Genomic DNA, 113618 nt, shown 5'->3' with positions numbered 1-113618 from the left:
GCCAGCGCGGTGTCCTGCGCGTCGAAGGCGTATCCGCCCGCACCGAAGTCGTGCCGCGTCTCGGTGGGCAGCGTCCGGTTGAGCACGTAGTTGGTCAGCCCGAGGCCCCGATCGGGCAGGCCGTCGAACCGCCGCGCGAGGAAGCGGTACGCCGCGAGCCCGACCCCGCGCGGGATCGAGGTGCAGGACGCCGCGATGAACGCCGCGACCGGCGGGGGATCCTCGCGCCCGACGTAGTCGATGCACAGCAGCCCGCCCATCGAGTGCCCGACGAGGAGGACGGGACCCCGGGTCGCGGCATCCTGAACCGCTCTGTCGATCGTCGCGAACGCCTCGTCGAGCGTGAAGACCTCGCCGCGGCGGGTTCCGTGCCCCGGCAGATCCACCGCGGTGACCGGGTTGCCGCGTTCCCGCAGGTGCTCGACCTGGGCCCGCCACATGGTCGCGGACGTCCGGATGCCGTGCACGAGCACGACCTGGACCGTCATGGCATCCAGCCTACGAACATCGCCTTTGCAGCGGCTCGGGACGGGGATGTCGCCGGTCGCCCGTAGAATCGACGGAACATGTCACCGCGCGCCCTGAAGCCCCTCGAGCCGTCCGCCACCCCGCCGGCGCAGATCCGCAACTTCTGCATCATCGCCCACATCGACCACGGCAAGTCGACGTTGGCCGACCGCATGCTGCAGATCACCGGCGTCGTCAGCGACCGCGACATGCGCGCGCAGTACCTCGACCGCATGGACATCGAGCGCGAGCGCGGCATCACGATCAAGTCGCAGGCGGTGCGGATGCCGTGGGCGATCGACGGCGAGACGTTCGCCCTGAACATGATCGACACGCCCGGCCACGTCGACTTCACGTACGAGGTCAGCCGCTCGCTCGCCGCGTGCGAGGGCGCGATCCTCCTCGTCGACGCCGCGCAGGGCATCGAGGCGCAGACGCTCGCGAACCTCTACCTCGCGCTCGAGAACGATCTGACGATCATCCCGGTGCTCAACAAGATCGACCTCCCGGCGGCCGATCCCGAGAAGTACGCGGCCGAACTCGCGGGTCTCATCGGCGGCAAACCGGAAGACGTGCTGCGGGTGAGCGGCAAGACGGGCATGGGAGTCGAAGAGCTGCTCGACCTCATCGTCGAGAAGATCCCGGCCCCGGTCGGCAAGGCCGACGCCCCGGCCCGCGCGATGATCTTCGACTCCGTGTACGACGCGTACCGCGGTGTGGTGACGTACGTCCGCATGGTCGACGGCGCGCTGTCGCCGCGCGAACGCATCCAGATGATGTCGACGACAGCGACGCACGAACTGCTGGAGATCGGTGTCTCGAGCCCCGAGCCGGTGCCCACCAAGGGTCTCGGCGTCGGTGAGGTCGGCTACCTGATCACCGGTGTGAAGGACGTGCGGCAGTCCAAGGTCGGCGACACGATCACCAACCACCGCAAGCCCGCCACCGAGGCCCTCGCCGGATACACCGACCCGAAGCCCATGGTCTTCTCGGGCATCTACCCGATCGACGGCAGCGACTACGCGGAGCTGCGCGAAGCCCTCGACAAGCTCAAGCTCTCCGACGCCTCGCTGCAATACGAGCCCGAGACCTCGGTCGCGCTCGGCTTCGGCTTCCGCGCCGGCTTCCTGGGGCTCCTGCACCTCGAGATCATCACCGAGCGCCTCTCGCGCGAGTTCGGCCTCGACCTCATCACCACCGCCCCGTCGGTGACGTACGAGGTCACCACCGACACGGGCGAGACGGTCTCGGTCACCAACCCCAGCGAGTACCCCGACGGTCGCGTCGCCTCGGTGTCCGAGCCGATCGTGAAGGTCGGCATCCTGCTGCCGAAGGACTACGTCGGAACGGTCATGGAGCTGTGCCAGTCGCGCCGCGGCACGCTGCTCGGCATGGACTACCTCAGCGAAGACCGCGTCGAGCTGCGGTACAACATGCCGCTCGGCGAGATCGTCTTCGACTTCTTCGACCATCTGAAGAGCCGCACGCAGGGCTACGCGAGCCTCGACTACGAACCGGCCGGTCAGCAGACCGCCGACCTGGTCAAGGTCGACATCCTGCTGCAGGGCGAGAAGGTGGATGCCTTCAGCTCGATCGTCCACCGCGAGAAGGCCTACGCGTACGGCACGCTGATGGCCGAGCGCCTGCGCAAGCTCATTCCCCGGCAGCAGTTCGAGGTGCCCATCCAGGCCGCGATCGGTGCGCGCATCATCGCGCGCGAGACCATCCGCGCGATCCGCAAGGACGTGCTCGCCAAGTGCTACGGCGGTGACATCACCCGTAAGCGCAAGCTGCTCGAGAAGCAGAAGGAAGGCAAGAAGCGCATGAAGATGGTGGGCCGCGTCGAGGTGCCGCAGGAGGCGTTCATCGCCGCCCTGTCCGGCGACGTCGAGACCAAGAAGTAGCGCTTACAACCGAGAGGGGTGGATCATGCGCCGGCAGAACTTCACCGACGACACGGTCGACTACGCGGCGGTCGGCGCCACCCAGGCGCACGACCTGATGCAGTATCCGCCGGAGCACTCGGTGCCCGCCGAGGACGCGTGGCGGATCGGCAGCGGCGAGGAGCGGTTCGTCGCGGCGGGCGAGCTCCTGCTGTCGTGGGCACCACTGCGGTCCGAGGAGCTGAGCATCAGCGACGTGCGCCCGGCGGCCGACGGCGGCTACTCGGGCGTCGGTTTCGATGCGGAGGGCGCCCCGATCGCTCCCAGCCGTCTCGAGTCCGAGCAGCGGTTCGCCGCCGACGGGACGCCCTTCGTCCGCCCCGGCACGAGCGTCCGCGTGCACGGCAAGGTCGACGGCCACCGCGCCGACGCCCACCTGCGCGTGATCTCGGTGTTCGAAGAGCCGCGGCGCGTGGGCTACATCCTCGGCACCGTCGGACACTCGATCGTCAGCGGCGAGGAACTGTTCTCGGTCGAGTGGCGCAACAACGACGAGGTGTGGTTCGTCGTGCGGGCCTTCGACCGCCCCACGGCGCCGTCGTACCGGGTCTTCCTCGGTCTCGTGCGCCGTCGCCGGCGGGCGCTGTTCCAGCGGTACCTGCGGGCGATCTCGCCGCTGTACACCTCCTGATGGGCGGACCGCTCCCACTCGGCGATCCGGCCCCCGTCGACGGGCGACTGCCCGACGACCTGCCGCTCGATCCCGCCGCCGACTTCGGCGTGTACCTGCACGTCCCGTTCTGCCGGGTGCGCTGCGGCTACTGCGACTTCAACACCTACACGTCGAGCGAGCTCCGCGGTGCGCGCCAGGAGGACTTCGCCGACACGCTGGCCGCCGAGGTGCGCCTGGCGGGCGGGGTGATGGATGCCGCGGGCGGGCGGCGTGCGGCATCCACCGTGTTCTTCGGGGGCGGCACCCCCACGCTGCTGCCGCCGGGGGATCTGGCACGGATGCTGGGGACCGTGCGCGACGAGTTCGGCATCGCCGACGGTGCCGAGGTGACGGTGGAGGCGAACCCCGACACCGTCGACGACCGCGTCGCCGAGACGCTGGCGGCGGCGGGCGTGACCCGGCTGTCGATCGGGATGCAGTCCGCGCAGCCGCACGTCCTGGCGGTGCTCGACCGCACCCACGACCCGCGCAACGTCGCGACGGCGGTCGCGTCGGCTCGCCGCGCGGGCCTCGACGTGTCGCTCGATCTCATCTACGGCGCGCCGGGGGAGTCGCTCGACGACTGGCGCGCGTCGCTCGAGACGGCGACGGCGCTGCGGCCCGATCACGTCTCGGCGTACGCGCTGATCGTCGAGGACGGCACGAAGCTCGCCCGGCAGATCCGCTCCGGCGTCGTGGCGATGCCGGATGACGACCTGCAGGCCGACATGTACGAGCTCGCCGACGACCTCCTCGGCGGTGCCGGCTACGACTGGTACGAGGTGTCGAACTGGGCGACCGACACGGCCCGCCGCTCGCGGCACAACCTCGCATACTGGCGCGGCACCGACTGGTGGGGCTTTGGCCCGGGCGCGCACAGCCACGTCGCCGGACTCCGGTGGTGGAACGTGAAGCATCCCGCGGCGTACGCGCAGCGCCTGGCCGCGGGGGAGTCGCCGGCCGCGGCACGCGAGCGGCCGGACGAGACCGCACGGCGCCTCGAGTCCGTGCTCCTGCGCAGCCGGATCCGCGAGGGGTTGCCGGTGTCCGAACTCCTCGGCGCGGGCCGGAAGGCCGTGGCATCCCTCATCGCCGACGGCCTCGTCGAAGGGCAGGATGCCGTGCGCGGGCGCATCGTGCTCACGCGTCGGGGCCGGCTGCTCGCCGACGCCGTCGTCCGCGCCCTCACCGCCTGAGCGCGCTTCCGGCTCCACGGCGGGCGGGTGCTCTAGAATTGGCACTCAGGTGACCGGAGTGCCAGGAGGAGGGAGCCGGCCATGGTGTCCGAACGCGGCTTGCAAGTGCTCCGCGCGATCGTCCAGGACTACGTCGACACGCGCGAACCCGTCGGCAGCAAGGCGATCGTCGAGCGGCACGCCTTCGGGGTGTCGGCGGCGACGATCCGCAACGACATGGCGCTGCTGGAGGACGAAGACCTCATCGTCGCTCCCCACACGTCGTCGGGGCGCGTGCCGACCGACAAGGGCTACCGCGTCTTCGTCGACCACCTCGCCGAGCTCCGCCCGCTGTCTTCGGCGCAGCGGAGCGCCATCACGTCCTTCCTCGACGAGGCCGGCGACCTCGACGACCTTCTCGCGCGGACGGTGCGCGCGCTGACGCAGCTGACCGGCCAGGTCGCGATCGTGCAGTATCCCTCGTTCGCCCGCGCGAACCTCTCGCACGTGGAGCTGGTCGCCCTCGGCGGCCCCCGTGTGCTCGTCATCCTCGTCACCGACACCGGCCGCGTCTCCCAGCGGATCGCCCTGGTCCCGTTCGAGCCGTCCGAGGGCGACATCGTCCAGCTGCGGGCGCGGGTGGGCGCGCTGCTCGTGGGCCGCAGCGTCGCCGACTGCGCGCAGACGGTCGCGACGACCGACGCGCCGCGACCCGGCAATGCGCTCGACGCGATCGCAGACGCGGTGCTCCGCGTCGTCGGCGAAGAGCTCGAGGAGTTCCGTCAGGACCGCCTGGTCATGGCGGGCGCGGCGACCCTCGCCAAGCGCGAATCCGACTTCCGCGGCAGCATCTACCCGCTTCTCGAGGCCATCGAGGAACAGGTCACGCTGCTGCGGCTCATGACCGAGATGGTGGCCGACGAGCAGGGTCTTTCGGCCAGCATCGGCCGCGAGAACGAACCGTTCGGTCTGGTGGAGGCATCCGTCCTCGCGAGCCGGTACGACGGTTCCGCGGGCGGCGCGCGCGTGGGCCTGCTGGGCCCCATGCGCATGGACTACTCCTCCAACCTCGCGGCGGTCCGCGCCGTCGCGCACTACCTCACCCGGATGCTCGAAGACGACGACACCGCTCGTTGACGAGAACCGCACGGAAACGGAACGACCCCGCGTGAGCGGGCAGGAAGGCGATTGTGGCTGACCACTACGAGGTCCTCGGCGTCGCGCGCGACGCCGGCCCCGACGACATCAAGCGTGCGTACCGGCGTCTCGCGCGCGAGCTCCACCCGGACGTGAACCCCGGCGAGGACGCGTCCGAGCGGTTCAAGCTCGTCACCCACGCCTACGACGTGCTGAGCGATCCCGAGCAGCGTCGCCGCTACGACATGGGCGGCGACCAGAACCCGTTCGGCGGCGGCGGAGCGGCCGGCTTCGGCGGCTTCAGCGACATCTTCGAGACGTTCTTCGGCGGCGCGCAGGGCGGGGGCGGGCGCGGCCCGCGTCCCCGGTCCCGCCGCGAACGCGGGCAGGACGCTCTGGTCCGCGTCACGCTCGAGCTCGGCGACGTCGTCTTCGGCGTGCACCGCGACCTCGAGGTCGACACCGCGGTCCTGTGCGAGACCTGCCAGGGCGCGTGCACGCAGCCCGGGACGAGCGAGGTGACCTGCGACATCTGCCACGGGTCGGGGCACGTGCAGCGCACGGTCCGCAGCCTCCTCGGCAACGTCGTGACGAGCCAGCCCTGCAGCGTCTGCCAGGGCCACGGCACGACGATCCCGTACCCCTGCGGAACCTGCCAGGGTCAGGGGCGCGTCCGCGCCCGCCGCACGGTGTCGGTCGACATCCCCGCCGGCGTCGAGACGGGCCTGCGCCTGCAGCTCCCCGGCTCGGGCGAGGTCGGTCCCGCGGGCGGCCCGAACGGCGACCTCTACCTCGAGATCACCGTCGAGTCGCACGACGCCTTCAGCCGCGAGGGCGACGACCTGCTCGCGACCCTCGAGGTCTCGATGCCGGATGCCATCCTCGGCACCGCCACGACGATCGAGTCGCTCGACGGCAGCGTCGACCTCGAGGTGCGACCGGGCGTGCAGTCCGGCGACGTGCTGACGATCAAGGGCCGGGGCATCACGCCGCTGCGCGGCAGCCAGCGCGGCGATCTGAAGATCGGCGTGCACGTGGTGACCCCGACGCGACTGGACCACAAGGAGCGCGCCCTCATCGAGGAGTTCGCCAAGCGCACGAAGGCCCCCCAGCCGCGCCTGGCCGAGCACCAGCAGGGCCTGTTCTCGAAATTCCGCGACCGCTTCCGGCACTGATCGTGGCGCTGCACTTCGTCACGGACGACGCGGCGGCCGCGGGGATCGGCGACGCCGTCGTGCTGACCGGTCCGGAGGCGCACCACGCCGCCGCGGTCCGGCGCGTGCGCGTCGACGAGGCGGTGACGCTCGGCGACGGACGCGGAGTGTGGCTCGACGGTGTCGTGACGGCCGCGACGCCCAAGCAGGTGGACGTGCGGATCACCGCGCGCGACGAGGTTCCCGCGCCGTCGCCGCGCATCGTCCTCGTGCAGGCGCTCGCGAAGGGCGACCGGGACGAGCTCGCGGTGCAGGCGGCGACCGAGCTGGGAGTCGACGCGATCGTCCCCTGGCAGGCCGCGCGGAGCGTCTCGCGGTGGGATGCCAAGGCCGAGAAGGGCCTCGCCCGCTGGCGCACGATCGTCCGCGAGGCGGCGAAGCAGGCGCATCGTGCGTGGATCCCCGAGGTCGAGGGCATCGCACGTCTGTCGGATCTGGTCGCGCGGGCGGGCGACGCGCACGTCCTCGTGTTGGAGCCGTCCGCCGTCGAGAGGCTGACCGCCGTGGCATCCGATTCGTCCGACGATCGTGACGTCGTGCTCGTCGTGGGCCCCGAGGGCGGCATCGCGCCCGAGGAGCTCGACGCGCTGCGGGCGGCGGGTGCCCGGCTCGTCCGCCTCGGCGACACGGTGCTGCGCACCTCGACCGCGGGCGCGGCGGCGATCTCCGTGCTCTCCGCCGCGACGGGACGCTGGTAGCGCCTCCTCCCGGCCCGGCGTCGGACCCCGTCGATAGACTGGATGCCATGACCGAGCCGTCGATCTTCACGCGCATCCTCCAGGGCGAGATCCCCGCCGAGATCGTCGCCGAGACCGAGAACGCCTTCGCGATCCGCGACATCGCGCCGCAGGCGCCGGTGCACCTGCTGGTGATCCCCAAGACCGAGCAGTACCGCAACGTCGTGGAGCTGGCCGCCGGCGACCCCGACCTTCTGACCGAGATCGTGGGGCTCGCGAACTCCGTGGCCGCCGAGCACGCCGACGGCGACTTCCGACTCGTCTTCAACACCGGCGCCGGTGCCGGTCAGACGGTCTTCCATGTACACGCCCACGTTCTCGCGGGCGGACTGAACGAAAAGAGCACGGGTGGCTGATTCCCCCGAAGAACCCGTCGTCGAGCGTCTGTACGCCGACGGCGTCGCCATGGTCCAGCTCCTGGGCCCCCACGACCGCCTGCTGCGCGTGGTCGAGAAGGAGCACCCCGAGGTCGACGTCCACGTGCGCGGCAACGAGATCACCCTCACCGGGGGCGCATCGGCCGTGGCCGCGGCGAAGGGTCTCGTCGAGGAGCTCCTCACGATGACCCGCAACGGCCAGGGCCTCGACCCGTCCGATGTCTCGAGCTCCAGCCGCATCCTCCGCTCCGACGGCGGGCCCCGCCCGTCCGAGGTGCTCGGCGAGGCGATCCTGTCGTCGCGCGGCAAGGTCATCCGCCCCAAGACCCTGGGGCAGAAGGCGTACGTCGACGCGATCGAAGAGAACACGATCGTCTTCGGCATCGGCCCCGCCGGTACCGGCAAGACCTACCTCGCGATGGCGAAGGCCGTGCAGGCGCTGCAGCGCAAAGAGGTCAGCCGCATCATCCTCACGCGTCCCGCCGTCGAGGCGGGGGAGCGCCTGGGGTTCCTCCCGGGGAGCCTCACCGACAAGATCGACCCGTACCTGCGCCCGCTGTACGACGCGCTCAACGAGATGATGGACCCCGACATCGTCCCGAAGCTCATGGCGACGGGCACCATCGAGGTCGCGCCGCTGGCGTACATGCGCGGCCGCACGCTCAACGACTCGTTCGTCGTGCTCGACGAGGCGCAGAACACCACGCCCGAGCAGATGAAGATGTTCCTCACGCGTCTTGGGTTCGGCACGCGCATGGTGGTCACCGGCGACATCACGCAGATCGACCTGCCGCAGGGCGCGTCCGGTCTGAGGCTGGTCACGCGGGTGCTCGGCGACATCGACGACATCCACTTCTCGTACCTCACGAGCGCCGACGTCGTGCGTCACACGCTCGTCGGCCGTATCGTCGATGCGTACAGCGAATACGACGAGAAGCGTCTCGTGGCCCGCCGCGAACGCGACGAGGCATCCGAATTCGCCAGCCGTGCCGAACGCCGTAGCGCCGCCCGTCCCGCGGGTCCGCGCGATCACCTCCCGAGACGAAACCGCTCATGACCATCGAGATCAACAACGAATCCGGCCACGACGTCGACGAGCAGGTACTGCTGCGTCTGATGGAGTACAACCTCGCCGAGCTCCACGTGAGCCCGGACGCCGACGTCGCCATCGTGCTCGTCGACGAGGGGGCGATGGAGTCCCTCCACGTGCAGTGGATGGACGAGCCGGGCCCGACCGACGTGCTGAGCTTCCCGATGGACGAGCTGCGCCCCGGGACCGAGGACTCGCCCACCCCCGCGGGCCTCCTCGGCGACATCGTGCTGTGCCCCGCCGTGGCCGAGACCCAGGCCGTCACCGCGAAGCACTCCACGCAGGACGAACTGATCCTCCTCACCACCCACGGGCTTCTGCACCTCCTCGGCTTCGACCACGCCGAACCCGACGAGGAGCGCGAGATGTTCGGCCTGCAGCGCGAGCTCATCACCGGTTTCCAGGCCGTCGAGCGCCGTCGCCGCGCATGACCGCGGCCCTCCTCCTCGTCGCCGCCCTCGTCCTCGTCGCCTTCGGCGGCTTCATGGCGGCGTCCGAGGCGGCCCTGGGGGTCACCTCCCGGGCCGACCTGGCCGAACTCGGCGCGGGAGGGCGCAACGCCCGCGCGCTCCAGCGGATCGCCGACGACCCGAGCGCGCACGTCACGGCCGTGGTGTTCATCCGCGTGCTGGCCGAGACCACCGCGGCCGTCCTCGTCGCGGCGGCGTTCATGCTCCTGTTCGACAACATCTGGCTGGCCCTGATCGCGGCGGCCGTCCTCATGACCGGCATCTCGTTCGTGGTCGTGGGCGCGAGTCCGCGGGCGGTGGGTCGTCAGCACGCCACCGGCCTGCTGCGGGGCGGGGCGCCGATCATCCGGGGCATGCGCATCCTGCTCGGGCCGCTCGCGCACGGGCTCGTCGCGGTCGGCGACCGCATCACGCCGGGCCTCGCCCGCTCGACGTCGTTCGCGTCGGAGGAGCAGCTCCTGAGCATCATCGACGAGGCCGCCGAGAACGAGCTCATCGAAGAGGACGATCGCGAACTCATCCACTCGGTGTTCGATTTCACCGACCGCTACGTGCGCGAGGTCATGGTGCCGCGCACCGACATGGTGACGGTGGATGCCGCGGCCACGACCCGCGAGGCGCTTGCCCTGTTCCTCGACAAGGGCGTGTCCCGCGTGCCCCTCGCCGACGACGAGGCCGACGACATCGTCGGCATGCTGTACCTGAAGGACCTCGTGCAGTTCGCGTTCCGCGAGGAGGAGGGCTGGCGCGACGCGCCGATCCGCCGGATCGCCCGCCCGGCGGTGTTCGTCCCCGAGACGATGAAGGCCGAGACCCTGCTCCAGCAGATGAAGAAGGATGCCGTGCACGTGTGCCTCGCCGTCGATGAGTACGGCGGTGTGTCGGGGCTCGTCACGCTGGAGGATCTCATCGAGGAGCTCGTGGGCGACATCTCCGACGAGTACGACGCGCCCTCGACGGAGGTCGTGCCGCTGGAGGACGGCCGCTACCGCGTGAGCGCGCGCCTCGGTCTCGACGAGGTCGGCGACCTGTTCGGTCTGGAACTCGACGACGAGGACGTGGACTCGATCGGCGGGCTGCTGGGCAAGGCGCTCGGCCGGATCCCGCAGCCCGGCGCCACCGCCGAGCACTCCGGCCTGGTCATGACCGGCGGTGCGTCCCGGGGGCGTAACCGCGGCATCGCGACGGTGATCGTCGAGCGGGCCGACGACGACGAGGAAGACGACGAGACGGCGCCCGCGGGCTCCGCTCGCGAGAGGAACGACAGATGAGCGCCACCCGATCCGGCTTCGTGACCTTCGTCGGTCGCCCCAACGTGGGGAAGTCGACCCTGACGAACGCCCTCGTGGGCGAGAAGGTCGCCATCACGAGCGACAAGCCGCAGACGACGCGTCGCGCGATCCGCGGCATCGTCAATCGCCCAGGCGGCCAGCTCGTCGTGGTCGACACGCCCGGCATCCATCGTCCGCGCACGCTGCTGGGCCAGCGTCTCAACGACCTGGTCGAGCAGGTGCTCGGCGATGTCGACGTCATCGCGTTCTGCGTCCCCGCGACCGAGAAGGTCGGTCCCGGAGACCGTCGCATCGCCGAATCCCTGTCGGGATACCCGCGGGCGAAGAAGGTCGCCCTGGTGACGAAGACGGATGCCGCGAGCCGCGAACAGATCACCGAGCGGCTCATCGAGGTCGACGCGCTGCGCGAGGACTGGGCGGCCGTGATCCCCCTGTCGGCCGTGACGCGGGATCAGCTCGACGTGCTGAGCGACGAGCTGCTCTCGCTGATGCCCGAGGGGCCGGCGCTCTACCCCGACGACGTCGTCACCGATGAGTCGCTCGAGGACCGGATCGCCGAGATCATCCGCGAGGCGGCTCTCGACGGCGTGCGCGACGAGCTGCCGCACTCCATCGCCGTGACCATCGAAGACGTCGCGCCGCGAGAGGGCACCGACCTCACCGACATCTTCGCCAACATCGTGGTCGAGCGCGACAGCCAGAAGGCCATCATCATCGGCCATAAGGGTTCGCGACTCGCCGGCGTCGGCGCCCGCGCGCGGAAGGGCATCGAGCCGCTCGTGGGCAGTCGGGTATACCTGTCCCTGCACGTGCGCGTGGCCAAGGAATGGCAGCGCGACCCCAAGCAGCTCGGTCGACTCGGGTTCTGAGCAGGCCGCCCGCGACGAAAGGACGACGACGATCATGGCGAAGCAGTGGCGGGCGCACCAGCCCGGTCCGGTGGAGGACTGGACGTTCGACGAGGTCGAGGTGCCGGCACCCGGTCCCGGTGAGGTCACGATCCGCGTCCACGCGGCCGGAATCAACCCCGCGGATGCCAAGCACGTCGCATCCGCGCGATCCGGGGCGGAGTTCCCCGCCGCGATCGGGTACGAGCTGTCCGGGGAGATCACCGCGCTCGGACCCGACGCGGTCGGCGGTTCGGGCGAGCTCGCCGTGGGCGACGAGGTCGTGGCGTTCCGGGTCCGGGGCGCGTACGCGACCGAGCTGAACGTCCCCGCGCGCGACGTGTTCGCCACGCCCGCGACGCTGTCGCACCCCGAGGCGGCGAACCTCCTCCTCGCCGGCACGACCGCGGCCGAGATGATCCAGGTCACGCGCGCCGCCGAGGGCGAGACCGTGCTGCTGCACGCCGCGTCCGGCGCCGTGGGCGTGAGCCTGCTGCAGCAGGCGCGGGTGCTCGGCATCCGCGTGATCGGCACGGTCGGACCCGACTCCGCGGAGTCCGCGGAGCGCGTCCGTCGGTACGGCGGGATCCCGGTCGCTTACGGAGACGGGCTCGAGGAGCGCGTCATCGAGGCGGCCGCGGGCGAGCCGATCGCCGCGGCGTGGGACGCCGTCGGCACCGACGAGGCGATCGACGTCTCGCTCGCGCTCGTCGCGGAGCGCGACCGCATCGTCACGATCGTCGCGCCGCAGCGTGCCGAGTCGGACGGCATCCTGTGGGTCGCCGGCGCCCGTCCGGAGAGCGCCCGGTTCCGCGACATCGCCCGGCCCCGGATCCTGGAGCTTGCGGCATCCGGGGATCTGGAAGTCCCGGTCGCGCGCACGTTCGCGCTGACCGACGCGAAGGACGCCGTGCGGTTCGTGATGCAGGGCCACCCCGGCGGCAAGGTCGCGCTGCTGCCGTGACCGGGTCTCCGTTCGTGCTCTCTCCGGCGCCCGCGCGCGTCGATGTCGTGCGCGAACGCGTGCGGCTGCGCCCCCTCGAGGACGCCGGCGTCGACGCGATGATGGTGGTGTACCGAGGCGACCCCGACGTGTGCCGTTTCCTCCCCTTCGAACCGCAGAGCCCGGACGACATCCGTGAGCGGATCGGCCACCTCTTCGGTGGGACGAGCCTCGAGGGCGAGCGCGGGGGACTGGTGGTCGCGATCGAGCGACTCGACGACGGCGCCGTGGTCGGCGATCTCGTGCTGTTCCACCTCGACCCGGCCTCGGGCACCGCCGAGATCGGGTGGGTCGTCAACCCGGCCGCCGCCGGACGGGGCCTGGCGACCGAGGCCGTCCGCGCCCTCATCGACACCGCGTTCTCGGTGTACGGGTTGCGGCGCCTGGTCGCCCGAATCGACCCCGACAACGTCCGATCGGTCGCCCTGGCCGAACGCCTCGGCATGCGGCGCGAGGCGCACCTCGTCGAGAGCGGGTGGTTCAAGGACCGGTGGAGCGACGAGGTCGACTACGCGGTGCTGGCGCGCGAGTGGACGCCGATCGCGTGAGGCGCGGCGCGCGCGGGTGCTACGATCGCAGAATGCGCTTCGGTGGCCTGCTTCTTCTTAGCTGCCGCGACGAGTCCTCGTTCTAAGGGCCTTCCTCGTCGCGGAGCTCGTCGTCGGCCCCATCAGACAGACAAAAGAAGCGACCCCCTCATGAAGAACACTCAGAAGCCCACGTCCGCTCCGGTCCACAAGTACCGTCCGTTCCACGAGCAGATCCGCGTCGACCTGCCCGACCGCACGTGGCCCAGCAAGCGCATCGAGACCGCACCCCGCTGGTGCGCCGTCGACCTGCGTGATGGAAACCAGGCCCTCATCGATCCGATGAGCCCCGAGCGCAAGCGGGTCATGTTCGACCTGCTGGTGCAGATGGGCTACAAGGAGATCGAGGTCGGCTTCCCGAGCGCCAGCCAGACCGACTTCGACTTCGTCCGACAGTTGATCGAGGAAGACCTCATCCCGGATGACGTGACGATCCAGGTGCTGACCCAGGCGCGCGAGCACCTCATCCAGCGGACGTACGAGGCGATCGCCGGTGCCAAGCAGGCGATCGTGCACCTGTACAACTCCACGTCCGTGCTGCAGCGCGAGGTCGTCTTCCGCACCGACCAGCAGGGCATCGTCGACATCGCCCTCGAGGGCGCCCGCCTGTGCAAGAAGTACGAGGCGACGATCCCCGACACGGACGTCTACTACGAGTACTCGCCCGAGAGCTACACGGGCACCGAGCTCGAGTTCGCGCTGCGCATCTGCAACGAGGTCCTGGAGATCTTCCAGCCGACCCCCGAGCGCAAGGTCATCCTGAACCTGCCCGCCACGGTCGAGATGGCGACCCCGAACGTCTACGCCGACTCGATCGAGTGGATGTCACGGAACCTCAACCACCGCGAGAACGTGATCCTGTCGCTGCACCCGCACAACGACCGGGGCACCGCCGTCGCGGCGGCGGAACTCGGCTACATGGCCGGCGCCGACCGCATCGAAGGCTGCCTCTTCGGCAACGGCGAGCGGACCGGCAACGTCGACCTGGTCGCCCTGGGCGTCAACCTGCTGACGCAGGGCATCGACCCGCAGATCGACTTCAGCGACATCGACCAGGTCAAGCGCACCGTCGAGTACTGCAACCAGCTGCCCGTGCCCGAGCGCAGCCCGTGGGCCGGCGATCTGGTGTTCACCGCCTTCAGCGGTTCGCATCAGGATGCCATCAAGAAGGGCTTCGAGGCGATGGAGGCCCGGGCCGCAGCCGAGGGCAAGAGCATCGACGACATCGAGTGGGCGGTTCCGTACCTGCCCATCGATCCGAAGGACCTGGGTCGCTCCTACGAGGCCGTCATCCGCGTGAACTCGCAGTCCGGCAAGGGTGGCGTCGCGTACCTGCTGAAGGCCGACCACGCCCTCGACCTGCCTCGCAAGCTGCAGATCGAGTTCTCCGGTGTCGTCCAGACCCGCACCGACGCCGAGGGCGGCGAGGTCTCGAGCGCCCAGATCTGGGACATCTTCACCGACGAGTACCTGCCGACGACCGAGGACGACCAGCGCTGGGGCCGCTTCGAGCTGCTCTCGACCCGGTCCTCCAGCGACATGTCCGGCGACGTCTCGCTCGAGGTGACGCTGCGCGACGGCGACTCGACGCATCCCGCGTCGGCGGTCGGCAACGGCCCCGTCGCCGCGTTCCTCGAGATCGTGCGCGCGCAGGGCTTCGACGTGACGCTGTACGACTACGTGGAGCACGCCCTCAGCTCGGGCGGCGACGCGCAGGCTGCGGCGTACATCGAGCTGCAGGTCGACGACCAGCGCCTGTGGGGCGTGGGCATCGACAACGACATCTCGACGGCGTCGCTCAAGGCGATCGTGTCGGGCGTCAACCGGGCCATCCGCACGCGTCAGCGCTCCGGCGCCCTCGCCGGCGTCTGATCGTCTGAGGCACGGCCGTGGCGTACGCCCACGGACACCATGAGAGCGTGCTGCGTTCCCACGCGGCGCGAACCGTCGCCGATTCGGCGGCCTACCTGGTGTCCTCGCTGTTCGCCGGTGCCCGCGTCCTGGACGTGGGCGCCGGCCCCGGCACCATCACCGTCGACCTCGCCGACCGGGTCTTCCCGGGGCGGGTCGTGGGGATGGATGCCGCTCCCGACGTCGTCGAGATCGCCCGCGCTGCGATCGGCGAGCGCACGAACGTCGAGTTCCTCGTCGGTGACGCTTATGCGCTCGACCTCCCGGATGCCTCGTTCGACATCGTCCACGCCCACCAGACCCTGCAGCACCTGGCGCGACCGGTGGACGCGCTGCGCGAGTTCCGGCGGGTCGCCGGTCCCGACGGTCTGGTCGCGGCGCGTGATGTGGACTACGGCGGGGTGATCTGGCATCCACGGATCCCGGCCCTCGACGAGTGGCTCGCGCTCTACGACGCGGTGCACCGCGGCGTGTCGGGCGAGCCGAACGCGGGCCGAGTCCTCAAGGCGTGGGCGCGCGAGGCCGGGTTCACCCGGATCGAGGCGAGCGCGAGCGTGTGGGTGTTCGACACGCCCGAGAAGCGCGCGTGGTGGGGCGGGATGTGGGCCGACCGGGTCGTGGCATCCGCTTTCGCCGGGCACGCCCGCCGACTGGGCCTCGCCGACGACGCGACGCTCCAGCGCATCTCCGACGCCTGGCGCGCCTGGGCCGCCGACCCTGACGGGTGGATCCTCCTCCCGCACGGCGAGGTCCTCGCCCGCGCCTAGGCGGTCCCGTCTCTGCGCGAGTCGCCAGGATTTGTCGCTTCCGGGCGCGCGAGCGCGACAATTCTTGGCGACTCACACGGGTCGGGGCAGGTCACCAGGGGACCGGCGCGCCGGTCCGGTCCAGGAAGCGGAGGCCGGGCGTGCCGCGCTGCGCCTCCACGGTGTCGATGAGGGGCGGGATCGCCTCGTCGATCTCGAGGCCCGCGCCGGCGCCGCCCATGTCGGTGCGGATCCATCCAGGCGCGAGCAGTAGCAGGGCGCGCGCGTCGTTCGGGTGACGCGCGGCGAAACTGCGCATCAGCTGGTTCAACGCCGCCTTCGACGCGCGGTACACCTCGAACCCGCCCGACGTGTTGTTCGTGATGCTGCCCTGTCCCGACGACAGGACCGCGATCGTTCCGGTGTCGGCGACGAACGGGTGCAGCCTCTCGACGACACGCATCGCCCCGAGCGCGTTCGTCGCCAGGGTACGGGCGAAGTCGTCGTCGTCGATGTCGGCCGCCACCTGCGACTGAGGTGCGAGCGAGATTCCGGCGACCACGAACAGCAGGTCGAACGTGCGACCCCGCAGGCGGTTCGCGAGGGCGGTGATCTCCGCGCCGTCGGCGATGTCGACGTGCTCGAACTCGACACGGTCGGGAGCGGCGTCCCGCACCGCCCGCAGCGACTTCGAGACATCCCCGCGCACGGTCGCGACGACTCGCGCGCCTCGATCGACGTAGGTCCGGGCGATCGCGAGACCGAGACCGCGCGAGGCACCGACCACGAGAACCGATCGGTGGGACAGGGGCGTGTGTGCCATGGCATCCTCCACTCAACAAATGATGAGCGAAACTCTACACTCTCGCTCATCAGCTGTAGAGTGAAGTCATGGAGGTCACAGGGTCCCGCGCGGAGAAGCGCGCAGCGACGGCGGAACGCATTCTGCTCGCGGCCCGCGCGGAGTTCGGCGACCGCGGGATGGACGGAGCCACCATCCGCGGGATCGCGGCTCGCGCGGGGATCGATCCCTCCCTGGTGCTCCAGCACTACGGGTCGAAAGCCGCATTGTTCGCACTCGCGGTCGAACCCGTGGCCGACCTCGGCGACGGAGACGTCGAGTCCCACCTGAGCGACGTGCTCGACGTTCGCCTCCGCGAGCTCGACCCCGCCACACGGGCCCTGTTGCGGTCGATGCTGACATCCTCGGACGCGGCTCAGGCTCTGCGCGCCCATCTCGAGAACCGCGCGGACGCGCTGGCCGACGGCCGCGGCGATGAGGGGCGGATGCGCGCGGCGATCCTGGTCTCGAGCATCCTGGGAGTCACCATCGCCCGACACTTCCTCGACCTCCCCGCGCTCAGCGATCTGGACGGAGATCAGGCGGCGCACATCCTCGGCGCGCTGCTCGAACCGCCCGCGTGAGTCGCCAGGATTTGTCGCCTGGAGGCACGCCCAAGCGACAAATTCTGGCGACTCACGCGAAGCCGCCCCTCACGCGTCCGGGTCGACCCGGATGATCGGGATGCCGGTCGTCTCGACCGCGACCTTGCGGCGGTAGAGCTTGCGCTGCTCGGGGAGCGACAGGTCGAACAGCACCGCGAGGACGCGGATCACCGTCGTCACCACGACGCCGACCACGGCCGCCACGGGGAGCGGCACGCCGAACGCCGCGACCGTCGCGAGCACGGCGCACCCGCCCCCGGCCGCCACCGCGTACAGCGAACCGACGTGCATGATCGCCACCGGCAGCCCCATGAGCACGTCGCGCAGCACGCTGCCGCCCGCCGCGGCCACGACGCCGACGAACACCGCCGGCACCGCCGGGAGTCCGAGGGCGAGCGCCTTGGACGTGCCGAACGCCCCGAACAGTCCGATCACGACGGCGTCGAGCAGGACGATCGCGCGGTTGAGGCGTTGGAAGATCCCCGACAGCAGCATCCCGACGAGGGAGGCCCCGATCGCCGTGAGCAGGTACCAGTTGTTCTGCAGGGTCGAGGGAGTGACCCCGAGCAGGAGGTCGCGGATGAGTCCGCCGCCCATCCCGAGAAGTATGCCGATGATGGCGACCCCGAGGAGGTCGAGCCGTCGCTGACCCTGGAATCCCGCGGCGAACAGCGCGCCCTGCACGCCGCCCAGCGCGACGGCGGTGAGGTCGGCCCACAGCGGGATGATGAAGACGGGCGGGTTCACGGCATCCATTCTCCCGCCCCGCCTGCGCGGGCCCGCGCGCGGCGCACCGCCGACTCCCGGGGTCGCGGACGGATAATGGACTGTGCCCACCTACCGCGACGAAGTCGTGGTCCTGCGTACCCACAAGCTCGGGGAGGCGGACCGCATCGTCACCCTCCTCAGCCGACGCCACGGCAAGATCCGCGCGGTGGCGAAGGGCGTGCGCCGCACCTCGTCACGGTTCGGGTCGCGGCTGGAACCGTTCATGGTCGCGGACGTGCAGCTCTACCAGGGCCGGAACCTCGACATCGTGCAGCAGGCCGAGTCGCTCGGCGCCTACGGGGCCGACATCGCGCAGCACTACGACCGGTACACGACCGCCAGCGCCATGGTCGAGACCGCCGACCGGCTGAACGAGGCCGAGGCCACGCCGCAGCAGTACCTCCTTCTCGTCGGGGGACTCCGGTCGCTCGCGCGCGGCGACCACGCCGCCCGGAGCGTCCTGGACTCCTACCTGCTGCGCGCAATGGCCCTCTCGGGCTGGGCCCCCGGTCTCGGCGAATGCGCGCGATGCGGCACGGTCGGCGAGCACGACTACTTCCTCGCCCAACTCGGGGGCGTCGTGTGCGCGTCCTGCGCGCCCGCGGGCTCGCCGCGCGTCGCCCGCGACACCGTCGATCTGCTCCGCGCGCTCATCGCGGGGGAGTGGGACGTCGTGGACGCGGCCCCCGGTCGCACCACCGCCGCCGCCTCGGGCCTGGTCGCCACCTACGCGCAGTTCCACCTCGAGCGCGGCATCCGTTCCCTCTCGCACCTGGAATCGAATCGATGACCCCGAAGCCGCTCACGCACCGCAACGCCGCCCCCTACCGCCCCCTCGACTGGACGGGGGAGTACCCACCGGCGTTCCCGAAGGGGTCGGTTCCCGCGCATATCGCGATCGTCATGGACGGCAACGGCCGCTGGGCGAACCGCCAGGGCCTCCCGCGGATCGAAGGGCACCGGGCCGGGGAGGCGACCATCCTCGACATCGTCGCGGGAGCGATCCAGGCGGGCGTGAAGCACCTGTCGCTGTACGCCTTCTCGACCGAGAACTGGACGCGGTCGCCCGACGAGGTCCGCTTCCTCATGGGATTCAACCGCGAGGTGCTCCAGCGCCGCCGCGACCAGCTGAACGAGTGGAACGTGCGGGTCCGCTGGGCCGGGCGCAGGCCCCGCCTGTGGGGCTCGGTCATCAACGAGCTGCAGGCGGCAGAACGCCTCACCGCCGGAAACGACGGCCTCACCCTGACGATGTGCGTCAACTACGGCGGTCGCCTGGAGATCGTGGATGCCATGCGGCGCCTCGGCGAGGACATCGCCGCCGGCAAGGTGAAGCCGTCGGCGATCAGCGAGAAGATGATCGCGAAGAACCTCTACGTGCCCGACATGCCCGACGTCGACCTGTTCCTCCGCTCCAGCGGCGAGCAGCGCACCTCGAACTTCCTCCTGTGGGAGTCGGCGTACGCCGAGATGGTGTTCCTCGACACGCTGTGGCCCGATTTCCGGCGCCGGCACCTGTGGGACGCGATCGGGCTGTACGTGTCCCGCGATCGACGGTTCGGCGGCGCGGTCGACACGCCGACCGCGCGATGAATGCCGTTTTCGGAATAAGCCCGTCACCCGAAAGGTTGCACACGACATGACGGATGCCATCAAGATCGACGTGTGGAGCGACATCGCCTGCCCCTGGTGCTTCATCGGGAAGCGCAACCTTGAGAACGGCCTCGCCGCCACCGCCGATGACGACGACGCCCCGGTCGTCGAGATTGAGTACCACTCGTTCGAGCTCTCGCCCGACACCCCCGTCGACTTCGTCGGCGGCGAGGTGGACTACCTCTCGCAGCACAAGGGCATCTCGCCCGCTCAGGCGCGCGAGATGCTCGACCGCGTCACCGGCGTCGCCGCCGAGGCGGGACTCGAGTACCGCTTCGACATCCTGCAGCACACCAACACCGTGAAGGCGCACGAGCTGCTGCACTTCGCCAAGGAGCAGGGTCGCCAGCTCGACCTGTCGGAGCGCCTGATGGCGGCCTACTTCCTCGAAGGCAAGCACGTCGGCCGCGACGACGACCTCGTCGAGCTCGCGGTGGAGGTCGGCCTGGATGCCGAGCTCGCCCGCGAGGCCCTCGCCTCGGGGCGCTTCCGCGACGCGGTCCGCGCCGACCAGGCGCAGGCCCAAGCCTACGGCATCAGCGGGGTCCCGTTCTTCGTGATCGACGGCAAGTACGGCGTCAGCGGAGCCCAGCCCGTCGAGGCCTTCACCCAGATCGCCCGTCAGGTGTGGGACGAGCGTCGCGCGGCGGCCACCGAGCCGGAGACCGCCCAGGCGTGACCCCTCCTCCCCAGTCCACCTCGCGCGCGGGGCGGCACCGTCCCCGCGCGAGGTCTGGGAGAATGGAACGATGACCACGGCATTGGCCCCGGAGCGCACCCTGCGCATCGGCCCCATCGAACTCGACGCCCCCGTCGTGCTCGCGCCCATGGCCGGAATCACCAACACGGCGTTCCGGCGACTGTGCCGCGAGTACGGAGCCGGGCTCTACGTCAGCGAGATGATCACGACGAGGGCCCTCGTCGAACGCAACGACACGACGATGCGCCTCATCCGCCACCACGAGTCGGAGACACCGCGCTCGATCCAGCTGTACGGCGTCGACCCCGCGACGGTTGAAGCCGCGGTGCGCCTGATCGTCGAGGAAGACCACGCCGACCACATCGACCTCAACTTCGGCTGCCCCGTCCCGAAGGTGACGCGCCGCGGCGGCGGTGCCGCGCTGCCCTGGAAGCTCACGCTGTTCCGCGAGATCGTCGAACGCGCGGTGCGCGCGGCGGGCGACCTCCCGCTCACGATCAAGATGCGCAAGGGCATCGACGCCGACCACCTCACGTACCTCGAGGCGGGACGCGTCGCCGAGGGTGCCGGTGTCGCCTCCATCGCGCTGCACGCCCGCACGGCCTCCGAGTTCTACTCGGGCACCGCCGACTGGAGCGCGATCGCGAAGCTCAAAGAGACCGTGACGAGCGTCCCCGTCCTCGGCAACGGCGACATCTGGTCGGCCGCGGACGCGGTGCGGATGATGGACGAGACCGGGTGCGACGGCGTGGTCGTCGGCCGCGGATGCCTCGGGCGCCCGTGGCTGTTCGGCGACCTGGCGCGCGCGCTCGGCCGCCCCGGCGCGGCTCCCGGCGAGCCCGTCGACGCGACGCTCGGGTTCGTCGCGCGGGCGTTCCGCCGCCACGCCGAGCTGCTGGTGGAGTTCTTCGAGGACGAGGGGCGCGGATGCCGTGACATCCGAAAGCACGTCGCCTGGTACTTCAAGGGCTACCCCGTCGGCGGTGAGCTGCGCGCGAGCCTCGCGACCGCGTCGACGCTGGACGAGATCGACGAGCTGCTGGCCACGATGGACCTCGACGCGCCCTACCCGGGCGAGGCGGCCGAAGGGCAGCGCGGTCGCGCCGGCACGCCGAAGCGTCCCGCCCTGCCCGACGGATGGCTCGACTCCCGTGAGATCGGCGTCGACGCCGGCCGCGCCCTCGCCGACGCGGAACTGCACCACAGTGGCGGATGAGGCGGTGGTGGGCGTCGCACGCCCGTCCGGGTACGACGACGTCGACGCCGCCCGGTTCCATGAGGAGCAGCACCGCTCCCAGCGCGACGATTTCGCGCGCGACCGCGCGCGCGTGCTCCATTCGGCAGCTCTGCGACGCCTCGCCGCCAAGACGCAGGTGCTCAGCCCCGCCAGCCCTGCCGATTTCGCCCGCAACCGTCTGACGCATTCGCTCGAGGTGGCGCAGGTCGGGCGCGAGCTCGCCACCGCGCTCGAGCTCTCTCCCGACGTCGTCGACACCGCGTGCCTCAGCCATGACCTGGGGCACCCGCCCTTCGGCCACAACGGCGAGCGGGCGCTCAACGAGTGGGCGGAGGACATCGGCGGCTTCGAGGGCAACGCGCAGACGCTGCGCATCCTTACGCGGCTCGAGCCCAAGGTGATCGGTCCCGACGGGCACTCCTTCGGCCTCAACCTCACCCGGGCGAGCCTGGATGCCACGTGCAAGTACCCGTGGACGGCCGATGCGCCGCTGCCCGACCCGGGCGGGCGGTTGAAGTTCGGCGTCTATCCGGACGACGAGCCCGTCTTCCATTGGATGCGCGACGGCGCGCCCGGCCGGGTGCGCTGCATCGAGGCCGAGGTCATGGATCTCTCCGACGACATCGCGTACTCGGTGCACGACTTCGAGGACGCGGTCGTCAACCGTTATATCGACCCCGCCCTCCTGGCATCCCCGGCCGGCCACGAGTCCCTGCTCACCGCGATCCAGACGTGGGTCGGATACGACTTCGCGCGCGATGAACTGGCCGACGCGCTGTACCGCCTGATGCGTCTGCCCGAGTGGATCGGCTCGTTCGACGGGTCGCGTCCGGCGCTCGCCCGGTTGAAGAACCTGACGTCCGACCTCATCGGGCGCTTCGCCCGCGCGGCCACCACCGCCACCCGCGAGGCCTACCCGGCCCGCGACCTCACGCGTTACCGTGCGCACGTGGTCGTTCCCCGCGTCGTGGAGGCCGAGATGGCGGTGCTGAAGGGCATCATCGGCGCCACCGTCGTCTCGATCGACGGCCGGAAGGCGCTGTACCGCGAGCAGCGACGCGTCCTGAAGCGGCTTGCATCCGCCCTGTGGGAGCACCCCGACGCGCTCGACACCCTGCACGCGCCCGACTTCGACACCGCCGTCGACGACGTCGCACGGCGCCGGGTCGTCGTCGACCAGGTCGCGAGTCTCACCGATCAGCACGCGATCGCGTGGCACGGACGGCTCGTGGGCGAAGTGGATGCCGCCGAGCTCGGCATCTGGGCGCCGGGCGCCCGACCGCCGCGGGGAGCGGATGCCTGATGGCGGGGCGTATCCGGCAGACCGACATCGACGAGGTCAAGGCGCGGGTCAACATCGCCGACGTCGTCGGTGAGCGCGTCGCGCTGAAGCCCGCCGGCGTCGGGTCGATGAAGGGGCTGTGCCCCTTCCACGACGAGCGCAGCCCCAGTTTCCACGTGCGCCCCCAGGTCGGGTACTACCACTGCTTCGGCTGCGGGGAGTCGGGTGACGTGTACTCGTTCCTCCGCGCGATGGACCACGTGTCGTTCACCGAGGCCGTGGAACGCATGGCCGCGCGCGTCGGCTACACCCTGCACTACGAAGACGGCGGGGCCGCTCCCGAGACGACCGGCCGCTCCCGCCTGTATGCCGCGAACGCGGCGGCCGCCGAATACTTCCGGGGGCAGTTGATGTCGCCCGAGGCCGACACCGCGCGCCGTTTCCTGGGCGACCGCGGGTTCGACGCGGGTGCCGCCGCGCACTTCGGCGTCGGCTACGCCCCCAAGGGGTGGTCCTCCCTCATGGACCACCTGCTCGGGCAGAAGTTCTCGCGCGACGAGCTCGTGCAGGCGGGGCTCGTGTCCCAGGGGCAGCGCGGTGTGTACGACCGGTTCCGTGGGCGGGTCGTCTGGCCGATCCGCGACGTCACCGGGCAGGTCATCGGCTTCGGCGCGCGCAAGCTGTACGACGACGATCAGGGCCCCAAGTACCTCAACACCCCTGAGACGCCGATCTACAAGAAGGCGCAGGTGCTGTACGGCCTCGACCTCGCCAAGCGCGACATCTCGCGCGAGCACCGGGTCGTCGTGGTCGAGGGGTACACCGACGTCATGGCCTGCCATCTGGCGGGCATCACGACCGCGATCGCGTCGTGCGGGACGGCGTTCGGCAGCGACCACATCACGGTTCTCCGACGCGTGATGGGCGACGACACGTCGGCGGGCGAGGTCGTCTTCACCTTCGACCCGGATGCCGCCGGCCAGAAGGCTGCGTTGCGCGCCTTCGCCGATGAGAAGCGGTTCGCCGCGCAGACGTACGTGGCCGTGGCTCCCGAGGGCCTCGATCCGTGCGACCTGCGCCTGCAGCGCGGCGACGGCGCGGTGCGCGCGCTCATGGACAACAAGGCCCCGATGTTCGAGTTCGTCATCGACCAGCGCCTGAAGGACTACGACCTCTCCAGCGTCGAGGGCCGCGCGGGGGCGCTGCGGGCCGCGGCCCCGATCGTCGCCGACATCCGCGACCCGGCACTCCGCCCCGGTTACGTCCGGGTCCTCGCACGGCGTCTGGGGCTCGACATCCCCGAGGTGCAGAGCGCCGTCGAACGCGCGGCGCGCGGTGCGGATCGGGCCGAGAAGCGCGACGCGCAGCGCGGGGGAGCGGCAGAGGCTCCGGCCCCCGTGGCGGTGTCCGTGACGATGGCGCAGCTCCCCAACACCCGCGACGTCGCGCTCGAGCGCGGTGCGATGATGGCGTTCCTGCAGTACGGGCACCGCATCGAGCCGGATCTGTTCCTCCGCGCCCTGCAGACACCGTTCGGTCACCCCGCCCTCGAGGCGGTGCGGAGCACCCTGGCATCCACCGATCTGTCGCAACCGGGCTGGGCCGTGGCCGCCGTCGAAGCGGTACGCGAACCCTTCCGGACCCTTGCGGCCGAACTGCTCACGGCGGAGTTCCCCGCGCGCAATGAAGAGGGCGCGGTGGCCTCCGCGAACGACCTCGCGCGGGGCCTCCTCGTCCGCGAGCTCGAGCGGGAGAAGAACGGGCTGCTGCGCGACATCCAGCGTGTCCCGGCCGACTCCGAGGAGGGTCGGCGACTTCGTCTGCGACTGCGCGAATTGGATGCCGATCGCCAGAGGCTGACGGCTTCCTGACGCGTCGCGGTGGCGTCCGCGCCATCCGTCAGGGAGGATGTCCACATGCCCCGGACCCTCGACACCGCCGTCGCCATCCGAGCCGACGACCTCTCGCTCGCCCGAAACGGCGTGCGCGTCATCGACGGAGTCGCCTTCACGCTCGAGGCGGCGCACAGCCTCGTGGTGATGGGACCCACCGGCTCGGGCAAGACCTCCCTCGCATCTCTCCTGGCCGGACGCCCCGACGAGGGGCTGAGCGTCGTCGGGGGAGACGCGCGCGTCCACGGCATCTCCGCGCGGCATCCGGGTCGGGGGGTGCGCGAATGGACGTTCCACACCGGGTATCTGCCCCAGGGCGCGGGCGCGAACCTCCCCGCGCGGCTGACCGTGCACGAGGTCATCTCCGAGCCGATCACGGCCCGCGACCGTCGTGTGAACACGCGCGCCCTGGCGGTGCGCGTGGCGACGCTGCTCGATGAGATGGAGCTCCCCTTGGGAACGGCGCCGAAGTATCCGTACGAGCTGAGCGCGGGGATGCGGCAGCGGGTCGCGCTGGCCCGGGCGCTCGTGCTGGAACCGCGCCTGTTCGTCGCCGACGATCTGTACGCGAACCTCGACGTCGAGGTCCGACGGGCGGCGCGCACGGCAATCACGCGTCGCCGGGACGAGCGCGGAATGGCCTCTCTCGTGGTGACCAACGACGCCGACGCCCCCCGTGACCTGGATGCCGATGTGCTGGTGCTGCGCGGAGGTCACGTCGTCGCGTACGGCCACGGCGCCGAGGGACTCCAGTGGACTCCCGACGGCGCGCCCGACCGACGGATTTCGGCGGGCTGATTTTTCCGCTGCGGCACGGTGCTGTTAGTATCGTCTGGTTGCCCACCGCCAGGCGGGCATGATCCTCGGTAGCTCAATTGGCAGAGCAATCGGCTGTTAACCGATAGGTTCTTGGTTCGAGTCCAAGCCGGGGAGCGAGAGATCCGCGTCCATCTAAACGCGCCTCTCACCTAGGCCCGGGCTTCCACCCCGGGCCTTACCTTTTTTCCCGGGTCGCGGCTCAGCACCGGGCGACCCGGACCGCGCCTTCGCCTGACAGGCTGGGGGCATGGCATCCCCCTCCGATCCGCGTTCGTACGACCTCGACGGCCTCCGCGCCCGGGTTCTGCCCGATCGGGGCGGTCGCGTCGACGACAGCATCCCTCAGCTGGCGGATGCCGATCCCGATCTCTGCGCGATCGCGCTCGCCCTGCCCGACGGCGACGTGCGGTCGAGTTCGCAGAGCGACGTCGCGTTCAGCCTGCAGTCCGCGGTGAAGCCGTTCCTCTTCGCCCTCGCTCTGCTCGACACCGACGGTGAGGCCCTCGACCGCGTCGGCATCGAACCGACGGGTGAGGCGTTCGACGCCCTCAAGCTCGAGAGCGGGACCGGTCGCCCGCCGAACCCGATGGTCAACGCCGGCGCGCTGCTCACCGCGTCGCTCGTCGACGGCGACGGCGTCGAGGGGCGGATGGAGCGCATCTCGCGCGGCCTGGCCGCCTTCGCCGGGCGCGCGCTCGAGGTCGACGAAGCCATCGCCCACAACGAGCACCTGCTCGGCGACCGAAACCACGCGCTCGCCCACCTCATGCGCGCGGAGGGCACGATGCGCGTGAGCGCGGACGACGCCGTCGCGGTGTACGCCCGGGCGTGCGCGACCATGGTGGATGCCGAGACCCTCGCGCTCATGGGCGCGACGCTCGCGCTCGGGGGCGTGAACCCCCGCTCCGGAAGGCGGGTGGTACCGGCGCGCGTGGCGCGCGACGTGGTCTCGGTCATGGCGACCTGCGGGGTCTACGACGGCTCCGGCCGCTGGATGCGGGCGGTCGGCATCCCGGCGAAATCGAGCGTCTCGGGCGCGATCGTCCTGTCCGTCCCGGGGCGGCTCGGGGCCGCCGTGGTGAGTCCGCCGCTGGATGCGCAGGGGACGAGCGTCTGCGGGCGGCTCATCGCGGAGACGCTCGGCGAGGATCTCGGACTGCACAGCTTCGCGACGGGGTGACGCCCCGGATCCGCGCCATGGGAGCGGTTCCACTAAGCTCTCTCCGGCCGCACTCCGCGGCCCGGAAGGATGGCACACCGTGCCCAGCAGTGCGAGCCGTCCGCGTCGCGACCTGCAGGGGCTCCGGGCTCTCGCGGTAGTGGGGGTCGTGGCCGGCCACCTCACCGGGTGGCCGACCGGCGGGTTCGCCGGCGTCGACGTGTTCTTCGTCATCTCGGGCTTTCTCGTCACGGGCATCCTGCTGCGTGACTTCGACGCGTCCGGCTCGGTCGATCTGCGGGGGTTCTTCGCCCGCCGCCTTCGCCGGCTGCTGCCCGCCGCGATCCTCGTGCTGACGGTCGTCGTGAGCCTCGGGTACGTCGTGTTCCACCGCACTCGCGCCGACCAGACCCTGGGCGACGCGCTCTCGGCGCTCGGCCTGGTCTCGAACTGGAGGTTCGGGCTCGAGGGGCGCGACTACTTCTCCGCCACCGACGTGTCGCCGCTGCAGCACTTCTGGTCGCTGTCGATCGAGGAGCAGTTCTCGCTCGTGTGGCCGCTCCTGCTGGTCATCGCGGTGGCCGTCCTTCCGGTGGCGCGACGCCGGGGAGCGGTCACCCGCGCGGTCGTCGGCGTGATCGCGGTCCTCGTCGTCGCGGCCTCGGCCGGCGCCGCGGTCCAACTCACGGCGAGCGACCCCGCGGGCGCGTACTTCTCGACCCTCGCGCGCGCTGGGGAGCTCGGGGTCGGCGCGATCCTCGCCGCCCTCGCGCCCGCACTCGCGCGGATGCCCGCGCTGCTGCGCGGCGCGCTCGCGTGGCTCGGTCTCGCGGTGGTCGGGGCGTCCTTCCTCGTCATCGAACCCTCGTCGCCGTTCCCCGCGCCGTGGGCCGCCCTTCCGGTGGCCGGCGCGGCCCTCATCGTCGCGGGCGGCATCGGGGGAGACCCTCGCCACCGCCACCTCTTCCCGCTGACCAACCCGCTGAGTGTGGCGCTGGGCGACGTGTCCTACTCGCTGTACCTGTGGCATCTGCCCGTGATCGTGTTCGCCGGAGTCCTGCTCCCGCCGGGTCCTTCCTGGATGCCGATCGTGCTGCTGATCACCGCGGTGCTCACGATCGCGACGTACCTGGGTATCGAGCAGCCGATCCACCGGTCGCCGTGGCTCGAGCGCCGCCGTGCCGTGGGGGAGGAGCCGGTCGTTCCCGAGCCGGTCGCGGCGGCGCCGGTCGCGCGGCCGACGGCGCTCGCCTCCCGTCCCGCGGGGTGGGTGCCGGGCCAGCGGTACTACCCCGGGGCACGACCGCGGATGGGCGAGCCGGATGCCGCGCCCCTGGCGCCGGTCGACCCGGAACCGCCGACGGTCCCGGTTCCGCCGGTCGCACCCGAATCCGAACCACGACCGGGATCGGAGCCGGTGGTCGCCCCGTTGCGCCCGCCCACGTGGGCGGCGTGGCGCGAACGCTACTCGGCGCGGATCGGCCTGGCCACGGCCACGCTCACGATCGGCGCGGGCGCCACGGTCCTCGCGATCTTCGTGGCCTACGGCACCCCCGTCCTGCAGCTGCCCGCGCTAGTGGCCGCCCCTCCCGCCGCCGACCCGGCCGAGGTCGCCACGGCCCTCCCCACCCTGCAGGCGGAGCTCGCCGCGGCGGTGAGCGCGTCCACCTGGCCCGAGCTCCACCCCGGACTCGACGAGGTCATCCGCGAGTCGTCCTCCGACAACCGCGCGCACGACTGCTTCACCCCCGATGTCGCGCCCGATCCCGGCCGCTGCACGTTCGGCGATCCCGCGGCATCCCATCACCTGTATCTCGTGGGCGACTCCAGTGCCATGGCCTACGCACCGGCGATCGCGAAGCTCGCGGAGCAGAGCGGGGGCTCGTGGCGCGCGACCACGGTGGGGATGTACGGATGCCGCTTCACCGACGTCATGATCGAGAGCCGTGATCCGGCGGTCAACGCCGGGTGCCAGACACGAAAGGCGCAGGTGCGGGCGATGGTCGCGGCGGACCCGGCGGACCTCGTGATCGTCTCGAACGCCTTCACCCTGGGGACGGCGATCGGAGGTGCGTCTCTCGACCCCGCGCAACTGGCGACCTCGACCTTCGCGGAAGTCGGCACGTGGGCACCGACCGGGCGAACGGTGTTCCTCTCGCCGCCGCCGCACGGTGCCGACCTGAACCGGTGCTATTCGCCCCTGACCGGCCCGTCCTCCTGCCTGGCCGCGGTCGACGACGTGTGGACGCAGATGGAGACGGCGACCGAGGCGGAGGCGACCGCGACGGGCAACACCGCCATCAGCGCGCTGCCGTTCACCTGCGTTCAGAACGTCTGCCCCGCCTTTGCGGGCGACACACCGGTGCGCTACGACGAGACGCACCTGACTCCGGCGTTCGCCGAGCGCCTCGCGCCGATCCTTCAGCAGGAACTGCAGACGCGCGGCCTGTACTGAGGCGTCACACCAGCGAGACGGGCAGCTCCTCGCCGTCGCGCGGAGGCTTTTCCATAACGGATGCCGCCTGCGTGGCATCCAGGTAGCCCGGATGGCTGAAGCGGGAGAACTTGCCCTTCGGATCCTCCGGCGCGCGCGGAAGCCGGATGGATGCCGCACGAGTGATCGACAGAGCCGCGCCGCGCTCGACCTCGGTCATCACGAGACGGCCGCCCCGCCGCAGCAGAAGCGGGGCGCGGAACCCTCGGGGGCCCTCCAGCGTCAGGAAGAGTGTTCGAGGACCGCCCGGCACGGTGGATGCCACGGTGAGACGTGCGGACGACACCTCCGATGCGGCGAGCTCTCGGCCGCCGGCCCGGATGAGCCCGAGACCCGGGTTCACGCTGACGGCCGGGAAGCGACGCCACAACCACCACCCGCCGGTGACGCTCAGGACTGCCACGAGGAGGACGACGACGACCCAGGCGGCGGGCGCGTTCTCCAGGAGCAGCACGATCAGCCGGAGCGACGTGAACCCGAGCAGCAGGGCGAATCCCACGAACGACGCGGCGTAGAGGAGCATCGCCCCGATGTCACGCCTCGCGACGACCACCCAGACGTCCCCCTCCGGCGGCGCGGCGATCCCGGGCTGCACGGGGTCCGGATCCCCGCGTCGGCTGCGGGAGAGTTCGATCGCCACGACGATTCCGCCGGCTAGAGCCAACGCGCCGCCGATGACGAAGACGACGTTCGCGGGGGAGAGTGCCGCCCCGCTCAGCACCGTCGTCAGGACGCTGACGGCCGCGAGCACCGGAACCAGGAACGCCATGACGACGATCGCCCACATCGACCGCCGCGCGCGCCGACGCGCGTCGTCCGGGCTCACCGCCGCGCGGAGGGCTGCGCCTTCCGCGCGCACGAGGACCGTCACACCGAACACCGCCACTGCGACCCCCGCAGACAGGCACAGGGCCGCGAGGAGGCTCGCGACGCCTCCTCGGGGCAGCAGGACGGCGGATATCACGACCGCCACGGCTCCCGCGACGATCCACACCCAGCCCGCGACACGTTTGCCCACGACAACCCCCCGCGAACTGTCTAGCGGGGCCACCGGAGCGGAGAACAGGGGTTGCGCTCGGGGTGCCTCCCGGACTCAGGCGTCGATGTCGTCGACCCCCGGCATCCACGACGCGCCGGGCTTCCCCCACTTGCGCTTCTTGGCGATCTTCGCGACGATCCGGCTGTCCTCCTCGTCGAGCCGGTCGACGTACAGCACGCCGTCGAGGTGATCGAATTCGTGCTGCAGGATGCGGGCGCGCCAGCCCGACACCTCGATGCGGACCGGCTGACCCTCGAGGTCGATCCCCGTGAGCAACGCCGACTCCGACCGGCGCAGCGGGAACCGCTCACCGGGGAAGGACAGGCATCCTTCGGACTCCTCGTCCGGATCGGGGTAGCCCGGCTCGAGCGGACGGATCCACAACTCGGGGTTGATCACGACCCCGCGCCACGGCTGACCCTCGTCATCCTCGTACGTGTACGTGAAGATGCGGAGACCCACGCCGACCTGGGGGGCGGCGAGACCCACGCCGGGAGCGGCATCCATCGTCTCGAACATGTCGGCGACCAACGTACGGATCTCGTCGGTGATCTCGTCGACGCGGGAGGCGGGGGAGTGCAGGACGGGATCGCCCATGATGCGAATAGGGAGAACGGCCACGTCACCAGCCTATGCGGCGACGCGGCGGCTATCGTCGGAGGGTGATTCCGCTCGATGTCTCCCTCACCGACGGTATCGATCAGCTCGTCGGAGTCTTCCGCGATCCCCGCATCCTGCTCGGTATCCCGCTGGCGCTGTTGGGCGCGGTCTTCATGTCGTTTGGCGCGCAATACCAGCACCGCGGCGTGCAGAAGGTCGAACGCCTCTCCGGCAAGACGACCGGCGGACTCTCGCGATCGCAGGTCACGTCGCTGCTGACGCGCCCGTCCTGGGTCGCCGGCACCCTGATGCTGGCCCTCGCGATCGTGTGTCAGCTCGCGGCCCTGTCGGTCGCACCGTTGATCCTCGTGCAGCCGCTCGGCGCGATCGCCCTGGTCATCACGACGGTCCTGAACGCCCGGGTCAGCCACCACAAGCCGACGCGCCAGTCGCTCATCGCCATCGCAGCCTGCGTCGGCGGCATCTTCATCTTCGTCACGATCGCCGCGTTCTTCGCGACCGAGCACGTGGTCACCTCGCGCGAACTGTGGATCATCCTCGGCATCCTCGCCGTCGTGGTCGTCGTGTTCGGGGTGTTCTGGTTCCTCGTCCGGCGTCGCGCGCAGGCGCTGTTCTACATCATGGCCGCCGGCGTCATCTACGGTTTCGTCGCGACGCTCGCGAAGGTCATCATCAGCCGCATCCAGGCCGGAAACTTCGAGTGGCTGACGCTGCTGTGCGTCATCGCCCTGCTCGCCGCGGTCGCCGTCGGCGCCTACTTCGTGCAGACCGCATACTCGGTCGGGCCCCCCGACCTCGTGATCGCCGGTCTCACCGTCATCGATCCGATCGTCGCCGTGCTCATCGGACTCTCGGTGCTGGGCGAGGCCTCGACGGCTCCCGCCTGGGCGCTGATCGGCTTCGTCATCGCCGGCGCGATCGCCACGTGGGGCGTCATCCAGCTGACCCGCCACCACCCGCAGATCACCGCCGACGGCAAGCCGAAGAAGCCCCGCGTGCACTGACCGCGCGCGGCGCTGTCGATCCGCTCGAGCGCACACGACCGGGTCGAGCGCACACGACCGGGTCGACCCGAACGTGTGCGCTCGACCCGAGCGTGGGCTTTCGCCGGGTACGGGGCGCCAGATCACGTGATGTGGCCGAACGCACACCATCCGGTCGAGCGCATACGACCGGGTCGGCCCGCACGTGTGCGCTCGACCCGAACGTGGGCTTTCGCCGGGCACGGGGCGCCAGATCACGTGACCTGGCCGAATGCACCCGCCATGACGTGCCACCGCGCGTACGGTCGGCCAGATCACGTGATCCGGCGGCTTCGGCCGGGCACACGGATGCCGGTAGGCTCGGACGCACACGGGGCGGTGGCCAAGCTGGTCAAGGCAGCGGGCTCATAACCCGACGATCGTGGGTTCAAGTCCCACCCGCCCTACTCACGCCCCGCCCACGGACGGATGCGGGAACACCGCGACAGCGCGGAACGTTCTCCCCGTCGTCTTCCGCACCCGACGGAGACGCCGACCCGAGCGGACCGACCATGACCTTCCTCTTCCCGTACGACGACGACCAGGATGCCGCGCAGCCCATCTGCCCGTCGTGCGGCATCACGATGCACCCGCTCCTGGACGAGGGCGTGGATGCCGACGAGTGCCGCGACTGCGGCTTCCGGCTCGCCTGGTCGCGCTCCGACGAGTCGGCGGGCGACGACGACCGCTGGGACGACTGAGGCCGGTGTCGGAGGCCTCCCTTACGGTCTTCCCGTGGCGGAGAGAGTCGAATCGTGGTGGGCCCGGCGGCAGTGGTCGAAGGGCGTCGACGTCCCGTACGCGATCGGCGCGTACCGCGAAGCGTGGGCGGCCTTCCCGGCGCTGATCCGGCAGTACCACCCCGACCTCAACGGCGGGATCGCCCTGAGCCAGGTCCCGCCCGCCGCCGACGTGCTGCTGCTCTGGCAGTGCGACTCCGGCCACCGGTTCGCCGCCACGCCCACGGAGCAACGGCTCCGCCCCGGTCGCGAGCGGCGCCGCAGCGCCTGGTGTCCGGAGTGCAGCGAACTGGCGTCCCCGACCCGCGTCCCCGCGCTCCCGATGCGCGAGTCCGTCGACGCGCCGCCGGTGTCCGCGACAGGGGTTCTGCGCCCCCGGAGGCCCAAGAAGTCGCCGCCGCTGTGCGACAAGACGCCCGACCTGCCGCCCGGCGCAGCGTTCGTCTCGTCGTGCGCGCCGCGTCCGGCATCCGCGGTGGAGGACCGCCTGCGCGCCGATCTGTTCGCGCGGCTCGCCCTCGTCGAAGGGCTCAACGCCGTCCGCGTCACCCGGCCGTTCTTCCAGCACCGGGAGATCTGGCCCGATCTCGTGCTGAGCGAACTCCGCATCGCGGTCGAGTACGACTCGATCGGGCGGCACGGCCTCGAGCACGTCGGTCGACGCGAGCAGGCCGACCGGCGGAAGGATCGCGCGCTGCGCGCCGTCGGGTGGGAGGTCGTGCGCGTGCGCACCGGCAAGCTCGAGCCGCTCGGACCCCACGACCTGCAGCTCGCCACCTGGAATCGCGCGGCGCTCGACCGGCTGATCGAGGCGTTCCGCGGCATCCGGGGTCCGCTGCTCGTGGACGCGTACTCGCGATGAACCGGGGCGCGATTCGTGCACCGGGGCAGGCGATGTCCGCCCCGGTGCACGAAGGGCGCCCCGAACCCGCGACGGCTCCGTCGAGCGGTGACGCGGGGCTCAGGCCGCGCCCACCCCCGGCAGGATCTGCTTCAGCAGGTCGTCGAGCGTGACGACGCCGAGCAGCCGCTCACCGTCGACGATCGTCGCCAGCTGCACGCGTCCGCGGCGCATGCGCGCGAGCGCGTCGTACGCCGAGGCGTCCGGCGCGAGCACGAGCGGCTCGCGCGCGATGGCGGAAGCCGGAGTCGAGGGTGCCACGGCGAGCGTGTCGCGCACGTGCGCGACCCGGGCCGACGCACCGGAACCCACCAGGATGCGCAGGTGGGTGGATGCCGCAGCCGCGGCCTGCACGTCTGCCGCGGTCGCGTCGGCCGGCACCGCCGTGGGCGTGCGATCGGTGCGGACGATATCGCCGACCGTGAGCGTGCCCAGCTCGATCGCCTGCGCGATCGGTGCGGAGTACTGCTCGTCCAGCGTGCCCGCGCGTCGCGAATGCGCGACGAGTTCGCGGATCGTGTCGGCGTCCTGGCCGCCCGCCGCCGCCTTGTCGACCGGCTCTACGCCGGACGCGCGCACCAGGCGGTTGGCGATGCGGTTGATCCACAGCAGGAACGGCCGTAGTGGCCAGGTCATCGCACGAGCGAGGATGCCGGTCGCCTTCGCCGCGGTCTCGGGGTGCGCGATCGCCCACGACTTCGGGGCCATCTCGCCGATGACGAGGTGGAGGAACGTGACGACGATCAGCGCCAGCATGAACGCGATGATGTCGGCGAGGACGTAGGGGAGACCCCACTGCTCGAACACCGGCGCCAGGGCGTAGTCGATCGCGGGCTTCGTGATGGCGCCGAGCAGGAACGTGCAGGCGGTGATGCCGAGCTGTGCGAACGCGAGCATCACGGTGAGCTCGTTGACTCCGCGCAGGGCGGCGCGCGCCGAGGCGCTCGTCGCCGCCTCTTCCTCCAGGCGGTGGCGACGCGCGGCGAGCAGCGCGAACTCGACGATCACGAAGAACGCGCTGGCGACGATGAGCGCCGCGGTGATCAGGGTGACGACCCACCAGCTCATCGGGCCACCTCCTCATCGGTCGACTCCGCCGGAACGGCGGCATCGGCATCCCGGTCCACTTCCCGCAGGCGCACGACGAGCTGCGACGGGACGTGACGGTCGACCTCGGTGACCTCGATGTCGAGCCAGCGGTCCAGGTTCAGCCCCTGGACCACTTCACCCGCGCGCTCGGGCAGGTCGACGCGGACGATGGTGCCCGCGGTGGGCAGATCGCCGTGCGCCTCGATCACGAGTCCCGCGGCCGTCTCGACGTCGCCCTCGGCGAGGTCGTGCCCGATCAGGCGTTCCAGTTCATCGAGGTGCAGGTCGCCCGGAACCGTCCACGCGTCGGCGCCGACCGAGGCGACCTCGTCGATCTCGACATCGTGCTCGTCGGAGAGCTCGCCGATGACCTCCTCGGTGAGGTCCTCGATCGTGAGGATGCCGTCGAAGTTCCCGTACTCGTCGACCACGCACGCGAGCTCGTTGCGGCTGCGACGCATGCGATCCAGGGCGACGGGGAGGAGCATCGACGTCGGGAGCACGACCGCCGGTCGCATGACCGACGACACCGGGTCCGCGGCATCCGGCTGCTCGCGGAGAAGGTCGATGAGTTCGATGACGCCGACGGGGGAGTCCTCGTCGCCGATCACGGGGTATCGGGTGTGGCCGGTCGCCATGAGCGTCCGGACGTCGCCCACCGTCGTGTCCGGACGCACCGAGTCGACCTGCGAGCGCGGGATCATGGCGTGCTCGACGTCGCGCTGGGGGAAGTCGAGGATGCGGTCGATGATCATCGACAGGTCGTCCGGCAGGTCGCCGCTCGCGCGGGACTCCTCGACGATCGCCTCGAGGTCGCGCGCGGTCGCGCTCTCGTCGACGTCCTCGAGCGGCTCGATGCGCACCAGGCGCAGGAGGGCGTTCGCGGCGAGGTCGAAGACGGTGATCAGCCAGCCGAAGGCGAGCAGGTAGATGCGGGTGGGGACCGCCAGTGCCCGGGCCAGAGGCTCGGGGTTCGCGATCGCGAGGTTCTTCGGGTACAACTCGCCGAAGATCATGGTGACGACCGTGGCGAGGAGCAGCGCTCCGACCGTTCCGATGGCGACCGAGACGCCGGGGTCGATCCCGACGCCTCCGAGAAGCGTTCCGATCGAGGCGCCGATGAGCGGCTCCGCCACGTAGCCGATCAGCAGCCCGGTGACCGTGATGCCCAGCTGGGCGCCGGACAGCATGAATGACGTGCGCTGCGTGATCGCGAGGACCCGCTTCGCCTGCACGTCGCCCTTCTCGGCGCGCGCGGCCAGCCGCGATCGGTCCACCGACATGTAGGCGAACTCCTGGGCCACGAAGAAACCGCAGGCCGCGATGATCGCGAGCGTCACGATCACACCCAGAAGCAGTGTCAGAACCGCCGTCAGCATCGAATCTCACCCCCTCGCGTCACGAGAGGGCTCGAAGATCGGCCCTCCTGGTCGGGGGAGGTGCGGGGATGGCTCACGGGGGATTCGCTCTCGTGGGTCGTCGATTCGGTGACCAGAAAGATATCGTCGCTCGCTTTGAAATCGCTGTGGTGCCCCGGGATGCCACGGGGGGTGGCAGAATAGTGAGCCCCGCATTGCCTCGCTTCCCGGCGTGGTCCCGCCCTTGCTCTACCGGTACGCTTCGGCGCGCCAGAAAAGGACCAGCCGTGGGACGCCTCATCTACCGCGACCGTGCGACGTTCGACATCGACGACCGTCTGCTCGCGCATCTGCGCATCGTGATCATGAACAAGCTCCGCCGGAACGAGGGCTTCATGCTCCAGGTTCCGGTGAACGAGGGCGTGCGCCAGGCGAGTCTGTGGATCCACGCCTCGAACGCCCTGGTGCTGCAGTTCTACGGCGGGCGCGAACCGGCGATCGACCGTGAGCTCGTCGACCAGATGATGCACGACGCGAGCGGCGCCGACGGCCTCACCCTCACGGGATCGGGGATCGCGGCGCCTCAGGCCGCGCCGGCGCGCCCCGCGCGCTGAGCCGGACGGGTCGCCGGAAGGGGAAGCCGGAGCGCGAACGACGCTCCGGCTTCCGCGGGGAGGCAGAGCACGTCGCCGCAGTGCGCGCGGGCGATCCCGCGGGCGATCGGCAGCCCGAGTCCGACGCCGCCGGCGGTCGTGCGGGCCTCGTCCAGTCGGACGAGGCGGTCGAAGATCCGCTCGCGATCCGCGACGACGATGCCCGGCCCGTCGTCCTGCACGTGCACCTCGACGTCGTCGCCCTCGTATCGGATGCCGAGCTCCACGCGGCCGCGGCCGTCGGTGACGCGGGCGGCGTTCTCCACGAGATTCGACAGCACCTGCGCGATGCGGTCACGGTCGATCGCGACCGGGACCGCAGCATCCGGCAACTCCGTTCGCACCGTCATCGCCGGGTGAACGAGGCGGGCCCGGTCGGCCTCGGCCGCCACGACCTCGCGGAGGTCGGTCATCGCCACGGACAGCTCGAGACCGCGGTCCACCCGCGCCATGAGGAGCAGGTCATCGACGAGCCGTGACGCGCGCGTCGCCTCCCGGACCACGTGTCCGGCCAGCATCTCTCGCTCGGGACCGTCGAGATCGGCGCGGACGAGGGTGTCGGCGGCCGCGCGGATGCCGGCCACCGGCGTCCGCAGTTCGTGCGCGGCATCCGAGAGGAAGGCGCGGAGCCTCTCCTCCGCAGCGCGTGCGGCGACCTCGGCACCCACGACATCGTCCAGCATGTCGTCGAGCGCGCTCGCGACGCGACCGATCTCGGTCTCGGGGTGCGTGGGGCGCAACCGGCGGTCGCGCTCGCCTCCGCCGATGGCGCGCGCGACCTCGGAGACGTCGTCCAACGGTCGCAGCGTGGCCCGCACGACGAGGATCACCGCGCCCGCGGCGAGCACCAGCACGACGACCGACGCGATCGCCATGATCCAGCGGACCTGGGCGAGGGTCTCGCCGATCCCGGCCGCCGAGGCGGTCAGCGTCAGGGTCGACCCGTCGCTGAGCGTCGAGCGCAGCGTGACGAGGTCCGCATCGCCGGTGAGGTCCGAGGCCGTGACGGTCACCGCCCCGGGCGACGGTGTCGGGGGAGCCTCCCCACCGCGCGGACCGCCGCCGGCCGGTCCCGCCGGCGCACTGCGCAGTTGGTCGGGGCTCGGCCCCGCGACGACGGAGTCGCCCTCGGCGCCGTCGATGCGCACCGCGAGGCCCTGGGCGGACAGGCGGTCGGCGAGGTCGGTGGCATCCACGATCCCGACGAGCGACGCGGTCGCGGCGGCGCGGTCGCGCAGCCGGTCCTCGATCTGACCCCGCAGCCGCGCCCCGAGCGCGATGTCGACGATCACCGCGAGGACCACGAGCAGCAACGCGACCACGGCCAGGACCGACACGATCGTCCGGCGGCGGAGGGATCCCGACCGCAGGGGCCGCGGCGCGCTCATGAGCGCTCGCTCAGGCGGTACCCGAGTCCGCGGACCGTGTGGACCAGGCGCGGGCCCTGCGTCTCCATCTTGCGGCGGAGCGCACTCACGTGCACCTCGACGAGATTGACGTCGTAATCGTCGTACCCCCACACCTGGGTGAGGATCTGCGCCTTCGAGAGCGTCCGGCCGCGGCTCTCGACGAGGAGGCGCAGCAGGCGGAACTCCGTCGCGGTGAGATCGAGCAGCGTGCCCGCCCGGTGCGCCGTGGCGGCGTCGGCATCCACGACGAGATCCCCCACCGACACCGTCTGGGGCAGCCGCCCGCGCCGCCGCAGGACGGCGCCCGTGCGGGCCACGAGCTCGGCCATCGTGAACGGTTTGACCACGTAGTCGTCCGCGCCCTCGGCGAAGCCGCGCAGGCGATCGTCGACCTCGTCGCGCGCCGTCAGCATGATCACCGCGGTGTCGGCCGCGGCGCGCACGACGGGGAGCAGTCGGATGCCGCTGGGCCCGGGCATCATCCAGTCGAGCACCACGAGGTCGGGGCGGAACTTCTCCAGCCGCTCGGTCAGGTCGGTGCCGTCGGGCGCCCCCTCGGCAACGAATCCGTCGGCGCGCAACGCGAGGACGACGGCGAGGCGGATGGTCTCGTCGTCGTCGAAGACGAGCACGCGGGCGGGGGCGGACATCCGGCCGACGATACGGGCGGACACTGGACGGCCCTTATGCGAGCGCTAGGTGTTCGCCCGCATTCCGGCCGCTTCAGGTCGGCTTCAGTTCCGGTTCGAAGGCTGGTCATCGACGCCGACGAGATGCGCCGGCCGGAGAGGAACACCATGTCGGACGACGACTACCCCACCCAGCCGCTTCCGCGCTACGACGAGCCGGCGCCCGCCCCGCAGCGTCGGGGATGGGTCCGCCCCGCGGTGATCGCCGCCGCGGTGGTCGCCGCGGTCGGGCTCACCGGAGGAACGGCGGCGCTCGCTGCCCAGTCGAGCACGCCCACGACGGTGGCAGCGACGAGCAACGCCCCGAGCGCCGACGGCGGCGCGGGTGCACCGACCGGCGCACCCACGGGAGCCCCCACGACCTCGCCCATCCCGCCGGCCGACGGCACGGCACCCACCCCGCCGGCCGACGGCACGGCACCGGCCGCGCCGGAGGGCGGGCCGCAGCAGGGCGAGTGCGGCCCGGGCGGTGGCCCCGGTCTTCCCGGCGGTCCCGGAGCGGACGGACACACCCCGCCCGCACCTCCCACCGACGGCACGGCGCCCACCCCTCCCGCCGACGGCACCGCCCCCACTCCGCCCGCGGCCGGTGACGCGCCGACGCCCGGAGCTACGCCTCCGGCGGTGAAGGGCAGCTGACCGCGCGATTCCGCCGCGCCGCGCGGGCCGCGTCCAGCACGCGGTCAGCGCGGTGCGGCACGATCGGAGCATGGCGAAGCAGGGGACGGGAGCGCGCCGACGCCCGACCCCGGCACGGTCCAAGCGCCCCGCCGCCCGCCGCCCCCGGCGCACCGCCGCGCGTGTGCGCGAACTGCGACGGCGACGCCTGATCTTCGGTCTCCTCGCCACCGTCGTCGTCGGCCTGATCGTGGCCGCCGCGATCCCGCTCGTGCACCTCGTCTCCGCCTGGAACGCCGAGACCCGTAAGGCCTCCATCGACATCACCGGCTTCGACCCCGGATTCCTGATCGACGACGCCGACTTCTACGACGGCAACGCGATGGATGCCGACGAGATCCAGCGGTTCCTCGACGACGAGGTCGGCGATTGCGCGAACGACTCCTGCCTCACCGTCCTGCGCGCCGACCTCCCCTCGCGCGACGCGATCGTGTCGGAGGACACCGGTGAGACGGTCTGCGAGGCCTACGACGGCGGCGAGCTCACCGCGGCGCAGATCATCGACCGCATCCAGCGGGCCTGCGGCATCTCGGCCAAGGTGCTGCTGGTCACCCTGCAGAAGGAGCAGAGCCTCGTGTCCGGCCGGATCGCGCGCGCCCCGTCGGCCGAGGCCCTCGGCGCCGCGATGGGTGCGCGCTGCCCCGACGATGCCGCGTGCGACCCTGGGCAGGCCGGCTTCGCCGCGCAGGTGGCGCAGGGGGCGACCGACCTCAAGGCGTACCGTGCGTCGGACTTCATGCGGCAACCCGGCACCCACTACATCGCGTATTCGCCCGACCCCGCGTGCGGCGGTACCGACATCGAGATCCGCAACCACGCCACCGCGGCGCTGTACAACTACACGCCGTATCAGCCGAACCCGGCGGCGATCGCCGCGCGATGGGACAGGGGCGACGCCTGCTCCACCTACGGCAACCGCAACTTCGCGCTGTACTGGAAGCTCTGGTTCGGCTGAGGAATCACAGTGTTGTGATTTCGTTATCAACGGGCGATAATGACCGAGACAATCGAACAGCCGCCACCGCTCTCGCGCAGGTCGTAGGGGAAGACGTACCTGACGAAGGAGAGACCATGGCGACCACGTCTTCGCGCGGAGTGATCCTCATCCACTCGGCGCCGCGCGCGTTGTGCCCCCACCTCGAGTGGGCGGTGGGACGCGCCCTCGGCCGTGCGGTCAACTTCGATTGGGCCGACCAGCCGGTGCTCGCCGGCAGCCGTCGCGCCGAGTTCTACTGGGAGGGTCCGGTCGGCACCGGAGCGGCCCTCGCGAGCGCGATCCGCGGCTGGGAGCACCTGCGCTTCGAGGTGAGCGAGGATCCGACGCCCCGCAGCGACGGTGGCCGGTGGATGCACACGCCGGGGCTCGGCATCCACTACGCCCAGACCGATGCGGCCGGGAACGTCGTCATCGGCGAGGACCGCGTGCGCTACGCCCTGGAGGTCGCCGCCGGCGACGCCTTCGAGCTGCAGCGCGAACTCGACGTCGCCCTGGGCTCCGCCTGGGACGACGAGCTCGAGCCCTTCCGCCACGCCGGCGACGACCAGCACATCGTCTGGTTGCACAAGGTCGGCTGAGAGATGTCGGGTGGGGGAGGCGCCACTACCGGAGGCCGGTGACCATTCCCGGCACCGGGACCGCGTATCCCCGGCCCGATGGAACACCGAACGCCCCCGTCATCCCCGTAGCAGTCGGGGGATGCCGGGGGCGTTCGGCCGTGATCAGACGGAGGCGATCGCGACGACGGCGTTGTGACCGCCGAAGCCGAAGGAGTTGCTGATGGCCAGCTGGTCGCCCGCACCGAGCTCGACCGGCGAACCCGAGATCGCGAACGGCACCTCGGGGTCCTGCTCGGTGAGGTTGATGGTCGGCGGTGCGACGCGGTTCTTCAGCGCGAGCACCGTGAAGATGGCTTCGAGAGCGCCGGTGCCGCCGAGGAGGTGACCCGTGGATGCCTTCGTCGCCGACACCGGGATCTCGTCGACTCGGGCGCCGAACACCGCGCGCAGCGCCTGGTACTCGTTCGGGTCGCCGACGGGGGTCGAGGTGGCGTGGGCGTTGATGTGCGTCACGTCGTCGGGCGACGCACCCGCCATCTCCAGCGCCATACGCACGGCGCGGGCCGCGCCGCGGCCCTCGGGGTCGTTCGCGGTGATGTGGTACGAGTCGGCGGTGACGCCGCCGCCCACGATCGTGGCGTAGATCTTGGCGCCGCGGGCCTTCGCGTGCTCCTCGGTCTCGAGGATGAGCACGCCGGCGCCCTCGCCCATGACGAAGCCGTCACGGTCGATGCTGCCGGGGCGCGACGCGGTCTCGGGGGAGTCGTTGCGCTTGGACAGCGCCTGCATGGAGGCGAACGACGCGATGGTGATCGGGTGGATCGCCGATTCGGTGCCGCCCGCGATCACGACGTCGGCCAGGCCGTCGCGGATGTGCTGCACCGCGTTGACGATCGACTCGGTGCTCGACGCGCACGCCGAAGCCACGGTGCGCGCGAACGCACGGGCGTGGAAGTGGAGCGACAGGTTGCCGGCTGCGGCGTTGGGCATGAGCATCGGCACCGTCATCGGCATGACGCGCCGGGGGCCCTTCTCACGCAGGGTGTCCCAGGCATCCAGGAGCGTCCACACGCCGCCGATGCCGGTGGCGAAGTCGACGCCGAGCCGCTCGGGATCGATGTCCGGGGCGCCCGCGTCCTCCCACGCTTCCTTCGCCGCGACCATCGCGAGCTGCGACGAGGGGTCGAGGCGCTTGGCGACGGGACGCTCGAGGACGGTCTCGGGCCGCACGAGGGCCTCGGCGGCGAACGTGACGGGCAGCTGGTACTGCTCGACCCATTCGTGTTCGAGGGTGCGCGCGCCGGAGGCACCGGACAGCAGCGCGTTCCAGCTCTCGGGCGCCGTCCCGCCGATGGGCGAGGTGGCACCGATACCGGTGACGACGATGCGGGGTGTGCTCATGGTGGGATCCTTGGTGCGGCCGGAAAGGTCGTGACCGGTGGGGGCCGGAGCCCCCACCGGGAGGGTCAGGACTGGTTCGACGTGATGAACGTGACGGCGTCGCCGACGGTCTTGAGGTTCTTGACCTCGTCGTCGGGGATGGTGACGCCGAACTTCTCCTCGGCGTTGACGACGATCGTCATCATCGAGATCGAGTCGATGTCGAGGTCATCCGTGAAGGACTTCTCCAGCGCGACCTCGTCGGCCGAGATGCCGGTCTCGTCGGTGATGAGCTCGGCCAGGCCGGCGAGAACCTCGTCGTTGGTGAATGCCATGATTTCTCCTGTTGTTGGGGGCGGCCCGGGGAGTCGTCCGGGCCCCGATCAGTCTAGAGTTCGACGACGCTGCGTCAGGGGAGGACGACGACCTGCGCGCCGAAGACCAGACCGGCACCGAAGCCGATCTGCAGTGCGAGGCCGCCGCTGAGCTCGGGGTGCTCCTCGAGCAGTCGATGGGTGGCCAGCGGGATCGAGGCGGCCGAGGTGTTCCCGGTGGTCTCGATGTCGCGGCCGATCACGACGGTCTCCGGCAGACCCAGCTGCTTGGCGAACTCGTCGATGATGCGCATGTTCGCCTGGTGCGGCACGAAGGCGGCCAGGTCGGAGGGCTGGATGCCGGCAGCCTCGATGGCCTGTCGGGCCACCTTCACCATCTCCCAGACGGCCCACCGGAAGACCGTGGGACCTTCCTGGCGGAGGGTCGGCCAGGGAGCAGCGCCGTCGCGGAAGTCGGTCAGCGTGGCGTTCATGCCCACCGCGTCGGCCTTGGATCCGTCGGATCCCCAGATGGTGGGGCCGATGCCGGGGGTGTCGCTCGGCCCGATCACGACGGCACCGGCGCCGTCCCCGAGCAGGAACGAGATGCTGCGGTCCGTCGGGTCGACGATGTCGCTCAGCTTCTCGGCGCCGACGACGACGACGTGCTTCGCGAGCCCGCCGCGGATGAGCGCATCCGCCTGGCCGACGCCGTACGCGAAGCCCGCGCACGCGGCGTTGACGTCGTACGCGGCGGCCGGGTTCGCGCCGATACGGTCGGCGACGATCGCCGAGGCCGAGGGCGTCTGCTTCGGGTTGCTGATCGTCGCGACGATCACCGCGTCGATCTCGGCCGGGTCGACGCCGGAGCGCTCGACGGCCTCGCGGGCGGCTTCGGAGGCCAGGTCGATGGCATCCGTCTCCTTGTTCGCGCGGACGCGCGTGACGATGCCGGTGCGCTGGCGAATCCACTCGTCGCTCGAGTCGATCGGCCCGACGAGGTCGTCGTTCGGGATGAAGTTCTCCCCGCGGGCGGCGCCGTAGGAGTAGATGCGGGTGTGGGCCGGGCCCTGGAGCTGACGGAGGACGGGGGTGCTCATGCCTGCTCTCCCTTCAGGAGTGCGACGGCCGCGTCGAGGTCGTCCGGGGTCTTCACTGCGACGGTCGGCGTGCCGCGCAGTGCGCGCTTCGCCAGGCCCGTGAGGGCACCGGCGGGCGCGAGTTCGATGATGCCGGTCACGCCGTGCTCGGCGAAGGAGGCCATGTTCCGGTCCCAGCGCACGGGCGACGAGACCTGCGAGACGACCAGGTCGACGGCGCGACGGCCGTCGTCGACGACGGAGCCGTCGGAGTTGGTCCACAGGGTCGTTTCGGGGGTGGATGCCGCCACGTCGGCCGCGGCGGCGCGCAGCGTTTCGACGGCGGGCTGCATGAATCGGGTGTGGAAGGCACCGGCCACCTGCAGCGGGATGACGCGCGACCCGCGGGGCGCCTCGGCCGCCAGTTCGGCGAGAGCCGCGAGCTCACCCGCCGCGACGATCTGTCCGCCGCCGTTGTAGTTGGCGGGCGTGAGGCCGAGCGCGTCGAGGCGGTCGAGCACCGTCTGCTCGTCGCCGCCAACGACGGCGCTCATTCCGGTCTGCACCGTCGCGGCCGCTTCGGCCATCGCGCGACCGCGGATGCCGACGAGGCGCAGGGCGTCGGCCTCGGACAGGACCCCGGATGCCGCCAGTGCGGCGAACTCGCCCACCGAGTGACCCGCCACGCCGTCGGCAGCCGTGGCCGCGCGGTCACGCAGCACACTCCACGACAGCAGGCTCGCGGCCACGATCAGCGGCTGCGCGACGCTGGTGTCGCGGATCCGGTCGGCATCCCATTCGGTGCCCGCGGCGAGGAGGTCGACGCCGGCGTGCTCGGAGGCTTCGGCCAGACGCTCACGCGTCCCGTCGATCTCGAGCCACGGTGAGAGGAACCCGGGGGTCTGGGACCCCTGCCCGGGGAAGACGGCGATGATCACCGTCCCATCCTGTCAAGGATCCGGCGACGCGTTCTGGAGATATCGGCACAAGAAATCGGCGTGTCTTTGTGCGCGCCGTGCATCAGCGGGACGTCGCGGAGCGCCGGTTCGCCGATCCTCGGCGTCGCGTGGCCTCGGTACCCATGGATCCGAGGATCAGCGCGGTCTGCAGGATCAGCGCTTCGCGGGGGCCCGTGGCATCCCACCCGATCACCTCGGACACGCGCTTCAAGCGGTACCGCACGGTGTTGGGGTGCACGTACAGCTCGCGGGCGGTGGCCTCGAGCGAGCGTCCGTTGTCGAGGTAGCTCCACAGCGTCGCGACGAGGTCGGCGCTGTGGGCGTGGAGCGGGCGGTACACGCGATCGACCAGGGTCTGCTTGGCCACCGCGTCTCCGGCCAGGGCCCGCTCGGGCAGAAGGTCATCGGCCTCGACCGGTCGCGGGGCGTGCCGCCACGCGCGCGCGACCGCGAATCCGGCCAGGGCCGCGCGGGCGCTCTGCCCGGCGTCGACGAGGGCGGCGACCGCCGGGCCGAGGACGAGGTGCCCCGAACCGAAGCTCGGCTCGAGTCGCTTCGCGATCTCGGTGAACGGCAGCTCGGTCGTGTCGTCGCGACCGCGGACGGGGAGATCCGCGCGACCCACGACCAGGACGAGACGGGAACCCTGCACGCCGATGAGCACGTCGACCCCGAGCTTGCGGGAGGTGCGACGGACGTGGTCGACGTCGAGCTGCGGGGGAGTCGTCCCGACCAGCACCGCGACCTCGCCGTGGCCGTGCCAGCCGAGCGCGGCGATGCGGCTGGGGAGTTCGTCGTCGGCTTCGCCCGTCAGGATCGAGTCCACGACGAGGGCTTCGAGCCGCGCGTCCCAAAGGCCTCGGGCCTCGGCGGCGCGCGCGTAGACGTCGGCGGCCGCGAACGCGACCTCGCGCGAGTACGACAGCATCGCCTCGCGGACCCGTTCGCTGCGGCCCGCGACGCGCTCCTCCATGACCTCGACGGTGACGCGGACGAGCTGCAGCGTCTGGGTCAAGCTCACGCTCCGCAGCAGCTCACGGGGAGCAGCCGCGAAGATGTCGGCGGCGATCGCGGGCGTGGAGGCCGGCTCCTCGAACCACTGCAGGAACGAGGTGATGCCCGCCTGCGCCACCAGCCCGACCGCGGAACGGCGGGCCGGTGGCATCTCGGCGTACCAGGGCAGCGTCTCTTCGAGACGCTGGATCGTCGCGGTCGCGAGATCGCCCGAGATCCGACGCAGCCACGCGAGGGTCTCGGCCTTCTCTTCGGCGGCCCGGGAGAGGGCGGTCTGCCCGCTCCCTCCCGAGCCGTCGACGGCCGCGCGATCGGTCACGCGATCAGGCCTCGCCGCCGGCGTTTCCGCTCGTGCCGGCGTTCACGTCGTGCAGGCGGTACTTCTCGATCGCCTGCGCGATCACCGAACGGTCCACCTTGCCCTCGTCCGCGAGTCCCTGCAGGGCGCGCACGGCGAGCGACGGGCCGTCGATCTTGAAGAAGCGACGCGCCGCGGCGCGGGTGTCGGAGAACCCGAACCCGTCGGCGCCGAGCGTGAGGTAGCGCTGCGGAACCCACTGGCGGATCTGGTCCTGGACGGCGTGCATCCAGTCGCTGACCGCGACCACCGGGCCCTCGGCATCCCGGAGCTTCTCGGTGAGGTAAGCGGTGCGGGGCTCCTCATCGGGGTGCAGGAAGTTGTGCTCGTCGGCGGCGAGACCGTCACGGCGCAGCTCGCTCCACGAGGTCACGGACCACACGTCGGCGACGACGCCCCAGTCGTCCTTCAGCAGGCGCTGGGCTTCGTACGCCCACGGCACACCGACGCCCGAGGCGAGCAGCTGGGTGCGGGGGCCCTCGCCCTCGCCCACCGAGACACGGTGGATGCCGCGGACGATACCGTCCACGTCGACGCCCTCGGGCTCGGCCGGCTGCACGTACGGCTCGTTGTACACCGTGATGTAGTACATGACGTTCGGGTCGGAGTGCTCGCCGCCGTACATCCGCTCGATGCCGGAGCGGACGATGTGCGAGATCTCGTATCCGTACGCGGGGTCGTACGACACCGTCGCCGGGTTGGTGGATGCCAGCAGCTGCGAGTGCCCGTCGGCGTGCTGGAGGCCCTCACCGGTCAGGGTGGTGCGACCGGCGGTCGCACCGATGATGAAGCCGCGCGCCATCTGGTCGCCCGCCGCCCACTGGGCGTCGCCCGTGCGCTGGAAGCCGAACATCGAGTAGAAGACGTAGACCGGGATCAGCGGCTGGCCGTGGGTGGCGTACGCCGTGCCCGCCGCGGTGAACGCCGCGAGGGCGCCCGCCTCGTTGATGCCGACGTGGATGATCTGCCCCTGCGGGCTCTCCTTGTACGCCAGCAGCAGCTCGCGGTCGACCGACGTGTAGTGCTGACCCTTGGGGTTGTAGATCTTCGCCGTCGGGAAGTACGCGTCCATGCCGAACGTGCGCGCCTCGTCGGGGATGATCGGCACGATGCGGTGGCCGAAGTCCTTCACCCGCAGCAGGTCCTTGAGCAGGCGCACGAACGCCATCGTGGTGGCGATCTCCTGCGTGCCCGAGCCCTTCTTGGGCAGGGCGTAGGCCTGGTCGCCGGGGAGTTCCAGACCCACGTGAGTCGTGCGCCGCTCGGGCAGGAAGCCACCGAGCGAACGACGACGCTCGAGCATGTACTTGATCGTCTCGTCCTGCTCGCCGGGGTTGTAGTACGGCGGCTGGTACGGGTTCTCGTCGAGCTGCGCGTCGGTGACGGGGATGTCCATCGCGTCGCGGAACGACTTGAGGTCGTCGAGCGTCAGCTTCTTCATCTGGTGCGTGGCGTTGCGACCCTCGAAGTGGGGGCCGAGGCCGTAGCCCTTGATGGTCTTGGCGAGGATGACGGTCGGCTGGCCCTTGTGCTCCTTGGCCGCCTTGAACGCCGCGAAGACCTTGCGGTAGTCGTGGCCACCGCGCTTCAGGCCCCAGACCTGCTCGTCCGTGTAGTCCTTCACGAGCTCGAGAGCCCGCGGGTCGCGACCGAAGAAGTGCTCGCGGACGTACGCGCCGTTCTCGGCCTTGTACGTCTGGTAGTCGCCATCGGGCGTGGAGTTCATCAGGTTCAGCAGCGCGCCCTCGGTGTCGCGGGCGAGCAGGTCGTCCCACTCACGACCCCAGACGACCTTGATGACGTTCCAGCCGGCGCCCCGGAAGAAGCTCTCGAGCTCCTGGATGATCTTCCCGTTGCCGCGCACCGGGCCGTCGAGTCGCTGCAGGTTGCAGTTGACGATGAAGGTCAGGTTGTCGAGGCCCTCGTTCGCGGCGACCTGGAGCTGACCGCGGCTCTCGACCTCGTCCATCTCGCCGTCGCCGAGGTACGCCCAGACGTGCGAGTCGGAGACGTCCTTGATGCCGCGGTTGCTGAGGTACTTGTTCGACATCGCCTGGTAGATGGCGTTGATCGGGCCGAGACCCATCGACACCGTCGGGAACTGCCAGAACTCCGGCATCAGACGGGGGTGGGGGTAGGAGGGGATGCCGTTGGGGGCAGCCGACTTCTCCTGGCGGAACCCGTCGAGCTGCGCCTCGGTGAGACGCCCCTCGAGGAAGGCGCGCGCGTACGCGCCGGGGGAGGCGTGGCCCTGGATGAAGATCTGGTCGCCGCCGGACGGGTCGTCGAGGCCGCGGAAGAAGTGGTTGAAGCCGACCTCGTACAGGGCAGCCGACGAGGCGTACGTCGAGATGTGGCCGCCCACGCCGATGCCGGGACGCTGCGCGCGGTGCACCGTGACCGCCGCGTTCCAGCGGATCCACTTGCGGTAGCGACGCTCGAGCTCTTCGTCACCGGGGAACTCCGGCTCGTTCTTCTGCGCGATCGTATTGATGTAGTCGGTGGTCGGAACCATCGGCACGTTGAGGTGCAGTTCCTTCGAGCCCTTGAGCAGGCTCAGCATGATCTCGCGCGCTCGACCGGGGCCCTTGGCCTGGACGAGCTGCCGCAGGGATTCCTGCCACTCGCCGGTCTCTTCCGGGTCGCTGTCCTGCGGCCCCTGCGAATACGGATCCTGATCGTGAACAGTCACGGAAGACCTTTCGTCGTCTGGCAGGTCATGCCAGAGAATCGCCATACGTGTGCGGCAACCCTTGTCTGCTCCGCACAATTCACCGTCGTCCAGCCTAGTCAGTTCGTGCCCCGCCGGATGCCCACGCGCGGCGGCGCCTCGCCAGGCCCCGAGGGATGCCTCGGCGTCGAACCATCGGACCGATACGGCGACCGGGTGAAGGTGCGGGCCAAATCCGCGAGACGCCCCGCCGCGGCCCGGGCGGAAGCGCATGCGAACATGCCCTTGATCCCGCGCATCCGCCCCGTTCACCAGTGTCCGCACGGAGGCGGAGGCGGGACGAATGCCCCCCGACGCGCCTCCTAGCGTGACGCTCGTGAGCCGCCCCTCCCTCTCCCTCGACCGCCGCCTCTTCCTCGCCACAGCCGGATCCGGAGCCGCCCTCGCCGCCGCGAGCGTCGTCGCCGCCCCGCCCTCCGAGTCCGCGCACGCCGATACTCCGACCGGTCCCGTCGACGTCATCACGGTCGAGGGCGCCATCCCCGGCATCCCGTACCGCACCCGCACCGCGATCCTGGACGTCGCCGAATACTCGCGGCGAGCGCAGGTCAACAGCGACGCCTTCACGAACGCCTGGAAGCGCGCTCTCCAGCGCCTCGCGGAGGTGCCGGCGCCGGTGGACTCGCCCGCGTCGGGGAACAGCGTGAACTGGCGCCCGAACTCCGGTGTCGTCCTGCGGGTGCCGCCGGGGTTCTACGCCATTGATCAGTGGTCGATGGCGACCCGACCCGCCGATCTCGGACTGCCGGGATCGGAACCCGACGGACAGCAGTACGGCGAATGGTCGGTGCGGATCACGGTGGAAGCGGACGGCGTCGTGCTGGTGGCGAAGGACCACCCCGGCTCCGTCGCGGGCAGCCCCGTGGTGTACCTCGGCAATCCGGATTCGCCCGGCGGCAGCAAAGACCTCCTCAAGCGGGTTGTCATCCGCGGCCTCACCGTGCAGAGCGACGGACACTCGCTCCAGGCCGACTACGTCGCCGATCGCGTCGGCATCCTGGTCCACCAGAGCCAGGAGGTGCGGCTCGAGCGGGTGTCGGTGTTCGGACTCGCGCGCGAAGGGATCCGCTTCGAGGGGGTGATGGACTCCACGATCGACGCGGCCGTCATCGGTTGGTGCGGACGCCCGTCGCGGCTGCCGTCCCCACCCGACCCGCTTCCCTACGGTCTGTCTATCGTCAGCACCCGCAACGCGGGCGGCGAGATCATCGAGAACTCCAATGCCCTGCGGGTGGTCGACACCCACGTCGAGTTCTGCGAACAGGAGCTGTTCCTGGACCGCGGCACCCGCCACGTGGACTTCCTCGGGTGCAAGTTCGAGCACGGATGGGGGACGACATCCGAACACTCCCCGGTGTCGATCGGCTTCCCTCCCAATCCCAGCTCCACCCTCGACCGCGTGCTCGAGATCGGATTCACCTCGTGCATGTTCGTCCAGAACACCTACGCCCACGCCGGAAGCCACCCCAGCCACATCGTGGTCGGCGAGGTGTCGTACGTGGGCGGACGGGCGTCGGCGGCGAAGACGGCGGTCTCGTTCCTCGGATGCCATTTCTCGGTGCCGGACGGCATCGGCGAGCGCTGGTTCACGGGGGGTGACACGACGTTCGTGGGGTGCGATTTCGGCGGCTGCGGGAACGCGGACGGCGAACCAGCCTGCTTCGACCTCGGCAACGACGTGACCTTGGACGACTGCCGGTTCTCCGCCGTGGCCGAACTGCACGACGGCGTCACCGGCTCGCTGCAGCACGGGAACGCCGGCACCGCCGTACCTGGATCGAGGGCCGACCTCTTCCGCTTCCGCGGCGGCGCCTCGCGGGTGTTGAACCCCGTCATCTACTTCCCGCCGCCGGTGGAGGGTGTGCACACCTCGCCGGGATCCGTGGCGACTCTCGCGCGCGACGTCGGCGACGCGAACCGCCTGGCGGGGTGGCATCCGGCCTGGTACGGCCTCCCCAGCGACGGGAGCGGCCGGCCCGGGCCGATCGCCGCGGTCCGCTACGAAGACCCCGACCGCACGCAGCTGGGGACGTCGCTCACCTGGCAGGCTCTGACCGGGACCTCGACCCCGATCCTCGAACCCGACGACGACGGCCGGGTGTCGGTGTGCGGCAGGGAACAGGTGCGCCTGCAGGGCGGCCGCACGTACACGGGCTTCACCGATGCCCATGCCGGGCAGGTGATCCGCGTGATCGCGGACGGAGAGCCGATCACGTTCGCCGGAGGACTCCTCGTCCTGAAGGGCACGCAGACCCTCCGGGCGGGGACCGCCGACATGACGTCGTTCGTCTTCTACACGTTCGGTTCGGGATCCGCGTGGTTCCAGATCTGATCCTCCGGGACCGATCGCGCAGGGCTCCGGCGACCATCGGCGGGCGACTCGATCCCGGGTCGAACAGTCTGAACGCGCTGCGGTTGGGGCTCGCGCTGCTCGTGCTCATCGCCCACGCGTGGGAGTTGGGCGGGTACGGTCTGCAGACCAAGCCCCTGGGGCCCTGGGCCGTCGCCGGATTCTTCTGCATCTCCGGCTACCTCATCGCGCTCAGCAGAGCCCGCGGTCGAGGCGTGAGGGAGTTCTTCGCGCGAAGAGCGGTCCGGATATATCCGGCCTTCCTCGTCGTCCTCGTGGTCGTCGCCTTCGCCTTCGCCCCCGTGGCCTCCACCTTCCTGGGCGGCGGCCCCTGGTCGCCCGGCGCCGGGGCTCTCTACGTACTGCGTAACGCGGGACTCTGGATCGCGCAGCCCACCATCCCGGGCATGCTCACCGACATCCCGTATCCCGGGGTCTGGAACGGCTCCCTCTGGACTCTCGCGTTCGAGTTCGCGTGCTACGTGGTGACCGGGCTCCTCGGATGCCTCGCCGTCCGGTGGGGAGCACGGATCACGGTCGCGCTCTGGGCGGGGGCGATGACGGCATCCGTCCTCTCCGTTCTGGGGCTCCTCCCGGTCCCGGGAACGCTGGCGACCTTCGCAACCCTGCTCGCCTTCTACCTCTCCGGCACGCTCCTCTTCCTCGGACGGGATTGGGTCCCGCTTCGGCCGGGCCTCATCGTGCCCGCCGCGGCCGTCGTTGCGGCCGTGGCGATCTCGGGCGCGCCGACGGCGCTCGCCGGGCCCGCGATGGCCTACCTCGTGATCGCGCTGGGGATCGTGCTCCCGTTCCGCCGCATCGGGGCCCGGAACGACATCTCGTACGGGATCTACATCTACGCCTTCCCCGTGCAGCAGATGCTCGCCCTCGTCCTCGCCGAGCGCGGGGTCCCGGTCGTGGTGCCCCTCGTGCTCGCCATCGTCGTCACCGTGCCCCTGGCGTGGGCGAGCTGGCTGTTCGTCGAGCGACCCGCGATGCGGGCGCACCGTCGATGGTCGTCACGTCGCCGAAGGGCAGGTCTAGCCTGAGCGCGTGACGTCGAGCGAGTACGCGGGGTTCCGCACGCGGCCGGAGCACCGCTGGCCGGTGCTGATCTGCCTGGCTCTGGGCACGGTGCTGTACGCCGTGCTCCCGAGCGACGTGTCCGGCGAACTCCGCTACGTCGTCGTGGGCGCGAGCCTGCTGTGCACGATCGCGATGCTCATCGCGCACCCCACGCGCTTCGACCGGGATTCGCGCATCGGGCGTGCCTTCGCGCTCGGGTTCGTGTCGATCCTGCTCGCGGCGAATCAGGTCGCGTTCGTCCTGCTCGTCCATCAACTGCTCACGGGCCAGGGGAGCGGCGCGGTCACCCTGCTCGGCGCCGCGCAGGTGTGGGCCATCAATGTCATCGGCTACGGCGCGGTCTACTGGGAGATGGATCGCGGCGGCCCGGTCGCCCGCCGCCGCGACCCGCGCGACCAACTGCAGCCGGCCGACTTCCAGTTCCCGCAGGACTCCGACGGGGATGCCGTGAGCGAAGTGAAGCGCCGCTCCTCGAACACCGCCGACTGGGCGCCCGGCTACATCGACTACCTGTACTTCTCGGCATCCAACGCGATGGCGTTCAGCCCCACCGACGTGATGCCCCTCAGCATCCGCGCAAAGCTGTTCATGATGGTGCAGGCGATCACCGGGTTCGTGCTGCTGGCACTGGTGATCGCGCGCAGCGTGAACATCCTGAACTGAGGGTCGGGGCCGCCTGGTTCGAGGTGTGCCCCTCTCGCGGTCGTGACAGCCTGCACATCACCCGCCCTTCTCCGTCGGCGACCCGTACAGCGGAAGCATGTCTACATGCGATGTTCTGCGCGTGTCGACCTCATCGCCCCCGCGCACCGATCAGCCGTCTTTCGTTCCCCACATCCAAGGCCTGCGGGCGATAGCTGTGCTGGGCGTCGTCGCCTTCCACCTCTGGCCGTCCGCGCTGCCGGGCGGCTTCGTGGGCGTCGACGTGTTCTTCGTCATCTCCGGTTTCCTCATCACCGGACATCTCCGACGCGAGCTCCTCGCCACCGGCACGGTTCGCCTGGCGGCGTTCTGGGCGCGGCGCGTGCGTCGGTTGCTGCCCGCAGCGCTGCTGGTGCTCGGCTTCTGCGCCGTGGTGATCTCCAGCCCGTCGCTCGCGTTGCTGTCGGCGCTCCCCGCTCGGGTGAAAGAGATCGTGGCCGCGACCTCGTACGTGGCGAACTGGCAACTCGTCGCGACGTCCGCCAACTACTTCGGAGACTCGAACAGTCCGACGTTCGCTCGCCACTATTGGTCGCTGTCGACCGAAGAACAGTTCTACGTCGTCTGGCCTCTCGCGCTCCTGGCCGGCGTGGCGTTCGCTCGCCGTCTCCACGGCCGGAGTCCTGCCGGGATGCTCGGTGCGGTACTGCTGATCTCGCTCACGAGCTTCGGGGCGAGCGTGTGGTTCACCGAGGTCAATCCCGCAGCGGCCTACTTCGCCACCTTCACCCGCGTCTGGGAATTCGGGGCCGGGGCGATGCTGGCGCTCGTTCCCCGGCTGCGTGCGCGAGGTTCGTCCAGCCGAATGATCTGCGGCTGGCTCGGCCTCGCGGGGTTGGCCGTGTCGTTCACGATGATGAGTGACGCCGTCCATTTCCCGGGATACGCCGCGCTCCTGCCCGTCGCATCGACTGCCCTCATCCTCGCCGTCACCACGGGCGGGTCATGGTGGTTCCCGACTCGATTGATCTCACTGCAGCCGTTCGCTTTCGTCGGGCAGATCTCCTACAGCCTGTACCTCTGGCACTGGCCGCTGATCCTGCTGGTTCCCGCGCTGCCGTGGTGGTCCGGGGATATCGCTCAGACAACGGCGCTGCTCCTCGTGACCGTCATTCTGTCCTGGCTGACTCAGCGGTTCGTCGAAGATCCGCTTCGCTCATGGCCCTGGCTCGTTCGCGCCCGCCCCCGTCGAACGTTGGCCGTCGGCGGCTTGGCGATGGCGGCCGTCGTGGTCCTCACGATCGGACTCGCCGCGACGAATCTTCCGCACTACCTCAGCGCCCGGTCCGCGCTCGCGAATCTCCGCGCCGATCCGACGATGTGCTCCACGCCATCGAACGAATCCGTGGATGCCTGCAGCGCCCTCTCCTCGGACGGGTTCGCGCCCGCAGCGAGCATCGCGGGCATGGATGCACCGGATTCACCGGAGTGCCTCGCGCAGTTCGACGACGCTGAACCGCGCACGTGCACCTTCGGTTCGGACGACCCCGCGGCGCCCGTCGTGCTCTTGATCGGAGACAGCCACGCATTCCAGTACATCGACGTCCTCGCCGACATCGCGGACCGCGAAGGGTGGCGACTGACAACGGCGCTCAAGGGCGGTTGCCCGTGGAGCACGGCGAAGCTGGGCCCCGAGGTTCCGTTCGCACGCGTGTGCGATCAGTGGCGCGAGAATCTGTCGAGTTGGTTGCTCACCCACACACCAGCGGTGATCGTCACCTCGGCCTATTCGGGCACGCAGTATTCCGTCGCGGGTTATCCGTCCCGAACGGACGCGGCCGTTGCGGGATTCGCGGGCGCTTGGGACAGTCCGTCGGTTGCCGCGATTCCGATCGTCGCGGTGGTCGACAACCCCGCTTTCCCCACCAATCCGAACCTCTGCCTGCTGAACCGCACCGTGAGCAACTGTGTCGTATCGCGAGAAAATGCGGTCCCTGCGCCCGATCCGTTGACGCGCGCGGCGGAGGCGCGGCCGTCTGTTCACGTCCTCGACAACACGGATGTCTTCTGCGATGACGCGGTCTGCAGTCCGGTGGTCGACAACCGGAATGCGTACCGCGACCCCAATCACCTGACCGCGAGCTTCGCCGCGTCGCTGGGCTCGCGCCTGACCCTCGCCATCCAGCGCGCGCTTCCCACCCGTGCGAAAGACCGATGACGATCGCCTCCCGCCATCGCCCACCCCACGCGACGCGCAGCAGGGAGATCGTGAACTAGGGGTCAGCTCGGGCGCTGAGGGTCGGTCGCGCCTCGCCGCATGAGGAGAACGAGGCGCAGTTCCCACGCGGCCGTCAGCCCGGACGACAGCAGGAGAAATCCGGCGAAAAACCAGCGAATCGGGGCTGCGGAGAGGATATCCGCGCTGAGGAGTGCAAGGACGACGAAACCGACGAACAACAGCGAGAACACGACCAGCGCGACCCCGTGCTGTCGGAAGGTGCGCCCGTAGAGCTTCGCGCCCCGATGAGGTGCCGTCACGAGTCGGTGCCCGACGTCTGGTCGCCCGCACCGACCCCATGCTCCGCCTCGAACTCGCGGAGTGCGCGGCGATATCGTCGCACCTCGACGATGCCCGTCACGATCCCGCCGGCCCAGATGACCAGAGGGGGAATCGAGAACGGATTCGTCGTGCCGCTCAGGACGAGTGCGCCCCCCAGGACGAACATTCCCGCACTGACGCAGACGATCCACAGTGCTCGCACGCGGATGCGTTCGATCGCCAGCCGCTGTTGGATCAGGGATGCCATGGCACCACCCTGTCAGCTGTGCGCCCGAGCGCAAGCCGTTGCGATCAGCGCTCCGGCTCGTCACGTGGCCGGCAGAACAGCACCAGACCGACCACCGAAGCCACGATCGCGCCGACCGCGTGCCGCGGGAAGGATCCCGCCAACAGTTCCGAAATGGCGAACACCGTCGACGTCACGAGCACGAGCGTCATGACGAGGATGCCGGCCCAGCGTCGTCCACTCATGCAGCGAGGCTATCGGGGGGCAGGGCGATCGAGGGGAACGTTCGGAGTCAGCGCGTTCTCACGAGCCCGGTCGCCCCTGTGTGAGGAGAAGAGCCACCAGAAGTAGCATCACGGACAGCGTGAGGAGCACCCACCGCCGCCCCAGGATGGCGAGCACGAACGAGGCGGCCGCGCCGGCCAGAATCCACCAGGCACCGGAGCTGGGCATGGGTTCGGATTCCGCGTGGAGTGCCAGACCGATCCCGGCCCGTACGATATCGCCGACGAACACCGCGGCGCCGACGACGGAACCGGCCAGCACGAACCATCCGATCACGGCGCACACCTGTCGCCAGGTGAAGCGCTCCTGAGAAGAGGTCGCTACGCGATCGGTCATGCCGCGAGTATGCCGGATAGCCGATCATCGGACGGGCATGTCTGGGGGTGGGCCCTGCCGGGATCGAACCGACGACATCCACGGTGTAAACGTGGCGCTCTACCAGCTGAGCTAAAGGCCCTGGATGCCTCGAGTCTAGCCCGAGACGGTCGGCGCCCTCAGGCGCGGGCGCGCGAGACCGACGCCGCCAGCGCGTCGAACACGGCGGCCGTCGGCTCGGCACGAAGGGGATGGATGCCGTCGACCGGCGGTCCGAGGTGCAGCCAGCCCCGCGAGGGGGAGACCGCGTCGGCGAGCTGGCCGTCCTCGCTGCGGAAGAGCACCTCGGTCCACGGCTCGACGGCCGGGTCGGCGGCGGCCACGTGCGCGGCGAGGTCAGCGACCGTGATCTGCTCGTCCTCCTCGCTCACCGGCCAGCCCGGGGTGAGCCCGAGCCACGCCGAGACGAAGGTGGGAACGTGATCCGGGTCGAGAACGACCGCGTGGCGCGCAGCGCCGTCCGTCGCCGACGCCTCGGTGAGGGGAGGATCGTGCAGGACGAGCACTCCGCGCGGACCCGCGTAGGCGACCAGCACTGCGGCCCGATCGGCTCGCCGTGTCTGGACAATCACGACGGGCCGGTTCGCCGCAAGAGCCGTGCCCGCGGCCCCGCCTTCGCGCGTCAGTCGACATTCGCCGTCGATCCAGCCGGCATTCTGCAGCTCCCGCGCCCGAGAGGTACCGCGGTCGGCGCGGGCCAGGATGCCGTAGGCCGCGCCTATGCGCGCCTTCGTCGCTCCGGTGAGGAGCGCCTGCAGGGCCTCGGTCGAGACGGGCGGGGCCGCCGAGAGGAACGTAGGGGCAGGGATCCCGTCGAGCGACTCGAGGGGGTGACCCGCCCGGGCGGACAGTGCCGCATCGAGCGGCGCGTCGCCCGTCGCGCCGGCCGCCTCGGCGACGTCCGCCGGGTCGGCCGTCAGCGTCAGCTGAGCGGCGATGCCGTCGAACACCGGCGAGTACCCCGTCCACTGCGAAGGGGAGCAGCTCGCCGACAGGTGGAGGTGGTGCGTGCCGGTGGCCCACACCCACTCAGCGACGCCCACGTCCTGACCGTTCTCCGCGCGGTACACGAAGATGATGCGCCGTCCGCGCGGCGCGGAGTCGTCGAGAGTCGGATGCCACAGGTCGACCGCGAGCACGTACGCCCCGGGGTGCCGGGCCCGGGCGGCATGGAACGCGGCCGTCGAGGCATCCATCAAGGGAGCCGTGTCGGCGACCGAGGTCAGCACGAGGGTGGGGATGAAGCCCTCGGGGCTGTCGATCGGCGTGAGGACGAGGTCGGCACCGTCGATCTGCGACGTCTCGAGCCAGTTCGGATAGGTGACGGTCGCGTGCGGCGTCTTCGCGATGAGGATCGCGGGTTCGGGGGCGACCCGGCCGGTGAAGAACTTCATGCCCGTCCGCTCGGTCGAGCGTCGTCGCCACGCAGGACGCGGAACCACGCGGGCAGGAGGAACCTGGGCAGCCAGAAGAGCCCGACCGCTCCCACGGCCAGGAGGACCGCGGCCACACCGATCAGGACGAAGAAGGCGGGACGCGAGGCGGACTCGACCAGCAGGGCCACGGCCCCCACGAGGAGGGCGAGCCCGATCCACAGCCACGCGAAGCCGATGGTCGCGCCGAACCCCCGACGGACGCGGATCCAGCCCTTCCAGGTGCCGGTGTAGGCGACGATCCCGCCGGCGAGGAAGAGGATGCCGCCGAGCAGCCCGGCGGTCACCGGACGACTCCCACCGGCTGCTCGACCGTACCCAGCGGGCAGCGGGCCATGATCGCGGTGTTCTCGTCGCGCACGGCATCCATCTCGTCGACGGGAGGGCGGATACCGCGCGCATGAGCGTGATCGATGCTCCAGGTCATCGGATGGCATCCATTCATCGGTGGGGGGTCCGTGGCCCCAGGCTAATCGAGGTCCCGGCGTGTCGGACGGCCGGGGTAGCGTGGAGTCCGTGAACGCCGACCCCGCAGACCAGCGCAAACTGCTCGATCTCGCCGACCTCGACGCGCGGATCCTGCGCGACGAGCACGTCAAGGGCAACCCGCCGCAGGCCGCGAAGGTGCGCGAGCTCCTCGCGCAGCGCTCGACGCTCTCGCAAGAACTGGGCGATCGCGCGAACGTCCGCGACGATCTGCGGGCCGAACTGGCCCGGGTCGAGTCCGACGTCGCGGTCGTGGACGCGCGTGTGAAGCGCGACGCCGAGCGGCTCGCCGCCGCCACCAACGCCAAGCAGGCGCAGGGCTTCGAGGCCGAGCTGGCTTCGCTCGCCCGGCGCAAGAGCGACCTCGAAGACGCCGAGATCGCGCTGATGGAGCAGCTCGAAGCCGCCGACGCCGCCGTCGCCGAGCAAGAGGCCCTGATCGCCGAGACCAACGCGCAGGGCGCGGAGCTCAGCGCCGAGGCCAAGCGCGTCGTCGCCGAGGCCACCGACCGTCTCGAGGCTGCGCGCCGCGACCGCGATGCGGTCGCCGGAGCCATCCCCGCCGACCTCCTCGCTCTGTACGAGCGTCTCGCCGCGCGCGGCACGGGCGCCGGGCTCCTCCGCGCGGGCGCGTGCGAGGCCTGCCGCATGGTGCTGCCGCCGAGCGACATCGCCGTGGTCCGCCGCGCGCAGACCGACGAGGTCGTGTTCTGCCCCGAGTGCGGCGCGATCCTCGTCCGCACCGAAGAATCACGGTGACCCGCCCTGGCGTCCTCGGCTGAGGTCGTCGTCGGGCGCACGGCATCCGGCACCATTTCGCTGACCGACCTGGATGCCGACGGCTCCGTCGTCCGCTCGCTCGCGGTCACGCGCGACGAGCTGCCCGCCGCGATCCGCGACCGCGAGACGGCCGGTGACGTGCGGTGGGTGTGGGGCGACACCCCCACCTGGTACGGCCCGGTGCTCGCGTCCGGGATCCGGGTCGCCCGGGCCTGGGATCTGCGGCTCGTCCATGCCGTCCTCCGCGACGCCGAGGCCGTCGTCGACGATTTCGGCCTCCGCTCGCATCGGGAGTGGGATGCCGCCGCCCCCACGTCCGACGACACCGACACGCTCTTCTCGCTCGGTGGCGCCAGCAGCGGTCCGCCCGACGACGTCGAGTCGGCCGCCGCCGAGTATCGCCGGCAGCGCGCCGCGATCTCCACCGCGACGAAACCGGGGGCGCTCCGCCTGCTCGCCGCCGCGGAATCGGCGGGTGCACTGATCGCTGCGGAGTTGCACGCCGCGGGCCTGCCGTGGAGTGTCGACGCGCACGAGCGTCTGCTCGCGGAGCAGCTCGGCACTCGTGTCGGCGGCGGGCTCCCGACACGGATCGAGCAGGCTGCGGCCGCCGTCCGTGATGCGCTCGGCGACCCGACGGTCTCGCTGGACTCGCAACCCCGCCTGCTGCGCGCGCTGCATCGCGCGGGACTCCTCGTGGAGTCGACCAATCGCTGGGAGCTCGCCGAGCACGACCACCCCGTCGTTGCCCCGCTCATCGGCTACAAGAAGCTCATGCGCCTCTACACCGCCAACGGCTGGGCGTGGATGGCCGAGTGGGTGCGCGACTCCCGTTTCCGCCCGGTGTACGTGCCCGCCGGCGTCGTGACGGGTCGCTGGGCATCGTCGGGTGGGGGAGCGCTGCAGATCCCGCGGCAGCTGCGTACGGCCGTCCGCGCCGACCCGGGCTGGACCCTCGTCACCGCCGACGTCGCGCAGCTCGAACCGCGCGTGCTCGCGGCGATGGCCCGCGACACGGCATTGGCCGAGGCGGCATCCGGTCGCGATCTCTACGCCGGAATCGTGGATGCCGGAGCCGTCGGCACCCGCGCAGACGCCAAGATTGCGATGCTCGGCGCGATGTACGGGGCGACCAGCGGCGAGAGCGGGCGTCTGGTTCCGCGGCTGCGGCGCACGTTCCCGCGCGCGATGGGACTCGTCGACGACGCCGCTCGCGTCGGCGAAGAGGGCGGCCGGGTCCACACCTGGCTCGGGCGGACCTCACCGCCCGCCGGCGACCTGTGGCGGGCGGTGCAGTCGCAGGCCAGCGACGCGGAGGCATCCGGTGTCGACGAGACCCGAGCCCGCCGGGCCGCGCGCGACCGCGGTCGCTTCACCCGCAACTTCGTCGTGCAGGGGACCGCCGCCGAATGGGCCCTGGCGTGGCTCGCCGATCTGCGCACGCGTCTGTCCGCCCTCGACCCCGTGGATGCCACGCGCTCCGCGCCCGCGTCCGGCCCGGCGTTCGCGCGGGTGCCGCACCTCGCGTTCTACCTGCACGACGAGATCGTCGTGCACACCCCGGTCGAACACGCGGATGCCGTTGCGGATGCGGTGCGGGGGTCCGCGGCATCCGCGGGTCGATTGCTGTTCGGGACGTTCCCGATCGACTTCCCCCTCGACCTGCGCATCGGCGAGACGGCCGAGAAGGGCTGAGCCGCCCGCGTAGACTCGACGGTGCGAATGGGTCGGCTGGACGGTCGCGTCACGGGTTCGCCCGTGCCGAGGAACGTCCGGGCTCCACAGGGCAGGACGGTGGGTAACGCCCACCCGGAGCAATCCGCGAGACAGTGCCACAGAGAGCAGACCGCCCGCGCTTCACCGCGCGGGTAAGGGTGAAAGGGTGGTGTAAGAGACCACCGGGGTCGTGGTGACACGACCCGCGAGGTAAACCTCGTCCGGAGCAAGGCCAGACAGGGGATGACGACGCGGCTCGCCGAGTCCCCGGGTAGGCCGCTGGAGCGGCACGGCAACGTGTCGCCGAGAGAGATGACCGTCCACGGGGCTCACGCCCCCGGACAGAACCCGGCGTACAGGCCGGCCCATTCGCACTCTCGCCCGTGACCTGGGATTTCAGCCGATCGAGCGTCCGTCAGTCCGCGGAGAGTCCGCGCGAGCGCCGAGCACGCTATCCACGGCGTCTCGAGTCCGGTCGTCGGAGTCCGCCCACATGTGGCCGTAGGTGTCGAGAGTCTCGGTGGCGGACTTGTGCCCGAGGCGGTCCTGAACGGTCTTCACGCTCTCGCCGTAGCGGATGAGCAGGCTCGCGTAGTAGTGCCGGAGCGCGTGCATCCCGGTGCCCGTTGCCTCGTTGAGCCCGGCCGCTCGAGCTGCAGGCCGCCAGAGGTGGCCGAAGCGCTGCCGCGTGATGCCCTTGCCGTCGATCGTGAACAGGAGATCGCTGTCGCCCACGTCGCGCTGCGCGAGGTGATCGTTCAGCGCGGCCACGACGACGCGGGGGAGCGGGATGGTTCGGTAGGAGGCCCTGGTCTTGAGCGGCCCGAAGGTGGTCGATCCTCCCGGTTTCGTCACGAGCTGCCGGTCGACGGTGACCGCCGGATCCCTGCCGAGGAGCCGGAGGCGGTCGCGGGTGAGCCCGAGGACCTCACCCTGTCGCATTCCGGTGCCCGCGGCGAGGATTACGAGCGCGCGTAGACCCGCTGGGACGGTGTCGGCGAGTGTGTCTACCTGGGCGGTCGTGAGGGGCTGCACGCGGGTCTTCACGACCTCGGGAAGAGCAATGTCGCGGCAGGGTGTCTCCGCGAGCTTCCGATCGTGCACGGCGGCACGGAACACGGATGCCGCGACGGTGTAGATCACACCGACCGTCGCCGGGGCGAGAGCATCACGGCCACCCTCAACGGGAAGCGTGAGGCCCTTCACCCACGCCTGCACGTGGCTGGTCAGGATCGAGCCGAGGGGGACGTCTCCCCACACGGGGTAGGCGTGCCGCTCGAGGTGGTTCCGGTAGAGGGCGGCGGTCGCTTCCCGGTGAACCTGAGCGGCGAGCCATGTCTCGGCGTACTCGCGGAACGTCAGCCGCGAGGCGCGTGGGTCGACGTAGGTGCCGGTGAGGACGGATGCGCTGACCTCGGCGAGCCACCGCTCCGCGTCGCGCTTCCGCTCGAAGTGGCGTGCGTGCTCGCGGCCGGCGGCGTCGTGGTAGCGGGCCCTCCACCGCTTCCCCGTTCCCCACCGCGCGCTGCGGATCGTGGCGCCCTCGGCATCCCGAACGTGCCAACGATCCTCGACGTAGCTACGCACGGTGGATCAGTTACTCGGCGGCGCGTGGCTTACGCGTCACGAGACCGGGAAGGCCCGAGGTGTCCTCGAGGTCGATCGGTGCGGTGACAATCGTCTGGGCCAACTCCCTTAGCACACGCTTGATCGCGTGTGCCCGTTCATTGTCGGTGGAGACGACGCGGCGGTGTGGCGATCCGGCGAGTGAGTCGATCGTCCATGAAGCCCAGCCCTCCCAATCGAAGCGCCCGCTCGGACTCTCGTCACGAAACACCTGTCGCGCGAGCTCTGGTTGCGCCTCAACCAGCCTGGCGAAGTACTCGAGATAGCCGGCGGCACCGGCGAGCTTGTACATCGCGTCATCGAGCTGCTTCACGACGTTCTGTCGCGCGCGGGCGAGCTGCATCACCTCAGGTGCGGGCGGCACTAGGTCGGTGAGGGGAACGCTGAGGATATCCGCCAGCGCGACCGCCTCCTCCAGCTTCGGCGATCGCTTCCCCTGCTCCAGCCGAGACAGCGCTGCCGAGTCGAGGGTTACTCCCTTCGCGGCCAGTGCCTCGGAGACCCGACGCTGGCTCATGTCGGCGCGCTCCCGTGCACGCGCGATGTGTTGCCCGAACTCGAAATCGAAGGAGTTCGGCGCGAACGCCGCCGCGGAGCTGCTGCCGAGGTCATCACCCTGTGCTGTCACGATCTCATCGTATGTGCTTGACAACAGCAGTCGCTACCAGCATGCTTATGTCCATTCCGCACCGCAGTGCGATTTCGACAACGAAAGGCATCCCATGGAAGACCGAATCCTGTTCGTCAACGAGGTGGCCGAGCGGCTCCGTCGATCGCCGGGCCAGCTCCGCTACATGATCACGGAGGGCACGGCGCCGAAGCACGCGAAGATCGCGGGTCGCATCTGCTTCCGCGAGTCCGACGTGAACGCGTACATCGCCGCAGCGTTCGAGGGTGCGAAATGAGCGCGCCGGTGCGGCACAAGGTCGTGACGTACGAGTCGGGCGGTGGGTTCGCCGCCCGCTGCACGTGCGGTGACGTGACGTTCGGCGGCTACGGATCCAGAACCGAGGCGCGAGCGGCTCTCACGCACGAGAAAGCCCCCAAAGCCGGCCAGGGCTTCGAGGGCAGCGACCAGATTCCCACCATCGAAAGACAGGACCAGATCGTGAACATCATCCCCGATACGGACGCGGCGCGCCAGGCTGTGAGCGAGTGGGCTGCGGAGTACGTGGCCATCGCGGCGCAGCAGGAGACGCGGAACTTCGTGAACCCCCCCGAGTGGCCGGCGGCTGCCACGCCGTCGTGGGTGTCGGAGGTCGAGGTCGGCGCGGAGGTGTCCGGTGAGGTGTTGATCCTGTTCGCCCACGAGGTCGGCGAGGTCGCGATCACGTCGTCGGTGGGCGTCATCGTGAAGGAAGGCCCTGCCCACCCTGACAAGGTTGTGGGGGACATTCTGCCGGAGCCGAGCGGTGTCACGCTCCGTCTCGTCGGTGAGCATGAGGAGCTGCGGTCGACGGCCGCGATGCGCCTGTTCGACAGCCTGGCGACGGCGATCGTGCTGCTCCGCAAGATCGAGGCGGCGGCCTGATGCCCGGCCCCGGTTTCACGGTCGGCCCTGACGTCGACGAACCGATCCGCATCGTGGACAGCCTCTACAAGGGCTGGCTGCTGCGGGCGCACTACCGGATCGAGCGGGTGACCGGCCGACCGGGCGTGTACGTGGTGCGGCACTTCGCCGCGGCGTCCGACGACGATCGTGCACGCGCGGTCGCCGACGTCGGGAGCCTGGACCTCGACTACGGGTTCCGGCTCTGGCACAAGTACGACGTGGTGAATCGGGTCCGCTGGTCCGAGGATCGGCGCCGGTGGGTGGAGTACGTCGACATGGGCACTCGGGTTGAGGATCCGCTGGTGCAGCTCGAGCTGGAGATGATGATCGACCTGCAGTCGGAGGTGACGCTCTGATGCCCGCTCCGAAGCCGGAGACGCAGAAGCAGGCGGAGAAGTGGCAGGCGGTGTGCCGTCTGGCGGAGAAGGCGGGGCTGTGCCCGCGTTGTGCGGCGCAGCTCGCGTGGGGAGCGCAGGAGGGATCGGGCGGGTTCTCGTCGATTCACCCGCCGTGCGCGCCGTGCACGATCGTGATGCTCGAATGGCCTGTCGTTCGCGCGAATGGGTGGCGCACCCCGAGCGGGAGACTGTCCGACGCCGTGACGTGGTCCGAGGGGTTGCCCGTGAGGCGCACAGCGACGCCCGCGGCCACATCTGGGGGTGTGTGAGGTGTGGCACGGATCTCCCTCCGCTGGTTTCTGCGGAGCCGGCGGCTCACCACTCTCGGACTCACGACCGGCCAGGCGCTCGTCCTCATCGTCCTCGTCGACCATGCCGACGCAGCGGGACTCACCTTCCCCGGGCAGCAGACGATCGCCGAAGAATCGGGCATGCAGCGATCGGGTGTCCGGAAGGCGCTCACCGCACTCGTCGACCGTGGCGTCATCGAGGTCGTGGACCCTGGCGGTCCGAAGAAATCAGCCCGGTATCGGATCTCGTCCGCGGTCGGCCTATGGGCCACTGGGTAGCCCATACGGCGGTGACGGTTATGGGCCACTGGGTATGCAGTATCGCCCGGACCGTCATGGGCTACCCAGTGGCCACGAAGTAAGAACTACTCACGTTGGCCGCTCTGCCGCACCGTGGCGCGCCCTCCCGGGCGCTACCCGCTCGCTTGTGTGTTCTCGGATGGATTCGAGAAGCACATCGACGATCGGCCGGCTTGCCGGTCGATGCCCCTCCGGCGAGGAGGCTCAACGCGAGGTCACGCTGGGAACGCGGCAGCCTCACGGCCGTCACGTTCCGGCGTGCTCCCGGTCTTGCCCGCTCCCGCGGGCGCTGGCTGATGATGGCGAGCAGGAGGGTACTCGCCCACCGAGGACCCCTGACCGTTGCCGAGGTGGTCGTGACCTGTGGGGGCTCGAGAGGCGAGTTCAGTACGCGCGGGGCGCGTCGTGAGCCGCCGGAACTTCGATCCGGAGAGGCGGCTGCAGCGTGACCTCGGCCGGGCGAAGGACGCGCTCCGGGAAGCGTTCGAGGTGATCGCCCTGCAGGCGCGGGTAATCGCGGCCGCTGGCCTCGAGGTTCCCGAGCTCGCGGAGCGTCGTCGCGCTGTGGTCGGCGCGTCGGAACCGGAGTCCACGGATCCGGGCTATCGTGACGGCATCGGTTGGAGCGGGGCTCACCGGTCATCACCTCAAGATGATCAGGAGACCTCATGACCACCAGTCCTCGTGTCACGCGGGCGGATTTCGCGGAGCGGGTCGGCCTCGCGGCTGACGCGTCCGAGGATGAGATCCTCGCCGCTGTCGACCGGAAGCTCGCCGCGAAGGCCGCAGGCTCGATCCCTCCCGGCGGCGCCTACCCGGTGTCCGATCCCGACGTGATGTCGGATGCCGAGTACGACTCCCTCACGGCCGCGTCGGCGAAGCTCCCGGCGCTGACCGGGGAGGACGCGGAGACGTGGCGTGCCCTGTTCGGTGGTGACTCTTGAGCGCCCCGTTCTTCCTCGGTCAGACCGAGTACCGGGTCGCGGCTCACTGCGCTGTCGTCCGGCTCTGCTCGGGCTCGCAGGTGAACCTCTACAAGGGGCAGGACGTGCCCGCTGACATCGTCCCGGAGCAGCTCCGGGTCCTGGTCGCGGACGGTCTCGTGGAGCCGAAGGAGGTCGTCGCTTGATCGCCACGTGGGGAGACATCAACGCGTTCTCCGCGCTCTGCGAGGTCGCCGGGCTCACCGTCCCGCCGACGATCGTTGAGGCGCAGCGTCTCCGCGAAGTCGCGATCGGGCACGCGGCGGAGCCGCCGGCGAAGTTCCTCGGCATCGGCGACGACGAGCTCCGTGACTGGCTTGACCGAGTCACGATCCGCCGTCTCAGCTCCGGCTTCGAGCCCGCGCTCGCACCGTTCGACGCGCTCATCCTGCTGGAGGTGCAGCGGGAGATCGGCCCCGAGCTCGAGGCGCTCATCGAGCAGATGCGGGGCCGGTTCGACGAGGTCGCGAAGCCGTTCGTCGCCGCGGTCCGCAAGCACGGGTTCACCGCCCGCACCACGTCGGACGAGATGATCCGCCGCGGCGACACAGCCGCGATCACCGCATGGCGGGGCACGGAGACGTTCTACCGGCAGATCCAGCCGATCGCCGCGGTCCGGCAGCAGCTCAGCCGCGTCTTCGCCGTCAGCCCCACCGCGGCGGAGCAGGGCGTGTACAACGACGACGCTGTCGACTACTCGGTGTGCTTCGCGGAGGGCGACGGCTGGTCGGACAACGGTTCGTTCTACCTGTCCCACCACATCGGCGGGAACCTCGATTGGTTCGCTCTCGCCGCCGGCGGGCTCCGTCTCAACTCGCCCGACGACGTGCGCCGCAAGATCCGCGCACGCGCTCAGGCCAACACGGAAGGGACCGACTGATGGTCGAGTACATGCCCCTGTTCCAGCCCGGCACGCAGATCACTCGCCAGGCGTCCGCCTCCGTCACGGGCGGGCAGCTTGTGGTCGTCTCCGGCTCGGGAACGGTCGCACCGTCGAGCGGCGCCACACACGCCTGGGTCGGTGTCGCCGCAGTCGACGCGGTCAGCGGGGATGACCTGACGGTGTACCGGATGGGCGTCCAGCGTCTCACCGCGTCCGGTTCGATCACCGCCGGCCAGACCGTCGAACCCGCGGCGAACGGTGCCGTCGCCGCCCACACCAACGGCACCAACGACATCAACGTCGTCGGCCTCGCGCTCACCGATTCAGGGCCCGGTGGGCTCGTCCAGGTGAAGCTGCGGCGCTGACCATGACCACGGGACCGCAGCCCGCCCACCGAACCTCCTTCCGGCTGGGGCCTGCGATTCCCGTTTCGGATGGTGAGCATCGGACGTCCGCACCGCGGGAGTCTCACCACCCATTGAGGGGCCGACGCTGGGCGGGGTCGGCCCCTCACCCATACCTACAACGCATCGGAGGCTGACGTGGCGCTGAGAGCTGCTGAGCTGGAAATTCTCTACACGGCGAACACCGCCGGCGTGGAGCAGGGCGAGAAGAAGGTGAAGGAGTCGGCGCAGCGCGTCGAGTCGAAGCCCGTCGTCCAGAAGATCGACGGCGACGCCCGCGCGGCGCTGCAGGACATTTCCCGGGTGAAGACCCAAGCGGAGGACCTCGTCGCCGCGCACCGTGTCGTCCAGGTCGACAGCGACACGAGCGAGGCGCTCGCCGGCATGGATCGTGTGGAGGCGCAGGCGAAGCAGCTCGTCTCCGAGCGCGCGGTCCTCGCCCTGGACGCGAAGGTCGACGGCGCGGTCAAGGCCCTGGAACGGGCGAAGGCGAAGGTCGAGGATCTCTCGATCCTGGCGAACTCCGGTTTCGATGTCACCGCGGACACGAAGCGCGCGGAGGCGGCGCTGAGCCGGGCGGAGCAGCAGCTTGACCGGCTGCGCACGGCGCGCGCGAACGTCGAGGTCGAAGCGGACACGACGAAGGCGATCGCGAATCTGGGGAAGCTCGAGGACGCCGCGAAGCAGGCGGGCGAGCGTGCCGGCGGATCGGGTGGTTCGTCGTTCGTGTCGTCGCTGGACGGTGCGACCCGGGGAGCCGGTGAGAGGGTCGGTTCGCTCGTCGGCGGTGAAGTCGAGGACTCTCTCGTGTCGGCGTTGACCGCTATCCCCATCGCCGGCGGCATCGTGCTCGCCGGTGTTGCGATCGGGAAGGCGATCACCGGTGCGATCCAGGACGGCCTGCAGCAGGAGGTCGGCTTCGACCGGCTCGAGGCGCTGACGGGGATCAACCCCGGTCAGGCGATGCGGATTGGTCGCGCGGCCGGTGAGGCGTACGCGAACGTGTTCGGCGACTCGATCGAGGCGAACCTGGACACCGCCCGCCTGGCGGTGCAGTTCAATCTCATCGACCCGCGGGCGACGACATCGGCAGCGCAGAAGGTCATCGAGGGCCTCTCCGGCATTTCGGAGGTGCTCCAGGAGGACGTGGGGAAGACCGCCGAGTCGACGACGGTGCTGCTGCGGACGGGGCTCGCGAAGTCCGCGCAGGAAGCGTTCGACATCCTCGCCGCCGGCGCACGCAACGGCGTGAACCGCAGCGGCGACCTCCTCGATTCCCTCACCGAGTATCCGACGATCATGCGCGAGCTCGGGCTGTCCGGTAAGGAGTACCTCGGGCTGCTGAGCGAGGGCATGAAGGCCGGCGCCCGGAACAGCGACCTCGTCGCGGACGGGCTCAAGGAGCTGCAGCTCACGCTCCGGAACCGTGAGGGCGCCGACGCGCTCAAGCAGCTCGGACTCAACGCCGACGACACGTACAAGGCCTTCGCGGAGGGCGGGCCTGCCGCCCGTGCGGGGCTGGAGGAGATCCTCACCGGCATGCGGAACATCGAGGACCCGGTGCAGCGGAACCAGGTCGCGCTGGGCCTGTTCAAGACGAAGGCCGAAGACCTCGGGGACGCGCTCTACGCCCTCGACCTCACGAACGCTGTCGATCAGCTGGGACTCGTCGACGGCGCCGCGCAGAAGATGTTCGACACCCTGTCGAACAACGATGCAACGAAGATCGAGCAGGCAGGCCGGAACATCGAGGTCGCCGCGGACGGTATCAAGGGTGCCCTGGCTGCGGGGTTCGCGGAGCCGCTCGCAGACGTCGCCGAGTTCGTCTCGCGGAACCGTGGTCCTGTCCTGGAGTTCTTCCTCGGGCTGGCCAACGGTGCCCTCGACTTCGGCGAGAGCATGGTCGAAGGTGCCGCGACGAGCACCGAGGCGCTGGGGACGTTCGTGTCCGGGCCGCTCGCTGACGCGACGGAGGGTGTCGCCGTCCTCCTCCGGTGGCTGCAGCAGTACGACGAGGCCGATGGCGTGCAGGGCCTCGCTGACCAGATGCGCGGGTTCGACGATCAGACGCAGGTCACGGCGGACTCGATCCGCGACCTCGGCAACGGGGCGATCGAGGAGGCCCGGCAGAAGCTCAACCAGTTCGGCGAGGGCGCGGTCGCGATGGGGTTCCTGAACGATGCGTCGCTGAACCTGGCGGACGCGCTCGACAAGGTGGGTAAGTCGGCGGGCGGTTCTGTCGTTGAGCTGTCCGATGTCGAGGCGGCGAACATCGCTGGCAGCGATGCCGGGGAGGCACTGCAGGGGCAGATCCTCAACGTGGCGGCCGCGCTCGACGAGCAGCTCGGGGCGGCGGAGCGGAACAAGGCGACGCAGGCGGAGCTCACCGAGAAGTACAACACCACCCGGGACGCGCTCATCTCGCAGATCGAGCAGATGGGCATCGGGAGGGACGCGGCCGCCGCGCTCGTCGATGAGGTTCTCCGCACACCCGAGAAGGCTTCGACGGCGTTCTCATCGAATGCTCCGGAGCAGAAGCAGAAGGTGCAGGATCTCGCGACCCGGATCGAGACGCTCCCGGACGGGTCGGTCGTGATCCGAGCGAACACGGCGCCGGCGGATGAGAGCATCGGCAACCTGTTCCGGAAATGGGATGGGGCGACCGTGAACCTCCGCGCGACGGGCGACGGCCGGCTGGGTTCGGGGATCCTCGGCGCCGGGTATCACGGTGGCGTCGTCGACTTCATGGCGTCGGGTGGCATCCCCGATCTGACGCCGATGTCGAGTGTGGCGGCTGTGATCCCGGCAAACACATGGCGTGTGGTCGGTGACCGCCCGGACGTGGCGGAGGCGTTCATCCCGCTCGACGGCTCACCTCGTTCGCTCGGGATCCTCGCCGAGTCGTTCCGCCGCATGCCGGGCCTCAACGTCGACACCACCTCCGGCCGTGGCGGCAACTCGATCACCATCTCGATGCAGAACCAGTTCAAGCAGGACGACCCGATCCTCCAGGCCCGCGCGCTCGGGCGTGAACTCCGGTCCGCCCTCTCGAGCAGCTGACCCGGCACGATGGACGCCATGACCGCACCCACCTGCCCGCGCTGCGCCGGACCGCTCCACGACCCCGACATCATCGAAGACGAGGACCAGCTATCCGGTCCGTCGTACATCACCGAGGGAGACGACACGGCGTTGTGCCTCGATTGTCGGATGGACGAGCTGTACCGCCACCACCACGACGGGCGGTACATTCCACCGTCCGAGTGGCCGATGCGAGTCGGCGCGCACGACTACGTCCGCACGTCCGAAGCCGACCCCGACCGCCGCTGACCCCACCCCGTCAGAAATCCAGCCCCATACGATGAACCCGGACCACCACCGGGAGGTCTTCCTCTCCCCCCGGTGTGATGCGCGTTTTTTTACCCAGGGGGGTCGCGCGCGCGAGGGCCGGTTCTGCCGCGGAATCATGCGGGAGTCGGTGTGACGCGAACTCCCCTTGTGGGGGTCGAAACGGTACCTATTTCGACCGAAACCGCACCCATATGGGGTCGAGAACGGGTCCAGGGGCGGCTCTGTGCGCCTCACTGACAGTGACTACGGCATCCCCGGGTGTTCCCGGTGGGGGTGCGGTCGGGTGGTGGTTCTCAGCGGCGCCTGTAGGCGGAGGACGGCTGACCGGCCCAGAACCCCGCCGCCGGTTTCTCCGCGATCGCGAACGTGCGGCACAGGTCGACGAGCGGGCAGCCGGCGCAGATGTCGGCGAGCATTGCTCGTTCCTCGTCGTCGTGGAAGCTGTCGGCGGTGAACGCGTCGATTCCCCAGCAGGCCGGGTCGTCGGTCTTCATCGCGGCGGTGACGGTGTCCCACTCGGCTGGGGCTCGCATCGGGGGAAGCTCCGCGAGCGGGTTGACCTTCGGGGCGTCGAGGTCCACCTCCGGCGCTGTGCGCCCCGTGGGTAGCGACTGGGGCTTCGGGAGGGGTGCTGACCGCCTCGGGAGGTTGAGGGGGATATCTGGGAGGCCCTCAGCGCGGCGGATCGCACGCATCCGGTACTGGTGCACCGGGGAGTTCTTCATCTTCTGCCGCGACCACTCCAGCAGCACACGATCCGAGACGACGCGGGCGCGCTGCCCGTCGATCGTCTTCCAACCGAGCGGCATGCCCTGGCGACCCCAGAGCCGGATCGCGCCCTTGCTGCGCCCGACAAACTTCGCCGCCTGCTTGTACGTCAACCACTTCACCGGACCCATGCGGACCATGATGCCCCCGGTCCGCGAGTCCGCAGATAGTCCGCGGAACGTGTCAGAACGCCCGAATACGCACTAGCACGGACTGTAGGAGAATCTGCCCACGATCAGCGGTTATCGGGACAGACCAGAACTCCCCGCAGCCGACCAACAGGGTGTGCTCAATACCCGGCGTACAGGCCGGCCCATTCGCACCCAGCCGTCGACGACGTGCCGAGCGCGTTCCGCTCGGCCGTCATCTCGGGTCCCTGCGGTTACTTCACCGCGGGCAGAGCCTCCGGCACCGGGACCGCGAGCGACGCCGCGCCGATGATGCCCGCGTTGTTGCGGTGCTTCGCCGGCACGATCGGGGCGCGCAGCTTCAGCAGCGGGAGGAACTCCTCGGAGTGCTTCGACACGCCGCCGCCGACGACGATGAGGTCGGGGCTGAAGAGGAACTCGACGTAGTCGTAGTACCACTGCAGACGCTTCGCCCACTTCTCCCACGACAGTTCGTCGCGCTCCATGGCGGAGTAGGCGGCGTAGCCCTCGGCGTCCTTCTTGTGCTCGGCACGCTGGAGGTGACCGAGCTCGCTGTTCGGGATGAGGACGCCGTCGTAGATCATCGCCGACCCGATGCCGGTGCCGAGCGTCGTGAGGATCACGAGGCCGTTGATGCCCTTCGCGGCTCCGTAGCGGACCTCGGCGATGCCGGCGACGTCGGCGTCGTTGGCGAAGTGGATGTCGCGGGACAGGCCGTGCTCGAAGAACTTCTCGGCCTCGAAGCCGATCCACGACGACGACACGTTCGCGGCGGACAGGGTCCGACCGTTCTTCACGATCGCGGGGAAAGCGACACCGAGCGGCAGGTCGTCAGGAGCCTCGAGGGTCTGCAGGACCTCCTTCACCGCCTCGAGCACGTCGGCGGGCTCCGCGCCCTTGGGGGTGGAGACCTTCACCCGATCGCTGATGAGCTCACCGGCATCCAGGTCGACGATTCCCGCCTTGATCCCGGTTCCGCCGATGTCCACTCCGACCGCACGCGACGCATTCGTTGCCATACCCTCCAGCCTATCCAGGCTGGGGGCCCGGATCAGTAGGATCGGGAGAGCGCCCGCCAGACGTCCGCTGCGGAGCGAGACCCACGCAAGGAGCGATCGTGAGCGACGACAACAAGAAGTACTGGTACAACCTCGAGACCGGCAAGGTCGAGCAGGGGTACGAGTCGCCGGCGGTCGATCGCGCGGGTCCCTTCGACACCGCGGAGGAAGCGGCGCGCGCCCCCCAGCTGCTGCAGGAACGTTCGAAGAAGTGGGCCGAAGACGACGCCCGCGACTCCGACTGGGGTTCCGGCTCCGGCCGCTGATCCCGCCGACCGAGAACGAGGAGAACGATGGACAAGCAGCGCGATTTCGTCCTGCGGACGATCGAGGAACGCGGCGTGAAGTTCGTGCGCCTGTGGTTCACCGACGTCGTCGGAACCCTGAAGTCGGTGGCGATCGCGCCCGCCGAGGTCGAGGGCGCCTTCAGCGAGGGCCTGGGCTTCGACGGCTCGGCCATCGAGGGTCTGACCCGCTCGTACGAGTCCGATCTGCTGGCGCACCCCGACCCGACGACGTTCCAGACCCTGCCGTGGCGGGGCGAGATCGACCCGACGGCGCGGATGTTCTGCGACATCACCACGCCCGACGGACAGCCCGCCGTGGCCGACCCGCGGCACGTCCTCAAGCGCACCCTCGCGAAGGCGGCCGATGCCGGGTTCACGTTCTACACGCACCCCGAGATCGAGTTCTACCTGCTGAAGTCGTCGCAGCTCGGCCCGGACGGTCGTCCCGAGCCCGTCGACTCCGCCGGCTACTTCGACAACGTGCCCGGCGGTACGGCCCACGACTTCCGTCGCCGTTCGGTGCGCATGCTCGAAGACCTCGGCATCTCGGTCGAGTTCAGCCACCACGAGGGCGGTCCCGGCCAGAACGAGATCGATCTGCGCTACGCCGACGCCCTCACCACCGCGGACAACATCATGACCTTCCGCACGGTCGTGAAGGAGGTCGCGATCGAGCAGGGCGTGTACGCCACGTTCATGCCGAAGCCCCTCAGCGGCCAGCCGGGTAGCGGCATGCACACGCACATGTCGCTCTTCGAGGGCGACATGAACGCCTTCTACGAAGAGGGCGGGCAGTACCAGCTGTCCAAGGTCGGACGCCAGTTCATCGCCGGACTCCTGCGTCACGCCAACGAGATCTCGGCCGTGACGAACCAGTTCGTCAACTCGTACAAGCGCCTGTGGGGCGGCGACGAGGCACCCAGCTTCATCTGCTGGGGCCACAACAACCGCTCCGCGCTCGTGCGGGTGCCGCTGTACAAGCCGAACAAGGGTCAGTCCACGCGGGTCGAGTACCGCGCGCTCGACTCCGCCGCGAACCCGTACCTGTCGTACGCGCTCATGCTGGCGGCCGGCCTCAAGGGCATCGAAGAGGGATACGAGCTGCCCCCCGAGGCCGAGGACAACGTCTGGTCGCTGACCGACGCCGAGCGTCGCGCCCTCGGCTACGCTCCGCTGCCCGCGAGCCTCGACCACGCCCTCGAATACCTCGAGGAATCCGAGCTGGTCGCCGAGACGCTGGGGGAGCAGGTCTTCAAGTACGTGCTCCTGAACAAGCGCCGCGAGTGGCAGCAGTACCGCGCGCAGGTCACGCCCTTCGAGCTGCAGAGCAACCTCGAGGCGCTCTGACCGGGCTGTGATGACCTCGGGCGATCGATCGACGGCGCTCACCGCCCTGGCCCGCACCGGCTTCTCGCGTCTCGAGGAAGCCGATGCGGGTCTGGGCGAGCTCGAGCAGCTGACGGGTGCCGAGCGGGCGGATGCCATGGCGCTCGCGCAGCGCGTGGCCGACCCCGACCGTGCGCTCGCGGCGCTCGTGCAGATCGCGCGCCGCGACCCGGCCGCGATCCGCACCGCGGCGGGGGATGCCGGCACGTGGCGGGCGCTGTGGGACATCGTCGGCGCGTCCGACGGATTCGCGGAGTTCTACCTCCGGCATCCCGATGAGATCGCCCACCTCGCCGGCGCCGGGCTGACCGTCCCCGACGAGCAGCTCATGCGCGTCGAGCTGCTGGCATCCGTCGGAGACGACGAGGGCTTCGCGGCCGACGCGACGGATGCCGCGTGGGTGGCGCTCCGTGTGCGCTATCGGCGCCTGCTCGCGCGGATCGCCGCGTACGACCTCGGCCAGGACGACCCCGCATCCGCGATCGACGTCGTCTCGGCGTCCCTCGCCGATCTCGCCGGCGCCGCACTCGAGGCGTCCCTGAGCGTCGCCCGGTCGCGGGTCGCCGGAACCGGGCCTGCGGCGTTTCCCCGTGCGCAGGTCGCGGCGACCCGGTTCGCGATCATCGCGATGGGCAAGACCGGTGCGCGCGAGCTGAACTACGTCAGCGACGTCGACGTCATCTTCGTCGGCGGGAGCGCGGACGAAGAGGTCGTGTCGGAGGCCCGCGCGATCGACATCGGCACGCGCCTCGCCGTGCAGACGATGCGGGGCATCTCGGGCCCCGAGATCGAGCCGCCGCTGTGGGAGGTCGACCCGAACCTCCGCCCCGAGGGTAAGCAGGGCGCCCTCGTCCGCAGCCTCGGCGCGCACCAGCAGTACTACGACCGGTGGGCGAAGAGCTGGGAGTTCCAGGCGCTTCTCAAGGCGCGGGCGATCGCCGGCGACGCCGCGCTCGGCGCCGAGTACATCGCCGCCGTGCAGCCCCTCGTCTGGCACAGCGCCGCCCGCGAGAACTTCGTCGAGGGCGTGCAGCGCATGCGCGAGCGAGTCACCGAGCACATCCCCGCGAGCGAGGTGAACCGGCAGGTGAAGCTCGGGCCGGGCGGCATCCGGGATGTCGAGTTCACCGTGCAGCTGCTGCAGCTCGTGCACGGGCTCACCGACGAACGCATCCGTCAGCGCGGCACGCTCGAGGCCCTCGACGCGCTCGTCGCCGAGGGCTACATCGGCCGGAGCGAAGCCGAGGCGTTCGGCCGCGACTACCGCCTGCTCCGGCTGATCGAGCATCGTCTCCAGCTCCGGGGGCTGCGGCGCACCGCGCTGCTCCCCGAAAAGGAAGACGACCTTCGCGTTCTCGCCCGCGCGACCGGACTCTCGGATTCGGCGGCGGGGGTGCAGGCCGCGTGGGAGAGCATCAAGCGCGAAGTCCGCGACATCCACGTCCGGCTCTTCTACCGGCCGCTGCTGTCGGCCGTGGCGGCCCTCCCCGAGGGGGAGCGGACGCTCTCGACCGAGCAGGCGCGCGACCGCCTCGCCGCGATCGGCTTCCGCGACCCGGCCGGTGCGCTCCGGCACATTGCGGCGCTCACCAGCGGTCTGAGCCGCAAGTCCACGATCCAGCGGCACCTCATGCCGATCATGATCCGGTGGTTCGCCGACGGCGTCGATCCCGACTACGGGCTGCTGGTGTTCCGCCGCATCAGCGAACGGTTGGGCAACACCCCGTGGTTCCTGCGCATGCTGCGCGACTCGGCGGGCGCCGCCGAGAGCCTCACCCGCGTGCTGTCGGGATCCCGCTACATCGGCGAGCTGATGGAGTGGATCCCCGAGTCGGTCGCGTGGCTCGACGACGATGCGCTCCTGCGTCCGCGCTCGGGAGCTGCCCTCCAGGAGGAGGCGCGGGCCATCCAGACCCGCTGGGACGACATCGACGGCGCGATGCGCTCGGTGCGTGCGCTCCGGCGTCGCGAGATGCTGCGCGTCGCGATGGCGGCGGTCCTCGAGGTCGTCTCGCTCGAGGAGCTCTCGGACGCCCTGTCGACGATCACCGAGGTGACGATCCAAGCGACTCTGCGCGCCGTCCGGCGCGAGGTCGTCCCGCCCGAGGACGACGCCCTCGACTTCTCCGTCATCGCGATGGGACGTTTCGGGGGGCGCGAGATCGGCTTCGGATCGGATGCCGACGTGATGTACGTCTACCGCGCCAACGGCATCGACCCGCACCGCGCGAGCACGTTGGCGTTGAAGCTGGTCGCCGGCCTCCGCGAACAGTCCGAGGACCACCGGCTCCCGCTCGACCTCGACGCGGAGCTCCGCCCCGAGGGGCGGAGCGGTCCGCTGGCGCGTTCCCTCGACGCTTACGCCGAGTACTACCGCCGGTGGTCGCTGTCGTGGGAGGCGCAGGCCCTGCTGCGCGCCCGCGGCGTCGCGGGAAGCGTCAAGCTCATCGCCGACTTCCTCGCCCTCGCCGACGACGTGCGCTACCCGGCGAACGCCGACCCCAACGGGTTGCGCGAGATCCGCCGGATCAAGGCACGGGTTGAGAACGAGCGTCTGCCGCAGGGGGCCGACCCCGCCCGGCACCTCAAGCTGGGGCCTGGCTCGATCAGCGACGTCGAGTGGCTCGTGCAGATCCTCCAGCTCCAGCACGCGCGGGCGGTTCCGGCGATGCGGACGACCTCCACCCTGGGCGCGCTGCAGGCGGCCGTCGAGGCGGGGCTCATCGCTCCGGACGCGGCCGAGAAGCTCGCGGCATCCTGGCACCTGGCCAGCCGGCTGCGCTCGGCCAACACCCTGCTGTCGGGGCAGACGAGCGATGTCCTCCCCGCCGATCGGGCGCGGCTTGACGGCATCGGGCGGATCCTGGAGTACCCGCCGCACTCGGCCACCCAGGTCGAAGAGGACTATCTCGGCGCGACACGGCGGGCCCGCCGCGTGTTCGAGAAGCTCTTCTACGGGTGACCGGGCTCAGGATGCCATCAGTCGCTCGCGCACCTCGCGTCGCAGCACCTTTCCGATGAGCGACCGCGGCAGGTCGTCGACGACGACCACCCGTCGCGGCACCTTGTAGGACGCCAGCCGAGACTTGCAGTAGTCGCGGATCGCCTCGGGCTCGATGGCGACGCCGTCTCGCACGACGATGGCGGCGGCGACATCCTCGCCACCGCGGGGCTTGGGCAGGGCGACGACCGCCGCCCCCTCGATGTCAGGGTGTGACACGAGGACGTCCTCGACCTCGCTGGGTGAGACGTTGAAGCCGCCGGTGATGATGATCTCCTTCAACCGGTCGACGATCGTGACGAAGCCGTCAGTCGAGACGGAAGCGATGTCGCCGGTGCGCAGCCACCCGCCGTCGAGGAGCGTGGCCGCGGTGTCGGACGGACGGTTCCAGTAGCCCTCGAAGACCTGCGGTCCGCGCAGCAGCAGTTCTCCGACCTCACCGAGCGGCAGGTCCTTCTCGGGATCGTCGGGGTCGACCACGCGGATGTCGGTGCTCGGGAACGGCACGCCCACGGTGCCCGGGCGCCGCGACGGTCCGATCGGGTTTCCGAGCGCCACGGGCGAGGACTCGGTCATGCCGTACCCCTCGACGAGCAGCCCCCCGGTCGCCTTCTCCCACCGGTCGACGGTGGCCACGGGCAGGCTCATCGCCCCCGAGATCGCGAAGCGCACGGTCGAGAGATCGACGGTGCCGCGGGACGCGGCACGGGCCAGCTGGTCGTAGATGGGCGGAACGGCCGGAAGGAAGGTCGGCGGGCTCTTCCTGACCGCGGATGCCACGAGGTCGAGGTCGTACTTCGGGAACAGGACGAGCTTCGCCCCGATGCTCATCGCGAAGGTCAGGCAGAGGGTGAGGCCGTAGGCGTGGAAGAGGGGGAGGACGCCGTAGAACGTCTCCTCGCCGTCGTGGAGGCCCGGCACCCACGCGCGCCCCTGCATCGCGTTGGCGCGGAGGTTTGCGTGCGTGAGGATCGCTCCCTTCGGCGTGCCCGTCGTGCCACTGGTGTACTGCAGCAGCGCGATGTCGTCGAGCAGGGGACCTTCGTGTTTGCGCGACAGCTTGCCGTGAGTGAGGAGTCCCTCCCACGGTGTCGGTCGCTTCGACGACGGGGCGGCCGTCAGCTGCGCGCGCGACTCGCGGGCCTTCTTCACCGGCAGGCGCAGCGCCAGACGTGTGCGGAACGGCATCGCGCGGGTGACGTCGACGCTGACGATGTGCTCGAGCGCGAGATCCGACGGGAAGTCGGCGACGAGATCGGCGACCTTGTCCCACACGATCGCGAACCTCGCGCCGTGGTCTTCGAACTGGTGCCGCAACTCGCGGGCGGTGTAGAGCGGGTTGTGTTCGATGACGATCGCCCCGAGCCGCAGCGCCGCGTAGAACGCCACGACGTGCTGGGGGCAGTTCGGCAGCACGAGTGCGACGCGATCGCCCGCCGTCACGCCGAGACGCCGTAGCCCCTCGGCCGCGCGCGAGATCTGGTCGCCCAGCTCGCGATAGGTCGTCTGCGCGCCGAAGAATTCGAGCGCGACGCCTTTGCCGTACCGGTGGACGGAGTCCGCGATCATCTCGGGCAGCGTCTGCGTCGGTTCGTCGATGTCGTCGGGCACGCCCTCGGCGTACGAGCTCAACCACGGACGCGACGCGTAGGGGGAGGTCATGGCATCCATCTTTCCCGACGCCACCGACACGAAAGCGGCGCGACGCCTGTGCGGATGCCGGGAGCTTGAGCGAGCGGTCCCTTTCACCGCGCGGGGGAGCGGCCTACCCTGTCGGCATGTGCCGCAACATCGTCCCCCTTCACAACTTCGAGCCGCCGGCCTCGGACGACGAGTGCCACGACGCGGCGCTGCAGTTCGTGCGCAAGATCGCGGGAACGACGAAGCCCTCCCGAGCGAATCAGGAAGTGTTCGATCGCGCCGTGGACGAGATTGCCGCGGCCACCCGCCGCCTGCTGGACGATCTGGTCACCACGGCGCCGCCCAAGACGCGCGAGGTCGAGGCGGCGAAGCGGAAGGCGCGATCCGCCGACCGCCACGAGGCGATCCGGGTGTTCCAGGAGCAGAAGCGCGCCGCGCGCTCGGCATCCTGACGCTCACCCCTCGTCGAAACGCTCGAACAGGGGAGTGGCATCCGGGCTCTCCAGATCCGGGATGCCGTCATCGCTCGGCACCGCGGTGAGCGGACCCCGCAATTCGTCGAGGAGCGCGCCGGCGTCACCCGGCTCGCACGTGGAGGTCGCACGAAGCTCCAGCACGTCGATCGTGCCCTCGGCCGGATTCGCCGGAACCATGTCGACATCCAGACGCGACACCTTCGCCTCCGGCTTACCCGCGATGATCACGATGTTCTCGATCCCCTCGCCGTACGTCGGCGTCGGGGCGAGCTGCCACCCGTTGTCGCCCAACCACGTGCGAAGTTCCTCCATCCGCTGCGGACCCTGACCGTCGAATGAGAAGCCATCCGGCAGGTTCCGCCGCAGGAAGAATTCATACCCCTCGTCGCAGGGCTGCGGTGTGTCACCGTATTCGGCGACCGCCCACTGCCCGTCGAAGATCTGTTTCTGCACGGCCGCGACCGTTGCCTTGAACTCGAGGTTGACCGCACGGGCGTCGTCGAAGCTCGCGTCGCGGGACGGTGTTTCCTGAGGGGACATCTGCGGACCTCCACATCCTGTCAAAACGATCCCGGCGATCACGGCGCCCCCGAGTAGTGCGGGCATCCGTCGCCTGCGGTGTCCGATCATTCGTTCGCTCCTGCCGTCTCCAGTGCCTCGCGCAATCCCACCACGAAGTGCTTGAACGATTCCGCAGACGGGTCGAGATACCCGGTCTGTTCCACGGACTCGTAGCGGGGGATGGGCGCACCGCCCGGTCCCACGGTCCAGCCGACGAGCACATCCTTCATGCTGTTGGCCGTGTCGTGGCTGTCGGTGCCCTCGCCGAACTCGCCCTGCACAGAGCCGAAGCCCGGTACGACACCCCCGTCCGAGCTGAACGACGAGACGCCCGGCACGTCGCGCGGGTCCTCGGCGTGCGTGCTGCCCAGCCAGTCCTTGCGCCCCCATGCGGCGATCGGGTCGGCATCGGCATGCGTGGCGTTGACCGAAAGCTGACCCGATCGGATCTGGTCGGCGAGGGAGTCGCCCGCCTGTTCGGTGACCCCGGCCGAGCCGAAGAACCACACGTGCGACACGAGCCCCGGGTTGTCTGCAATCGCCTGGCTCGTCATCGTCGTTCCCAACGAATGCGCCCCCGCGTCGATCTGTGTTGACGGATTGACCCCGCGGATGCCCTTCAGGGTCTCGGAGAGACGCGCCGCACCGGCATCCGGTCGATCGATCCCCAGGACCTCCGGGATACCGCCGGAATCCCAGTCCATCACGAGCACCACCGCCGCCGTCCGGTCGCTCCCGGTCCGTTTCAGCTCCGTTGTGAGAGCCGACTGGAGGTTGGCACCCGCATTCGACCACTCGACGACCGACTGGAGACTCGTCCGGATGCCATGCGTCAGCGTCGTCACCTGGTCCGCGCTCTCGACATCACCGAAAGCGATATTCGCCCGCGGCGATCCGTCGGTATCGAGGAAGAGACTCAGCAAAGCCGGGCGGGAGCCGTCCCGGCCACGACGGTCGAGCACGGACTTCAGTGCCACCAGCCGTGAACGCGTCTCGTCGTCGAGATCGTCCCTGCGCTCGATCTGCGCGAGACCGGCCAGATTGAACATACCGCGCTGGGCAACCGGGATGCCGTTGAGATTGCCGACCACCAGCGGCGCCAGCGCCATCAACTGTCCGAGGGCGCCGGCGTTCCACTCGCCGTCGGGTCCCGCGGTGGAGGCGCCGGCGAGATCGGCGAACAGGTCGTCCGCGCGCTGGGCGTCGATGAAAGCGACAGCCTGCACGAAATCGGGATGCCCGTCGAGCCAGCGCGCGACGACCTCACGGTCAGCCGTGGCGAGCCAGTCGATGCGCCGCTCAGCGGATCGACCCAGGTCGTACGTCAGCTGCTCGGCAAGCGACCGGCTCACGGCTGCCGCCGACGGAGCGCCCGGGTACGGCGATTCGGAGAAGCCCCAGAAGAGCTGCGCGACGCGCACGGGTTCGCCGCCCGCGCCCGTCACCTCGGTGCCGCCGGTGACGCCGCGCAGGCGCGCGGCCAGGCGGTCCTCGGCATCCTCGACGTCACGGCGGAACGTGTCGATATCGGAGCGCAGGCTGTCGAGAGCGCTCTCTGCCGAGCTCAGTGTCGTCGACGCGTGAAGTCGTGCCAGCGCTGCATCCGCGGCCACCGAGGGGTCGACAGCATCTCCGCGCGTCGAGCGGTAGGTCGCATCGGCGAGGGCTGTCGCATCGACGGCGGCGGAATAGTCCGCGACGATTCCCGGGATCCGGGATGACAATTCTTCTCGACGCTTCTTCAGGTCGGCGAACTCCACCGACCCCGCTTCCCACAGCGCGTTGCGGGCGGTGACGAGCGCTTCTGCGAAGCTTCGGGCGTCGGCCGCGGGTCGGTCGAGCATCTGCGGAACGGCATCCGTCCCCGCAACGTGGAAGACGTCGGCATCCCGGAGCACATTCCAGCGAGCGTGCACGTCCGACATGGAGGTCTGCATCTCGTTCGCGACATCCACGAGCCTGTCACCGAGCCCCGTGAGAACGTCAGGCTCGACCACGAGCGGAAGGTCGGCGACGGTCGGGGTGCTCATCAGTACGCCTGACCGTAGGCGAGCGGAGAATCGATGCCCCACTCGTCCAGCGCGCGGGACTCCGCCTCGCGCGACGAGACCGACATGTCGAGGTCCCCTGCGACGACCGCCGTCGTAGCCTCAACCACGCCGGCCGCCGCAGCAGCCACCGTGTGCGCGAGCTTGCCGGGCACGGACCGACGTTCCTCGAGCAGATCGCCCCAGGCGCTGGCCAGGGTCCGTCGGCCGTCGACCACCAGACTGTGACCGTCCATGGCCAGGTCGTCCATGTCGGTGATGGCACGTGCAATCCCCGCGCCGGCGTCGTCGACGCTCGCCAGAACACCGATAACGCGATCAGGATCGACCCGGTAGTCCTCCACGATGGCCCCTTTCATCGTCGATGACCATCCTGTCAAAGCCGCCGACCGTTGTCCGGGTACTCCACAAGGAGCGTCGCATCGTCTATGTTGCGCCCCACAACGACGAAGCCCGCCCCCGCGAAACGGCGGGGACGGGCTTCGTCGTGGATGATCGGGCGATCAGACCCCGAAGTACAGCTCGTACTCGAAGGGGTGCGGGCGCTGAGCGATCGGCTGGATCTCGTTCTCGATCTTGTACTCGATCCAGGTCTCGATGAGCTCCTCGGTGAAGACGCCACCGGCGAGCAGGAACTCGTGGTCGGCGCGGAGGGCCTCGAGCGAGTCGAGCAGCGAGTTGGGAACCTGCGGGATGTTCTTGGCCTCTTCGGCGGGGAGCTCGTAGAGGTCCTTGTCGACGGGCTCGTGCGGCTCGATGCGGTTCTTGATGCCGTCGATGCCGGCCATCAGCTGCGCGGCGAACGCGAGGTACGGGTTGCCCGAGGCGTCCGGCGCGCGGAACTCGATGCGCTTGGCCTTGGGGTTCGTGCCCGTGATCGGGATACGGATGGCCGCGGAGCGGTTACCGGCCGAGTACACCAGGTTGACCGGCGCCTCGAAGCCCTTCACCAGACGGTGGTAGCTGTTGAGGGTCGGGTTCGTGAACGCGAGCACGGCGGGGGCGTGAGCCAGGATGCCACCGATGTACCAGCGTGCGAGGTCGGAGAGCCCGCCGTAGCCGGTCTCGTCGTAGAACAGCGGCTTGCCGTCGTTCCACAGCGACTGGTGCGTGTGCATGCCCGAACCGTTGTCGCCGAAGAGGGGCTTCGGCATGAAGGTCGCGACCTTGCCCCACTCGAGAGCCGTGTTCTTGACGATGTACTTGAACTTCAGGATGTCGTCGGCCGCGTGCACCATGGTGTCGAAGCGGTAGTTGATCTCAGCCTGACCACCCGTACCCACCTCGTGGTGAGCGCGCTCGAGGATGAGGCCGGCGTCGATCAGCTTGAGGCTGATGTCGTCGCGAAGGTCGGCCTGCTTGTCGACGGGGGAGACGGGGAAGTAGCCGCCCTTGTAGGGCGTCTTGTTGGCGAGGTTGCCGCCCTCTTCCACGCGACCGGTGTTCCAGGCGCCTTCCTCGGAGTCCACGGAGTAGAAGCTGGCGTTCTGCTTCACCTCGTAGCGGACGTCGTCGAAGATGTAGAACTCGGCCTCGGGCGCGAAGAACGCGGTGTCGGCGATGCCGGTGGAGGCGAGGTACTTCTCGGCCTTCTTGGCGACCTGACGCGGGTCCTTCGAGTAGATCTCGCCGTTGCGCGGGTTGTAGATGTCGAAGACCATGATGAGCGTCTTCGCCTCGCGGAACGGGTCGAGGTACGCCGTCGTCACGTCGGGGATGAGCTGCATGTCCGACTCGTGGATGTTCGCGAACCCGCGGATCGACGAGCCATCGAACAGCTGTCCGACGGTGAAGAACTCCTCGTCGACGGTCGACGCGGGAATGTTGAAGTGCTGCTGCACGCCAGGAAGATCCGTGAAACGGATGTCGAGGAACTTGACGTCCTCGTCCTGGATGAACTTCAGCACCTCGGACGAATCTTTGAACATGAAGACTCCAGAGGTAGAACATTCGGGATCGGCCAGCCTGAGCCGACCTCCTCGACCCTATCCAGAACCGGTGTCTCGGTCATATCTCGGATGTTTCCGGCATGTTACGGAGCCCCGATTACGCTGGATGCCGTGACCGTCCCCGTCGAGAACGAGTATCCGGGCCAGCGACTCGGCCTTCCCCGCGAGGGACGCGGGTCCATCGCACGTCCCGGTCGGCGCATCGCCGCTCTCCTGATCGATGTCGCGTGCGCCGGCCTCATCGGCTTCGCGTTCTTCTCGGCGCCGGATCCCGTGACGGGAGTGCCGTTCGCGAACCCGATCGCGACCAACCTCATCTTCTTCCTCGTGCAGATCGTGTTCATCCCGCTGATCGGCGGGAGCCCGGGGCACCGCCTGCTGGGGATGCGTCTCGAACTGGCATCCGGGGGATGGGTGGGCGTCTGGCGCCCGATCATCCGCACTCTGCTGTTGGGCCTCATCATCCCCGCCGTCGTGTGTGATGCCGATCAACGCGGCCTCCACGACAAGGCCGTCGGCACGGTCCTCGTCCGCAGCTGACCAACGAGAAACGGCCCCGCCGGAGCGGGGCCGTTCGTCGATGATCAGCGGGGACGCGGGGCGCGCATCTTCGTCGGGTCGACGCCCTTGGGGATCGGCAGCGACGACAACCCCTGCGACACCGACGACACGCGCTTGATGACCGCCGCCTGCGTCGTGCGGTCGACCTTCTTCGGCAGGGCCTTGATCGCGGAGGCCAGGTTCTTGATCTCGACCTCGCCATCGCCGTGTCCGACGTAGAACACCGTCACCGGAACACCGGCGGCGACCCGCTGGACGCGCGCCCGCTCCTCGTTGACGAGACGCGACAGGCGTGTCTGCGAACCCTCACCGATGAGGACCACGCCGCCGCGGCCGATCGCGCGGTAGACCGCCTCCTGCGTGCGGGGGTTCACCCCGATGGGCGTCTCGGACGCCTGCCAGTTGCGGCCCAGCGAAGAAGAGATGACGTGGCCGGTGGCGCCCGGCATACCGTCCATCCGGCGGTACATGGCCCGCGTGGACAGACGGGTCATCGTGATCATTCCGACCAGGATGCCGGCCAGGAGACCCGTGACACCCCACAGGATGACGCTCCAGACGGCGACCGGAGGGATCAGGAAGCCGACGAGCACGCCGAGCCCGGTGCCCGCGAGGACGATGCCGGCCAGCGCGAAGGGCAGCCAGCGGTACTCCTTCTGCGTGAAGGTGTACAGGGTGCGAAGCTGGGAGAAGAATCCCGGACGCTTCTCGGGGGTGGAGGTGCGAGCGGCCATGCAGATGATTCTATCTTCGCCCTCAGCACCCCTCCTCCCCTTCGTCCGTGATCGCGGATCCCTCCCCGGAACGACTTCGGCGGCCCGCCGGTCTGCTTCGTGCTGCGGCAGCCTCGAGGCATGCAGCCGACGCCATCTCCGCCGACGATCGACACCGTCTCCGGCTACCTCCGCCGTCGAGGCCGAAGCGCCCACGCCCTGACGGCGGGCGAAGCCGCGACGCTGGCGATCGCGGTCGTGCGCGGATGCGCCACCGCTCCGTCACGAGCCGCGCCGGGGGAGTGGCGGCTGACCCCCGAGGGGCGGCCGGTCCTCGTCGCCCACCCGGGCGGCGACGACGTGCTCGCCGCCACGGTCGCCGTCCTCGACGAAGTGGCGTCGCTCGTGAGCGCCGACGTCCGGCCGGGCTTCGCACGCCTGCGCGACGGAGTGCTGACGGAGCCCCCGCCCACGTGGGCCCTCCTCGAGAAGCGCCTCCTCGCCGTCGTCGAGCCACAACCGCTCGTGCTCGGTCCGCTGGCACCCGCCGAGCCGGTCGCGCCGCGCGCGGCACGCGACGAGCAGGATGCCACTGCTCCGACGTTCATCGGGCGCATCGCGGCGTCCGTTCGCCGGATTCGACCGCCCGTGCTGGCACTGGGTGTCGGCGTCGCGGCCGTGCTCGCCGTCGTGGCGATGACGCTCGTCCCGAGGGTGGAGCCGGCCACGACGAGCGAGGACCACCCGGCGGGGGTGGCGTCGGTCGCGGCCGCGGCCGCGACCGCCCCACCCGGGCGCCTGCCCTCCGCGACGCCGACCGCGGAGGGTGCGCTCTCGGCGGAACCCGACGCCGAAGACGCGGCGCCGGTGTCGGGGACGGCCTCGTCGTCCGACCGCCCGGCACCGTCATCGAGCGCGAGCGAAGAGAACGCTGTCGGGGCGGGCGCGGCAGCGTCGGAGATCGACGACGTGCGCGCTGCCGCGGCGAGCCTGCTGGCCTCTCTTGCGGCGTGCGCGGACGAGGACTGCACCTCGCGGCTCCGCGAATCCGCCGCCGGCTCGGGCGATCCGGCGCCCTGGGATCCCGCCATCGCCGAGCTCGACGTGGTCGACGACTTCGGAGGTCTGGCGGTGGTGCGACTCTCGGCGGACGGTCGGACTCAGTACGTCACGCTCGTCCGGCAGGAAGACCGATGGCTGGTCCGCTCCGTCAGAGACGTCGCGGACCAGCCATCATGAGCCGGGAAGGCCGGGCATCAGATCCCGAGGTCGCCTTCGAACTGCGCAGCCTCGAGACGGGCCTTGACCGCACCGAGGAAGCGGGCCGCGTCGGCACCGTCGATGATGCGGTGGTCGTACGAGAGCGCCAGGTAGACGTACGAACGGACCGAGATCGCATCCTTGCCGTCGACCGAGACCACACCGGGCTTCTTCACGACCGCACCGAGGCCGAGGATGGCCGACTGCGGGAGGAAGACGATCGGCGTGTCGAACAGCGCGCCACGCGAACCCGTGTTCGTCAGGGTGAAGGTGCCACCGGCGAGCTCGTCGGGCTTCAGCTTGTTGTCGCGCGTCCGGGCCGCCAGGTCGGCGATCTCGCGAGCGAGCTGGGCGATGTTCTTCTCGCCGGCGTCCTTGACGACCGGGGTGAGCAGGCCGCGCTCGGTGTCGACGGCGATCGCGACGTTCTCGTGGGCCGGGTAGACGATCTCGTCGCCCTCGACCGTGGAGTTGATGATCGGGTAGGTCTTCAGCGCTTCGATGGCGGCGAGGGCGAAGAAGGGGAGGAACGACAGCTTGTCGCCCGTCTTCTGCTGGAACTCGCCCTTGACGCGATCGCGGAGCGCCGCGACCTTCGTGACATCGACCTCGACGACGGTCGTCAGCTGAGCCGTGGCCTGCATCGATGCGACGGCGCGCTCGGCGATGACCTTGCGCAGACGCGACATCTTCTGCGTCGTTCCGCGCAGCGGCGAGACCTCGACCGGCGCAGCGGGGGCGGCGGCAGCAGCGGGGGCGGCAGCGGCAGCCGGGGCCGACTTCGCGGCCTCGGCGGCCTTCAGCACGTCCTCCTTGCGGATTCGTCCGCCGACGCCGCTACCGGTGACGGTGGCGAGGTCGACACCCTGCTGCTGGGCCAGGCGGCGCACCAGCGGGGTCACGTACGTGACCTCGTCGCCGCTGGAGGCGGGAGCCGACGGAGCGGCGGCCGGGGCCGAGGGCTGAGCTGCCGGCGCGGCAGGCTCCGCCGCCGGGGCGGGCTGCTCGGCCGGCTTCTCCTGCGCGGGGGCAGCGGGCTGCTCCGCGGGGGCAGCGGGCTGCTCGGGAACCTCATTGGGCTGAGGCTGCTGGATGGGCTCCTCCTCGATGGCCGGGGCGGGCTGGGCCTGGGCCGGCGCGGCCGCGCCGCTTCCGATGCGGGCGAGGGCGGAACCGACGGCGACCGTCTCGTCCTCCTGGACGAGGATCTCCTGCAGCGTGCCGGCGACCGGCGAGGGGATCTCGGTGTCGACCTTGTCGGTCGAGATCTCGAGCAGGGGCTCGTCGACCGCGACGTCGTCGCCCACGGCCTTGAGCCACCGGGTGATCGTGCCCTCGGTGACGCTCTCACCGAGCTCGGGGAGCTTGACCTCGGTCGCGTCGGACGACGCGGCGGGGGCGGACTGCTCGGCGGGGGCCGACTCGGCGGGCGCGGACTCCGCGGCCGGCGCAGCCGGCTCCTCGGCGGCGGGAGCCGGAGTCTCCTCGGCCGGAGCGGCCTCGGGAGCGTCGTCCGAGGACGACGCGCCGGAACCGTCACCGATCTTCGCCAGGACGGCGCCGACCTCGACGGTCTCGTCCTCCTGGACGAGGATCTCTTCGATCACGCCGGAGACGGGCGAGGGGATCTCGGTGTCGACCTTGTCGGTCGAGATCTCCAACAGACCTTCGTCCTCCTGGACGGTGTCACCCACCTGCTTGAGCCAGCGGGTGACCGTTCCCTCGGTCACGCTCTCGCCGAGAGCGGGGAGGACGACGGAAGTGCTCATGGATATGTCTCCTTCGTACCGGATGCGGTGTCTAGCTTAGTGACGGCTGGGGGTCAGAGTGCGTGCAGGGGCTTGCCGGCCAGGGCGAGGAAGGCCTCACCCAATGCCTCGCTCTGCGTGGGGTGGGCGTGGACGAACGGGGCGATGTCCTCGGGATGGGCTTCCCACCCGACGGCGAGTTGCGCTTCCGTGATGAGTTCGCCGACGCGATCGCCGACGAGGTGAGCCCCGATGACGGGGCCGTCGACGCGGCGCACGATCTTCACGATGCCCGCGGTCCCGATGATCTCGCTGCGGCCATTGCCTGCCAGGTTGTACTCGTAGGCGCGGACGGCATCGGCACCGAAGCGCTCCTGGGCTTGTGCTTCCGTCAGCCCCACGGAGGCGACCTCGGGGTGCGAGTAGGCGACGCGCGGCACGTCGACGTCGGGCACGAGGACGGGAGACAGACCGGCGATCTCCTCCGCCACGAAGATGCCCTGCTGGAAGCCGCGGTGCGCGAGCTGGAGCCCGGGCACGATGTCTCCGACGGCCCAGACGTGCGGGGCCGTGGTGCGCAGTCGCTCGTCGGTCTGGACGAACCCGCGGTCGAGCCGGACGCCCGCGTCCTCGAACCCCAGACCCGCGGTGGCCGGCCCCCGGCCGACCGCGACCAGGACGTAATCGGCCTCGAGGTTCGTCCCGTCGTCGAGGCTCACGGTCACGGTGGACTCGGTCTGCGTCACGGAGGAGAAGCGCCGTCCGAGCTGGAACCCGATCCCGCGTTTGCGGAACGCGCGTTCCAGGGCCTTGCTGGAGGAGACGTCCTCCGCGGGCAGCAGATGGGGGAGCGCCTCGACGATCGTCACCTCGACGCCGAACGATCGCCACACGCTCGCGAACTCCACACCGATGACCCCACCGCCGAGCACGACCACGCGCTCGGGCACGACATCCAGGTCGAGCGCCTGCTCGCTGGTGAGGACGCGACCCCCGATGTCGAGCCCCGGGAGCGTCCGACTGTAGGACCCGGTCGCGAGAATCACGTCCGACCCGCGGTAGACGTCGTCGCCCACCCGCACGGTCGCGCCGCTCTCGAGGGAGCCCTCGCCCCGGACCACGCGGATGCCGCGCGCGGAGATGAGCCCCTCGAGGCCCTTGAACTTCTTCGCGACGATGCCTTCGCGGTAGGCCCGGACGCCGGCGGGGTCGATCCCCCCGAACGACGCCAGGACGCCGATGTCGCCCGCGCCGCGAGCCGCGTCGGCGACCTCGGCCGCGTGCAGCAGAGCCTTCGTCGGGATGCAGCCCCGGTGCAGGCAGGTGCCGCCGAGCTTGTCCTTCTCGACGAGGACGACGTCCTTGCCCAGCTCGGCGAGCCGCAGGGCGGCGGCATAGCCGCCGCTGCCCCCGCCGAGGACGACGACGTCGGCCGTGAACTCGGTCACCGCGCGCTCCCCGCGGAGAGGAGTTCGACGAGCGAACGCACCGTGGCGCCCGTCACACCCTTGTCCGTGAACCCGTGCGGGGCGGATTTGTTCATCCCGACACCGGCGATGTCCAGGTGCACCCACGGGATGCGCGGAGCGTCCGCATCCTCGGAGACGCGACCGACGAAGTGCCGCAAGAAGAGGCCGGCGAACAGGGACCCGCCCGCCGGGTCGCCGATCTTGGCGTTCTGCAGGTCGGCGATGGGGGAGTCCAGCTCGTCGACCATGTGCGCGGGGAGGGGGAGCTGCCAGGCGAGCTCGGCCACGCGGCCCGCGGCGGCGAGATACTCGGCCACCGCCTCGTCGTCACCCATCACCCCGGTGTGGCGGTTGCCGAGAGCGACCGTGATCGCGCCCGTGAGGGTGGCCACGTCGACGATGAGGTCGGGGTTCTCGCGGCTCGCGGCGACGAGCCCGTCGGCGAGCACCAGGCGCCCCTCGGCGTCGGTGTTCAGCACCTCGACGGTGGTGCCGTCCAGCATGCGCAGCACGTCGCCCGGGCGCGTCGCGCGACCCGACGGCATGTTGTCGGCGATGCACAGCCAGGCGCTCACCCGGACCGGCAGGGCCATCTCGGCGGCGGCCCGGAGCACGGCGAGCACCGTCGCGGCACCGCACATGTCGTACTTCATCCCGACCATGGATGCCGCGGGCTTCAGCGACAGCCCACCGGTGTCGAACGTGATGCCCTTGCCCACGAGGGCGACGTGGCGGTCGGCATCGGCGGGGGAGTACTCGAGGTGGACCAGGCGCGGCGGACGGTCCGAACCCTGGCCGACGCCGAGGATGCCGCCGTAGCCGCCGTCCGTGAGCGCGTGCTCGTCGAGCACGGTGACCGTCACCGGAAGACCGTCGACGGCCGCGACCGCGGCGTCGGCGAAGTCGGCCGGACCGAGCCACTCGGCGGGCGTCGTCACGAGGTCCTTCACGAGCGCGACCGCACCGGCGACCGCCGCGACCGCGGTCTGCTCGGCATCCGGAGGCGGCGTCGTCCCGTGGACGCTCACGCGGGAGGCGCGGGCCTTCGGCGTCTCGCTCTTGTACCCGGCGAAACGGTAACCGCCCAGCGCCGCACCCTCGGCGAGCGGAGCCCAGGCGGCATCCACCAGCGGCTGCACCGCGACGTGCTCGAAACCCGTCAGCTGGCGCAGGCCCGTACCGACCGCGTCCCGAAGGGCGGCCGCGTCCGGCGTCGCGCCCGCGCCGACCACCGCGACCGGGAGGGTCACACCGGGAACGTGCACGCGCTGGAACGAACCGGCGCCGCCAGAGAAACCCACGGCGGCGAGCGAAGCCTTCAGACCGTCCCATCCCGCGGGGTCCGGCTCCGAGCCATCGGACTTCGCGACCACCAGGAGGATCGCATCGGCGCCGGAGTCGAGGACGGGGACATCGGAGTACGTCACGGAGGGGAATGGCATAGCTTCCATCCTAGGTTCGCGGGTGTTCGCTAGCAGCGGGACGCACCGCCGTCGTCGTGTCGGACACGGCTCGTAGAGTGGAGGCATGCCGCATCCCGCACCGCTGTACGACCGCGCCCCCGCCGCGCCGCCGGTGCCATCCGGGCTCCCGCTGGTCATCGCGCTCACCGGATTCACCGACGCGGGCGGAGCGGTCACCCGTCTGGTCGAGTACTTCCGCGACGATCTCGAACCCCACCCCGTCGTGGTCTTCGACAACGACACGCTGCTCGACTACCGCGCGCGGCGTCCCGTCATCACGTTCGTCGAAGACCACCTGACGGACTACCGGCCCCCGCGTCTCGAGCTCTCGCTCGCACACGACTCGCTGGGTCATCCGTTCCTCCTCCTCGCGGGGTACGAACCCGACTTCCTCTGGGAGGCGTTCGCCGAGAGCGTGCTCGAGCTCAGCGCCGGCCTCCAGGTGTCCTCGATCACCTGGGTGCACGCCATTCCCATGCCCGTGCCCCACACCCGCCCGATCGGCACCACGGTGAGCGGTACTCGAAGCGACCTCGCCGAGGCGCACTCGGTCTGGCGCCCGCACACGCAGATCCCTTCCACGGTGGGTCATCTGCTCGAGTACCGGTTCGCCGAAGCCGGGGCGAAGATCGCCGGTTTCGCTCTTCTCGTCCCGCACTACCTCGGCGACACCGAGTACCCCGCGGCGGCGCTGGCCGGTCTCGACAGCCTGACCGTCGCCACGGGACTCGTCTTCTCCGGCGAAGTGCTGCGTGAAGAGAACCGCGAGTTCCTCGGGAAGGTCACCGAACAGGTCGAGGGCAGCGAAGAGCTCACGCGCATGCTGCAGGGCCTCGAAGAGCGCTACGACGCGTACATGGCGGGCTCGACGCAGGCGACGCCCATCATCCACACCGGCGATCTGCCGAGCGCCGACGAACTGGCGGCGGAACTGGAGCGTTTCCTCGCCAATCGGCCGGGCGACGACGATCGCCGCGGCCGGCTGGGCTGACGCACAGGAAGTCGACGCGCGGAGCGCCTTTCGCGGTCCGGACGTCGGAACGGCGGGCCTATGGGGTGGGATCGCTCCCGCGTCACAGGGAATACCGAGGGATCGCGCGTCGTTGCATACGCATAGATGCCCGGTGCACGTCAAGTCCCACGCCGGGGATGTGAGACAATGAAGAACCTGACCCGTTGTCGGCCGAACCTGGAGCCCGCTCCACAGGATCGGACTTGACAAGGGTCTTACTAGTGTCCGAGAACGACCGGCGGCCGTGCAACATGCGTTCCCGGTGAAAGGCGAAACGTGGCAGGCACGAACACCAAGACCCGCTCCGGCAGTGAGAAGGACACCGACCTCGACGCTGCCGAGGAGACCACGACCGCGTCGAAGAAGACTGCGGCCAAGAAGGCTCCCGCCAAGGCGAAGGCGACCCCGGCCAAGGCGAAGTCCAAGGCCAAGTCCGACGACGACCTCGAAGAGGACGACGTCGAAGAAGACATCGACGAAGACATCGAGGTCGCCGACGACTCCGACGACGACACCGACGGAGACGACGCGGCCAAGCCCGCGGCGAAGAAGTCCGACGACGAGAGCGACGACGACGACGAGTCGCCCGCCGCGCCCGCCGAGGCGCTCCCCACCGGCGCGATCGTCATCTCCTCGAGCGACGAGGACGACGTCCCGGTCTACTCGGCGCAGATCACCGGCGCCACGGCCGACCCCGTCAAGGACTACCTGAAGCAGATCGGTAAGGTCCCGCTGCTGAACGCGGCCGAAGAGGTCGAGCTCGCCATGCGCATCGAGGCGGGTCTGTTCGCGGAAGAGAAGCTGTCGAACATGTCGGCGGCCGAGAAGACCAGCCAGCTGGGCCTCGACCTCCAGTGGGTCGCCCGCGACGGCCAGCGCGCCAAGAGCCACCTGCTCGGCGCCAACCTGCGTCTCGTCGTCTCGCTCGCCAAGCGCTACACCGGTCGTGGCATGCAGTTCCTCGACCTCATCCAGGAGGGCAACCTGGGTCTGATCCGTGCGGTCGAGAAGTTCGACTACACCAAGGGCTTCAAGTTCTCGACCTACGCCACCTGGTGGATCCGTCAGGCGATCACGCGCGCCATGGCCGACCAGGCCCGCACCATCCGCATCCCCGTGCACATGGTCGAGGTCATCAACAAGCTCGCGCGCGTCCAGCGCCAGATGCTGCAGGACCTCGGTCGCGAACCCACGCCGGAAGAACTGAGCCGCGAACTCGACATGACCCCCGAAAAGGTCATCGAGGTGCAGAAGTACGGCCGCGAGCCGATCTCGCTGCACACGCCCCTCGGTGAAGACGGCGACAGCGAGTTCGGTGACCTGATCGAGGACACCGAGGCGGTCGTCCCGGCCGACGCGGTGGGCTTCACCATGCTGCAGCGTCAGCTGGAGTCGCTCCTCGACTCGCTCAGCGAGCGCGAGGCGGGCGTCATCCGCATGCGCTTCGGTCTCGGCGACGGCCAGCCCAAGACGCTCGACCAGATCGGCGACACCTTCGGCGTGACGCGTGAGCGCATCCGCCAGATCGAGTCCAAGACCATGGCGAAGCTCCGGCACCCCAGCCGTTCGCAGTCGCTGCGGGACTACCTCGAATGAGCGCGGAGGCCAACGCCGGCAAGGCGCTCACCCGCACCGTCGAGGGCACCTCGTACGCCCGCATCCCGATCCGCACCCGGGTCGTCATGCCGGGCGACGATCTCGACGCGTTCATCCTCGAGTACGCGAAGGATGCCGTGCAGCCGGGCGACCTGCTGTTCGTCACCGAGAAGATCGTGGCGATCACGCAGGGTCGATCGTTCAAGCTCGACAGCATCAAGCCGCGCAAGCTCGCCCTGTTCCTGTCGAAGTACGTCACCCGGACGCCGTACGGCATCGGACTCGGCATGCCCGAGACGATGGAGATGGCCCTGCGCGAATGCGGCACCCCCCGCATCCTGTTCGCCGCAGCGGTCTCGGCCGTGACCAAGGCGTTCGGACGCAAGGGCGACTTCTACCGGATCGCCGGCGACAAGGCGCGCGCGATCGACGGCCCCACCAAGGGCACGATCCCGCCGTACAACCAGGCCGTCGTGCTCGGGCCGGAGCGTCCGCGAGAGGTCGCAGCACGCCTGAAGGCTCTGCTGGGCGTCGATCTCGAGGTCGCCGTCGTCGACATCAACGACCTGGGCGGCAACATCCTCGGTTCGACGATGGACAAGGCCGGAGAGAAGCGTCTCGTCGCGATCCTCAAGGACAACCCGCTCGGCCAGGGACACGAGTCCACGCCGCTGGGTATCGTCCGCGCCGCGGCCTGACGCGCACTCGATGAATCTCGCACGGGCGAGCAGCCTCATCGCCGCGGGCACCCTGGTGTCGCGCATGACGGGGCTGGTGCGCACCATCGTCCTGGTCGCCGCGATCAGTTCGGTGGGCGCATCGGCCGACGCCTTCTACGTCGCCAACCAGCTGCCGAACACAGTGCTGACGCTGATCTCGACGGGTCTGCTGACCGGCGTGATCGTGCCCCGCGTCGTGGCGGTGAGCGCGCAGGCCGATGGCGGTCGGATCTTCCTCCCCAAGCTGATCACGGCCGGGGCGGCGATCCTGCTCCTGACCACGGCGGTGGCGCTCGCGCTCGCACCGGCGCTCGTCGCGGTGATGGCGAGCGGGTACGACGGCGCCACTCGCGACCTGACGGTCGCGTTCGCCTACTGGTGCCTGCCGCAGATCTTCTTCTACGGCATGTTCGCGCTGATCGGCGAGAGCCTGAACGCCCGCCGCATGTTCACGCCCTACGCGTGGGCGCCCGTGATCAACAACATCGTCTCGATCGCGGGCTTCGGCCTGTTCATCGTTCTGTTCGGGTTCCATCGCACCGAGGTCGGCTGGTGGACGCCGTCCTCCATCGCGCTGGTCGGCGGAACGGCGACGCTGGGCATCATCGCGCAGACGGTCGTCCTCGCCATCGCCTGGCGCCGGTCCGGCATCCCGCTCCGTCCCGACTTCCGCTGGCGCGGGGTGGGCTTCGGCAGCATGGGGAGCCTCGCCACCTGGACGTTCGGCATGGTCGTCGTGACGCTGCTCGCCGGGCTCGTCCAGGTGAACGTCATGAGCGCCGCGTCCGGCGAGAACGCGTCCGTCGCCGTGTGGGGCAACGCCTGGCTGATCTACATGGTGCCGTACTCGCTGATCGTGCTGTCCATCGGGACGCCGTACTTCACGCGGATCGCCGAACACGCGGCGGCCGGTCGTGGCGACGACGTCCGCGCCGACATCAGCGCGGCGATCCGCATCCTCGGCCTCTTCGTCGTGATCTCGGCCGGCGCACTCATCGCCGCGGCCGCCCCGGCCTCGCGCATCTTCACCAGCAGCGCCGGCGACGCGCTCCTGGCCGCGCCCGTGCTCGTCGCATTCCTGGTCGGCCTGGTGCCGATGGCCGTGCTGTTCATCATCCAGCGGACGTTCTACGCCTACGGCGACACGCGGACCCCGTTCTTCTTCACTCTCGCTCAGGGTGTCCTCGTGGTCGTCCTCACGCTCCTGGCGGTCATGGTCCCGAAGGAGTTCCTGACGGCGACGGTCGCCTCCGTGCAGACGTTCTGCGGCATCCTCGAGCTCCTGCTCGCGATCTGGCTGCTCCGCCGGAAGATCGGCCCCCTCGGCATCCGCAAGGCCGTCACCTCGCTGGCGGTCTTCGTCGGCGCCGCGATCCCGGCCGCCTTCGCCGGGTGGGGCATCTACCTGTGGTCCGGGGCCGATCAGGGGTGGATGCTCGACAACCTGTTCTTCGGCGCGGTCGGCACGGCGCTCATCTGCTCCGTCGCGGGGGCGATCTACCTCGGCATCCTCGCGGGGCTGCGGACGCCGGAGCTGACGTCCGCGATCACGCTCGTGCGGGGACGCTTCGGGCGCCGCTGACGCGGCGGGTCCGGGCGGTCCGCCGGCCGACGCTCCTCAGCGGCGACGTTCCAGGATGCCGGGACCGATCGCGTCGCGGTAGCGGTGCAGGAGCCCCGTCCGGATGCCGGACACGCTCGGCTTCATCTGGAACACGCTGGAGTTGTGGTTGGCCTCGATGAGCGCGGGGCCGTCCGGCGTGATGGCGACGTCCCAGCCCACGTACGGCACGGTGGGGAGGCGACGCGAGGCCTCCTCGACCATGGCGAGCGCCTCGGCGAACAGCGGCACCTGGAATCCCGCGATGTCGACGCCCGTCACGGGATGCCGCGCGAAGACGTTGGAGTTCTTGTCGACCCCCGCCCACTGCGCGACGCCGTCGTCGTCGACCATGGTGAACATGCCGCCGCCGGCGAAGTTGTCGACGACCCCGCCGTTGCCGATCCGGAGCACGGAGGCGATGAGGTGGAAGCTGCCGTCGTCGCGGCGGAACGTGATGAGTCGGAGCGTGTTGACGCTGCCCGGGTACAGGCGGGCCATGTCGGCGTGCTGGGGGAGGATCTCCTCGACCAACGCGCGGTTCTCCGACACCAGGGTCGCGCGCCACGCGGCGACGTCGGGGATCTCGTCGCGCGTGAAGGTCGTGATGCCGCGACCGCCCTCGCCGAGTGCGGGCTTGACCAGGACACGCGGATGCCGTGCGAGGAAGTCCGTGAGCTCTTGCTCGGTCGCCGTGGAGGCGTCGATCCACTCGCGGCCGATCATGTTCGCGAAGTCGCGGTAGAACCGCGGCTTGTCGCCCAGCAGGGCCGCCGAGTCGGGGCCGTTGAGCGTGTTGTTCAGGCGGATCGCCTTGGGGTGCGTCATCCAGGTCCGTCGTTCACGACCGTTGAGGAGACGGATGTCCCAGACCGCGTAGTCGCGGAAGCCCATCTCGTAGCGCACCGACGACCAGAGCATGTCGGCGATGATGACGGGGAGTGGCGCGCGGGAGACCTTCTTCACCTGACCGGCGAACTCGGTGACGTTGCCCAGACTCAGGCGTCGAGCTCGCTGCAGCAGGTACCGGACGCGCAGAGACCTCTGTGACACCTCGACACGCTAACACAGCGCCACCGAGCCGCCGGGGCGCCGGGCCCTGGAGGTCGGCCTCGTATGATGGGTACTTCGGAAGCGCTGCGACGGACGTCATCTGAGCGGCGACTGACCTCCGGACGAGAAAGCGATCAGCCTGCCGATGGACATCTCCCCGAAGGCGCGCGCCGCCTACTTCCTCAAGCGCGTCGCCGCATTCCGCCCTTCCCGCGTCTGGACGTTCGCGCGTCAGATCGGTCAGGAGCAGGGCAAGTTCGCCCCGTTCGTGCTCGTCGACATGCTCTGGTGGGCGGCGTTCCACGACACCGCCTACATCGACTACTACGAGGCGGACTTCGCGCTGCTGAACCGTCGCGAACGCAAGACGTTCATGACCTCCCTCATCCAGCACCACCTCGCCACCGCGGTGAACGATCGCGAGGTCGCCAAGACGCTCGAGAACAAGCTCAACTTCAACCGCGCGTTCGAGGAGTTCCTGGGGCGTGAGTGGATGCAGCTGGACACCACGGACACCGCCGCGCTGAAGGACTTCGCCGAGCGCCACCCCGTGATCATCGCGAAGGTGCCGGTGAGCCGCGAAGGAAAGGGCGTCTTCCGCTACGACACCGCCGAAGTGACGGACTGGGACGCCTTCCGCGCCGAGCTCGTCGAAAAGGGCCAGATCCTCATCGAGCAGCCGATCGTGCAGCACCCCTACCTCGCGTCGTACTGTGCGGGGACGGTGAACACGACCCGCATCACCACGTACTTCGACGGAGAGACCGTCCACCCCATGGTGATGGTGCAGAAGTTCGGGCGCGGAGCGGTGAGCGACCAGTTCACCTGGGGCGGCTTCTTCACGATGCTCGACGACGATGGGCACTCCGTCGGCCCCGGCCACACGGGCAAGCACAAGAGCCGCTACGAGGTCCACCCCGAGTCGCAGCAGTCCATCGTGGACTTCCAGGTTCCGCTCTGGGATCAGGCCCTCGCGCTCGTCGACAAGGCCGCCCGGCGCATCCCCGAGGTTCCGTACGTCGGTTGGGACGTCGCGGTCGGACCCGAGGGGCCGGTCCTCATCGAGGGCAACTGGATCCCCGGGCTCTACGAGACGCGCGTGAGCACGACCGGTATCCGCGAGGGCTCGCGGCCGCGCCACGAGCGGCTGATGGGCGACGCCCTCCGCCGCTGATGACTCCCGACGCCGTGGTGCCCGCCGCATCCGACACCGCCGGGGGAGTCTCTCCCGTCGCTCGCGTGTCGGAGCGGAACCTGCGCGCGAACGCGCTGCTCGCGCCGGTCGGCGCCGCCGACGACGTGCTCGCCGCCGACGCGTGGGGACACGGTGCCGAGTGGGTGGCATCCGTCCTGGCATCCGTCGGGGTCGATCCCGACGAGTTCGAGGCCGCCACCCTCTTCGGTCTCCCCGGCGGTGACCTCCGCGCGCGGCCGGTGCTGTCGCTCCACGGGCGAGTGCTCGGCACCAAGGCGCTGCTCACCGGTGAGGGCGTGTCGTACGGGTACACGCACCGGGCGCCGCGCGACACGACCGTGGCGCTGGTGACCGGCGGGTACGCGCAGGGCGTGGTGCGCTCGCTCGGGAACGTCGCCGACGTCGTCATCGACGGTCGCCGCCATCGCATCGTCGGCCGGGTGGCCATGGACGTCTGCGTCGTCGACGTCGACGACGCGCGTCCCCCGCGGGGCAGCGGAGTGGTCTTCTTCGGGGACCCCGAGGCCGGTCACCCTTCGCTCCGGGAGTGGACGGATGCCACCGGCTGGAGCGCCGGCGAGATCGTCGCCTCCGTCGGTGCACGCGCCGTGCGGACGGTGATCGCGTGAGCGCCGAGTACCGGGTCGACCTCGACGCCTTCGCCCGCAACCTCGCCCGTGTCCGCGAGGCCGTCGCGCCCGCACGGCACATGCTCGTCGTCAAGGACGACGCCTACTCGCACGGACTCGAGCAGATCGTCCGGCGAGCGGTGGCCGAGGGCGTGACCTGGATCGGCGCGTTCGACGTCGAGACCGGGCGGGCGGTGCGGGCCGTCGCGGGGCCCGACGTCCGCATCTTCGTCTGGCTGCTCGGGGGAGCCGACGACCTCGCGGGGGGCATCGCGGCAGACCTCGACCTGGGCATCGGCGACGAAGCGCTCCTCGCCGACCTCGCGGCGCAGAAGACGCCGCCGTCACCGGCCCGGGTGCACCTCAAGATCGACACGGGCCTGCACCGCAACGGCATCCGTCCCGAGGACTGGAGTCGGGCGCTCGAGACCCTGTCGACGCTGGTCGGCGAGGGGAAGGCCTCGTTCGAGGGGCTGTGGTCGCACATCGCGGAGGCCTCGGATGCCGACGACGACGACGCCCGCGAGATCTTCCTCGCCGCACGGGCCGCGGCCGTCGACGCGGGCCTGACGCCGCGGTTCTCGCACCTGGCCGCCAGCGCGGCGGGGTTCGCGCGAGCGCCGTTCCGCGAGGACCTCGTGAGGGTCGGAGCGTTCTCCTACGGCATCCGCCCCGCCGGTGGCCCGGGCGAGGCGGAGCTCGGGATCGAGCCGATCTCGACGCTCGTCGCCACGGTGACGGCGGTCGAGGGCGACGCGGTACGCCTCGACCTCGGCAGCCTGCACGGGCTCCCCTCGGTCCTGGAGGGACGCTTCTCGGTGACGACCCCGGCGGGACCCCGGCGCGTCCTCACCATCGAGCCGGGCTCCACGCTCGTCGAGACATGGTCGGAGGCCGCGCCCGGTAACACCGTCATCGTCTGGGGGCGCGGGGGAGTAGCGTCGGCCACCGACCTCGCAGAACTCATCGACACGATCGGCGAGGAGATCGCGCTCCGGGTGTCACCGCTCGTTCCGCGCCGATATGCGACGAACGGGCCCCGTCGCGCTCGGTGAGCGCAGTCGGAGCCCGTTCGGACGTGAAAGGTCAGTCGGTGGCGTGCAGACGAGCGGTCTCGTCGTGCCACGAGGTGGCGATGCTGCGGAGCTTCTCTTCGTACTTGCGCCCGTGGTGGGCGCAGAAGAGGAGCTCGCTGCCGTTGACTTCGGCGGCGATGTAGGCCTGCGCTCCGCAGGAGTCGCAGCGATCGGCTGCCGTGAGGCGGTGATCGAGGACGGCGGACGCGTCGGGTGCAGTCGTGGTGGTCATGTCGGGTGCCCTCCTCGGGTGATCGTGGGCGAGTCCCCATATACAACCACGCGGATGTTTCGCCTATGCCGCGGCTTGATCACATTTCGCTGTGCGCGTACGGTGACCCGACCTCGCTGTGTGTCTGCAAGCCGATGTCGGAGCCGCCGATTACGCTGAGAGATCGTGACGTCCGAGTATTCCGCCCATCATCTCCAGGTCCTCGAAGGACTCGAAGCGGTGCGCAAGCGCCCGGGCATGTACATCGGGTCCACCGACTCCCGCGGTCTCATGCACTGCCTGTGGGAGATCATCGACAACTCCGTCGACGAGGCCCTCGGCGGATTCGGCACTCGGATCGACGTCCTGCTGCATCCCGACGGCAGCGTCGAGGTCCGCGACCGGGCCCGTGGCATCCCGGTCGACGTCGAACCCCGCACCGGACTCACGGGCGTCGAGGTCGTCTTCACGAAGCTGCACGCCGGCGGCAAGTTCGGCGGCGGGTCGTACGCGGCCTCCGGCGGTCTGCACGGCGTCGGCGCCTCGGTGGTCAACGCGCTGTCCGAGCGCCTCGACGTCGAGGTCGACCGCGGCGGCAAGACCTACGCGATGTCGTTCCACCGCGGCGAGCCCGGGGTGTTCGCGGGCGACGGTCCCGACTCGGCCTTCACGCCGTACGACTCGAGCAGCGAGCTGCGGGTCGTTGGCAAGGCCCCGCGCGGCGCCACCGGAACCCGCATCCGCTACTGGGCCGACCGGCAGATCTTCACGAAGGATGCCGCGTTCGGGTTCGACGAGCTCGTGCAGCGCGCCCGCCAGACGGCGTTCCTCGTCCCGGGTCTCGAGATCGTCATCTCCGACGAACGGGGCGACGAGCCGGTCGAGACGAGCTACCGCTTCGACGGGGGCATCTCGGAGTTCGCCGACTTCCTCGCCCCCGACTCCGCGATCACCGACACGTGGCGGCTGACCGGTACGGGCACGTTCACCGAGACCGTGCCCGTCCTCCAGCCCGGCGGCTCGATGGTGCCGACCGAGGTGCAGCGCGAGTGCGAGGTCGACATCGCCGTGCGCTGGGGCACCGGCTACGACACGACCACGCGGTCGTTCGTGAACATCATCGCCACACCCAAGGGCGGCACGCACCAGCAGGGCTTCGAGCAGGGCCTGATGAAGATCCTGCGCACCCAGGTCGAGCAGAACGCGCGCAAGCTCAAGATCGGCAACGACAAGATCGAGAAGGACGACATCCTCGCGGGTCTCACCGCCGTCCTCACGGTCCGTCTTCCCGAGCCGCAGTTCGAGGGCCAGACGAAGGAGGTCCTCGGAACCCCGGCCGTGCGGCAGATCGTGACGCAGGTCGTCTCGAAGGAGCTGACCGAGCGCTTCGCGTCGACCAAGCGCGACGACAAGGCGCAGACGGCGCTGCTGCTCGAGAAGGTCGTCTCCGAGATGAAGGCGCGCATCTCCGCGCGCACCCACAAAGAGACGCAGCGCCGCAAGAACGCGCTCGAGTCCTCCTCGCTCCCGTCGAAGCTCGTCGACTGCCGCTCGAACGACGTGGCCGACTCCGAGCTGTTCATCGTCGAGGGGAACTCGGCGCTCGGCACCGCCCGCGATGCCCGCAACAGCGCGTACCAGGCCCTGCTCCCGATCCGCGGCAAAATCCTGAACACGCAGAAGGCGTCGATCAGCGACATGCTGTCCAACGCCGAGTGCGCCTCGATCATCCAGGTCATCGGCGCGGGTTCCGGCCGCTCGTTCGACCTCGACGCCGCGCGCTACGGGAAGATCATCCTGATGAGCGACGCCGACGTCGACGGCGCCCACATCCGCACGCTGCTTCTGACGCTCTTCTTCCGGTACATGCGCCCGCTCGTCGAGGCGGGGCGCGTCTTCGCCGCCGTCCCGCCGCTGCACCGGGTCATCGTGATGAATCCCGGGTCCAAGCCCAACGAGACGATCTACACCTACAGCGAGCAGGAGCTGCACGGCCTGCTCGCGAAGCTCAAGAAGTCGAACAAGCGCTGGCAGGAACCGATCCAGCGGTACAAGGGCTTGGGCGAGATGGATGCCGATCAGCTCGCGACGACCACGATGGACCGCGCCGGCCGCACCCTGCGGCGCGTGCAGGTGCGCGACATCGAAGAGGCGGCCCAGGTGTTCGATCTCCTCATGGGCAGCGATGTCGCTCCCCGTCGCGAGTTCATCGTCGATTCCAGCGATCGGCTGGCGCGCGAGCGCATCGACGTCTGAGACGTCGCGCTCCCGCGCTCCGCGCAGCGCCGACCCACCGCGAGGCCCGTCTCAGCGGATCGAGGTGCCGATCGCGCCGACGACCGCGTCGAGCGGCTGACCCGAGGCGTCGCGCTTCGCGCCCGGCTCGGGGAGCGTCCGCACGGAACCGTCGGTGCCGACGGCGCGCGGGTCGGACCCGACCCACGCGAGCGTCAGGGCGTCCTCGCCGCGGAGCAGGCGCTGCGCGCGCACACCGCCCGTCGCGCGGCCCTTCGCCGGGAACTCCGTGAAGGCCGAGACCTTGGCGCTGCCGGCGTCCGTGCCCGCCAGCGCGGCGGAGGATCCGGCGACGGTGACGACCACGGCGTCGAACGACGATCCGCCCACGACGGCGAACGCGATCACCCGGGCACCGTCGGACAACCGGATGCCGGCCATGCCGCCGGCCGAGCGTCCCTGCGGTCGCACGGACGAGGCGTCGAATCGCAGCAGTTGCGCGTCGTCGGCGATGAACACCAGCTCGGCGGCATCCGAGGCCGGTGCTGCTCCGACGACCCGATCGCCGTCGCGGAGGACGATGATCTCGATCTCGGGCTTGGTGCCGAGCTCGCTCGCCGCCACGCGCTTCACGATGCCCTGGGCCGTGCCGAGAGCGATGGGCGGACCATCGGTCAACGGCACCAGCGCGACGACCTGTTCGCCCTTGGCCAGGGCGAGGTACTGCTCGACGCGCGTTCCGGCCGCCAGTTGCACGGCGTTGCCGGGCACCGACGGCAGGTCGACGGGGGAGAAGCGGACGAGCCGGCCGGCCGAGGTGACGGCGCCGATGTCGCCTCGGGTGGTGGTGTCGACCGAGGAACGGATCGCGTCGTGCTTCGCGCGGCGGGTGGGCGGCACGACACCGCCGCCGGGAGCGTCGGCCGTGAGCTCGGCACGCACCATCCGGCCCGTGGCGGAGAGGAACACGCGGCACGGGGAGTCGGCGATCTGCAGGTCGGCGGCCGCGGCGGCCTTCGCGGACCGGGGCTGCACCGGACCACCGTTGAGCAGCATCGTGCGGCGCGGGGTGCCGTACGCCTCGGCGGCGGCCTCGAGTTCGGCGGCCACCTGGCCGCGGAGCAGGACATCACTGGCGAGGAGCTCGACGAGCTGGTCGATCTCGGCCTGCAACTGGTCGCGCTCGGCCTCGAGCTCGATGCGCGAGAACTTCGTGAGGCGCCGCAGGCGCAGCTCGAGGATGTACTCGGCCTGCGGATGCGACAGGTCGAAGACCTCCTGCAGGCGTGTGCGGGCCTGCTCGCCGTCGTCCGAGGAGCGGATGACCTGGATGACCTCGTCGATGTCGAGGATCGCGATGAGGAGTCCCTCGACGAGGTGCAGGCGCTCGCGCTTGCGTGCCAGTCGATACTCGCTCCGACGCGTGACGACGCGGATGCGGTGGTCGAGGTACACCCGCAGCATGTCGCGCAGCCCCAGCGTCTGAGGCTGGCCGTCGACGAGCGCGACGTTGTTGATGCCGAACGAGTCCTCGAGCGGAGTCAGTCGGTAGAGGTGCTCCAGCACCGCCTGCGGGTCGAAGCCGGTCTTGATGCCGATGACGAGCTGCAGGCCGTTCTGGCGGTCGCTGAGGTCGGTGACGTCGGCGATGCCCGCGAGCTTCTTCGCCTGCACGGCATCCTTGATCTTCTCGATCACCCTCTCGGGGCCGACGAGATACGGAAGCTCGGTGATCACGATGCCGGTGCGGCGGGGGCCGAGCGACTCGATCGACGCCTTCGCCCGGGTGCGGAAGAGCCCGCGGCCGTGGGTGTACGCGTCCTTGATGCCGTCCAGTCCCACGATGATGCCGCCCGAGGGGAGGTCGGGACCCGGGACGAGCTCCATGAGCTCCTCGACCGTGGCATCCGGGTTCTGGAGGAGATGGACCGCGGCGGCCACGACCTCGATGAGGTTGTGGGGCGCCATGTTCGTCGCCATGCCGACTGCAATGCCGGTCGCACCGTTGACCAGCAGGTTCGGGAACGCCGCGGGCAGGACGTCGGGCTGCTGGAACTGGCCGTCGTAGTTGGGGACGAAGTCGACGACGTCCTCGTCGAGGTTCTCGGTGAGCGCGAGCGCGGGCGGGGCGAGACGCGCCTCGGTGTAGCGCGACGCGGCGGGGCCGTCGTCGAGGGAGCCGAAGTTCCCGTGGCCGTCGACGAGGGGCACCCGTAGCGAGAAGTGCTGGGCGAGACGCACGAGCGCGTCGTAGATCGCCGTGTCGCCGTGCGGGTGGAGCTTTCCCATCACCTCGCCGACGACGCGAGCGCTCTTGACGTGCCCGCGGTCGGGCCGCAGGCCCATCTCGGCCATCTGGTACAGGATGCGCCGCTGGACGGGCTTGAGGCCGTCGCGGGCGTCGGGCAGCGCGCGCGAGTAGATGACCGAGTAGGCGTACTCGAGGAACGACCCCTGCATCTCGACCGAGACATCGACGTCTTCGATGCGCTCGGGGGCGGGGGAAGCGGCAGTGGAACGGGAATCGGGCATAGGTGCGGCCTCGGGTCGGGCGGGCGTCGATCGCGACGGGGGCGGAAAGTCGTGTGGAAGACTGGCCCCGATGTCCCTCAGCCTACCGGCGGCCCCGCCGCGTGCCCGGAGCCTCACCGGAGTGGTGAGCGAGGCGATCGCCGCCCTCGACGGGCGATCGGAATGGTTCGCTCCGGCCCGGAGCGCCGTGGTGTTCGTCGTCGACGGGCTCGGCTCGCACAATCTCGCCGAGCGTCGCGGTCACGCGCGGTTCCTCGGCTCCGCCGGTTCGCGACGCGACATCGCCCGCACGGTGTTCCCCTCCACGACCGCAGCCGCGCTGACGAGCCTGCTGACGGGCTCCGAGCCCGGCGCGCACGGGATCGTCGGCTACCGCACGCGGATCCCCGGTACCGCCGTGGCCGCCAATCAACTGCACGGCTGGGAGACCGACGGTCTCGACCCGCGCACGTGGCAGCGCAGCCGACCGCTGTTCGAGAGCGAGGCCGAACGCGGTCGCCCCGTGTTCGTCGTCTCGCGGCCCGACTACACCGGCACGGGGTTCACCGCGGCGACGCTCCGGGGCGCCGAGTTCGTCTCGGCCGCCGACGTGCGCGAGCGCGCCGCGATCGCCGCCGACCTCGCTTCGCGGCATCCGGGAGCCCTCGTCTACCTCTACACGCCCGACCTCGACAGCGCCGGTCATCGCGACGGCTGGGAGTCGGATCGCTGGATCGACGCCCTCGAACGCGTCGACGCCGCTGCGCGCGACCTCGCCGGCGCGATCGACCCCGCGACCGGCGTGCTGGTCACCGCGGATCACGGGATGGTCGACGTCCCCGCCCGCAAGCACGTGCTGCTCGGCCACGGCGACGCGCTCGTCGACGGCGTCGAGATCGTCGGCGGCGAGCCCCGCATGCTGCACCTGTACACCGCGCCGGGCGAACAGGACGCCGTGGCCGGGCGATGGCGCGAACGCGAACAGGCGCGGGCCTGGGTGATGACGCGGGACGAGGCGATCGCCGCCGGGCTGTTCGGTCCGGTGGCTCCGGAGGTGCGCGAGCGCATCGGGGACGTGCTCGTCGCCGCCCGCGGGCGATTCGCGTACTACGACGATCGAGAGAGCGACAAGCGCCCTCAGCGCATGGTCGGCCAGCACGGTTCGCTGACCGACGAGGAGCGCACCGTACCGCTCCTGCGGCTCGGCGCGTTCGCCTGACGAACGGGCGTCAGCTCTCGTCCGTGCGGGCTCCGAACACGATCTCGTCCCACGACGGCATCGACGGTCGGCCCTTCGCCCGTCGTCCGGAGTCGGTGGATGCCGGGGGAGCGGCGGTGCGTTCGGGTTCGGCCTCGGGCTCCTCGGCGCGGTACTCCGGCTCGAGGGCGTCGAAGAGGGCGACCGGCGCACTGGGCGCGCGCTGCTCGGGTTCGCGTGCCTCGACGACGCCGGGGAGCGGCTCGCGCTGACCGCGACGGCGGCGGAGGGCCTCGAGCAGATCGGCGGTCTCGGAGGACGTGACCGGAGCGTCGGGCGCCCGCTTGATCGCCGCCGCCTGCACGGCGGCCGCGACGGGACCGGTGGCTTCGATGCCCGGTTCGTCCTCGATGTCGAGACGTCGCGGACCAAAGGCGCCGCTGTCGAAGCGCGTGTCGTCCTTGGGGAGCGGGGTGTCCAGGGCACGCAGCCGCGGGATGAGCCCTTCGGGCAGCGATCCCTGGCGCGAGAGCTGGATGGCATCCGAGTTCTGAGGGGAGAGCGTGCTGCGCCGCGGATCGAAGCCCCAGCGGGCGTCGTGATCGATCCCGTTTGCGGTGAACTCGAGCTTCACCATCCAGCCCGAGGAGTCCTTCCAGCTCGTCCAGCGCTCCGCCGACGCTCCCGCTTCGGCGAGCTTCGCGCGGACGGCCGTCCCGAAGGTCACCGGACCGTCGTGCTCCAGCGCGCCGCCGAGGAGGACGGGGACGGCGAGGGCCTGCGCGACCACGTGCTCGCGCTCGGCGAGGACGGGACCTTCGAAGCGCTCCACGTCCTCGACGCGGGCGCCCAGGAGCGTGGCGACCTCTCGCGCCGAGAGCCCGGCTCGGATGTGGGCCTGGATGTCGCGCGGGCTCGGGCGGGGCGCGCGCTCGTCGTCGTGCTCGCGCCCACGGCGCGCGCGGCGCGCTTCTGCGCGCAGCACCTCGTCGAGCGGCAGGGCGAAACGTTCGCCCGCTTCGGTCGCGACGACGAGGACGTCATCCTCGGTTCCGATGACTTTGAGCTGTTCCATGCGAAACACCCCTCCGATCTGCGGTCGAGCCCCATGCTGACACGCCCCCGGGGCCGGAGCCGGGAATAACGCGGGCGCGCCGCGAGTTTGACGCGTCGCAGGGCCCGCATGTCCCGAGAACCGCATTTGCTAATCGTGTTCGGGTCATGCAAACTATGGCCGCCCGTTCGGGCGATGCACCACGAAAAACCGGAAGTAGAGACCTTCACGCATGGCCACCGATTACGACGCACCGCGCAAGACCGAGGACGACAGCGAGTCGATCGAGGCCCTCAAGGAGCGCGTGCCCGACAAGACGTCGGGGTCGATCGACAACGAGGATGCCGACAACCCCTCGGGCTTCGAGCTCCCCGGGGCCGACCTGTCGGACATCGACCTCGATGTCGTCGTGCTTCCCCCTCAGGAGGACGAGTTCACGTGTATGAACTGCTTCCTGGTGAAGCACCGTTCCCAGATCGCCGAGGAGAGCGGCTCCGGCTTCATCTGCCTGGAGTGCGCAGCCTGACCTGAGCGCGCTGGATCGCCGCCACGAGGCGGTCCGGCGTCCGGGTGGACACCACCCACAGGGGAGTCGGATCATCGGGATCGGTCACGGGTACCGTGACGATCCCGTCGATCCCTCCCCGGATGAGATGCCAGGCCCGCCGGTCGAGACCACTCCCGCGGGCCGTTCGAGCGTCGTCCGCCACGACACCGGCCGGTACCCCCAGGTATTCCACCGGGATGTGCGCGCGGCCGGCCCGCAGTTCGCCTTCCCGCACCTCGACCACGGGGGAGAGCGCGACGAGCGCGGACACGATCCCGACCGACACGAGCAGGCCCACGACGAGGGCGACCGTGGTGTCGATGGGGGAGAAGACCAGGGCCGCCATGGGGCCGCAGACCGCCGCGGCGACGAGCGCCCACAGGGACGGGCTCAGGCGTTCGCGGTACTCGATTCCGGTGCGGATGCCGCACCCCCTCTTCTGCATTACCCTCGTGGGGTGACCGAAACGGTGGACGTCCTCATTGTCGCATCCGAGCCTCCGGTCTTCGCCCACCCCGGCGACGCCGGAGCCGACCTCGTCGCCGCCGAGGCCGTCCGGCTCGAGCCCGGTCGCCGTGCCCTCGTCTCCACGGGGGTGCGCATCGCCCTGCCGGACGGATACGCCGCCTTCGTCGTTCCCCGCAGCGGCCTCGCCGCCAAGCACGGCATCACGATCGTGAACTCCCCGGGCACCGTCGACGCGGGCTACCGCGGCGAGATCAAGGTGGCGCTGCTCAACACCGACCTCGACGAGGCCTACGAGATCGCGGTCGGCGACCGCATCGCACAGCTCATCGTCATGCCCGTCCCACCCGTGCGCTTCATCCCCGTCGACGACCTCCCCGCCAGCGTGCGCGGAGAAGGCGGCTTCGGATCCAGCGGCTACCAGACCCCCTCAGGGAGCACCCGATGACCGACGACTCCGACCAGCAGATCGAAGCCGCACCGCCCGCCAAGAGCGGACCGGTGGACCGCGAGACCGTCGGTCCCTTCGACGAGTCCGAGGCCAATGCGGTGCGCCCGTACATCGATCTCGGCGGCATCAAGATCCTGCCGCGCGAGGGCCTGAACCTCCGACTCGAGGTCGAGGAGCAGACCAAGCGCATCGTCGCCGTCGGGCTCGACTACGCCGAGTCGACGCTGCAGGTGCAGCCGTTCGCGGCGCCCCGTTCGAGCGGCCTGTGGGAGGAGACACGCGAGCAGATCCGCCAGCAGGTCAAGCAGCAGGGCGGCCGCGTCGAGGAGCGCGAGGGCCCCCTCGGCCCCGAGCTGCTCGCCGAGGTTCCCGTCGTGGCCGGACCCGACGGTTCCACGAAGCGTCTGGCGCGCTTCGTCGGTGTCGACGGACCGCGCTGGTTCCTGCGCGGTGTCATCGGCGGAGCGGCGACGTCGGACGTCGAGGCGGCCGGCGCCGTCGAAGACCTGTTCCGGTCGATCGTCGTCGTGCGCGGGAACTCGCCCATGCCCCCGCGCGATCTGATCCCGCTCCGGATGCCGACCACCCCCGGCACGGCATGACCGAGTCCGCGCGCCCCGACGACGGCGACCGCGTCCCGCTCGAACCGCCCTCGGCGGCCGACAGCGTCTCCGCGGCGCTCGGCAGCGCGGCGCGCCGCGCGGGGCTCGATCCTTCGAAGCATTCCTCGACCGGTGCGGCCGTCTGGGCGGCGATGGGCGGGTGGCGCGGCATCCTGGAGTCCGTCCTGCCGTCGCTGGCGTTCGTGGTGCTGTTCACCGTCACGATCGATCCCGAGACGCGCCAGGGGAACCTCCCCCTGAGCCTCGGGGTCTCCGTGGGGCTGGCGCTGGTCTTCACCATCGCCCGCCTGCTGGCCAAGTCGCCGCCGAGCGCGGCGATCGGGGGATTGGTCGCGACGGGCGCTGCGGCGCTGCTGACGCTGTTCACCGGCCGCGGGCAGGACAACTTCGTCTTCGGCTTCTTCACCAACGGCGCGTACGGCGCCGCGTTCCTCGTCTCGGTGCTCGTGGGCTGGCCGTTGATCGGTCTCATCGCCGGGTACCTGCTGGGCGAGGGCACGTCGTGGCGCGCCGACAAGCGTCGCCGCCGCGTTTACACCTGGCTGTCCCTCGGGTGGGCGGCGCTGTTCTTCGCTCGCCTGGTGGTGCAGCTCCCGCTGTACTTCGCGGGCGACGTCACCGCGCTCGGGACGCTGAAGATCATCATGGGCCTGCCGCTGTTCGCTCCCATGGTGGCCGTGACGTGGCTCGCCGTGCGCGCTCTCTCCCCCCGGCGCGAGTCCTGATACATTTATCTTGATATCAAGATAAATCTCCCTCCCGCGCGGTTAGGTCGGCCTTCCTGGCATCCTCTGCACCGCGCAGGGAAGATGGGAGAGGGCGGGCCGACGCCTGCGCATACGCCGACGAAGGAGACGATCGTGTCCACGGTTGACAGCTTCGGTGCCAAGAGCACCCTGACGGTCGGCAGCACCGACTACGAGATCTTCCGCATCGACACCGTCGCCGGGTTCGAGAAGCTCCCGTTCAGCCTGAAGGTGCTGCTCGAGAACCTGCTCCGCACCGAGGACGGGGCGAACGTCACCGCCGAGCAGATCCGCGCCCTCGGCTCCTGGAACCCGGATGCCGAGCCCGACACCGAGATCCAGTTCACGCCCGCGCGCGTCGTAATGCAGGACTTCACCGGCGTCCCCTGCATCGTCGACCTCGCGACGATGCGCGAGGCCGTCACGGCCCTCGGCGGCGACCCCAACCGCATCAACCCCCTCTCGCCGGCCGAGATGGTCATCGACCACTCGGTCATCGCCGACCTCTTCGGCAGCGAGAACGCCCTCGAGCGCAACGTCGAGATCGAGTACGAGCGCAACGGTGAGCGCTACCAGTTCCTCCGCTGGGGCCAGACCGCCTTCGACGACTTCAAGGTCGTCCCCCCGGGCACCGGCATCGTCCACCAGGTGAACATCGAGCACCTGGCCAAGGTCGTCTACGACCGCTCCGTGGACGGCGTCCTCCGCGCCTACCCCGACACCTGCGTCGGCACCGACTCGCACACCACGATGGTCAACGGCCTGGGCGTGCTCGGGTGGGGCGTCGGCGGCATCGAGGCCGAGGCCGCGATGCTCGGTCAGCCCGTGTCGATGCTCATCCCGCGCGTCGTGGGCTTCAAGCTCAGCGGCGAGATCCCCGCCGGCGTCACCGCGACCGACGTCGTCCTCACGATCACGGACATGCTGCGCAAGCACGGCGTCGTGGGCAAGTTCGTCGAGTTCTACGGCGAGGGCGTGGCATCCGTGCCGCTCGCCAACCGCGCCACCATCGGCAACATGAGCCCCGAGTTCGGCTCGACCGCGGCGATGTTCCCCATCGACGACGTCACGCTCGACTACCTGCGCCTCACCGGTCGCGACGAGCAGACCGTCGCGCTCGTCGAGTCCTACGCCAAGGAGCAGAAGCTCTGGCACGACCCGGCGCGCGAGCTCGTCTTCAGCGAGTACATGGAGCTCGACCTCTCCACCGTCGTCCCCTCGATCGCCGGCCCGAAGCGTCCCCAGGACCGCATCCTGCTGTCCGAGGCGAAGTCGCAGTTCGAGAAGGACATCCTCAACTACGCCGCCGCGTCCACCTCGGACTCGATCGTCGACCTCGAGAGCGACCAGTCGTTCCCGGCCTCCGACCCGGGCCCCGTGCCGGGCGACGAGCACACCCACACCGGTGAGGTGCTCATCTCCTCCGGACACCCCGCCAACGCGTCGAAGCCCGTGAAGGTCACCACGCCCGAGGGGCAGTCGTACCTGCTCGACAACGGCGCGGTCACGCTCGCCGCCATCACGTCCTGCACGAACACCTCGAACCCCTCGGTCATGATCGCGGCGGGCCTGCTCGCCAAGAACGCCGTCGACAAGGGTCTGAAGCGCAAGCCGTGGGTCAAGACGACGCTCGGCCCCGGCTCGAAGGTCGTCACCGACTACTACGAGAAGTCGGGTCTCGACAAGGCGCTCGAGGGCCTGGACTTCTACACCGTCGGCTACGGCTGCACGATCTGCATCGGAAACTCCGGCCCCCTCATCGAGGAGGTCTCCGAGGCGATCAACGAGAACGACCTCGCCGTCACGGCCGTCCTCTCCGGCAACCGCAACTTCGAGGGTCGCATCAGCCCCGACGTGAAGATGAACTACCTGGCATCCCCGCCGCTGGTGGTCGCCTACGCCCTGGCCGGCTCGATGAACTTCGACTTCGAGACCGACCCCCTCGGCAAGGACCAGAACGGCGAGGACGTCTTCCTCAAGGACATCTGGCCGGCGCCCGACCAGGTGCAGACGATCATCGACGCGTCGATCTCGCGCGAGCAGTTCATCCAGCAGTACGCCACCGTCTTCGAGGGCGACGAGCGCTGGAAGAACCTGCCCACCCCGACCGGTCCGATCTTCGAATGGGATGCCGACTCGACCTACGTCCGGAAGGCGCCCTACTTCGACGGCATGTCGATGGAGCCGTCGCCGGTCACCGACATCAGCGGCGCGCGCGTCATGGCGGCCCTCGGCGACTCGGTCACGACCGACCACATCAGCCCGGCCGGCAACATCAAGGCGGGCACGCCCGCCGCGCAGTACCTGACCGAGCACGGCGTCGCGCAGAAGGACTTCAACTCCTACGGCTCGCGCCGCGGCAACCACGAGGTCATGATCCGCGGCACGTTCGCGAACATCCGCCTGAAGAACGAGCTCACCGCGGCCGTCAACGACGGCAAGGTCGTCGAGGGCGGGTACACCCGTGACTTCACGCAGCCCGGGGGTCCGCAGTCGTTCATCTTCGACGCGAGCCAGAACTACCAGGCGCAGGGCACCCCGCTGGTGATCTTCGGCGGCAAGGAGTACGGCTCCGGCTCGTCGCGCGACTGGGCGGCCAAGGGCACGAACCTGCTCGGCGTGAAGGCCGTCATCACCGAGAGCTTCGAGCGCATCCACCGCTCGAACCTCATCGGCATGGGCGTCGTCCCGCTGCAGTTCCCCGCGGGCGAGAGCTGGAAGTCGCTGGGCCTCGACGGCACCGAGATCGTCTCGATCGAGGGCCTCGAGCAGCTGAACGAGGGCGTCACGCCCAAGACGGTCAAGGTCACCGCCGAACCGAGCGAGTTCTCGCCCGAGGGCAAGCAGACCGTGACGTTCGACGCCGTGGTCCGCATCGACACCCCCGGTGAGGCCGACTACTACCGCAACGGCGGCATCCTCCAGTACGTGCTGCGTTCGCTGGTCTGATCCCCGCTCCGACAGCGCCCCGGGAGCTTCTGCCCCCGGGGCGCTGTCGTGTTCCCGCCGCGTGAGTCGCCACGATGTGTCGCCACCGCCGTCGGCAAGGCGACAGATCCTGGCGACTCACGCTCAGGTCGGGGCGCCCCGCGCAAGCCGTTGCCGAGCCTCTCGCACCCCCCGAGAATAGAATCGACAGACGCGCAGGTTTCTGTGCGCACCGCACGAGAGGAGTCACATGGCTCTCCTACCCGGCATCCACGGTCCCCGTGACCTCGACGGTCTGACCCCCGATCAGCTGCGGCAGCTCGCCGCCGAGATCCGCTCGTTCCTCGTCGAGAACGTCGCCCGCACCGGCGGCCACCTCGGCCCCAACCTGGGTGTCGTCGAACTGACGATCGCCCTCCACCGCGTCTTCGACTCCCCGGCCGACCCGATCATCTTCGACACCGGGCACCAGTCGTACGTGCACAAGATCCTCACCGGCCGTCAGGACTTCGCCCAGCTGCGTTCGCGCGGCGGCCTGGCCGGCTACCCGCAGCGTTCCGAGAGCGAGCACGACATCGTCGAGTCCTCGCACGCGTCGAGTTCGCTGAGCTGGGCCGACGGTGTGTCGCGCGCGTTCTCCCGCACGGGCCGTAAGGACCGCCACGTCATCGCCGTCGTGGGCGACGGCGCGCTCACGGGCGGCATGACGTGGGAGGCGCTGAACAACATCAGCGAC

General features: G+C 70.2%; 109 protein-coding genes, 3 tRNA genes and 1 other RNA gene (2 of these 113 only partly in view). 72 read left to right on the top strand and 41 right to left on the bottom strand.

The window, feature by feature from the left end:
• Positions 1 to 488 carry the 5' portion of an alpha/beta hydrolase gene (locus P8R59_RS15105; protein ID WP_278101727.1) on the bottom strand. Its footprint begins 235 nt before the window's first position, so 488 of the gene's 723 nt are visible here — the first part of the coding sequence; its start codon is at positions 486 to 488; its stop codon lies off the left edge, out of view.
• 78 nt (positions 489 to 566) lie between these two features.
• On the opposite strand from P8R59_RS15105, the gene lepA reads away from it, so the two are divergent.
• From lepA to P8R59_RS15030, 15 genes are all read left to right on the top strand, one after another.
• Positions 567 to 2411: a translation elongation factor 4 gene (gene lepA, locus P8R59_RS15100; RefSeq protein WP_077051534.1), complete on the top strand. Its 1845-nt coding sequence runs from the start codon at positions 567 to 569 to the stop codon at positions 2409 to 2411.
• 25 nt (positions 2412 to 2436) lie between these two features.
• A complete protein-coding gene (locus P8R59_RS15095) occupies positions 2437 to 3081 on the top strand; it encodes a DUF1990 family protein (RefSeq protein WP_278101726.1) in 645 nt (214 codons plus the stop codon).
• Entirely contained in the window at positions 3081 to 4298 is a 1218-nt protein-coding gene (gene hemW / locus P8R59_RS15090) for a radical SAM family heme chaperone HemW (protein WP_278101725.1), read from the top strand. Before P8R59_RS15095 ends, hemW begins: the two co-directional genes overlap by 1 nt.
• Before the next feature lie 81 nt (positions 4299 to 4379).
• Positions 4380 to 5414 (top strand): heat-inducible transcriptional repressor HrcA, encoded by a 1035-nt coding sequence (gene hrcA / locus P8R59_RS15085; RefSeq protein WP_278101724.1) that lies wholly within the window; start codon positions 4380 to 4382, stop codon positions 5412 to 5414.
• A gap of 53 nt (positions 5415 to 5467) precedes the next feature.
• Positions 5468 to 6589 carry a molecular chaperone DnaJ gene (dnaJ, locus tag P8R59_RS15080; RefSeq protein ID WP_278101723.1) on the top strand — a complete coding sequence of 374 codons (1122 nt, stop codon included), beginning with the start codon at positions 5468 to 5470 and terminating at the stop codon, positions 6587 to 6589.
• 2 nt (positions 6590 to 6591) lie between these two features.
• Positions 6592 to 7326 (top strand): 16S rRNA (uracil(1498)-N(3))-methyltransferase, encoded by a 735-nt coding sequence (locus tag P8R59_RS15075; RefSeq protein WP_278101722.1) that lies wholly within the window; start codon positions 6592 to 6594, stop codon positions 7324 to 7326.
• A 47-nt stretch (positions 7327 to 7373) separates the two neighbouring features.
• Entirely contained in the window at positions 7374 to 7721 is a 348-nt protein-coding gene (locus P8R59_RS15070) for an HIT domain-containing protein (RefSeq protein WP_077051528.1), read from the top strand.
• A 49-nt stretch (positions 7722 to 7770) separates the two neighbouring features.
• Entirely contained in the window at positions 7771 to 8799 is a 1029-nt protein-coding gene (locus P8R59_RS15065; RefSeq protein ID WP_278103840.1) for a PhoH family protein, read from the top strand.
• Positions 8796 to 9263: an rRNA maturation RNase YbeY gene (ybeY, locus tag P8R59_RS15060; RefSeq protein ID WP_077051526.1), complete on the top strand. Its 468-nt coding sequence runs from the start codon at positions 8796 to 8798 to the stop codon at positions 9261 to 9263. The genes P8R59_RS15065 and ybeY overlap by 4 nt, the downstream gene beginning before the upstream one ends.
• The gene (locus P8R59_RS15055) at positions 9260 to 10573 is read left to right on the top strand and encodes a hemolysin family protein (RefSeq protein WP_077051525.1); all 1314 of its coding nucleotides are present in this window, start codon (positions 9260 to 9262) and stop codon (positions 10571 to 10573) included. Before ybeY ends, P8R59_RS15055 begins: the two co-directional genes overlap by 4 nt.
• Positions 10570 to 11463 carry a GTPase Era gene (gene era, locus P8R59_RS15050; RefSeq protein ID WP_278101721.1) on the top strand — a complete coding sequence of 298 codons (894 nt, stop codon included), beginning with the start codon at positions 10570 to 10572 and terminating at the stop codon, positions 11461 to 11463. The genes P8R59_RS15055 and era overlap by 4 nt, the downstream gene beginning before the upstream one ends.
• 34 nt (positions 11464 to 11497) lie before the next feature.
• Positions 11498 to 12445 (top strand): quinone oxidoreductase family protein, encoded by a 948-nt coding sequence (locus tag P8R59_RS15045; protein WP_278101720.1) that lies wholly within the window; start codon positions 11498 to 11500, stop codon positions 12443 to 12445.
• Positions 12442 to 13032 (top strand): GNAT family N-acetyltransferase, encoded by a 591-nt coding sequence (locus P8R59_RS15040; RefSeq protein WP_278101719.1) that lies wholly within the window; start codon positions 12442 to 12444, stop codon positions 13030 to 13032. Before P8R59_RS15045 ends, P8R59_RS15040 begins: the two co-directional genes overlap by 4 nt.
• A 150-nt stretch (positions 13033 to 13182) precedes the next feature.
• Complete coding sequence (gene leuA / locus P8R59_RS15035) at positions 13183 to 14943, top strand: 2-isopropylmalate synthase (protein ID WP_278101718.1); 1761 nt, start codon at positions 13183 to 13185, stop codon at positions 14941 to 14943.
• 47 nt (positions 14944 to 14990) lie between these two features.
• Entirely contained in the window at positions 14991 to 15749 is a 759-nt protein-coding gene (locus tag P8R59_RS15030) for a methyltransferase domain-containing protein (protein WP_278101717.1), read from the top strand.
• A gap of 91 nt (positions 15750 to 15840) precedes the next feature.
• On the opposite strand, the gene P8R59_RS15025 is transcribed toward P8R59_RS15030, so the two are convergent.
• Positions 15841 to 16551 (bottom strand): SDR family NAD(P)-dependent oxidoreductase, encoded by a 711-nt coding sequence (locus tag P8R59_RS15025; protein WP_278101716.1) that lies wholly within the window; start codon positions 16549 to 16551, stop codon positions 15841 to 15843.
• A 68-nt stretch (positions 16552 to 16619) separates the two neighbouring features.
• On the opposite strand from P8R59_RS15025, the gene P8R59_RS15020 reads away from it, so the two are divergent.
• Positions 16620 to 17153, top strand: coding sequence for a TetR/AcrR family transcriptional regulator (locus tag P8R59_RS15020; RefSeq protein WP_278101715.1), 534 nt, complete (start codon positions 16620 to 16622; stop codon positions 17151 to 17153).
• A gap of 69 nt (positions 17154 to 17222) precedes the next feature.
• Here the strand turns inward: P8R59_RS15020 and P8R59_RS15015 are convergent, their stop codons facing one another.
• Positions 17223 to 17930: a trimeric intracellular cation channel family protein gene (locus P8R59_RS15015; RefSeq protein WP_431606859.1), complete on the bottom strand. Its 708-nt coding sequence runs from the start codon at positions 17928 to 17930 to the stop codon at positions 17223 to 17225.
• Positions 17931 to 18003: 73 nt separating this feature from the next.
• Here P8R59_RS15015 and recO point away from each other — a divergent pair, with 73 nt between their 5' ends.
• The 10 genes from recO to P8R59_RS14965 all read left to right on the top strand — a co-directional run bounded on the left by recO (position 18004) and on the right by P8R59_RS14965 (position 29139).
• The gene (gene recO / locus P8R59_RS15010; RefSeq protein WP_077051521.1) at positions 18004 to 18732 is read left to right on the top strand and encodes a DNA repair protein RecO; all 729 of its coding nucleotides are present in this window, start codon (positions 18004 to 18006) and stop codon (positions 18730 to 18732) included.
• Positions 18729 to 19535, top strand: coding sequence for an isoprenyl transferase (locus P8R59_RS15005; protein ID WP_278101713.1), 807 nt, complete (start codon positions 18729 to 18731; stop codon positions 19533 to 19535). The genes recO and P8R59_RS15005 overlap by 4 nt, the downstream gene beginning before the upstream one ends.
• Positions 19536 to 19581: 46 nt before the next feature.
• A complete protein-coding gene (locus P8R59_RS15000) occupies positions 19582 to 20274 on the top strand; it encodes a DsbA family oxidoreductase (protein ID WP_077051519.1) in 693 nt (230 codons plus the stop codon).
• A gap of 70 nt (positions 20275 to 20344) precedes the next feature.
• Positions 20345 to 21511 carry a tRNA dihydrouridine synthase DusB gene (gene dusB, locus P8R59_RS14995; RefSeq protein WP_077051518.1) on the top strand — a complete coding sequence of 389 codons (1167 nt, stop codon included), beginning with the start codon at positions 20345 to 20347 and terminating at the stop codon, positions 21509 to 21511.
• Positions 21501 to 22835 carry a deoxyguanosinetriphosphate triphosphohydrolase gene (locus P8R59_RS14990; protein WP_278101712.1) on the top strand — a complete coding sequence of 445 codons (1335 nt, stop codon included), beginning with the start codon at positions 21501 to 21503 and terminating at the stop codon, positions 22833 to 22835. Before dusB ends, P8R59_RS14990 begins: the two co-directional genes overlap by 11 nt.
• Entirely contained in the window at positions 22835 to 24685 is a 1851-nt protein-coding gene (gene dnaG / locus P8R59_RS14985) for a DNA primase (RefSeq protein ID WP_278101711.1), read from the top strand. Before P8R59_RS14990 ends, dnaG begins: the two co-directional genes overlap by 1 nt.
• A gap of 45 nt (positions 24686 to 24730) precedes the next feature.
• Complete coding sequence (locus tag P8R59_RS14980) at positions 24731 to 25504, top strand: ATP-binding cassette domain-containing protein (RefSeq protein ID WP_077051515.1); 774 nt, start codon at positions 24731 to 24733, stop codon at positions 25502 to 25504.
• 62 nt (positions 25505 to 25566) lie between these two features.
• Positions 25567 to 25639 (top strand) — tRNA-Asn (locus P8R59_RS14975).
• Between the two features lie 133 nt (positions 25640 to 25772).
• Positions 25773 to 26705 carry a glutaminase A gene (gene glsA / locus P8R59_RS14970; RefSeq protein WP_278101710.1) on the top strand — a complete coding sequence of 311 codons (933 nt, stop codon included), beginning with the start codon at positions 25773 to 25775 and terminating at the stop codon, positions 26703 to 26705.
• Positions 26706 to 26784: 79 nt separating this feature from the next.
• Positions 26785 to 29139 (top strand): acyltransferase family protein, encoded by a 2355-nt coding sequence (locus tag P8R59_RS14965; protein ID WP_278101709.1) that lies wholly within the window; start codon positions 26785 to 26787, stop codon positions 29137 to 29139.
• Between the two features lie 4 nt (positions 29140 to 29143).
• On the opposite strand, the gene P8R59_RS14960 is transcribed toward P8R59_RS14965, so the two are convergent.
• Complete coding sequence (locus tag P8R59_RS14960; protein ID WP_278101708.1) at positions 29144 to 30196, bottom strand: hypothetical protein; 1053 nt, start codon at positions 30194 to 30196, stop codon at positions 29144 to 29146.
• A 75-nt stretch (positions 30197 to 30271) separates the two neighbouring features.
• Positions 30272 to 30838, bottom strand: coding sequence for a peptide deformylase (gene def, locus P8R59_RS14955; protein ID WP_278101707.1), 567 nt, complete (start codon positions 30836 to 30838; stop codon positions 30272 to 30274).
• A gap of 41 nt (positions 30839 to 30879) precedes the next feature.
• On the opposite strand from def, the gene P8R59_RS14950 reads away from it, so the two are divergent.
• The 4 genes from P8R59_RS14950 (at position 30880) to P8R59_RS14935 (ending at position 33462) form a co-directional block, all read left to right on the top strand.
• Positions 30880 to 31842, top strand: coding sequence for a DMT family transporter (locus tag P8R59_RS14950; RefSeq protein ID WP_278101706.1), 963 nt, complete (start codon positions 30880 to 30882; stop codon positions 31840 to 31842).
• A gap of 351 nt (positions 31843 to 32193) precedes the next feature.
• Positions 32194 to 32267 (top strand) — tRNA-Ile (locus tag P8R59_RS14945).
• Positions 32268 to 32372: 105 nt separating this feature from the next.
• Complete coding sequence (locus P8R59_RS14940) at positions 32373 to 32561, top strand: zf-TFIIB domain-containing protein (RefSeq protein ID WP_278101705.1); 189 nt, start codon at positions 32373 to 32375, stop codon at positions 32559 to 32561.
• Positions 32562 to 32595: 34 nt separating this feature from the next.
• Positions 32596 to 33462, top strand: a complete 867-nt coding sequence (locus P8R59_RS14935) for a zinc-ribbon domain-containing protein (RefSeq protein ID WP_278101704.1) — start codon at positions 32596 to 32598, stop codon at positions 33460 to 33462.
• A 99-nt stretch (positions 33463 to 33561) separates the two neighbouring features.
• Here P8R59_RS14935 and P8R59_RS14930 read toward each other — a convergent pair whose 3' ends face one another.
• Positions 33562 to 34569, bottom strand: coding sequence for a CNNM domain-containing protein (locus P8R59_RS14930; RefSeq protein ID WP_077051508.1), 1008 nt, complete (start codon positions 34567 to 34569; stop codon positions 33562 to 33564).
• The gene (locus P8R59_RS14925; protein WP_278101703.1) at positions 34566 to 35969 is read right to left on the bottom strand and encodes a hemolysin family protein; all 1404 of its coding nucleotides are present in this window, start codon (positions 35967 to 35969) and stop codon (positions 34566 to 34568) included. The genes P8R59_RS14930 and P8R59_RS14925 overlap by 4 nt, the downstream gene beginning before the upstream one ends.
• A gap of 266 nt (positions 35970 to 36235) precedes the next feature.
• On the opposite strand from P8R59_RS14925, the gene P8R59_RS14920 reads away from it, so the two are divergent.
• Entirely contained in the window at positions 36236 to 36562 is a 327-nt protein-coding gene (locus P8R59_RS14920) for an ATP-dependent DNA ligase (RefSeq protein WP_278101702.1), read from the top strand.
• On the opposite strand, the gene P8R59_RS14915 is transcribed toward P8R59_RS14920, so the two are convergent.
• Both P8R59_RS14915 and P8R59_RS14910 read right to left on the bottom strand, forming a co-directional pair.
• Positions 36532 to 37989, bottom strand: coding sequence for a sensor histidine kinase (locus tag P8R59_RS14915; protein ID WP_278101701.1), 1458 nt, complete (start codon positions 37987 to 37989; stop codon positions 36532 to 36534). The two genes, P8R59_RS14920 and P8R59_RS14915, sit on opposite strands and share 31 nt — an antisense overlap.
• The gene (locus P8R59_RS14910; RefSeq protein WP_278101700.1) at positions 37986 to 38660 is read right to left on the bottom strand and encodes a response regulator transcription factor; all 675 of its coding nucleotides are present in this window, start codon (positions 38658 to 38660) and stop codon (positions 37986 to 37988) included. Before P8R59_RS14910 ends, P8R59_RS14915 begins: the two co-directional genes overlap by 4 nt.
• Positions 38661 to 38807: 147 nt before the next feature.
• On the opposite strand from P8R59_RS14910, the gene P8R59_RS14905 reads away from it, so the two are divergent.
• The 3 genes from P8R59_RS14905 to P8R59_RS14895 all read left to right on the top strand — a co-directional run bounded on the left by P8R59_RS14905 (position 38808) and on the right by P8R59_RS14895 (position 40952).
• Positions 38808 to 39338 carry a hypothetical protein gene (locus P8R59_RS14905; RefSeq protein ID WP_278101699.1) on the top strand — a complete coding sequence of 177 codons (531 nt, stop codon included), beginning with the start codon at positions 38808 to 38810 and terminating at the stop codon, positions 39336 to 39338.
• Positions 39339 to 39408: 70 nt separating this feature from the next.
• A complete protein-coding gene (locus P8R59_RS14900; protein ID WP_278101698.1) occupies positions 39409 to 40332 on the top strand; it encodes a hypothetical protein in 924 nt (307 codons plus the stop codon).
• Between the two features lie 116 nt (positions 40333 to 40448).
• Entirely contained in the window at positions 40449 to 40952 is a 504-nt protein-coding gene (locus P8R59_RS14895) for a DUF3145 domain-containing protein (protein ID WP_278101697.1), read from the top strand.
• Positions 40953 to 41096: 144 nt separating this feature from the next.
• Here the strand turns inward: P8R59_RS14895 and P8R59_RS14890 are convergent, their stop codons facing one another.
• The 6 genes from P8R59_RS14890 to aceE form a co-directional block, all read right to left on the bottom strand.
• Positions 41097 to 42335, bottom strand: coding sequence for a beta-ketoacyl-[acyl-carrier-protein] synthase family protein (locus tag P8R59_RS14890; protein WP_278101696.1), 1239 nt, complete (start codon positions 42333 to 42335; stop codon positions 41097 to 41099).
• Positions 42336 to 42400: 65 nt separating this feature from the next.
• Positions 42401 to 42649: an acyl carrier protein gene (locus tag P8R59_RS14885; RefSeq protein ID WP_022880558.1), complete on the bottom strand. Its 249-nt coding sequence runs from the start codon at positions 42647 to 42649 to the stop codon at positions 42401 to 42403.
• A 74-nt stretch (positions 42650 to 42723) separates the two neighbouring features.
• The gene (locus P8R59_RS14880) at positions 42724 to 43728 is read right to left on the bottom strand and encodes a beta-ketoacyl-ACP synthase III (protein ID WP_278101695.1); all 1005 of its coding nucleotides are present in this window, start codon (positions 43726 to 43728) and stop codon (positions 42724 to 42726) included.
• Positions 43725 to 44645, bottom strand: coding sequence for an ACP S-malonyltransferase (locus P8R59_RS14875; RefSeq protein WP_278101694.1), 921 nt, complete (start codon positions 44643 to 44645; stop codon positions 43725 to 43727). The genes P8R59_RS14880 and P8R59_RS14875 overlap by 4 nt, the downstream gene beginning before the upstream one ends.
• 82 nt (positions 44646 to 44727) lie before the next feature.
• On the bottom strand, positions 44728 to 45906 hold the full coding sequence (locus P8R59_RS14870) for a PucR family transcriptional regulator (RefSeq protein WP_278103839.1): 1179 nt from the start codon (positions 45904 to 45906) through the stop codon (positions 44728 to 44730).
• 97 nt (positions 45907 to 46003) lie between these two features.
• On the bottom strand, positions 46004 to 48730 hold the full coding sequence (gene aceE, locus P8R59_RS14865; protein WP_077051497.1) for a pyruvate dehydrogenase (acetyl-transferring), homodimeric type: 2727 nt from the start codon (positions 48728 to 48730) through the stop codon (positions 46004 to 46006).
• 355 nt (positions 48731 to 49085) lie between these two features.
• Here aceE and P8R59_RS14860 point away from each other — a divergent pair, with 355 nt between their 5' ends.
• From P8R59_RS14860 to P8R59_RS14845, 4 genes are all read left to right on the top strand, one after another.
• Positions 49086 to 51101 (top strand): hypothetical protein, encoded by a 2016-nt coding sequence (locus P8R59_RS14860; protein WP_278101693.1) that lies wholly within the window; start codon positions 49086 to 49088, stop codon positions 51099 to 51101.
• Complete coding sequence (locus P8R59_RS14855) at positions 51086 to 52168, top strand: acyltransferase family protein (protein WP_278101692.1); 1083 nt, start codon at positions 51086 to 51088, stop codon at positions 52166 to 52168. The genes P8R59_RS14860 and P8R59_RS14855 overlap by 16 nt, the downstream gene beginning before the upstream one ends.
• Before the next feature lie 4 nt (positions 52169 to 52172).
• Positions 52173 to 52868, top strand: a complete 696-nt coding sequence (locus P8R59_RS14850) for a DUF1345 domain-containing protein (RefSeq protein WP_077051495.1) — start codon at positions 52173 to 52175, stop codon at positions 52866 to 52868.
• A 121-nt stretch (positions 52869 to 52989) separates the two neighbouring features.
• Positions 52990 to 55065, top strand: a complete 2076-nt coding sequence (locus P8R59_RS14845; protein WP_278101691.1) for an acyltransferase family protein — start codon at positions 52990 to 52992, stop codon at positions 55063 to 55065.
• A gap of 316 nt (positions 55066 to 55381) precedes the next feature.
• Here P8R59_RS14845 and P8R59_RS14840 read toward each other — a convergent pair whose 3' ends face one another.
• The 7 genes from P8R59_RS14840 to P8R59_RS14810 form a co-directional block, all read right to left on the bottom strand.
• Positions 55382 to 55654: a hypothetical protein gene (locus P8R59_RS14840; protein ID WP_278101690.1), complete on the bottom strand. Its 273-nt coding sequence runs from the start codon at positions 55652 to 55654 to the stop codon at positions 55382 to 55384.
• A 44-nt stretch (positions 55655 to 55698) separates the two neighbouring features.
• Positions 55699 to 55878 (bottom strand): hypothetical protein, encoded by a 180-nt coding sequence (locus P8R59_RS14835; protein ID WP_278101689.1) that lies wholly within the window; start codon positions 55876 to 55878, stop codon positions 55699 to 55701.
• 58 nt (positions 55879 to 55936) lie between these two features.
• Positions 55937 to 56254: a hypothetical protein gene (locus tag P8R59_RS14830; protein ID WP_278101688.1), complete on the bottom strand. Its 318-nt coding sequence runs from the start codon at positions 56252 to 56254 to the stop codon at positions 55937 to 55939.
• 48 nt (positions 56255 to 56302) lie between these two features.
• Positions 56303 to 56375: transfer RNA gene (locus tag P8R59_RS14825), tRNA-Val, on the bottom strand.
• A gap of 37 nt (positions 56376 to 56412) precedes the next feature.
• Positions 56413 to 57687: a hypothetical protein gene (locus P8R59_RS14820; RefSeq protein WP_278101687.1), complete on the bottom strand. Its 1275-nt coding sequence runs from the start codon at positions 57685 to 57687 to the stop codon at positions 56413 to 56415.
• A complete protein-coding gene (locus P8R59_RS14815; protein WP_278101686.1) occupies positions 57684 to 58013 on the bottom strand; it encodes a hypothetical protein in 330 nt (109 codons plus the stop codon). The genes P8R59_RS14820 and P8R59_RS14815 overlap by 4 nt, the downstream gene beginning before the upstream one ends.
• Positions 58010 to 58153 carry a hypothetical protein gene (locus P8R59_RS14810; RefSeq protein WP_160897387.1) on the bottom strand — a complete coding sequence of 48 codons (144 nt, stop codon included), beginning with the start codon at positions 58151 to 58153 and terminating at the stop codon, positions 58010 to 58012. The genes P8R59_RS14815 and P8R59_RS14810 overlap by 4 nt, the downstream gene beginning before the upstream one ends.
• 89 nt (positions 58154 to 58242) lie before the next feature.
• On the opposite strand from P8R59_RS14810, the gene P8R59_RS14805 reads away from it, so the two are divergent.
• The 3 genes from P8R59_RS14805 (at position 58243) to rnpB (ending at position 61080) form a co-directional block, all read left to right on the top strand.
• Positions 58243 to 58971, top strand: a complete 729-nt coding sequence (locus tag P8R59_RS14805; RefSeq protein WP_278101685.1) for a zinc ribbon domain-containing protein — start codon at positions 58243 to 58245, stop codon at positions 58969 to 58971.
• A 6-nt stretch (positions 58972 to 58977) separates the two neighbouring features.
• Positions 58978 to 60687, top strand: a complete 1710-nt coding sequence (locus tag P8R59_RS14800; protein WP_278103838.1) for a bifunctional 3'-5' exonuclease/DNA polymerase — start codon at positions 58978 to 58980, stop codon at positions 60685 to 60687.
• 28 nt (positions 60688 to 60715) lie between these two features.
• Positions 60716 to 61080, top strand: an RNA gene (rnpB, locus tag P8R59_RS14795) — RNase P RNA component class A.
• A gap of 24 nt (positions 61081 to 61104) precedes the next feature.
• On the opposite strand, the gene P8R59_RS14790 is transcribed toward rnpB, so the two are convergent.
• The gene (locus tag P8R59_RS14790; protein WP_278101684.1) at positions 61105 to 62295 is read right to left on the bottom strand and encodes a tyrosine-type recombinase/integrase; all 1191 of its coding nucleotides are present in this window, start codon (positions 62293 to 62295) and stop codon (positions 61105 to 61107) included.
• 10 nt (positions 62296 to 62305) lie between these two features.
• A complete protein-coding gene (locus P8R59_RS14785) occupies positions 62306 to 62962 on the bottom strand; it encodes a helix-turn-helix domain-containing protein (protein ID WP_278101683.1) in 657 nt (218 codons plus the stop codon).
• A 94-nt stretch (positions 62963 to 63056) separates the two neighbouring features.
• Here P8R59_RS14785 and P8R59_RS14780 point away from each other — a divergent pair, with 94 nt between their 5' ends.
• The 4 genes from P8R59_RS14780 (at position 63057) to P8R59_RS14765 (ending at position 64853) form a co-directional block, all read left to right on the top strand.
• Entirely contained in the window at positions 63057 to 63239 is a 183-nt protein-coding gene (locus P8R59_RS14780) for a helix-turn-helix transcriptional regulator (protein ID WP_278101682.1), read from the top strand.
• The gene (locus P8R59_RS14775; protein WP_278101681.1) at positions 63236 to 63865 is read left to right on the top strand and encodes a hypothetical protein; all 630 of its coding nucleotides are present in this window, start codon (positions 63236 to 63238) and stop codon (positions 63863 to 63865) included. Before P8R59_RS14780 ends, P8R59_RS14775 begins: the two co-directional genes overlap by 4 nt.
• Positions 63865 to 64242: a hypothetical protein gene (locus P8R59_RS14770; RefSeq protein WP_278101680.1), complete on the top strand. Its 378-nt coding sequence runs from the start codon at positions 63865 to 63867 to the stop codon at positions 64240 to 64242. The genes P8R59_RS14775 and P8R59_RS14770 overlap by 1 nt, the downstream gene beginning before the upstream one ends.
• Before the next feature lie 314 nt (positions 64243 to 64556).
• The gene (locus P8R59_RS14765; RefSeq protein WP_278101679.1) at positions 64557 to 64853 is read left to right on the top strand and encodes a helix-turn-helix domain-containing protein; all 297 of its coding nucleotides are present in this window, start codon (positions 64557 to 64559) and stop codon (positions 64851 to 64853) included.
• 405 nt (positions 64854 to 65258) lie between these two features.
• On the opposite strand, the gene P8R59_RS14760 is transcribed toward P8R59_RS14765, so the two are convergent.
• The gene (locus tag P8R59_RS14760; RefSeq protein WP_278101678.1) at positions 65259 to 65510 is read right to left on the bottom strand and encodes a hypothetical protein; all 252 of its coding nucleotides are present in this window, start codon (positions 65508 to 65510) and stop codon (positions 65259 to 65261) included.
• 32 nt (positions 65511 to 65542) lie between these two features.
• Here P8R59_RS14760 and P8R59_RS14755 point away from each other — a divergent pair, with 32 nt between their 5' ends.
• From P8R59_RS14755 to P8R59_RS14730, 6 genes are all read left to right on the top strand, one after another.
• The gene (locus P8R59_RS14755; protein ID WP_278101677.1) at positions 65543 to 65818 is read left to right on the top strand and encodes a hypothetical protein; all 276 of its coding nucleotides are present in this window, start codon (positions 65543 to 65545) and stop codon (positions 65816 to 65818) included.
• Complete coding sequence (locus tag P8R59_RS14750; RefSeq protein WP_278101676.1) at positions 65815 to 66003, top strand: hypothetical protein; 189 nt, start codon at positions 65815 to 65817, stop codon at positions 66001 to 66003. Before P8R59_RS14755 ends, P8R59_RS14750 begins: the two co-directional genes overlap by 4 nt.
• Entirely contained in the window at positions 66000 to 66737 is a 738-nt protein-coding gene (locus tag P8R59_RS14745) for a hypothetical protein (RefSeq protein ID WP_278101675.1), read from the top strand. Before P8R59_RS14750 ends, P8R59_RS14745 begins: the two co-directional genes overlap by 4 nt.
• Entirely contained in the window at positions 66737 to 67105 is a 369-nt protein-coding gene (locus P8R59_RS14740; RefSeq protein ID WP_278101674.1) for a capsid cement protein, read from the top strand. The genes P8R59_RS14745 and P8R59_RS14740 overlap by 1 nt, the downstream gene beginning before the upstream one ends.
• 177 nt (positions 67106 to 67282) lie before the next feature.
• The gene (locus tag P8R59_RS14735; RefSeq protein ID WP_278101673.1) at positions 67283 to 70204 is read left to right on the top strand and encodes a phage tail tape measure protein; all 2922 of its coding nucleotides are present in this window, start codon (positions 67283 to 67285) and stop codon (positions 70202 to 70204) included.
• 18 nt (positions 70205 to 70222) lie between these two features.
• A complete protein-coding gene (locus P8R59_RS14730) occupies positions 70223 to 70474 on the top strand; it encodes a hypothetical protein (protein WP_278101672.1) in 252 nt (83 codons plus the stop codon).
• 314 nt (positions 70475 to 70788) lie between these two features.
• On the opposite strand, the gene P8R59_RS14725 is transcribed toward P8R59_RS14730, so the two are convergent.
• On the bottom strand, positions 70789 to 71394 hold the full coding sequence (locus P8R59_RS14725; RefSeq protein WP_278101671.1) for a WhiB family transcriptional regulator: 606 nt from the start codon (positions 71392 to 71394) through the stop codon (positions 70789 to 70791).
• A gap of 251 nt (positions 71395 to 71645) precedes the next feature.
• A complete protein-coding gene (gene ppgK, locus P8R59_RS14720; RefSeq protein ID WP_077051487.1) occupies positions 71646 to 72431 on the bottom strand; it encodes a polyphosphate--glucose phosphotransferase in 786 nt (261 codons plus the stop codon).
• Positions 72432 to 72529: 98 nt separating this feature from the next.
• Between ppgK and P8R59_RS14715 the strand changes: the two genes are divergently transcribed.
• From P8R59_RS14715 to P8R59_RS14705, 3 genes are read left to right on the top strand one after another with little or no spacing between them, the layout of a single operon-like run.
• A complete protein-coding gene (locus tag P8R59_RS14715; RefSeq protein ID WP_278101670.1) occupies positions 72530 to 72736 on the top strand; it encodes an SPOR domain-containing protein in 207 nt (68 codons plus the stop codon).
• 27 nt (positions 72737 to 72763) lie between these two features.
• A complete protein-coding gene (locus tag P8R59_RS14710; protein ID WP_077051485.1) occupies positions 72764 to 74104 on the top strand; it encodes a glutamine synthetase family protein in 1341 nt (446 codons plus the stop codon).
• 10 nt (positions 74105 to 74114) lie between these two features.
• Positions 74115 to 77105, top strand: a complete 2991-nt coding sequence (locus P8R59_RS14705) for a bifunctional [glutamine synthetase] adenylyltransferase/[glutamine synthetase]-adenylyl-L-tyrosine phosphorylase (protein WP_278101669.1) — start codon at positions 74115 to 74117, stop codon at positions 77103 to 77105.
• A 6-nt stretch (positions 77106 to 77111) separates the two neighbouring features.
• On the opposite strand, the gene P8R59_RS14700 is transcribed toward P8R59_RS14705, so the two are convergent.
• Entirely contained in the window at positions 77112 to 78806 is a 1695-nt protein-coding gene (locus tag P8R59_RS14700; RefSeq protein ID WP_278101668.1) for a long-chain-fatty-acid--CoA ligase, read from the bottom strand.
• A gap of 116 nt (positions 78807 to 78922) precedes the next feature.
• Here P8R59_RS14700 and P8R59_RS14695 point away from each other — a divergent pair, with 116 nt between their 5' ends.
• On the top strand, positions 78923 to 79237 hold the full coding sequence (locus P8R59_RS14695; RefSeq protein WP_278101667.1) for a DUF2277 domain-containing protein: 315 nt from the start codon (positions 78923 to 78925) through the stop codon (positions 79235 to 79237).
• Between the two features lie 3 nt (positions 79238 to 79240).
• Here the strand turns inward: P8R59_RS14695 and P8R59_RS14690 are convergent, their stop codons facing one another.
• From P8R59_RS14690 to glnA, 4 genes are all read right to left on the bottom strand, one after another.
• Positions 79241 to 79843, bottom strand: coding sequence for a hypothetical protein (locus P8R59_RS14690; protein WP_278101666.1), 603 nt, complete (start codon positions 79841 to 79843; stop codon positions 79241 to 79243).
• Between the two features lie 44 nt (positions 79844 to 79887).
• A complete protein-coding gene (locus P8R59_RS14685) occupies positions 79888 to 81852 on the bottom strand; it encodes an alpha/beta hydrolase (RefSeq protein WP_278101665.1) in 1965 nt (654 codons plus the stop codon).
• Positions 81852 to 82229, bottom strand: a complete 378-nt coding sequence (locus tag P8R59_RS14680) for a DUF6507 family protein (protein ID WP_278101664.1) — start codon at positions 82227 to 82229, stop codon at positions 81852 to 81854. The genes P8R59_RS14685 and P8R59_RS14680 overlap by 1 nt, the downstream gene beginning before the upstream one ends.
• 144 nt (positions 82230 to 82373) lie before the next feature.
• The gene (gene glnA / locus P8R59_RS14675; protein ID WP_076490424.1) at positions 82374 to 83798 is read right to left on the bottom strand and encodes a type I glutamate--ammonia ligase; all 1425 of its coding nucleotides are present in this window, start codon (positions 83796 to 83798) and stop codon (positions 82374 to 82376) included.
• Positions 83799 to 83930: 132 nt separating this feature from the next.
• On the opposite strand from glnA, the gene P8R59_RS14670 reads away from it, so the two are divergent.
• Positions 83931 to 84359: an RDD family protein gene (locus P8R59_RS14670; RefSeq protein ID WP_278101663.1), complete on the top strand. Its 429-nt coding sequence runs from the start codon at positions 83931 to 83933 to the stop codon at positions 84357 to 84359.
• Between the two features lie 44 nt (positions 84360 to 84403).
• Here P8R59_RS14670 and P8R59_RS14665 read toward each other — a convergent pair whose 3' ends face one another.
• The gene (locus P8R59_RS14665; protein WP_278101662.1) at positions 84404 to 85114 is read right to left on the bottom strand and encodes a DUF4191 domain-containing protein; all 711 of its coding nucleotides are present in this window, start codon (positions 85112 to 85114) and stop codon (positions 84404 to 84406) included.
• 120 nt (positions 85115 to 85234) lie between these two features.
• Here P8R59_RS14665 and P8R59_RS14660 point away from each other — a divergent pair, with 120 nt between their 5' ends.
• Entirely contained in the window at positions 85235 to 86332 is a 1098-nt protein-coding gene (locus P8R59_RS14660) for a hypothetical protein (RefSeq protein ID WP_278101661.1), read from the top strand.
• Positions 86333 to 86349: 17 nt separating this feature from the next.
• On the opposite strand, the gene sucB is transcribed toward P8R59_RS14660, so the two are convergent.
• Genes sucB through P8R59_RS14645 form a run of 3 tightly spaced genes read right to left on the bottom strand, consistent with a single transcriptional unit; the run spans position 86350 to position 91012 of the window.
• Positions 86350 to 88122, bottom strand: a complete 1773-nt coding sequence (sucB, locus tag P8R59_RS14655; RefSeq protein WP_278101660.1) for a 2-oxoglutarate dehydrogenase, E2 component, dihydrolipoamide succinyltransferase — start codon at positions 88120 to 88122, stop codon at positions 86350 to 86352.
• A 53-nt stretch (positions 88123 to 88175) separates the two neighbouring features.
• On the bottom strand, positions 88176 to 89549 hold the full coding sequence (lpdA, locus tag P8R59_RS14650; protein WP_278101659.1) for a dihydrolipoyl dehydrogenase: 1374 nt from the start codon (positions 89547 to 89549) through the stop codon (positions 88176 to 88178).
• Positions 89546 to 91012, bottom strand: coding sequence for a leucyl aminopeptidase (locus P8R59_RS14645; protein ID WP_278101658.1), 1467 nt, complete (start codon positions 91010 to 91012; stop codon positions 89546 to 89548). The genes lpdA and P8R59_RS14645 overlap by 4 nt, the downstream gene beginning before the upstream one ends.
• A gap of 85 nt (positions 91013 to 91097) precedes the next feature.
• Here P8R59_RS14645 and P8R59_RS14640 point away from each other — a divergent pair, with 85 nt between their 5' ends.
• The 4 genes from P8R59_RS14640 to murJ all read left to right on the top strand — a co-directional run bounded on the left by P8R59_RS14640 (position 91098) and on the right by murJ (position 95942).
• Positions 91098 to 92024 carry a proteasome assembly chaperone family protein gene (locus P8R59_RS14640; protein ID WP_077051472.1) on the top strand — a complete coding sequence of 309 codons (927 nt, stop codon included), beginning with the start codon at positions 91098 to 91100 and terminating at the stop codon, positions 92022 to 92024.
• A 297-nt stretch (positions 92025 to 92321) separates the two neighbouring features.
• The gene (locus P8R59_RS14635; protein WP_278101657.1) at positions 92322 to 93641 is read left to right on the top strand and encodes an RNA polymerase sigma factor; all 1320 of its coding nucleotides are present in this window, start codon (positions 92322 to 92324) and stop codon (positions 93639 to 93641) included.
• Entirely contained in the window at positions 93638 to 94339 is a 702-nt protein-coding gene (locus P8R59_RS14630) for a coenzyme F420-0:L-glutamate ligase (RefSeq protein WP_278101656.1), read from the top strand. The genes P8R59_RS14635 and P8R59_RS14630 overlap by 4 nt, the downstream gene beginning before the upstream one ends.
• A 10-nt stretch (positions 94340 to 94349) precedes the next feature.
• A complete protein-coding gene (gene murJ, locus P8R59_RS14625) occupies positions 94350 to 95942 on the top strand; it encodes a murein biosynthesis integral membrane protein MurJ (RefSeq protein WP_278101655.1) in 1593 nt (530 codons plus the stop codon).
• A 36-nt stretch (positions 95943 to 95978) separates the two neighbouring features.
• Here the strand turns inward: murJ and P8R59_RS14620 are convergent, their stop codons facing one another.
• Positions 95979 to 97013, bottom strand: coding sequence for a sugar-transfer associated ATP-grasp domain-containing protein (locus P8R59_RS14620; protein ID WP_278101654.1), 1035 nt, complete (start codon positions 97011 to 97013; stop codon positions 95979 to 95981).
• A 145-nt stretch (positions 97014 to 97158) separates the two neighbouring features.
• Between P8R59_RS14620 and P8R59_RS14615 the strand changes: the two genes are divergently transcribed.
• The 3 genes from P8R59_RS14615 to P8R59_RS14605 are packed head-to-tail and all read left to right on the top strand — an operon-like array spanning position 97159 to position 99892.
• Complete coding sequence (locus tag P8R59_RS14615) at positions 97159 to 98187, top strand: sugar-transfer associated ATP-grasp domain-containing protein (protein WP_278101653.1); 1029 nt, start codon at positions 97159 to 97161, stop codon at positions 98185 to 98187.
• On the top strand, positions 98187 to 98837 hold the full coding sequence (locus P8R59_RS14610; protein ID WP_278101652.1) for an alanine racemase: 651 nt from the start codon (positions 98187 to 98189) through the stop codon (positions 98835 to 98837). The genes P8R59_RS14615 and P8R59_RS14610 overlap by 1 nt, the downstream gene beginning before the upstream one ends.
• Positions 98834 to 99892 (top strand): alanine racemase, encoded by a 1059-nt coding sequence (locus P8R59_RS14605; protein ID WP_278101651.1) that lies wholly within the window; start codon positions 98834 to 98836, stop codon positions 99890 to 99892. Before P8R59_RS14610 ends, P8R59_RS14605 begins: the two co-directional genes overlap by 4 nt.
• 31 nt (positions 99893 to 99923) lie before the next feature.
• Here the strand turns inward: P8R59_RS14605 and P8R59_RS14600 are convergent, their stop codons facing one another.
• The gene (locus P8R59_RS14600; protein WP_278101650.1) at positions 99924 to 100145 is read right to left on the bottom strand and encodes a DUF7455 domain-containing protein; all 222 of its coding nucleotides are present in this window, start codon (positions 100143 to 100145) and stop codon (positions 99924 to 99926) included.
• A 162-nt stretch (positions 100146 to 100307) separates the two neighbouring features.
• Between P8R59_RS14600 and P8R59_RS14595 the strand changes: the two genes are divergently transcribed.
• Positions 100308 to 102380 (top strand): DNA gyrase/topoisomerase IV subunit B, encoded by a 2073-nt coding sequence (locus P8R59_RS14595; RefSeq protein WP_278103837.1) that lies wholly within the window; start codon positions 100308 to 100310, stop codon positions 102378 to 102380.
• A gap of 51 nt (positions 102381 to 102431) precedes the next feature.
• Here P8R59_RS14595 and P8R59_RS14590 read toward each other — a convergent pair whose 3' ends face one another.
• Positions 102432 to 104891: a DNA gyrase/topoisomerase IV subunit A gene (locus P8R59_RS14590; RefSeq protein ID WP_278101649.1), complete on the bottom strand. Its 2460-nt coding sequence runs from the start codon at positions 104889 to 104891 to the stop codon at positions 102432 to 102434.
• Between the two features lie 70 nt (positions 104892 to 104961).
• Between P8R59_RS14590 and P8R59_RS14585 the strand changes: the two genes are divergently transcribed.
• Positions 104962 to 106089, top strand: coding sequence for an alkaline phosphatase family protein (locus tag P8R59_RS14585; protein WP_278101648.1), 1128 nt, complete (start codon positions 104962 to 104964; stop codon positions 106087 to 106089).
• A 10-nt stretch (positions 106090 to 106099) separates the two neighbouring features.
• Here P8R59_RS14585 and sepH read toward each other — a convergent pair whose 3' ends face one another.
• Positions 106100 to 107143 (bottom strand): septation protein SepH, encoded by a 1044-nt coding sequence (sepH, locus tag P8R59_RS14580; protein ID WP_077051460.1) that lies wholly within the window; start codon positions 107141 to 107143, stop codon positions 106100 to 106102.
• Between the two features lie 211 nt (positions 107144 to 107354).
• Here sepH and P8R59_RS14575 point away from each other — a divergent pair, with 211 nt between their 5' ends.
• Positions 107355 to 107648, top strand: coding sequence for a DUF4193 domain-containing protein (locus P8R59_RS14575; RefSeq protein WP_076490444.1), 294 nt, complete (start codon positions 107355 to 107357; stop codon positions 107646 to 107648).
• On the opposite strand, the gene P8R59_RS14570 is transcribed toward P8R59_RS14575, so the two are convergent.
• Positions 107623 to 108114 carry a DUF3093 domain-containing protein gene (locus tag P8R59_RS14570; RefSeq protein ID WP_278101647.1) on the bottom strand — a complete coding sequence of 164 codons (492 nt, stop codon included), beginning with the start codon at positions 108112 to 108114 and terminating at the stop codon, positions 107623 to 107625. The two genes, P8R59_RS14575 and P8R59_RS14570, sit on opposite strands and share 26 nt — an antisense overlap.
• A 12-nt stretch (positions 108115 to 108126) precedes the next feature.
• Here P8R59_RS14570 and dut point away from each other — a divergent pair, with 12 nt between their 5' ends.
• From dut to dxs, 5 genes are all read left to right on the top strand, one after another.
• Positions 108127 to 108582, top strand: a complete 456-nt coding sequence (dut, locus tag P8R59_RS14565; RefSeq protein ID WP_278101646.1) for a dUTP diphosphatase — start codon at positions 108127 to 108129, stop codon at positions 108580 to 108582.
• Positions 108579 to 109187 carry a DUF3710 domain-containing protein gene (locus tag P8R59_RS14560; RefSeq protein WP_278101645.1) on the top strand — a complete coding sequence of 203 codons (609 nt, stop codon included), beginning with the start codon at positions 108579 to 108581 and terminating at the stop codon, positions 109185 to 109187. The genes dut and P8R59_RS14560 overlap by 4 nt, the downstream gene beginning before the upstream one ends.
• Positions 109184 to 109933 (top strand): DUF3159 domain-containing protein, encoded by a 750-nt coding sequence (locus P8R59_RS14555; protein WP_278101644.1) that lies wholly within the window; start codon positions 109184 to 109186, stop codon positions 109931 to 109933. Before P8R59_RS14560 ends, P8R59_RS14555 begins: the two co-directional genes overlap by 4 nt.
• Before the next feature lie 135 nt (positions 109934 to 110068).
• The gene (locus P8R59_RS14550; protein WP_077051454.1) at positions 110069 to 112903 is read left to right on the top strand and encodes an aconitate hydratase; all 2835 of its coding nucleotides are present in this window, start codon (positions 110069 to 110071) and stop codon (positions 112901 to 112903) included.
• 229 nt (positions 112904 to 113132) lie between these two features.
• Positions 113133 to 113618, top strand: partial view of a 1-deoxy-D-xylulose-5-phosphate synthase gene (dxs, locus tag P8R59_RS14545; protein WP_278101643.1) — the start only. It continues 1464 nt past the right edge of the window; the window shows 486 of its 1950 coding nt (coding positions 1-486); the start codon lies at positions 113133 to 113135; the stop codon falls past the right edge of the window.

Origin of the sequence: Microbacterium proteolyticum (assembly GCF_029639405.1) — a bacterium.
GTDB lineage: Bacteria > Actinomycetota > Actinomycetes > Actinomycetales > Microbacteriaceae > Microbacterium.
The sequence above is the reverse complement of the archived record's forward strand: the minus strand, read 5'-3'. Positions and strand labels throughout refer to the sequence as shown.

What these genes read in the sequence shown, in the direction of transcription:
- lepA (WP_077051534.1), top strand. Translation starts at nt 567, where the DNA reads ATGTCACCGCGCGCCCTGAAGCCCCTCGAGCCGTCCGCCACCCCGCCG.
- P8R59_RS15095 (WP_278101726.1), top strand. Translation starts at nt 2,437, where the DNA reads ATGCGCCGGCAGAACTTCACCGACGACACGGTCGACTACGCGGCGGTC.
- hemW (WP_278101725.1), top strand. Translation starts at nt 3,081, where the DNA reads ATGGGCGGACCGCTCCCACTCGGCGATCCGGCCCCCGTCGACGGGCGA.
- hrcA (WP_278101724.1), top strand. Translation starts at nt 4,380, where the DNA reads ATGGTGTCCGAACGCGGCTTGCAAGTGCTCCGCGCGATCGTCCAGGAC.
- P8R59_RS15070 (WP_077051528.1), top strand. Translation starts at nt 7,374, where the DNA reads ATGACCGAGCCGTCGATCTTCACGCGCATCCTCCAGGGCGAGATCCCC.
- P8R59_RS15065 (WP_278103840.1), top strand. Translation starts at nt 7,771, where the DNA reads ATGGTCCAGCTCCTGGGCCCCCACGACCGCCTGCTGCGCGTGGTCGAG.
- ybeY (WP_077051526.1), top strand. Translation starts at nt 8,796, where the DNA reads ATGACCATCGAGATCAACAACGAATCCGGCCACGACGTCGACGAGCAG.
- P8R59_RS15055 (WP_077051525.1), top strand. Translation starts at nt 9,260, where the DNA reads ATGACCGCGGCCCTCCTCCTCGTCGCCGCCCTCGTCCTCGTCGCCTTC.
- era (WP_278101721.1), top strand. Translation starts at nt 10,570, where the DNA reads ATGAGCGCCACCCGATCCGGCTTCGTGACCTTCGTCGGTCGCCCCAAC.
- P8R59_RS15045 (WP_278101720.1), top strand. Translation starts at nt 11,498, where the DNA reads ATGGCGAAGCAGTGGCGGGCGCACCAGCCCGGTCCGGTGGAGGACTGG.
- leuA (WP_278101718.1), top strand. Translation starts at nt 13,183, where the DNA reads ATGAAGAACACTCAGAAGCCCACGTCCGCTCCGGTCCACAAGTACCGT.
- P8R59_RS15025 (WP_278101716.1), bottom strand. Translation starts at nt 16,551, where the DNA reads ATGGCACACACGCCCCTGTCCCACCGATCGGTTCTCGTGGTCGGTGCC.
- P8R59_RS15020 (WP_278101715.1), top strand. Translation starts at nt 16,620, where the DNA reads ATGGAGGTCACAGGGTCCCGCGCGGAGAAGCGCGCAGCGACGGCGGAA.
- P8R59_RS15015 (WP_431606859.1), bottom strand. Translation starts at nt 17,930, where the DNA reads ATGGATGCCGTGAACCCGCCCGTCTTCATCATCCCGCTGTGGGCCGAC.
- P8R59_RS15005 (WP_278101713.1), top strand. Translation starts at nt 18,729, where the DNA reads ATGACCCCGAAGCCGCTCACGCACCGCAACGCCGCCCCCTACCGCCCC.
- P8R59_RS15000 (WP_077051519.1), top strand. Translation starts at nt 19,582, where the DNA reads ATGACGGATGCCATCAAGATCGACGTGTGGAGCGACATCGCCTGCCCC.
- dusB (WP_077051518.1), top strand. Translation starts at nt 20,345, where the DNA reads ATGACCACGGCATTGGCCCCGGAGCGCACCCTGCGCATCGGCCCCATC.
- dnaG (WP_278101711.1), top strand. Translation starts at nt 22,835, where the DNA reads ATGGCGGGGCGTATCCGGCAGACCGACATCGACGAGGTCAAGGCGCGG.
- P8R59_RS14980 (WP_077051515.1), top strand. Translation starts at nt 24,731, where the DNA reads ATGCCCCGGACCCTCGACACCGCCGTCGCCATCCGAGCCGACGACCTC.
- glsA (WP_278101710.1), top strand. Translation starts at nt 25,773, where the DNA reads ATGGCATCCCCCTCCGATCCGCGTTCGTACGACCTCGACGGCCTCCGC.
- P8R59_RS14940 (WP_278101705.1), top strand. Translation starts at nt 32,373, where the DNA reads ATGACCTTCCTCTTCCCGTACGACGACGACCAGGATGCCGCGCAGCCC.
- P8R59_RS14930 (WP_077051508.1), bottom strand. Translation starts at nt 34,569, where the DNA reads ATGAGCTGGTGGGTCGTCACCCTGATCACCGCGGCGCTCATCGTCGCC.
- P8R59_RS14925 (WP_278101703.1), bottom strand. Translation starts at nt 35,969, where the DNA reads ATGCTGACGGCGGTTCTGACACTGCTTCTGGGTGTGATCGTGACGCTC.
- P8R59_RS14915 (WP_278101701.1), bottom strand. Translation starts at nt 37,989, where the DNA reads ATGAGCGCGCCGCGGCCCCTGCGGTCGGGATCCCTCCGCCGCCGGACG.
- P8R59_RS14910 (WP_278101700.1), bottom strand. Translation starts at nt 38,660, where the DNA reads ATGTCCGCCCCCGCCCGCGTGCTCGTCTTCGACGACGACGAGACCATC.
- P8R59_RS14905 (WP_278101699.1), top strand. Translation starts at nt 38,808, where the DNA reads ATGTCGGACGACGACTACCCCACCCAGCCGCTTCCGCGCTACGACGAG.
- P8R59_RS14900 (WP_278101698.1), top strand. Translation starts at nt 39,409, where the DNA reads ATGGCGAAGCAGGGGACGGGAGCGCGCCGACGCCCGACCCCGGCACGG.
- P8R59_RS14895 (WP_278101697.1), top strand. Translation starts at nt 40,449, where the DNA reads ATGGCGACCACGTCTTCGCGCGGAGTGATCCTCATCCACTCGGCGCCG.
- P8R59_RS14890 (WP_278101696.1), bottom strand. Translation starts at nt 42,335, where the DNA reads ATGAGCACACCCCGCATCGTCGTCACCGGTATCGGTGCCACCTCGCCC.
- P8R59_RS14885 (WP_022880558.1), bottom strand. Translation starts at nt 42,649, where the DNA reads ATGGCATTCACCAACGACGAGGTTCTCGCCGGCCTGGCCGAGCTCATC.
- P8R59_RS14880 (WP_278101695.1), bottom strand. Translation starts at nt 43,728, where the DNA reads ATGAGCACCCCCGTCCTCCGTCAGCTCCAGGGCCCGGCCCACACCCGC.
- P8R59_RS14840 (WP_278101690.1), bottom strand. Translation starts at nt 55,654, where the DNA reads ATGGCATCCCTGATCCAACAGCGGCTGGCGATCGAACGCATCCGCGTG.
- P8R59_RS14835 (WP_278101689.1), bottom strand. Translation starts at nt 55,878, where the DNA reads ATGAGTGGACGACGCTGGGCCGGCATCCTCGTCATGACGCTCGTGCTC.
- P8R59_RS14830 (WP_278101688.1), bottom strand. Translation starts at nt 56,254, where the DNA reads ATGACCGATCGCGTAGCGACCTCTTCTCAGGAGCGCTTCACCTGGCGA.
- P8R59_RS14820 (WP_278101687.1), bottom strand. Translation starts at nt 57,687, where the DNA reads ATGAAGTTCTTCACCGGCCGGGTCGCCCCCGAACCCGCGATCCTCATC.
- P8R59_RS14810 (WP_160897387.1), bottom strand. Translation starts at nt 58,153, where the DNA reads ATGACCTGGAGCATCGATCACGCTCATGCGCGCGGTATCCGCCCTCCC.
- P8R59_RS14780 (WP_278101682.1), top strand. Translation starts at nt 63,057, where the DNA reads ATGGAAGACCGAATCCTGTTCGTCAACGAGGTGGCCGAGCGGCTCCGT.
- P8R59_RS14775 (WP_278101681.1), top strand. Translation starts at nt 63,236, where the DNA reads ATGAGCGCGCCGGTGCGGCACAAGGTCGTGACGTACGAGTCGGGCGGT.
- P8R59_RS14770 (WP_278101680.1), top strand. Translation starts at nt 63,865, where the DNA reads ATGCCCGGCCCCGGTTTCACGGTCGGCCCTGACGTCGACGAACCGATC.
- P8R59_RS14755 (WP_278101677.1), top strand. Translation starts at nt 65,543, where the DNA reads ATGACCACCAGTCCTCGTGTCACGCGGGCGGATTTCGCGGAGCGGGTC.
- P8R59_RS14740 (WP_278101674.1), top strand. Translation starts at nt 66,737, where the DNA reads ATGGTCGAGTACATGCCCCTGTTCCAGCCCGGCACGCAGATCACTCGC.
- P8R59_RS14730 (WP_278101672.1), top strand. Translation starts at nt 70,223, where the DNA reads ATGACCGCACCCACCTGCCCGCGCTGCGCCGGACCGCTCCACGACCCC.
- P8R59_RS14725 (WP_278101671.1), bottom strand. Translation starts at nt 71,394, where the DNA reads ATGGGTCCGGTGAAGTGGTTGACGTACAAGCAGGCGGCGAAGTTTGTC.
- ppgK (WP_077051487.1), bottom strand. Translation starts at nt 72,431, where the DNA reads ATGGCAACGAATGCGTCGCGTGCGGTCGGAGTGGACATCGGCGGAACC.
- P8R59_RS14710 (WP_077051485.1), top strand. Translation starts at nt 72,764, where the DNA reads ATGGACAAGCAGCGCGATTTCGTCCTGCGGACGATCGAGGAACGCGGC.
- P8R59_RS14705 (WP_278101669.1), top strand. Translation starts at nt 74,115, where the DNA reads ATGACCTCGGGCGATCGATCGACGGCGCTCACCGCCCTGGCCCGCACC.
- P8R59_RS14700 (WP_278101668.1), bottom strand. Translation starts at nt 78,806, where the DNA reads ATGACCTCCCCCTACGCGTCGCGTCCGTGGTTGAGCTCGTACGCCGAG.
- P8R59_RS14695 (WP_278101667.1), top strand. Translation starts at nt 78,923, where the DNA reads ATGTGCCGCAACATCGTCCCCCTTCACAACTTCGAGCCGCCGGCCTCG.
- P8R59_RS14685 (WP_278101665.1), bottom strand. Translation starts at nt 81,852, where the DNA reads ATGAGCACCCCGACCGTCGCCGACCTTCCGCTCGTGGTCGAGCCTGAC.
- P8R59_RS14680 (WP_278101664.1), bottom strand. Translation starts at nt 82,229, where the DNA reads ATGAAAGGGGCCATCGTGGAGGACTACCGGGTCGATCCTGATCGCGTT.
- glnA (WP_076490424.1), bottom strand. Translation starts at nt 83,798, where the DNA reads ATGTTCAAAGATTCGTCCGAGGTGCTGAAGTTCATCCAGGACGAGGAC.
- P8R59_RS14665 (WP_278101662.1), bottom strand. Translation starts at nt 85,114, where the DNA reads ATGGCCGCTCGCACCTCCACCCCCGAGAAGCGTCCGGGATTCTTCTCC.
- P8R59_RS14660 (WP_278101661.1), top strand. Translation starts at nt 85,235, where the DNA reads ATGCAGCCGACGCCATCTCCGCCGACGATCGACACCGTCTCCGGCTAC.
- sucB (WP_278101660.1), bottom strand. Translation starts at nt 88,122, where the DNA reads ATGAGCACTTCCGTCGTCCTCCCCGCTCTCGGCGAGAGCGTGACCGAG.
- P8R59_RS14645 (WP_278101658.1), bottom strand. Translation starts at nt 91,012, where the DNA reads ATGCCATTCCCCTCCGTGACGTACTCCGATGTCCCCGTCCTCGACTCC.
- P8R59_RS14640 (WP_077051472.1), top strand. Translation starts at nt 91,098, where the DNA reads ATGCCGCATCCCGCACCGCTGTACGACCGCGCCCCCGCCGCGCCGCCG.
- P8R59_RS14630 (WP_278101656.1), top strand. Translation starts at nt 93,638, where the DNA reads ATGAGCGCGGAGGCCAACGCCGGCAAGGCGCTCACCCGCACCGTCGAG.
- murJ (WP_278101655.1), top strand. Translation starts at nt 94,350, where the DNA reads ATGAATCTCGCACGGGCGAGCAGCCTCATCGCCGCGGGCACCCTGGTG.
- P8R59_RS14615 (WP_278101653.1), top strand. Translation starts at nt 97,159, where the DNA reads ATGGACATCTCCCCGAAGGCGCGCGCCGCCTACTTCCTCAAGCGCGTC.
- P8R59_RS14610 (WP_278101652.1), top strand. Translation starts at nt 98,187, where the DNA reads ATGACTCCCGACGCCGTGGTGCCCGCCGCATCCGACACCGCCGGGGGA.
- P8R59_RS14600 (WP_278101650.1), bottom strand. Translation starts at nt 100,145, where the DNA reads ATGACCACCACGACTGCACCCGACGCGTCCGCCGTCCTCGATCACCGC.
- P8R59_RS14590 (WP_278101649.1), bottom strand. Translation starts at nt 104,891, where the DNA reads ATGCCCGATTCCCGTTCCACTGCCGCTTCCCCCGCCCCCGAGCGCATC.
- P8R59_RS14585 (WP_278101648.1), top strand. Translation starts at nt 104,962, where the DNA reads ATGTCCCTCAGCCTACCGGCGGCCCCGCCGCGTGCCCGGAGCCTCACC.
- sepH (WP_077051460.1), bottom strand. Translation starts at nt 107,143, where the DNA reads ATGGAACAGCTCAAAGTCATCGGAACCGAGGATGACGTCCTCGTCGTC.
- P8R59_RS14575 (WP_076490444.1), top strand. Translation starts at nt 107,355, where the DNA reads ATGGCCACCGATTACGACGCACCGCGCAAGACCGAGGACGACAGCGAG.
- P8R59_RS14570 (WP_278101647.1), bottom strand. Translation starts at nt 108,114, where the DNA reads ATGCAGAAGAGGGGGTGCGGCATCCGCACCGGAATCGAGTACCGCGAA.
- P8R59_RS14560 (WP_278101645.1), top strand. Translation starts at nt 108,579, where the DNA reads ATGACCGACGACTCCGACCAGCAGATCGAAGCCGCACCGCCCGCCAAG.
- P8R59_RS14555 (WP_278101644.1), top strand. Translation starts at nt 109,184, where the DNA reads ATGACCGAGTCCGCGCGCCCCGACGACGGCGACCGCGTCCCGCTCGAA.